The organism is Microbispora sp. CA-102843 (genome assembly GCF_050936215.1).
Taxonomy (GTDB): domain Bacteria; phylum Actinomycetota; class Actinomycetes; order Streptosporangiales; family Streptosporangiaceae; genus Microbispora.
The window spans coordinates 1721676-1835181 of record NZ_JBNJNF010000001.1; the positions used below are offsets into that span (position 1 = coordinate 1721676).

Consider the following 113506-nt stretch of genomic DNA (forward strand, 5'->3'; position numbering starts at 1 on the left):
AGGCCGAGCAGAGCGACCCCGGTCACGCCCCGCAGGGCCTCGACGGCGGCCTGCCCGGCACGCCCGCCTCGATCGTCCTCATCCGGGAGGACGGCGCGGAGACCCTGCTCCCCGCGAAGGGACAGCACGTCGCCGCCCCGGGCGAGGTGGTGAGCCTGCGGGCCGGCGGCGGGGCGGGATTCGGCGACCCGGCGCTGCGCCCGAGGGAGGCCGTGGAGGCCGACCTGCGCAGCGGGCGGATCACCGCCCGCGCCGCGCGAGATCACTACAATCTCGCTGCGGCGGATCGCTGATGGGCGAGCCGCCGGCGCTTCCCGGGCGTGCGCGCGATGACGGCCGGGATCCCGCCGGCGGTGACCGATACCGGGAAGAGGAGGATCCGTGACCGCATCCAGCAGGCCGCGGCGGGCGACGCTCCCGGACGTGGCGGCGCTGGCCGGTGTCTCCACGGCCGCCGCGGGGCGCGCGCTGGGAGGTTACGGAAGCGTCAGCGAGGACGTCCGGCGGCGGGTGACGGAGGCGGCGCGGCAGCTCAACTACCGCGCCAACCGCCTCGCCGCCAGCGTCCGCACCGGCCGGACCGACACCATCGGGGTCGTGTGCGCGGACATCGAGAGTCCCTTCTTCGCCCGCGCGCTGCGGGGGATCTCCGACGTCGCACACGAGAACGGCTTCAGCACCCTCGTCACCAACAGCGACGAGGACCTCGCCAGCGAGCGTGAGGCGGTGCAGTTGCTCCTGCACAAGCAGGTGGACGGCATCATCTGCGCGCCCGCCGACGTCAAGCAGGTCGACCATCTGGCACAGGCGCAGAGCGGCGGCACGCCCGTCGTCCTGTTCGACCGCGTGAGCGACCGCCTGGAGGCCGACGCCGTCATCGTGGACGGCATGAAGGCCGCCTACCAGGCCGTACGGCGACTGCTCGACCTCGGCCACCGGCGCGTCGCGATCGTCACGGAGCTGCGCCAGCCCCGGGAGCAGGACTGGGCGAGGTTCCTCACCCCGGAGGCCGAGGTGTCGCTGGGCGAGCTGAGCCCGAGCGAGGCCCGGCTGCTGGGCTACCTGCGGGCCCACTGGGACGCCGGGGTGCCGGTGCGCCGCGAGATGGTCAGGCGCACCGGCACCTACGCCGCCGAGGCCGCCTACCAGCAGACCAAGCGCGTCCTCGCGCTGAAGAACCCGCCGACGGCGATCTTCACGGTGGACAACCTGATGACGGTCGGCGCCTACCGCGCGATCCGCGATCTCGGCGTCGCGGTGCCCGACCGGCTCTCGGTGGTGGCGTTCGACGACCTGGACTGGACCGTGCTGGTCTCCCCGGCCCTGAGCGTCATCGCGCAGCCGGTCTACGAGATGGGCGCGGAGGCGGCCCGCCGCCTGATCCGTCGGCTGCGGGACCCGGAGCCGGGACCGCCCTCCACCCTGTTCATGGACGTCACCCTGGTCGAACGGGAGTCCGTCGCCCCGATCTCGTCGTGATCAGGTTCCGGGGCTGATGAACACCGGCGTGTCCGAAACGGCCGTGCGCAGCCGCCGGTCGCGGACCTCGACGGCGTGAGGCTCGCCGAACGCGTCGACGGCGGTCGCGGCGGAAGCGGGCCAGGGCCAGGAGACGGTGACGGGCGGCTGGTCCTCGCCGTCGACCATGTCGCGCCGGTCCCACAGCACCAGTAGCGGCTCCCGTCCGGCACGCTCGACCTCGAACGCGTACAGGCCGGGCGGATCGGCAGGGTGATCGGCAGGGTGATCGGCAGGGTGATCGGCAGGGTGCACCTGGGTCACCCGGTCGGCCCCCGCGAGCTGCGCGGCGAGCAGGGCGAAGGTGTCGGCCGCCGGATGCCGGACGGCGAGTTCGCCGTCCCGGTAGCCGAGCATGGCGAGCTTGCCGAACATCAGATGCATGATCTGCAGGGGATCGGCAGGTCCGGGGACCTCGGGCGCGAGGTTCCAGTAGAGGGTGCGGCTGACCCCGGCGGCGAGCGCCTGCAGGGTGCACGCGACGAGCTGGCGGCAGCTGATCCGGTGCCGTCTGGCCTCCAGCTCGGGCGGGCACCCCTCCATGAACATCCGCAGCCGGGGCGGCAGCTGCGGCATCCGCGCGTACAACGCGGTCATGGCCCGGCGCTCGGGGGTGTCCTGCCGCGCCCTGGCAGCCAGTTCTCTCGTGCTCTGCACGGCCGGCTGACTCGTGCTCTGCACGGCCGGCTGACTCGTGCTCTGCACGGCCGGCTGACTCGTGCTCTGCACCTGCGCGCCCTCGGCGAAGGCCTCGGCGAACACCTCGTACATGACGGCCTCGACGTCGGGGAACTCGAACGGCACGGGCGCGGCGTACTCGCCCACCACCACCGGTTTGAGACAGCCGTGCGCCCGCATCAGCTCCCGCACGGCCTCGACGTGGGCGGGGACTGCGGCGGCGTCGCCGTACAGGTGCACGTCGAACAGGTCGAAGGCGTCGCGACCGGCGGACACCACCTGCTCGAAGAAGCGCCACGGCTCGCTTCCCGGTTCGCTGCCGAGCACGTCGTAGCCGCAACCGCCGAGCACCACGGCGGCCGCGGGGTCGGCCTCCTTGACCGCGTCGTACATGACCTTCAGCTGCGCGACGTACTCGGCGGCGGTCCCCGCCCACAGCAGGTCGGTGTTGCTCGGCTCGTTGTCGCACTGCCAGTAGCGCACCCGCCCGGCGCAGCGGCGCACCACCCGGCGTACGAACTCGGCGTAGGCGTTCAGGTCGTGCGCGGGGGAGGGCGGCAGGAAGTCGGTCGGCGTCCTGGTCGCCCACAGGGAGCTGGAGCACAGCGTGATCCACACCTCCTCGTCGCCGTCGAGCTGGCCGAGCAGCGCGTCGACCACCTCCCAGCGGTAGCGGCCCGGCTCGGGCTCGACCTGGCTCCAGTACACGTACGCCCGCACGATCCCGGCCCCCAGCGATCGGGCCTGGGGGACGAACGTGCCGGGCGGGCCGAACAGTCCGTAGCTGACGCCCCTCACGATGCCCATCCGGATCCCCGGCGGTTCGTACGCGTCGGTCGTGGCCTGCGCCATCAGTACCTCCGATCCTCGGAAGTTTATGTGATACGCAGAGAGTTTATCGCGTAAACTTGAGACGTGGGCGAGGGAGAGACGAACGCGTTCCCGCTGATCTGGAACCAGCCGCCGGCGTCGCGCCGGCGTGCGCTGGACCGGGAGAAGATCGTTGCTGCGGCGATCCGCGTCGCCGACGAGGCCGGACTGGACGGCCTGACGATGAAGGCGGTCGCCGCCTGCCTCGGGCCGTACTCGCCGATGGCGCTCTATCGGCACGTGCACAGCAAGGAGGGCCTGTTCGACCTCATGCTCGACGCGGCCACGGCCGAGATCCCGCTCCCCGGCGAGCCCGGCGGCGACTGGCGCGCCGATCTGCGCTCGCTCGCCCTGGAAACCCGGCGGATGACATCGCGGCACCCCTGGTTCGCCGTGCTGGTCCACGCCCGCCCTCCGGCCGGTCCGCACATGATGCGCCGGTTGGAGTTCATGCTCACCGTCCTCGTGCGGCAGGGAGCCACCGTCGGCGACGCCATGACCTACGCGGCGCTGATCGACCGGCACGTATTGGGCAGCGCCCTGCAGGAGAGCGAGGAAGCCCGCCTGGAGCGGCGCCACGGCCTGGACGACGACGCCCGGCTGTACGCCGCCATCGCGACACTTCGCGAACTGGCCGCCGCCGACGGCCGCCTGCCCCACCTCACGGAGTGGCTCACCCATCCGGCCGGTCCCACGCCGGAGGAACGCTTCGCGATCGGACTCGACTTCGTCCTCGACGGCATCGCGGGCCGGCTGCCGTGACGGCGCTGCGTCCCGACGCTTCGCGCAACCACGAAAACCTTTTCGTCGCGTTCGCGCGGTAGTAGTGGGACGCCGACGGCGGGCGGGGCACGGCCGAGGTCACCTGGCAGCCCGTCACGCTCGAACAGGTGAAGACCGGCGGCAGCAGCTTCACGGTCGCGGGCCTGGCCGAGAACCGCTCCGTCGCTGCCCGGCACCGTCGTCGCCACCCACAACGACGGCTCGAAGGACAGCCGCGTGGGGGTGACCTGGGACGCCGTCGATCCCGAGCGGTACGCCGCCCCGGGCGCCTTCACCGTCACCGGCCACGTGGCCGGCAGCACGGTCGAGGCCAAGGCGGTGGTGACGGTCTCCTGATCCGCGTCTTCATCGGGGGCACCCCCGGGCCCGCCTGACCAGGCCCGGGGGCGTTCCAGCGCCTCCAGCATCGCCAGATGCGATGGCCAGCCCATCAGGCCGTCGTACCGATCGGTTATCCGGCCGCCCGCGAAAAGCCGTTGGGAATAGGGGCCGGGACGGGGGAGACTTCGGCGTATGCACGACACCATCGCGGCGGAGCGGCTCACGCTGTGGCCGCTGACCGCGCAGGACGCCGACGAGATGGCGGAGGTGCTGGCGGGGGAGGAGCTGTACGCCTTCATCGGCGGAGCCGCACCCACCCCGGCCGAACTGCGCGCCCGGTACGCCGCGCTCGAAGCACGCCGGTCCCCGGACGGGCGGCAGGAGTGGCTCAACTGGATCATCCGCCGCGACATCGACAGGCGGGCGGTGGGCTACGTGCAGGCGACCGTGGTGGACGAGGGGCGCCGGGCCGAGGTCGCCTGGGTCGTAGGGACCGCCTGGCAGGGCCGGGGGTACGCCTCGGAGGCGGCGGCGGCCCTGGCCGGGTGGCTGCGTGCGCGCGGCGTCGTCCGTATCGAGGCCCACATCCATCCCGATCACCACGCGTCCATGACGGTGGCCGGCCGGATCGGCCTGCTGCCCACCGACCACGTCGAGGACGGCGAGCGCCTGTGGGCCTGGGAGCGACCGGCCTGAGAGCCGTGGCCCTGCCAGTGCGACGATGCAGGACGCGCACCACCCCCTGAGTCGATGTTTTGAGGATCTCGGCCTCGATGGGGCGACCGTGGTGACCACGACCGGCGGCTACGCCGAGCTCGCCGTCGCCGAGGTCGGCGACGCTGTGCCGGTCCCCGCCGGTGTGCCGCTGCGTGACGCGGTCGCGTTGCTCGCCGACGGTCGGACGGCGGTCTTGCTGCATCGGTGGGCGGAGGCTCGCTTTCGCCGCGCGGCCGGGCATCGCTGCGGGACCGGATCCACCCGGCGCGGGCCGGGTTCGGGCTGATTTGATGGGGTCTTCGGCGGTCCTCGGGGAGGCGGCATGGAGACGGCGGAGTGGTATCGGTACTTCGCGGAGCGCGAGGTCAGGGGGCACAGTCCGGCCTACGAGGCCCTCGCCCTCGGGATCGCCGCCGACCCCGGGCTGCTTGAACTGATCGACGGCCTGCCGGAGCCGAAGAGGCAGCCGAACCTGCTGCTGGCGGCGGTCCGCTTCCTCGGCGGGCCGTACGACGAGTTCGGCCGCTTCCGGGAGTGGACCGTACGCCACTGGGCCGAGATGCGGGAGACGATGCTCGCCCGGCGGACGCAGACCAACGAGGCGGGTCGGTGCGCGAGCCTGCTGCCGGTGCTGGCGACGCTGCCGCAGCCGCTGGCCCTCGTGGAGGTGGGCGCCTCGGCGGGGCTGTGCCTCTACCCGGACCGCTACCGCTACCGCTACGACGACGGGCCCGAGATCGGGCCGGCAGAAAGCCCGGTCCTGCTCACCTGCCGGACGAACGGGAAGGTGCCGGTGCCGGAGCGCCTCCCCGAGGTCGTGTGGCGGGCCGGGCTGGATCTCGACCCCATCGACGTACGCGACGACGAGGCCGTGCGCTGGCTGGAGTGCCTGGTGTGGCCGGAGCAGGAGGACCGGCTCGCGCGGCTGCGCGGAGCGGTGCGGATGGCGCGCGAGGACCCGCCGCGTCTGGTGCGCGGGGACGCCGCGGCGGCCCTGCCCGATCTCGTCGCCGCCGCGCCCGCCGGGGCGACGGTCGTCGTCTTCCACAGCGCGGTCATGCCCTACCTGGACGCCGAGGCGCGGGACCGCTTCGTGGCGCTCGTACGCGGCCTGCCGGTGCGGTGGATCTCCAACGAGGGCTCGCCCCGGCTGCCCTCCCTGCTTCCGAAGCTGACGGCCGACCTGCCGGAGAGGCGGCTGGCGTTCCTGCCCGCGCTCGACGGCGAGCCGCTCGCGATGGCCGGGCCGCACGGCGAGTGGCTGGACTGGCTCGCCTGAGGAGCCTCACCAGGTGAGCCACAATGCCTCCGGCCCTCTGTGGATGAGCGTGGGGGCCATGACGACCGGCCGGTCCGCCGCGAGCCGCAGCCCGGGCAGCCGCCGGGTCAGGATCTCCAGCGTGATCCGCACCTGTTCGCGGGCGAGCTGCGCCCCCGGGCAGGAGTGCGCGCCGTGCCCGAAGGCGAGATGCCGCCGGGCGCGCCGGGCGACGTCGAAGTCGCCGGGCCGGTCGTGCCTGGCCTCGTCCCTGTTGGCGGAGCCGTACGCGACCAGGACGGTGGCGCCTTCGGGCAGCTCGGTGCCGGAGAGCGTCACCGGCCGGGTGGTGACACGGCGGAATGCCTGGACGGGGGCGTCGTGCCGGGCGGCCTCCTCGATCGCGTCGGGAATCAGTTCGGGCCGGGCGCACAGCAGCTCCCACTGCGCGGGATCCCGCAGCAGATGCAGCACCGCGGTGCCGATCAGAGCCGTCGTGGTCAGGTGACCGGCGATCAGCAGGTTCTGCAGGTTCGACACCAGCTCCGCCCGCTGCTCCCGCGTCAGCGGCTCATTGCCCGGCGCGAGCGCCTGGACCATCTCGGTGCACAGGTCGTCGCGCGGGTCCTCCCGCCGGCTCCGCGCGTACTCGTCGAGCAGATGCTGCAGGGCGACGACCTCGCGGGCCGCGGCGATCCGCCCCTCCTCGCCGACCGGGAGGAAGAACAGCTCCTCGGCGCGGTAGCTGGTCTCCACCGCCAGGGGCACGTGCTCGGGGTCGAGGCCCAGCAGGCATCCGATCACCTCCCCGGGCAGCCTCCTGGCGTACGCGCCGACGAGATCCACCCTGCTGTCCGGGGCGAAGGCGTCCACGAGTGACTCGGCGCGTTCCCGGATGAACGGTACGACCGAGGCGATCCGGGCGGGTGACAGTCCCCGGACGAGCGGGGCCCGATAGCGCTGGTGCGCCGCACCGTCGGAGGTGACCACGACGGGCGCGCCGCCGACGCCCTTGCCGAGTTCGGCGAGCACGGACGGTTCGGGGACGAAGTCGCCGCGCAGCGCGTTGGCCGAGGAGAAGACCTCCGGACTGCGCAGCACCTCGCGCACGTCGGCGTCCCTGGCGACCAGCCAGGCGTTCGTCTCGGGGAGGAAGGTCAGCCCGGGAGTCTCGCGGGCCTTCGCGTAGACGGGGTAGGGGTCGCGAAGCAGCGCGTCGGACATGCGGGCCTCCCGTGATCGGAATCCGGTTCCTCCCGCCATACTGATCGGCCTTGGCCGGTACGTGAACGGTCTGCGGCGGATACTGACGTCATGACCGTTTACAACGAGATCGGCAGGACCTACAGCGCCGCCCGCAGGCCCGACCTGAGGCTGGCCGCCCAGATCACCGCCGCGCTCGGGGACGCCGCGACGGTCGTCAACGTGGGGGCGGGCACGGGATCGTACGAACCCCCGGCGACCCTGCTCGCGGTCGAGCCCAGCACGGTGATGATCGCCCAGCGGCCGCCGGGGTCGGCCCCCGTGGTGCGTGCCCGGGCCGAGGCTCTTCCCCTCGCCGACGGCGTTGCCGACGCCGCGATGGCGATCCTGACCGTGCACCACTGGACGGACCTCGCGGCCGGCATCGCCGAGCTGCGCAGGGTCGCCCGGCGCCGAGTCGTGATCCTCACCTGGGACCAGCGGGTCACTCGCGACTACTGGTTCCTCCGGGAGTACCTGCCCGAGGGCGCGGCGCTGGACGACGCCCGCGCCACCCCGATCGCCGATCTCGTCCGGCTGCTCGGCGGCGCGCGGGTCGAGCCGGTCCCCATCCCGCACGACTGCACCGACGGGTTCGGCGCCGCCTACTGGCGCAGGCCGGAGGGCTACCTCGATCCCGTGGTCCAGGCCGGCATGTCCGTGCTCGCGCAGCTCGACCAGGCGGTCGTACGGCCGGCCCTGGACCGGCTCGCGGCCGACCTGGAGTCGGGCCGCTGGCACGAGCGCCACCGCGACCTGCTCGGCCTGGAGGAGTACGACGCCGGATATCGGCTGCTCGTCGCCGATCTTTGAGCCCAGGGCGTGGGATCCGCACCGCGGGGGGTAAGGACAGACCGGAAGGAGAAGGGCATGCCTGACCCTGCGGAAACGGAGCGGCTGCGCCAGGTCGTGGACGAGGTCTTCCACGACCGCCTCCGTGTGACGCGCCGTGACCTCTACTCCGTCGCCGCCGCGGACATCCACGTGCCGGCCGAGACCCTCACCCTCCTGAACGAGATCCCCGAGGGCTCCTACAGCCGGCGGGAGATGCTGGAGGCCATCGAGGGGGCCGTACGGGACCGGGACGAGGCGGAGCGGGAGGCGCGGCGACCGGAGCAGATCACCGCGCTGGAGGACACGGCCGAGGCCGAGCACGCCATCGCCGACGACACCACGTTGAACGCGCTGATCCAGGAGTCCTCCGGCCCTCCGCCGGACGCGCCCCGGTTCCTGGAGCCGGGCGAGTGAGACGACCGGCGCACGAGAAGGAGGAGGGGTGACGCGATGCGATCTGGCCCGGTGACGATGCGGGTGCGGCGCTACCTGCCCAACGGCAACCCGTTAAGGCGCGGGACCGACCGCGTCGAGTCCGCGGCCGTCCTGGCCTTCCTGATCCTGGCCGTGCTGAGCCTGGTCGCGGCCTTCGCCGTGGGCGCCGCCGTCTATCGCGGCGGCCTGGCCGAGGAGCACTCCGGGCGGTGGGTGACGGCCACCGTCACACGGGACGCGCCGGCGGCCACCTGGGTCGCGGTGGAGGGCACGGCCGCGCGGCTGCGCACGGGCGTCGCTTGGACGGCCCCCGACGGGCATACGGTGACCGGGCAGGCGCCGGTTCCCTCTGCGGCCAAGGCCGGCACGCCCGTGCGGATCTGGCTGGACCACGACGGCAAACCGGGCGACGGCCCGCGGAGCCGGATCGACACGGTCGCGGACGGCGTCGCGTCCGGAACGGCCACGGCGGCGCTGTCGCTGACGGCCCTGCTGGCGTGCCTCGCCCTCGTCCGCCGCCGTCTCGACCACCACAGGTACGCCGCCTGGGACGCCGGATGGCTCGCGATGAACCGGCGGCGCAAGCCCGAGGACGCGTGAGCAGACACACAGGAGGCGCGTCGTGCTGACAGTCACCGACCACGCCGTTCAGGCGATCCGCGATCTCATGGTGGGGGAGTACCTTCCCGATGAGGCGGGCCTGCGCATCGCGGCCAAGCCGGGCGAGCCCGCCTCGCTGGAGCTCTCGCTGGTGAGCGCGCCCTTCTCCGGCGACGAGGTGATCGAGAGAGCGGACGTGCGCGTCTTCCTCGAACCACAGGTCGCCGTGGCCGTGGGCGGCAAGACGCTGGACGCCGAGACCGGTCCCGGAGGCCGCCCGACCTTCCGCCTCACCTGAACGCTCACTGGTCGCCCTCGTCCTCCTCGTCGTCGGGCGGCAGGCCGGTGCCCGCCACCGTGTCCGCGAGCTGGTCGTCGTCGAGCCGCCCGGTCGGCGGTTGCCCGAGCGTCCCTCCTCCGGAGGCTCCGCCGCCCGAGATTCCCTTGCCGCCGACGATGCCGGCGGCGTCCTGGTCCGCCTGCTCCACCGACCCCTGCCGGGTGGCCCGGATGCCGGGCGTCCGGTTCTTGAACCGCGGGTCGTCCTGCGCGTCGGTCGCCAGCTCCTCGGCGAGCTGCTTCGGGTTCATGTTCTTCTCGTCCATACGGGCCGCCGTACCCGGCGGCCCGTATGCCATTCACATCTCAGAGCACCTCAGAGCACCTCAGAGCACCTCGGAGCACCTCAGAGCTCGGACGGGACCCGCTGCGCTGGAACCCGCTGCCGCTCCTGCCGGCTGCGCAGCGCCTCCAGGCCGACCAGGTCGTCCGGCTCCGCGTCCGGGGTCTCCTGGTCGAACCTCGCCAGGGCCGGGTGACGCAGGGCCAGCGTGATCGTGAGCGCGATCGCCAGGCCGCACACGATGTACAGCAGGCCGATGCCGCGGCCCTCGCCGACCCCGATCACCTTGCCGACCGTGCCGGCCAGCGGGCCGTCCGTTCGCATCAGCGGCTCGAAGACCAGCCCCACCAGCCAGGCCTGTACGGCCAGGCCGACCGGCTGGGTCGACAGCGCGAGCATCCGGTTGATCGCGATGACCCGGGCGTGGTAGCGCTGCGGCACCTTCGAGTGGATGATCGTCAGCCAGATGCCGTCGCTGATCGTCATCATCAGCGACATGCCGAAGGCCCCGACCGTGATGAGGACGAGCGACGGGCGCAGACCGGCGATCGCGCAGAAGACCCCGAGCACGCCGGCGGCCGACAGCATGCCGAACATCCGGCGGTCGCGCGGGCCGCCCCACAGCGTGATGATCAGACCGCCGCAGACCGCCCCGATCCCGGCGAGCAGCGCCACCCGCCCGGTGTCGGCCAGCTCGCCGACCGACAGCACCAGCGGCGCGATCATGATGAACCCGGTGAACAGGAAGAAGTTCACGATGAACATCGTGAAGGCCATGGCCCGCAGGCCCCGCCGCCGCAGCAGGTAGCGGAAGCCGTTGCGGATCTCGGCGGAGACCGTCTCGCGGCGCCGCCAGGCCATCGTGGCCGGGAAGCGTACGAGCAGGGTCACGGCGAACGCGATCGCGTAGCAGACCACGTTGGCGGTCAGGATGCCCTCGATGCCGATCAACGCCAGCACCGCGACGGAGAACAGCGGGACCATGAGCTGGGCCACGGCGTTGCCGAGCTGGACGACGCCGCCGACGTGATGCAGGTAGTGCTTGGGCGCGAGCTGCGGACCCGCCGACTGCCAGGCCACCCGTTGGAGGGTCACCGATATCGACAGCACCACCAGCAGGCCGTACAGCACGGGCATGTTCAGCACGTCGCCGGCCATCAGCGCGAGCAGCGCGGCCTGCACGGCCAGGGACACGCCGTCGGCCGCCAGCATCGCCCGCTTGCGGTCGTACCGGTCGACGAGCGCGCCGATCAGCGGCGCGAGGATGAGCCCGGGCACCAGTCCGATGATGGCGAACAGGCCGAACTGCACCAGCGAACCGCTCTTCAGGTACGCCCAGATCGGCACGGCGAACTCGGTCATCACGGCGCCGATCATGGAGACGATCTGACCGGTCGCCACCGTGAAGAACCGGCCCAGGCTGGGCTGCGGCCCGGAGACGTCGGCCCGCCGGTCGGTGGACAGCGCCTGCCGCCACCACGTCGCCGGGTCGTCGGGCGGGCGCGGCCGCCACTCCCCGGGACGCTCGATGGCGGTGTGGGTGGTCGTGACGATCGCGGCCAGTTCCTCGGTGCGGTATCGGAGGAAGTAGTGGCCGGCCTCGGCCATCACGACCAGCGCCGTGGTCTCGGAGACGCAGTGCCAGTCGCGGTAGCGCTCCTCGTAGAAGTCGGTCAGCGCGTCGCGGTCGCCGATGATCGAGATCACCGGAGCGCGCAGCTGCGGGCTCTGCTGCTCCACGAGCTCGCTGAAGTAGTCCTCGCCGGCCCGCGCGTCCACCCGCATCGTGCGGATGATGTGGTCGACCTGCTCGGGGTCGAGGTCCTGCAGGTCGGCGCCCATGGCGCGGAGCCAGTTGGCGTGCGCGTTGGCGTTGTCCAGCGCCTTACTGCGGAAGATGCGGCCGAGCAGGCCGTTCAGGCCCTTCGTGGGAGTGGCGAACGGGAAGCTGCCGCCCATGTAGACGGCCTCGACGCGCCGCCCTGCCGCCTCCAGCCGCCGCGCGATCTCGGCGGTCAGCGCGCTGCCGACGCAGTGGCCGTACAGCGCGACCGGGCCGCGCACGCGGTCGAGCACCTCGTCGCAGACCCGCTGGGCGGCCTCGTGGAACGGGATCGTGCTCTCCTCGACGCCCAGCTCGTGGCCGGGCAGGGCGACCGCGAACAGCGAGTGGCCGTCCGGTAGCGCGTCGGCCAGCGGCTGGTAGACCATCGCGCTGGCCCCGCCGTACGGGATGCAGACCAGCGACAGCGTGGGCGCCTTGACCGGCCGGGTGAGCTCGACCAGCAGGCCGCGCGGGCCGTCGTCGGGGTCCTCGGGCGCCTGCCGGGCGGCGTCGATCAGCGCGGCCAGCTCCCGCACGGTGCGGTTGGCGATCGCGTCGAGCACGGTCACCTGGTAGCCGTCGGAGGGCAGCGCCTGGCGCAGCTTGGCGACCATGCGGATGAGCAGCAGCGAGTGGCCGCCGAGCGCGTTGAAGTCGCTGTCGATCGAGACGGCCTCGATGCCGAGGACCTCACGCCAGACCCCGGTCACCACGATCTCGGTCTCGGTCGTCGGCTCGGCCAGGTCCTCGCCCACCCGGACCACCGGATCGGGCAGCGCCTTGCGGTCCACCTTGCCGTTGGCGTTGAGCGGGATGGTCTCCAGCGGGACGAACACCGACGGGACCATGTATTCCGGCAGCCGGGCCGCGCAGTGCTCAGCCAGGTCGCCGGGCTCCCGCGCCTCCGGGACGTAGTAGGCGACGAGCCGCTTGTCCTCCGGCGTGAACGCGTGCACGGTGACGACCGCGTCGCGCACGCCGGGGTGATCGAGGACGGCCGCCCGCACCTCGTCCAGCTCGATGCGGTAGCCGCGGATCTTCACCTGGTCGTCGAACCGGCCGAGGAAGGCCACGTTCCCGTCGCGGGCCCAGGCCACCCGGTCGCCGGTGCGGTACATCCGCCCGCCCCCATCCCCGGAAACAGGGTCGAAGGGATCCGGCAGGAACCGCTCCTCGGTGAGGTCCGGCCGGTTCATGTAGCCGCGGGTGACGCCCACGCCGCCGACGTACAGCTCGCCCGGGACGCCGACCGGCTGCAGCCGCCGGTTGGCGTCCAGGACGTACATCCGCATGTTGGGCAGCGGGCGGCCGATCGGGACGACCTCCACGAGCTGGGCGTCCCGCACCGGATAGATGCAGGTGCCGACCGACGCCTCGGTGGGGCCGTACTCGTTGATCAGCCGGCCCGGGCCGAGCATCTCCAGCCACCGGTTGGCCATCGAGCCGGGCAGCGCCTCGCCCGCCACGACGATCTTCCCGGCGAGCGCGGCGGCCTGCCGGGCGTCGATCTGGTGACCGAGCACCTCCAGGTGGCCCGGGGTGCACTTGATGAAGCCGTACGGCCCGCCCGCCACCAGCAGCGCGCCCAGCTCGCCCATGTCGAAGTCCTGCGGCAGCACGGTGACGCGCTGGCCGGCGACGAGCGGCGCCCACAGGTTGGGCACCACGAGGTCGAACGCCACCGAGCCGAACAGCGGGGCGCCGCCGTCGCCCTCGGACGCCAGGTCCTCGACCGCCCACCACACGTGGTTCACCAGCCCGCGGTGGGTGACCTGCACGCCCTTCGGCTTGCCGGTGGACCCGGACGTGAAGATCACGTAGGCCAGCCGGTCGACGTCGTACGGCACGCCGGCCGGGTCGCTCGGCTGCTCGTCGAGCAGGCCGCCGTCCACGTCCACGATGTCCACGGAAACATCGGCGGCAGCGCCGTCGAAGAGACGCGCGTAGCCCGCTGAGGTCAGGACCAGCGGGGTCGCGGCGATCGACAGCATGTCGCTGACGCGCTGCGCGGGGAACTTGGGATCCATCGGCAGGTAGGCCGCGCCCGCCTTCCACACGCCCAGCAGGCAGGCGATGAGGTCCGGGCTCCGGTCGAGCAGCACGCCCACCGTGTCCTCCGGGCCGATGCCCCGCTCGCGCAGCAGGTGGGCGACCTGGTTGGCGCGGGCGTGCAGCTCGGCGTACGTGATCGTGCGGCCCTCGAAGGCGACCGCCACCGCGTCCGAATCCGCGTGGCGTTCCAGCAGCTCGGGCAGGGCCACGTCCGGGTACGGCCGGGCCGAGTCGTTCCAGGCGTCCAGCACCACGTCGCGTTCGGCGCCGGTCAGCAGCTCCAGGTCGGCCAGTGAGGTGTCCGGGGCGGCGGCGATCCGCTCGGCCAGCGCCCGGTAGTGCCCGGCCATCCGGGCGACGGAGTCCGCGTCGAACCGGTCCTTCTGGTAGGTCAGGTAGAGCTCGGGGTCGTCCGTGCCGTTCAGGTGCACCAGCAGCGCGAGGTCGTAGGTGAAGTCGTCGACCTCGTGCTCCCACACCGACGCCTCCAGCCCGGGCCAGCGCCCGCGCTGGTCGCGGAAGACGCGCAGCGAAAAGCCGACGGTCGACAGCGAGAAGTTGCGGGCGTCCCGGTCGCTCAGCGCCCCGGCCAGCTCGGAGAACGGCAGGTGGTTGGCGAGCGCCTCGCCCAGCCTGCGCCGCACCCCGGCCGCCGCCTCCCGGAACGAGGGGTCGCCCGACAGGTCGGCGCGCAGCGGCAGGGCGTTGACGAAGCAGCCCAGCACCGGCTCCAGCTCCACCCGGCGCCGGCCGCCGTTCACGGTGGCGATGGTGAGGTCGCCCTGCCCGGTGTAGCGCGCCAGCAGCATCGAGAAGACCGTGAGCAGGGCCACGAACGGGGTGGTTCCGGGGCCGCCGGCCTCCCGCAGCGCCTGGAGGACCTCGTCCGGCAGCGTGAACAGGTGGCAGTCGCTCCGGTTGCCCTCGGTGGCGGCCTGGCCGGCCTTGGCGATCGGCAGCTCGACCGCCGTGGCGCCGTCCAGCCGGTCGCGCCAGTAGGCGAGCCGCCGCTCGCGCTGCTCGCCGGTCAGCTCACGCCGCGACCAGGCCGCGTAGTCGGCGTACTGCAGCGGGGGCGCGGCCACCTCGGCGGGACGGCCCTCGCGGGCGGCCGCGTACACGCTGGTCAGCTCGTCCACGATGATCCCGACCGACCACCCGTCGCACGCGATGTGGTGGCAGACGAACATCAGCACGTGGTCCTCGTCGGCCAGCCGGACCAGCGTCGTACGGTGGACCGGCCCTGTCTCCAGGTCGAAGCGCTCGACGGCGGCCCTGCACGTGATCTCCCGGGCCCGGCCCTCCCGCTCGGCCTCCGGCAGGTCCCGCAGGTCGACGACGTCGAGCGGCGCCGGCCCGGGGTCGAGGACGATCTGACGGGGCTCGTGCCCGTCGCCCTCGTAGACCGTGCGCAGGATCTCGTGGCGTTCGACCAGGCTGTCCAGGGCGACGGTCAGGGCCCGGGTGTCGAGCGGGCCGGTGAGCCGCAGGCCGATCGTGGCGTTGGGCGCCGGGGCGCCCTCGGCGAAGCGGGCGCCGAGCCACATCTGGGTCTGCTCGTAGGAGCAGGGCGCCGGTCCCTCGCCGCGCGGGGTGATCGCGTTCGCGGCGGCGGCCCTGGCGGCGAGTAGTCGGCGCAGGGCTTCCTGCCTACGTGGGGAAAGCGACGCTATTAAATGCTCGTTGTCAGTCGTCGGCGTTATCGTCACCGAGCGTTCTCCTCTCTGCGCAACTAATGCGCAGGACCAGCTGACCACGCAGAAAAGTGGTTGAACCAGAAAACGCTTGATCGTCGATTTCGCAGGACCTCGCCGCGTATCTCGCCGCGTTTCGGGCCGAGATGCGTGGGAGCGCTCCCACGAAAGTGATTATTTTACGATACGGGATGCACGCTGGGTGACGCAAGCCTCACTTTGACCTGCGATCAGACGCGAAGAGTATGGGGAAACCGACCTTCCGTCATCGACCGCGCGTGGCGGAACGTGAGTGGTCGTCGGCATTGCCGGCAGACACAGGAGTATGTCGGATAATTTGACTGGCGCCGTTCGGGTGAACCGGAAGAAACATGTTTCTTGCGCGTGACCCGACCCGGGTTCTATGTTGGCCGCCGGAATCTCTTTTCGCAGGGGCGCCGCCTATTCGAGGGCCCGCCTGCCTTCTTAATTCGACTTTTCCCCGTGCTCGGTCGCGGCCGGATCCCGCTCAGAAGGAGGACGCATGGACGACTTCTGGAAGCCCCTGGAAATAACCCCGGACGGCTCTTCCGCCACGCCCGAGGGGCTGGTGGAACGGCTGCGCGAAACGAACGTGGGCGACCTGCTGGTCCGGGAGAAGGCGCTCGTCTTCCGGGGGTTCGGCGTCACGCCCGAGACCCTCGACCCCGTGATGGACATGTTGCTGCCCAACCGGCTGGCGTACGTCCACGGCAACTCGCCCCGCACCAAGGTGGGCGGCAACGTCTACACCTCGACCGAATACCCGCCCGAGTACACGATCTCCATGCACAACGAGCTGTCGTACTCCGCCACCTGGCCCTCCCGCCTGCTGTTCTACTGCGAGAAGGCGGCCGAGACCGGCGGGGCCACCCCGGTCGTGGACGGCGTGCGCTGGCTGGAGTCGCTCGACGACGAGGTCAGGGAGGCCTTCGCCAAGGGCGTGCGCTACACCCAGAACCTGCACGCCGGCCGGGGACTCGGCAAGAGCTGGCAGGAGACGTTCGAGACCGAGGACCGCGACGAGGTGGCCGGGTTCCTCGACCGCATCGGGGCGGACTGGCAGTGGCGGCCCGACGGCGGCGTGCGGATCTCCCAGGTCAGGCCGGCCACCACCCGGCACCCGGTGACCGGCGCCGAGGTGTGGTTCAACCAGGCCGACCAGTGGCACCCCGCCTCGCTGGGCGACGAGGCCGCCGCCATGCTCGCCGAGCTCATGCCGCCGGAGGAGCTGCCGCAGTCGGTGACGCTCCCGGACGGCGCCCCGATCCCCGGCGAGTACGTGATCCAGGTGCGCGACCGGGGCCTGGACAACGCGGTGGACGTCGACTGGCGGGAGGGCGACCTGCTGCTGATCGACAACGTGCTGGTCGGGCACGGCCGCAGGCCCTTCAGCGGCTCCCGCCGCATCCTCGTCGCCATGTCCGACTGATCGCGCTCTCGAAGGGGAAACCGCAGTGAACAAGATCGGGCTTGGGGTCGCCGCGACCTTCACCGCCGAGCCGCTGGGGGACGCCCTGCGGTTCTGGCTCGCCGAACTGGACGTCGAGGGCGACGTCGCCTTCGCCCCGTATGACCAGGTCTTCCCCTCGCTCCTCGACTCGCGCAGCGTGCTCGGCCGGGCCGGCGCCGCCGTCGTGCTGGTGCGGGCCGAGGATCTGGTCACCGAGGAGGACGGGCTCGACGAGGTGGAGGCCGTGGCCACCGACCTCGCCGCCGCGCTGCGGACCTCGGCGCGCGCGTCCGGCACGCCCCACGTGATCGTCGTCTGTCCCCCCTCGCCCGAGCACGGCTCGTCCGAGGCCCACGAGCGCCTCGCGTCCAGGCTGGCCCAGGCGTTCGAGGGCGACCGGGCCGTCTCCGTGCTCACTTCCGCCGAGCCGTACGAGCCGGCGCCGGAGGCCGTCCACGACGCCTTCGCCGACCGGACCGGCAACGTCCCCTACACCGACCGCTACTTCGCCGCGCTGGCCGCCGCGGCCGCCCGCCGCCTGCACGCCATGACCACCCCGCGTCCCAAGGTCGTCGTCGTGGACTGCGACGGCACGCTCTGGGACGGCGTGGTCGGCGAGGACGGCCCCGACGGCGTGGTCATCGGCCCGGAGCGGATGGAGATCTGGCGGGAGCTGGCCCGCCAGGTCGCCGCGGGCAGGCTGCTGTGCCTGTGCAGCAAGAACGAGGAGAAGGACGTCCGCGAGGTGTTCGTCCGGCATCCGGAGCTGCCGGTCGGCCTGGACGACGTCGCCGCGATGCGCGTGGGGTGGGAGGCCAAGTCGCAGGCGCTGCGATCCCTCGCCGCCGAGCTCGACCTCGGGCTCGACTCCTTTCTGTTCCTCGACGACAGCCCGGTCGAGTGCGCCGAGGTCCGGGCCGGCTGCCCCGAGGTGCTGACCCTCCAGCTCCCGGCCGGCGCCGCGGAGGCGGCGGACTTCCTCCGGCACTGCTGGCCCCTCGACCTGGCCGCGGTCACCGAGGCCGACCGCGAGCGCACCCGGCGCTACCAGGAGGAACGGCGGCGGGAACAGGTCAGGGGCGAGATGTCCCTCGCCGACTTCTTCGCCACGCTCGACCTGCGGGTGACCATCGTCCCGGCCGGTCCCGAGCACGAGGCCCGGGCCGCTCAGCTCGCCGAGCGGACCAACCAGTTCAACCTCTCGGGGGCGCGTCGCCTGGACGGCGACGAGAAGTTCGTCGTGGACGTGCGGGACCGTTTCGGGGACTACGGCATCGTCGGCCTCACCGACGTAAGCACGGAGGGGGACACGCTGCGCGTCGGCGCGTTCCTGCTCAGCTGCCGGGCGCTCGGGCGCGGGGTGGAGCACGGCATGCTCGCGCACCTGGGGGCGCTCGCGCGGGAGCGCGGGCTGGCCCGGGTGGCCCTGGCCTTCCGGGCGGCCGAGCGCAACCAGCCGGCCAGGGACTTCCTCGCCGCTCTGCCGGCGACGGTCGAGCCGTACGGCGAGGAGGCGGCCTGGCACGTCCTCGACGCGGGCGACGCGGCGGCCGTCGTCCACTCGCCGGGCCCTGCTGAGGAGAGGGCAGCGGGGCCCGTCCGGACCGCCGAACCAGCCGCTCCCGCCGGCTGGGCGGCCGTCGAACGGATCGCGACCCGGCTGACCGGCGCCGACGCGATCCTCGACGCCATGCGGGCCGCCCGCCCCGTGACGGAGGTGGCCGGAGCGAGCCCCGTCGAGGCGACCGTCATGCGGTTGTGGGCCGAGCTGCTCGACGTGGCGCCGACCTCGGTGAGCGACCGCTTCTTCGAGCTGGGCGGCCACTCGCTGCGGCTGGTGCAGTTCATGGCGCGGGTCCGTGCCGAGTTCGGCGTCGAGCTGCCCTTCGACACGCTCTACACCACCTCGTTCACCGTCGCCGAGGTCGCCAAGGCGATCGAGGAGCGGCAGTTCGCCGACACCGACGACGAGGAGCTGGCCGGGCTGCTCGACGAGCTCGCGGGCCTGTCGGACGAGGAGATCGACGCCCTGCTCGACCCCGGGAACGGCTGATCCGCATGGCCACGATGCTGCTGAGCACCCACGGCACCAACGGCGACGTGCTCCCGTTCGTACGGATCGGGCGCGAGCTGGCGGAGCGCGGCCACGACGTCGTCGTGATGACGCACTCCTGGTTCGCCGACCGGATCGCGGCCGCCGGCCTGCGGCATGTGCCGATCGACACGGCGGAGGGCTACGACCGGCACCTGGACGACGCCCGGCGCTACATGCTCGATCCCCTGAAAGACCCCGACGGCGTGCTCGCGCTCTACCGGCGCAACGGCCTGTTCGAGCTGCTCGCCGACGAGGTCCGCATGATCGAGGCGCATTACCGGCCGGGGGAGACCGTGGTGGTCGCCCGGCACACCTCGGGCGTCGCCGCGCTGATGGCCGCCGAGCTTCGCGGGGTTCCGGTGGCGCTGGTGTCCGTCACGCCGCACCAGTACGTCTCGTTGCCGGTGCTCGGGAACCTCTTCCGGCGCGTGCTCGGGCAGGGGTACGACGACGTCTTCAAGGCGTTCGGCCTGCGCCCGGTCCGCGACTGGGTCGCCTATCTGACGAGTGCCAAGACGCAGCTCGCGCTGTGGCCGGAATGGTTCGACGCCGCGGGCCAGCCGGCGCCGGAGCACGTCGTGCGCTGTGGTTTCGTGCTCGGCGACACGGCGGAGGGGCCGGCCCCGGACTGGGCCGAGCCGCCCGTGCTGATCACCGGTGGCACCGGGCAGGTGCTGCACCAGCGGTTCTACGACGTGGCGGCGCGGGCGTGCCGGCGGATCGGGAGGCGGGCCCTGCTGGTGAACCGGCACCCGTCGTTCCTTCCCGAGTCACTGCCCGACGGGGTGGAGTGGGTGCCCTCGGCGCCGTTCGCCACGGTCATGCCCCATGTCGCCGCGGTCGTCCATCACGGGGGGATCGGCACACTCGCCCGGGCGCTGTCGTCGGCGACCCCGCAGGTGCTGCTCGCGCACGGTGTGGACCGCCCGGACAACGCCGAGCGGCTGGACCGCGCGGGGGTGGCGACCTGGCTGCCGGTGTCGCACTGGACCGAGGACCGGGCGGCCGACCATCTGTCCCGGGCCCTGGAGGACGGCGGATACCGGGAGCGGATCGCGCCGCTCGCGGCCGACGCCGCGTCGGAGGACTCCGTGCGTGTCGTGGCCGAGCACGTCGAGGCGCTTATCGGCGCCGACGCGGTCATGACACGGCCCGATCTGCGCGAGCGGCTGGCGCGTCTCACCCCGGAGCAGCGCACGCGCCTGGCCGCCATGGCGCGCGCCCGCCGGAGCGTGTGAAGGGGGGCCTCCCGGGTACGCCGAGGTGCCGTACACCGACGGAGGGGGACCCATGGGCGGCACGGTGGCGCCGATCTCGCGCTTCGACTACGACAAGGTGGCGATCGTCACCGGGGGCGACTCGGGGATCGGGCGGGCGACCGCGGTGACGCTCGCCGCCCAGGGCTTCGACGTCGGCGTCACCTATCACCAGGACGAGGAGGGCGCGCGGGAGACAGCGGAGCAGGTCGAGGTGCGGGGGCGCCGCGCCGCCGTGCGGCAGCACGACCTGACCGACCCGGTGGCGGCAGCGGCAGTGATCGACGAGCTCGCCGACGAGCTGGGCGGCCTCGGCGTGCTGGTGAACAACGCCGGCACCGGCACGGCCGAGCCGTTGCTGGAGATCGGCTACGACCGGTGGCGGTCGGTCCTCGCGGTCGACCTCGACGGGCCTTTCCTGTGCTCGCAGCGGGCCGCCCGCCGGATGATCGAACGCGGCGCAGGGGGCCGGATCGTCAACGTGACCAGCGTCCACGAGGAGTACCCCCGCCTCGGGGCCGGGCCGTACTGCGCCGCCAAGGGAGGCCTGCGGATGCTCAGCCGCACGCTCGCGATGGAGCTGGCCAGGCACGGCATCACGGTCAACACCGTGGCCCCCGGGGAGATCGCGACTCCCATGACCGGGCAGGAGGACCAGCCGCCCCAGCCGGACACCCGGCCCGGCTACCCGCTCGGCCGTCCCGGCGACGCTCGCGAGGTCGCCGCGGTGATCGCCTTCCTGGCCGGGCCGACCGCGTCGTACGTCACCGGCGCGTCGCTGTTCGTGGACGGCGGGCTCGGCCTGATGGGCCCGCAGGCCGCCGGCGACATCGGCAAGGACGTCTGGGCCTCCGCCTGACCCGTCACGCGCCGGGGAGTGACGCCCAGACCGCGCTCGGCCGTCCCGACGCCCGCACCGCGGCGCTGCGGGCCGTGGTCGCCGACCTGCTCGACACCGTCCCCGGCGCGACATACGTGCTGAAGCAGATCTCCGGTGCCGGCCGGCTGCGCGGCCGCGTGGCGCCCGATCTCGTGCTCGACGACGGCACCCGCCTGCCGGATCACTGCCGCGCCGCCCGCTTCCTGCTCGTCACGCGTGACCCGGGGCTCGCCGCGCTCGCCGAGGGCTTCGCCGGCCGTCTCACCGTGCTCCCCGGCCCGCAGGCCATGCTCGTCCGGCCGGACGGGTACGTCGCGTGGGCCGGCGCCTCCGGCGGATCCGTTCACGCCCTGGCTCGGGCTGAGGGGGCTCGGGCTGAGAGGGCTTGGTGGCTGACGGGGCCTTGTCGCGCGACCCGGGCGTGGGTGACGATGGCGCCTGAAGACGCGGAGAGTGAGGGCGCCGTGACCAATCCATGGCTCGCGCTTGAGTCCGGGGCCGACGCGGCGGAGCGTACCGGTGAGCTGCGCCGCGCCCATGAGCGCTTCCTGTCGGCCGGGGCGATCGACGGCCCGATCGACGGACCGGTGCGCTCCGTGGTGGCCGAGTCGTGGCGGCGCTCGGCACGGGCGGTCGATCCGGACGCGCTCGCGCCGCTGGAGCTCACCGACACCGAGCTTGAGGAGTATCGCAAGGCGCACCCGCTGGCCCAGGTCCTGCCGCTGTTCCGCGACCTGCTCGGCGGCATCGCCGACGACGGACGGCACCTGCTCGCGGTGTGCGACGCGGCAGGCCGGCTGCTGTGGGTCGAGGGCCACCGCGGGGCGCGGGCGCGGGCCGAGCGGATGAACTTCGTCGCCGGAGCCCGGTGGGACGAGTCCCACGCCGGCACCAACGCCCCGGGCCTCGCGATCACGGTCGACCATCCGGTGCAGATCTTCGCGGCCGAGCACTTCGCCGTACCGGTGCAGCCGTGGACCTGCGCGGCCGCGCCGATCCACGACCCGCACACCGGTCGCGTGCTCGGCGCGGTCGACGTCACCGGCGGCGACAACCTGGCCAGCCCCTACAGCCTGGCCCTCGTGCAGGCGGCGGCCCGGGCCGCCGAGGCCCACCTTGCTTCCAACCACTGGGCCATGCTCCCGGCTCCGGACCTGGCGGCCGCCGTGACGCTCACGGCCCTGGGCCGGGACGACGCCGTGCTCACCGAGGGCCCGCGCCGCATCAGGCTCGGCCCCCGGCACAGCGAGATCGTCGTGCTGCTGGCCTGCCACCCCGAGGGCCTGAGCAGCGACCAGTTGAGCGCGGAGCTGTACGGCGACCGCATGCTGAACCCCGTCACGCTCCGCGCGGAGCTGTCCCGGCTGCGCCACCGGCTCGGCCCGCTGCTCGACTCCCGGCCTTACCGGCTGCGGGTGCCGGTGCGGGCCGACTTCCAGGCGCTCGCCGAGCACCTGGCCGCCGCGGCCGCCGACGCCGCGCTGCGGGCCTACCGGGGGCCGCTCCTGCCCGGCTCGGACGCGCCGGGCGTCGTCTGGCAGCGCCGCCTGCTGGACGACGGCGTACGCGACCTGCTGGTGGCCCGGCGCGACCCCGCGCTGCTCGAACGGTGGACGCGCGCGCCGTGGGGGAGGGACGACATCGTCGCCTGGCAGGCGCTCCTGGCCGCGCTGCCCGCCGGATCCCCGGCCCGGGCGCGGGCCGCCCGCCGGGTGCGCGACCTCGACGCGGAGTACGGCCTGCCGCTCAGGTGAGGTTCTTGAGCCAGCTGAGGGCGACCGCCGCCGCCAGGCGGGGCGGCACGGTGCCCGCGCCGAGTCCCACGTCCACGAGCAGGTCGAACACCTCGGTGCGGCGGGCGGCGACGGCGATCGCCGCGTCGATGAAGCCGGGGGAGCGGGCGGCAAGGGCGAGCGCGTCGGTGGTGCGCAGGTGCCGCCCGAGCGCCCGGCGCAGCCCGCGCCGGTAGGCCCGCAGCGGGTCGCCGGGCGAACCGATCGCGGCCTCGGCGGCGAGCCGCCCCGACAGCAGCGCGTAGTAGATGCCCTCGCCGGTCAGCGGATTGACGAGACTCGCCGCGTCGCCCGCCAGCAGCACCCGGCCCGCCCCCGGCACCGGCCGTCCGCTCGACAGCGGCAGATGATGGGCGCGCAGGTCGCGGACGGGCGACCTGATCTCACCCAGCAGCGGCAGGAGCCGGGCCAGCCGCCCGTGCAGGATCTCGCGCCCGGGCCGGCCTGTTCCTGTCAGCGCGGTCTCCTTCAGCATCGGCAGCAGCAGGCCGTAGCCGACGTTGGCCGTGCCGTCGCCCACCGGGAACGACCAGGCGTAGGCCGGCCAGCCCTCACTCCGCATGACGATGACCTGCTCGTCGTCGTCCGGCGGCACGTCGGCGTACCCGCGCACCGCGATGGCGGTGTGCCGGTCCGGGCTCGGCGGGACGCCGATCAGCCGCCGTACGGCCGAGTTGGCGCCGTCGGCGGCGACGACCGTCCGGGCGACCAGGTGGCCGTCGAGCACGACGTGCTCGCCGAGGGTGGTCAGCGTACGCACCCGGTGGCGGCGGACCTCCACACCGCGCGCCCGGGCCGCCTCGACCAGCCGCGCGTCGAAGACCCGGCGGGGGACCACGTGGTTGGGCCGCGCGACGACGGCCGAGACGCGGACCCCGCCGGGCGACGTCACCGACAGGCGAGGCGTCGGCCGGTGGTCGTCGAGCAGGCCGGGCAGCCCGAGCCGCGCGAGCTCCTGCCGTGCGTGCGCGGCGATGCCGTCGCCGCAGGCCTTGTCGCGCGGGAATGCCGCCCGGTCGAGCAGCAGCACCCGGCGGCCGGGGTCGAGCTGCCTGGCCCGCAGCGCGGCGGCCGAGCCCGCCGGTCCGGCGCCGACCACCACCAGGTCCCAGACGTCGTCCACATTTACAGACCGTACGTGGAGAAGAGGTTGGTGGTGGGCCACGACTTCACCGAGTTCGCGGCGGTGTGGAGTTGGGAGTCGATGTCCCCGTAGTTCAGCCCCGTGGCGTCGTCGCGCTGGTCGAACAGCACCACCCAGCTCAGCCCGTCGTAGCGCCGGACCATGAGCGTGGAGGTGCCGGACAGCGACCCCGTGTGCCAGGTGTTGCGGCCCCCGGTGACCGGGCGGACCTGCCAGCCGAGGCCGTAGTACCAGCCGTCGGAGTTGATCCCGATCGACGGCTTGGCGAACGCATTGGAGATCGACGCCGAGGTCAGCACGCCGGCCGCGTCGAAGAGGGTGGTGAACTTGGCCAGGTCGACGGCCGTGGCGAGCCAGCCGCCGTGGGCGGCCATGTTCTCGAGGTTGAACCCGCCGTAAGGGAAGGGCACCACGGAGTTCGAGGTGTCGATCACGCTCTTGCCGGTGTACTGCGAGAAGTACGGCGCCTCGCCCGACTTGCGGAGACTCTTCGCGGTCCTGCCGAGCACCATCCGCTTGATCTTGAGAGGCGTCAGCACCTTGCTCTGGACATAGCTCGCGTACGAGACGCCGCTCGCCTTCTCGATGATCTTCTGCAGGAGGAGGTATCCGTAGTTCGAGTACGCGTACGCCGTCCCGGGGGCGCGGTCGAGCTTGCGGCCCGTGGCGTACGTGATGATGTGCGCCTGGGTGACCGGCAGCGGGACGCCGAGCGCGGCCGCGATCGCCCTGTCGCTGAACATCGGATCGCCCGACACGCCGAGGTCCCAGCCGCCCAGGTGCTGCAGCAGGTGGGTCACGGTGACGGCGGCGAGCCGCGGATCGGCGGTCGTGCTCAGCCCCAGCAGCGGCGCGACCTTGGCCGAGAGGCTGAGCTTGCCGTCCTGTGCCAGCTTCAGCACCGCGGCGGCGGTCACCGGCTTGCTCAGGCTCGCGATGCGGAACAGCGAGGTGGGCCCGGCCGTGAACGAGGTGTCCGCCGTCCAGTTGTAGCCCCGGGCGAGCACGAGCATGCCCTTGCGGACCACGGCAAGGGACGCGTGCGGGATCGTCCGCGCCTGCATGAAGCGCTTCAGCGTGTCGTCGAAGGGCTTCAGCGACGTCGCGCTGCGGCCGGTGACGCTCCACGCGCGGGCCGCCGCGCTCGCCGGGGACGCGGGCAGTCCGGCGGCCAGCCCCGCCGTGGCGCCGCCCGCGAGCAGGCGCAGGGCGTTCCTGCGGGAGACGGAAAACGTTTCCGAAGTCATGACGCGTGATCTTAGGGGAGATTTGACCGTTCATGACCGCGGCTCTGACCATGCCGCGCGGAGGCTGTGTTTCGGAACGACGCCTCGGAGCGACGTCCCGGAACGACGTCCGGAACGACGCCTGGAACACGGACGCAACGTGTCGGCAACGTGCCCGCGACTAACGTCCGGGGCGTCAGACCCACACCCTGTCCGGGAGGTCCATCTCATGACCCGTTACGCCGCGCCGGGACAGCCGGACGCCCTCATGGCGTACGAGCAGCGTTACGACCACTGGATCGGCGGCGAGTACGTCCCGCCGCAGCGGGGGCAGTACTTCGAGAACCCCACGCCGGTGACCGGTCAGACCTTCACCGAGATCGCGCGCGGCACGGCCGAGGACGTCGAGCGCGCGCTGGACGCCGCGCACGGCGCCGCCCCCGCCTGGGGGCGTACGTCCACCACTGAGCGGGCGAACATCCTCAACCGGATCGCCGACCGCATGGAGCAGAACCTGGAGCGGCTCGCGGTCGCCGAGACCTGGGAGAACGGCAAGCCGATCCGCGAGACGCTGGCCGCCGACATCCCGCTGGCCATCGACCACTTCCGCTACTTCGCGGGGGCGATCAGGGCCCAGGAGGGCAGCCTGTCGGAGATCGACGCGGACACCGTCGCCTACCACTTCCATGAGCCGCTCGGCGTCGTCGCGCAGATCATTCCGTGGAACTTCCCGATCCTGATGGCCACCTGGAAGCTCGCGCCCGCGCTGGCCGCCGGCAACGCCGTGGTCCTGAAGCCGGCCGAGCAGACCCCGGCGTCGATCCATTACTGGATGAGCCTGGTGGCCGACCTCCTCCCGCCGGGCGTACTCAACATCGTCAACGGGTTCGGCGTCGAGGCGGGCAAGCCGCTGGCCTCCAGCGCACGGGTCGCGAAGGTGGCGTTCACCGGGGAGACCACCACCGGGCGGCTGATCATGCAGTACGCCAGCGAGAACATCAAGCCGGTCACGCTGGAGCTCGGCGGCAAGAGCCCCAACCTCTTCTTCGACGACGTGTCCTCCGCCGACGACGAGTTCTTCGACAAGGCGCTGGAGGGCTTCACGATGTTCGCGCTCAACCAGGGGGAGGTGTGCACCTGTCCCTCCCGGGCGCTCATCCAGCAGGGCCACTACCAGCGGTTCCTGGAGGCCGCGGTCGAGCGTACGGAGAAGATCGTCCGCGGCCACCCGCTGGACCAGGCCACCATGGTCGGCGCCCAGGCGTCCAACGACCAGCTGGAGAAGATCCTTTCGTACCTCGACATCGGCCGGCAGGAGGGCGCCAAGGTGCTCACCGGCGGGCACCGCGCCGACCTCGGCGGCGAGCTGTCGGGTGGCTACTACGTCGAGCCGACCATCTTCGAGGGCGCCAACCACATGCGGGTGTTCCAGGAGGAGATCTTCGGGCCGGTCGTCTCGGTGGCCTCGTTCACCGACTTCGACGACGCCATCAAGATCGCCAATGACACGTTGTACGGCCTCGGGGCGGGCGTGTGGACCCGTGACGTCAACAAGGCGTACCGGGCCGGCCGGGCCATCCAGGCCGGGCGGGTCTGGACGAACTGCTACCACGCCTATCCCGCCCACGCCGCCTTCGGCGGCTACAAGCAGTCGGGCATCGGCAGGGAGACGCACAAGATGATGCTCGACCACTACCAGCAGACCAAGAACCTGCTGGTCAGCTACTCACCCTCGAAGCTCGGCTTCTTCTGATGTCTGAAGTGTCCCGCGTGGACCTCACCCCCGCGGCCGCCGACCTCATCCGGCGGCTGCGGGCGGCCCACGGCCCGCTGATGTTCCACCAGTCCGGCGGTTGCTGCGACGGCAGCGCCCCGATGTGCTACCTGGAGGGCGAGTTCCGCACCGGCTCCTCTGACGTGCTGCTCGCCTCGCTGACCGTCGAGGGCGTCGACGAGCCGGTCACGTTCTGGATGTCGACAAGCCAGTTCGAGCGCTGGCGGCACACCCACCTGACCGTGGACGTCGTCCCCGGCCGGGGCAGCGGCTTCTCCCTGGAGGCGCCCGAGGGGGTGCGTTTCCTGATCCGTTCCCGCCTGCTCACCGACGCCGAACGCACCGCCCTCGACAGCTGACCGGCCCTATGAAGAGGGATCCTCCCAGGATCGGTCGCCTCTGTCACTCATTGACGTGACAATGTCACGGTAAGTAATGTCCCCCCTGTAGTGGTGCAAGGTGGCGGACGGACCGGGAGGGGTACGGTGAGCATGCGGCTGATCCGGGGAGGAGCGCTGATCGGCATGCCCGTCGACTCGCCGAATCCTCTGGCAGGGGCCGTGCTGTCCATACTCGTGGCAGCGCGGGAGCTGAGCCTGTCAGTGACCGAGGCTCACCTGGTGGGGCTCCTTTATCTCACCGACGTCGCCGCCGTCGAGGCGGGGCATCCGCCGATCACCGGGGCCACTTGGCGCCTCGGACGCCGCGGCCCCTATGATCCCGCCCTTACGCGGGCACAGGACTACGTGGTGGAAAGCGAGCTCGTGGAGCGCGCCGACGACGAATCCGCGGACGCGGAGGCGGGCGTGTTGTCCTTGACCATCAACGTGGACGATCCTCTGGACCCTGACGCCATGAGATTCGTCCGTACGGTCGTGGCCTCGCACGGGGGAAAAGACGCAGCCGTGCTTCGGACCGTGGTGGACGCCACCGTGCCCGTCGTCGAGGCGCAGGCGGGCGGAGAGTCCGGCATCCTGCTCGACCTCAGCCGGGCACGGCGGCGCAGGCAGGCCGCGGCGCTGCTCACGCGAGCGAGGGCGAGACGTGCGTCGATGGCTCACGAGCGCGACGACGCCGGTGTCGGTGCGGTCCTCAAGGAGGAGTTCCTGCAGGCGCGAGACGCTCTGCGTCGCGCTAACGCGAAGGCCTTGGACGACCGGTGAAGTCGTCCATTCGCAAGGGCGGCGTCTACTACGTCTCCGACAGATCGCTCACGATGCCGCCCAACGACCAGCGCAACCTTCACGCCCGCCGGCCGGTCGTCGTCCTGAGCGGTGACGCGAAGAACCAGCAGCCGGACTGGGACTTGATCTACGTTGCACGGCGAGAGGAGGCCGCGGCGGGTGGCCGCGGCCTCTGGGACTTCACAGGGACGTGCCGGTGCCTGTGCGCCTGGAACTAGATCTTGCCGGTGCCCGCGTTGGCGAGGACGTTCGCCTTCACGCCGCTGGGGTTGTCCACCGTGTACGAGTACGGGATGGAGGCGACGCTGCCGGAGGTCTGCGGCGTGCCCGAGTTCACGAAGTAGTTGTTGCGGGCGACGATCGACCCGCCCGGCGACGAGCCTTCGGCGGTGTGGGTGGGCTCGGCGATGTTCTCGAAGTAGTTGCCCTCGACGAGCACCCCGGCGCCGCAGGTGGAGGCGATGCCGTAGCTGTAGTCGGTGTAGGACGGGTCCTTGTAGTAGTAGTTGTTGAACACGTGGACCGGGTTGCCGAAGCGCACCCGGGGGTTGCGCTGGGCGCAGGTCTGGAACGCGTTGTGGTGGTACGTCACGCGCAGGTGCCCGGTGTCCTCGGAGCTGTTGCCGTCGCTGTGGCCGACGAGCGAGCACTTGACGTGGTCGTGCAGCTTGTTCCAGGAGACGGTGACGTAGTCGGAGCCGTGCGTGATGTCGAGCAGGCCGTCGTAGTAGTCCGTGCCGTGGCTGGTGTCGCTCGACAGGTCGTTGTGGTCGAGCCACACGCGCTTGGCGTTGTCGAGGTGGATCGCGTCGCCGTTGCCGTTGCCGGCCCGGACCTTCGAGATCTTCATGTTGCGCACGATGACGTTGGCGACGTCACGGATGTTCAGGCCGCAGCCGGTCAGCCCGGAGTTCGCGCCGACGCCGACGATGGTGGTGTTGCCGCCCACCCGTACGTCCTCGGAGCAGGTGAAGTTGCCGTTCACCTGGACGATCTTCGCGGCGTCGTCCTTCACGGCGGTGGTGAGCGCGGTCAGGGAGGTGACCGTCGTCGTGGCGCCGCCCGCGCCGCCGCTCGTGCCGCCGCCCTGGGTCGCCCAGCCGATCAGCCCGGTGGTGGGCGGGGTGGTCGGGCCGCCCGTGGGCGTGGTGCTCGGCGTGGGCGTCGGGCTCTTCGTCGGCGTGACGGTGGGGGTCGACGACGGCTGGGAACCGGCCGGCTGGAGGGTCCACTGCTTGGTGGCCACCGAGTCGCAGGAGTTCTGCTGCGCCAGCGCGCCCGAGGAGGTGGAGTTGTCCTGGGTGTTCAGGCACTTGTCGCTGTTGGCGTTGACCACTTGGTAGTTCGATCCCGAGGCGGTGAGCTCCCAGGTCTGCGAGGACGCTCCGGTGCAGGACTCCTGCTGGACGGCCTTGCCCGCGGAGGTGGAGGCCCCGGCGACTCCGGCGCACTTGCCGCTGTTGCCCGCGGCCAGGCGGAAGCCGCTGCCCTGGGCCGACAGGTTCCAGGTCTGGTTGCTCGCGCCGTTGCAGCCGGAGACCGTGAGTTGCACGCCGTCCGAACCGCTGCTGCCGGGAACGGTGAGGCACAGGCCGCTGGCGCCGTTCACGATCCGGTAGGCGCCCGCGCTCGGCGCCGCGTTGGAGACGCCGGCGAAGACGCCGCCGACCAGGGCGGCGACCCCGACGACGGTGCCGATCACCCCGACTCCGGTTCTGGTTCTGGTTCTCAAAGCCGAGCTCCTTGCATGTCGTGCAGGACCCCTGACCGAGGGGGTTACTCCTGGTCCCGCTAGGGGAGTGTTCATGAATGCGAACAGCATTCATGAGGAGGAACAACACGCATCAAATTACGGACCTGTTAAGCGCCGGTCAACGGATTCGTCCGCGTGAGTTCCGGCCCGCCCCTCGCTCATCCCGGCTGGGCAGGTGGAGGCGGACGGCGCGGTTTTGAGATCATGGTGAAACGTTCACGCCGGATGGTCGGGGAAGGATGGCGGATGAGCGAGAAACCGGGGTTGGGGGCGCCGTTCAGCGCGTGGCTGCGGTCGCGGAGCGAGCCCGACTGGACCGCTGTGGTCATGCACCCCTTCGCGGCTGCGATCCATAGCGGCACCGCCGACATGCGGCGCTACCTGGAGCAGGACTTCCAGTTCGTGGACGCTTTCACGGCGCTGCTCGGCGCCGCGGTCGCCGCGGCCGACACCTTCGAGTCGCGGGTTGCCGTGGGCCGCTTCCTCGGGCAGACCGTCGCCGACACCGAGCGGGGCTACTTCCACCGCGCGCTCGCCGCGCTCGGCGGCGAGCAGGCTCCGCCCACGCTGGAGCCGGTGACGATCGAGTTCCGGGCCCTGATGGACGAGGTGCGCCTCAGCCAGGACTATCCGCTGATCCTCGCCGTGCTGTGCGTGGCCGAGTGGACCTACCTCGGCTGGGCCTCGCGGACCATCGGGTCCGCCGAGAGTTTCGTCCACCGGGAGTGGATCGACCTGCACAGCGGGCCGGAGTTCGAGGCGTGGGTTGGCTTCCTGCGTCGTGAGCTCGACCGGCTCGGCCCCGGCCTCGACGAGAACGGCCGGGCCCGGGTGCTCGACGTCTTCCGCCGGGCGACCACCCTGGAGCGCCGCTTCTTCGACATGGCGCTCGGCTAGACACACAGGGCGGCGAGGCGGCGCAGACACAATCGCAGGAAGATCGCGCTCACCGGCCCGGCGACCCGCCAGCCGATCCGCCCGGCCAGGCCGAGGGGCACGTGGAGATGCTCCTCCCAGATGATCCTGCTTCCGCCGCAGGGACGGGGCAGCACGTGGAACCGCCCGACGCCGCGCACCACACGGCCGGTGTGGCGGACCTCCACCTCGTGTGGCGGACGCCAGCCGGTGACGTCCATCGTGTCCACGAACGACAGCGGGCCGACCCCGGTGGCCGCCGCGAGCCTGCTGCCCCTGCTGTGGCCGTCACCGGCGACCACCCAGGCCCGGGTCAGCAGCATCCACTCGTGGTGCCGGGGCCAGTCGGTCAGCACGGCGAAGACCCGCTCCGGGCTCGCCTGCGCGTCCACCGTCACCGAGAGGCTCTCCACCCCGTGGGTCCTACCCAGGAAAGCGTCCTACTCCAGGAAGCGGATGTCGCGTGCGGAGGCGTCCCCTGCCGCGAACTCCAGCAGGCGCTCCCCCTCGGCCGCCAGCGCGTCGCGGGTCGCGGCGCCGAGCGGCTCGAACGGCTCGATCTCCAGGACCGCCGTCTCCCCGGCTCGCTCGACCCGCCCCCGCTGGATCCGCCACAACCCCGCGACGAAACCGTCGACCAGGATCGTCGCGCGGATGATCCCGTTGACCGTGAAGACCCGCCAGCGGTACTCCTCGGCCATCACCCGCGTCCGGTCCGCGTGCGAGAGCAGCAGGTTGTCGAACTCGCCCAGGAACCGCACCGGCGCCTCGGCGTCCGGGCCGGGCAGCGTCGCCTCGGGCAGGTCGAACAGCTCCACCCCGTTCTCGTCCCGGTGTGTGACCAGGTCGAGGCCCTTCACCACCGAGCGCAGCCCGGTCAGGCCCGACCAGGTCTGCATGTCCTTCACCGACGCCGGCCCGAAGGCACGCAGATAACGCAGCACCATGTCGCCGGCGGCCGAGCCGTCGCCCAGCGGGCGGCCCAGCCACGACTCGGCGTGGACGTGCCGCGCCTGGCCTGAGGCGCCCCACACGCCGCGCGGCGGGACCTGCACCAGCGGCATGACCGCGCGTACGGCCTGGGCCAGCCCGTCGCGGCCCGGCCACCGCTGCCCGAGCAGCTCCTCCAGCTCCGCGAAGCTCAGCGGCCGCTCCTCCATCAGGGCGCGGGCGACGCTCGCCAGCTCGTCGAGATCCACCCCGCCCAGCCGCCTGCCGTACGACGCGCGCAGCAACCGGTCGAGGAGCGGCTGCATGACCGGGCGCAGGGCGAGGCAGTCGTCGGCGCTGACGAGGTGGATGGTGCCGCGCATCAGCGCGATCCGTACGGCCGTGCGGTCGGTGAGCAGCCCGGCCAGGTCCTCGTGCCGGAAGTCCGGCAGGCGGGTCCACAGGCCGACGTAGGCTGAGAGAGGAGCCTGTGACTGCATGCCCACCAGGTGCTCGATCGCGGCCAGAGCCTTGACGTCGTGGCGGCGCAGCAGCATCTGGCGGTCGAGCAGGGCGCGGTTGAGCATACGTCGGGTCAGCACGCCGCAAACATAACGCCCGGCACCGACAGAACCGGGGGTGCCGCTGATGATCACCATTGACGTCCCGCTGTGGGCCGCCCGGCTGCGCGCGCTGCGCCGCGGTCGGCTGTGGAGCCGTCGTGACCTGGGAGAACGACTGACCGAAGCCGCGGGGGAGGCCGAGCCCGGTCTGCCGACGGACGCGGTCCGCGCGTGGGAGGCGGGGGAGCGGCGGCCGGAAGCCGGCGACGCGGAGCTGCTGTGCCGGGTGTTCGGCATGGACGAGGCGGACCTGTTCGTCGGCGCGTCCTCCGGCACCACCCGGTGGCATCACCTGACCGGCATTCCGCTGATGCCGGGCCTGTTCCCCGAAGAGGAGGAGGAACGGGTCGGCCGGGCCGTCGAGCGTCCTTGGCGCGCCGACCCCGGCACGGCCGGCTACTTCGAGCGGGTGCTCGACGCCTGCGCCGTGCCGCACGCGCGGCCCGCCGATCTCGTGGCGGCGCTGCGGCCCGTCTTCGCGGGCATCGAGACGTTCCGCCGCGACGCCCGGCCGTCCGTGCGGAGGCCGCTGCTCGCGCTCGCCGCCCGGGACGCGGAGCTGATCAGCGGGATGGAGCACGAGGCGGGCGACGCGCCGGGGGCGCGGGCCTGGTCCGACCGGGCGATCCGCGAGGCGCGTGAGGCCGGCGACCCCCTCACCGAGGTCTTCGCGCTGGTCCAGCGGGCCGAGCTGGTCGACGCCGCCGAGCCGGGCGAGATCGTCCAGGCGGCCGTGGCCGCCCGCGAGCGTACGGGCGTCCCCGCCGAGGTCGAGACGCTGTCGCGGCGGCACGAGGCCCGGGCGCACGCGCTGGCGGGCGAGGCGGAGCTGTGCCACCGCTGCCTGGAGGAGTCGGAACAGGCCCCCGGCCGGGAGACGACCGGCGAGACGCGGGCGGAGCTGTGCGCGGGCTGCCTGGTCGACCTCGGCCGGCCGGGCGGCGCCATCGAGATCCTGGAGGGCGAGCCGGCCCCGGCCGCGCCCGTCTACATCGCGGCGTACGCGCTGGCCCGCAAGGCGCACGCGTACGCGGACGCGCACGAGCGGGACCAGGCGGCCGACCTCGCCCGGCGGGCGCTTCCACTGGCCCGCCGCGCCGGGGCCGCCCGCGCACTGCGCGAGCTGGGCCGGGTCCACCTGCCGCCGCCCGCCGCCACGCGCAAGCGGGTGCTCGCGTAACGACGCGACGCTGTTAGGTTGTGGGCGTTTCGCGTTATTCCTCCTGAAGGGGCGCCCATGCCGGCCGGATCGTCGCTGCCGCCTTCCCTGCTCCGGGCGCTGGCCCGGCCGGTTCCGCCGGGGAGCCTGTCCGACGTCGAGCATGTCGTCTTCGTCATGCTGGAGAACCGCTCGTTCGACCACTACTTCGGCCGGATGCGCGGGGTGCGGGGGTTCGGCGACCGCAACGCCGTGTCCACCCGGGCCTGGCGGCCGGTCTTCGAGCAGGACGGCGTGCTGCCCTTCTCCGTACGGGAGGCGGCCGAGCGGGCGGGGGCGGACCCGATGCTGCTCGACACGCACGACCACACCTGGCTCGGCACCCAGAACGCCTGGGCCATGGGCTGGAACGACGCCTGGGTGCCCAGCAAGGGGCCCGGCTCGATGGCCTTCTACGACCGGCGCGACCTGCCCTTCCACTACGAGCTCGCCGACACGTTCACGATCTGCGACGCCTATCACTGCTCGCTGCTGACCTCGACGACGCCCAACCGCAACTACCACATCTCGGGTTACACGGGCTACGAGCCGGGCACCCGGCAGCGCGCGCTGGACAACGTCGCGTCCGAGGGGGCGGAGGGGCATCCGGGCTACGACTGGGTCACCGTTCCCGAGCTGCTGACGCGGGCCGGGCACACCTGGCAGGTGTACCAGGAGTGGGACAACTACGAGTGCAACAACCTGGAGTTCTTCCGGCCGTTCATGGCGGTCATCGACCGGATCGGGCTGGGGAGCATGCGCTCCTTCTACGAGAAGGTCCGGGCGGCGGAGGACCCGGCGCCGTTGCTGGCGGAGCTGGCGGAGCGGGTGGCCGCCCTGGAGCCGGCCGACCGCGACGTCTACGACCGGGCGCTGCGCCGCGCCCCCGCGGGCGGCCTGGCGGAGTGGTTCGCCGCCGACGTGGCCGCCGGGCGCCTGCCCGCGGTGTCGTACGTCGTGCCCTCGCTGGCAGACTCCGAGCACCCCGAGGGCTCGTCGGCCGTGGAGGGCGGGCAGATCGTCTACCGGCTGCTCGACGCGCTGGGGTCGCACCCCGAGGTCTGGGCGCGGACCGCCCTGTTCGTCACCTACGACGAGAACGACGGCTTCTTCGACCACGTTCCGCCGCCGGTCCCGCCCGACGGCACCCCGGAGGAGTTCGTCGGCGGGCGGCCGATGGGCCTCGGCGTCCGCGTACCCATGATCGTCGTGTCGCCGTGGAGCGTGGGCGGCCACGTCTGCTCCGAGACGCTCGACCACACCTCGACCGTACGGTTCCTGGAGCGGCGGTTCGGGATCACGGCGCCCATCGGCGAATGGCGGCGCCGGGTGGCGGGCGACCTCACCTCCGCCTTCGACTTCGCCGCCCCCATGTCCCCGCCTCCCGTGACGGCCGTCGCCGAGCCCCGGCCGGTTCCCGCCGGTGACCGGTGGTATCCGCAGGTGCCCGCCGAGCAGCGGATGCCGGTGCAGGAACCGGGGGTCAAGCCCGCCCGCGCGCTGCCCTACCAGCCGGACGCCGAGGCGGTCGTGCGCGGACGGTCCGTGGAGATCGCGATGCGCAACTCCGGCGCGGCCTCCGCCCACTTCATCCTGTACGGATACCTGGGCGAGCTCGCCAAGCCGATGCACTTCGACGTGCTCGGCACGGCGGAGGAGGTGCTCTACTTCCCCTGCCCGTCGTACGACCTGGTGCTCGTCGGGCCGAACGGGTTCCGCCGGGAGTTCCGCGGCGGGACGGCCGACCCGGTGGAGGTGACCGGCGCGATCGACGCCGCCGCCCGCGCCGTCGTGATCGCCGTGGCGAACCCGACCGCCTTCCCGGCCGAGGTGTCGGTCACCCCGCTCGCCTACGGCGGCGCGGCGCGTACGGTCCGGATCGCGCCGGGAGACACCGCCCGCGTCGAGTGGCACGCGCCCACCGGGTGGTACGACCTGATGATCGGGGTGGCGGGGCACGACGGGTTCGCCCGGCGGCTGACGGGACACATCGAGAACGGCCGCCCGAGCGTCACGGGGTGACGCCCGGGCGGGGCAGCTCAGGCACAGGTCAGGTGCGGACGAGCGGCGTGTCCACGAGGTGCTCGGCGAGGAACCACGCCTGCATCTCGCCCGTACGGATGACCTCGGAGACGAGCAGGTCGTTGGTGCCGTCGTCGCCCATCTCGGCCGCCCGTGAGGCGGCGTCGTGCGCGGCGACCAGGATCGTCTCGTGCGCCTCCAGGAGCCGGGAGAGCATGGCGGGCACCTCCTCCACGCCGTCCGGCGGCCGCGGGATCACGGTCATCTCCGCCACCTGGCGCGGATCCCCGACGGCGACGCCGCCGAGGGTCTGGATGCGTTCCGCGACCGCGTCGATGATCGGCAACTGCTCGCTGGAGTGCTTGTCGAGAAGCAGGTGAAGCTGGTAGAAGGTCGGCCCCCGCATGAGCCAGTGGTGCTTCTTGTACAGGCTGTAGAGGATCTGCGTGTCGGCCAGGACCTGGTTGAGCCGCTGACAGGAGTATTCCCGCGTCTCCCTCGGCAGCCCGACAGGGAAGTCCCGCACGGTCCCGAACGCCTGTATCTCAGTCCCTCGCTGGTGGAGCCAGGGCTGGCTGCTCTCGCGGACTCTGGAGGAAGGGTTGACGCTCAAGATGTCTCTCCTCACTCGATCGGTTTATGCCCAATAGGTAGTCTTTCGCCAGTCATGACCTCTAAACACCTTCCTGGGGCTTTTGTCGCTGGGTGCCTCCGGTGGGCCATGATCCACGGCCGGTCGGAGACGATCTCGGACGGCGCGCGGCGCGTCGCCGTGATCGGAAAGGCGTAGCGCCGGAATTCATTCCATTGATTGGTCAAATATTTCCCACATGCTAGGTTCGGAGGTATTGCGACAAGGAAATACGAATGAATTCATTTGATAGGAGAATCATGGAGTCGCTGGTCGTCGAGCGGGTGGAGACGTTCGTCGTCGAATTGCCCTCCATCAGATCGTTCAGCATTTCCGGGGGGAGCGTCACGACGGCGGGAAAGCCCGCCGAACGTGTTCTCGTCAAGGTGACGGCCGGTGGCGTGACCGGCTGGGGTGAGGCGACGCCGACTCCCTCATGGACGTACGAGACCGTGGAGTCGATCTCGACGACCATTCACCGCTACCTCGCTCCGGTGTTGATCGGACGGCCGGCGTGGGATCTGGACGGCGCCTGCGCGGCCTACGAGAAGGTGATCAACCGCGGCCTGACCATCGGCTCTCCCATCGCCAAGTCGGCGCTCGACATCGCCCTGCACGACCTGCTCGGCCGGGCCCTCGGGGTCCCTGTCGGCATGCTGTGGGGCCAGCGCCGCCTCGACCGGATCCGGCTCGGCTGGATCGTGGCCGGGCAGACCCCCGACGAGGTACGCAAGGCGGTCGAGGAGGGGCGGGCCGAGGGCTATCGCGCGTACAAGGTGAAGGTGGGCCTGCACGACGAGGCGACGGACGCCTCGGTCGTGGCGGCGGTCAGGGAAGCGGCGCCGGACGCGCCCATCTGGGTGGACGCCAACCAGGCCTACACCGTGGACGCCGCGCTGCGCATGGCGCGCCGGCTCGCGGAATTCGACGTGTCGGCGTTCGAGCAGCCGCTGCCCGCCAACGACGTCACCGGGCTGCGCAGGCTGCGCGACCACAGCCCGCTGCCGGTGGCGCTGGACGAGAGCCTGCGCCACCCCTCCGACCTGGCCACGTTCGTGAAGCTCGACGCGGTGGACATCGCCATCGCCAAGGTCCAGCGCTCGGGCGGGCTGACGCTCTCGCGGCGGCTGTGCCAGTTCGCCGAGGACGCGGGGCTGCGCATCATGGGGTCGGGACTGACCGACACCGATCTCGGTTTCGCCGCCTCGCTGCACCTGTTCGCCGCGTTCGGCGTCGACACCCCCGTCGATCTGAACGGACGGCAGTTCGTACGCTCGGCCTACGTCGGGGGGAGCACGGTGGAGGTCGCCGACGGCACCGCTCTGGTGCCGGCGGGTCCTGGTCTCGGCGTCGAGGTGGACGAGGACGCGGTGCGCGCCCTCGCCTCGGCGCACTGGAGCGTCTGACGGCGGCTCCGGCCGGTCGCGGCCCGGGGCGGGACGACCTCCCGCCCTGGGCCGCCGATCTGGGCCGCCGGTCCGGGCGCCCGGCTCAGCGCAGCCAGTCGTCCAGGTTGGCGGCGACGAAGTCGTCGTCCACCAGCCAGGGATAGGCGGCGCGCACCCGCGCGATCTCCTCGGCCTGCCCCGGGGACAGTCCCTCGCCGGGATCGAGGCACCACGTGCCGGCCAGGAGGCCCTGCCCGCGCAGCACCTCGTGGACCCCGGCGATGCAGCCCTTGAAGCCGCCCGCCACGTCGAAGACGGCGCCGTTGGCGTCGGTGAGGTCGGCGGCGCGACCCAGCAGGGAGCGCAGGACCTCGTCGTTCCCGGCCCACGCGCGCCGCACCTCCTCGAACATGAGCACGGCCGCGCGGGTCCACACCGCCCACTGCCCGAGCAGCCCGCCGACGACGCGGCGGCCCGCGATCGGCGTGAGCAGGTCGGCCAGGATGTTGTCGTCGTTGCCGGTGTAGAGCGCGATGTCGCCGGTCCGCCCTGACGCGGCGACGGCCCGGACCACGTCGACCGTACGGTAGCGGTCGAAGGGCGCCATCTTGATCGCCACCAGGGACTCCTGCTCACTGAGCGAGCGCCAGAAGGACGGGCTCAGCCTGTGGCCGCCCACCGCCTCCTGAAGGTAGAAGCCGATGACGGGCAGCACCTCGCCGACGGCCCTGGCCCGCTCCAGCAGTTCCGGCTCGCCCGCGCCCGCAACCCTCGGCGACAGCAGCACGGCGTGGTAGCCCAGCGAGGCCGCCAGCTCCGCCTCGGCGACGGCCTGCGCGGTGTCGCCGCACGCCCCGGCGACCAGGACGAACGGCCGGTCGGCCTCCTTCGCCACCACCTCGGCGGAGATCTCCAGCACCGGCCGGAGCAGCCCCGCCTCGCGGATCTCGAACTGCGTCGTGTGCACGGCGACGGCCGTCCCGCCCGCCCCGGAGGCGAGGTAGTAGCGGGTGAGCGCCCGCTGGCGGCGCTCGTCCAGCGTGCGCCCGGCGGTCAGCGCGAGCGGGTGGGCGGGGATGACCGTTCCCGTCCTGAGCAGGTCGAGCGACATCTCAGAACCTCCCGTCGCGCACGGCGAACTTGGTCGGCTTCCCGGACAGCGGCAGCCCCCGCGACAGCCAGCTGGCCTGCCAGGCGATCAGCGTGTCCAGCGGCACATCCGGGTAGCCGAACAGGCCGTGGCAGCGGGAGGCGTCGCTCAGCAGCGCCGTGCCGCTCTCCTCGCCGGTGAAGGTCGCCTCGACGCCGAGGGCGGCGCCGAGCCGGGTCGCGATCCGCCGCACCGACGCCGTCTCGGGGCCGGTCAGGTTGAGCGTGAACGCCTCCGGAGCGCGCGCGTGCGACAGCGATCGCAGCGCGACCTCGTTCGCGTACCCCTGCCACACCACGTTGACGTGCCCGGTCGTGACGTCGACCGGTTCACCCGCCGCCACCGCGGCGGCGATGTCGGCGATCACGCCGTAGCGCAGGTCCACCGCGTAGTTGAGGCGCAGGATCGCGACCCGGGTGCCGTACGCGGCGGCGGCGTGCTCGAAGACGCGTTCCCTGCCGAGGCAGCTCATCGCGTACTCGCCGACGGGTCCCGGCCGGTCCTCCTCCGCGCAGCCGCCGGAGGCGAGGTCCGCCAGCGGATACACGTTGCCGGTGGAGAAGGCCGCGATCGCCGAGGCGCGATAGCGCCGGGCGACCGCCGCGGGCAGCGCCGCGTTGACCGCCCACGCCTGGTAGGGCGCGGCCGACGTGCCGAATTTGGCGCCGACCATGAAGACGACGTTCGCCGCGTCGGGCAGCCCGGAGAGGTCGTCGCCGCCCATCAGGTCGTGACGCACCACGTCGACGCCCTCGTCCGCCAGCGCCCGCGCCGCGGCGTCGTCGGACCAGCGCGAGACCGCGTACACGCGGGCGGAGCCGCGTCCGGCGGCGTCCAGCGCGCGCCGGGCCAGCCGGACCAGGCTCGGCCCCATCTTGCCGCCCGCGCCGAGGACGACGAGGTCGCCGTCCAGCCGGCCGGCGTCGGCGACCAGCCCGGCCGAGGGGGTGGCCAGCCGCTCTTCGAGCTCCCGCTCAGAGGTGAACATGTCGTGCTCCTTGGTGGTGTGGCCGGCGGTAGCCCACGCCCAGCCGGTCGAGGAGCGGCAGGTGGGCGGTGAGCCGCCGGGTGAAGTCGCCGAGGTCCCGGCCGGAGGTCCAGGCGGCCTCGGCGACGGCGCAGAGCCGGGGGAAGGCGTTGTAGTCGAAGCGTTCCCTCGTGGGGAGGTACTCGCCCCAGAGCTGGGCCTGCACGCCGAGGACGCCTTCCCCCGCGTCGAACCCGTAGACGGTCTCCAGCGGGAGCGGCCCGGCGATGCTGACCGGCTCGCCGGGGGCGTCCGACTCGGCGTAGTCGAGGTAGGTGTGCGTGTGCGGCGCCGCGACGACGTCGTGCCCTGCCCGCAGGGCGGCCTCGATCCGGTCCACACCCCGCCAGGCCATGATCAGCATGTCCTCGGGCGGGTCGTGGTCGAGCATGTCGTCCCAGGCGACGGCGCGGCGGCCGAGCCCGCGCAGATGCCCGGCGAGGAGCCGCCCCCACCAGCCGTGCAGGGCCTCCGGGCCGGGGAGCCCGGCGCCCGCCACCCGCCGGGCCGCCTCGGGGCTGGCCGCCCACTCCTCCGTGCGGACCTCGTCACCCCCGATGTGGACGAACCGGGACGGGAACACGTCGCACAGCTCGTCGAGCACGTCGCGCGCGAACCCGGCGGCGCGGTCGCTCACGTTGAGCACGTGCGAGGAGATGCCCCACGAGGTGCGGACCCGCACGGGCTCGGCGGACGGGTGGCCGAGCCAGGGGCAGGCGGCGATCGCGGCCTGGGAGTGCCCGGGGAACTCGATCTCGGGGACCACGGTCACGCCCCGGGCCGCCGCGTAGTCCACCAGGTCGCGCAGCTCCCGCTGGGTGTAGAAGCCGCCGTGCGGGGTCCCGTCGAACCTGCCCTCCCGGGCGTGGCCCTCCGGGGACTCGGCGCGGTTGGCGCCGACCTCGGTGAGCGGCGGGTGCGCGCGCACCTCGAAGCGCCACCCCTGGTCGTCGGTGAGGTGCAGGTGCAGCACGTTGAACTTGTGCAGCGCCAGCAGGTCCACGTACGCGCGCAGGAAGGAGACCGGGCGCCACCAGCGCGCCACGTCGATCATGACGCCGCGCCAGGCGTACCTGGGCACGTCCCGGACGGTCACGCACGGCACGGCGCCGGGCGCGCCGAGCTGGCGCAGCGTCTGGACGCCCCAGCCCAGCCCGGCGGCTCCGGCCGCGGTGATCCTGGCCGTTTCCGGGGTGACGGTGAGCGTGTAACCCTCGTCGCCCAGCGACGGGTCGTCCACGAGGTCGAGGACGATCTCCCCGGGGGCATCGCCGTCCTCGGGGAGGCCGAGCAGCTCCCGCGCCGCGTCGGCGTGCGGGCCGCGCACCCGGGCGCCCCGATCGAGCGGGAACCGGCCGTCCCCCGAGATGAGCGAGGTGACCTGGGGAATCACCGCCCGAGCACCTCGCGGAACGCCGCGAGCGCCTCGCCGACGGGCGGCGCGTCGGGATACCACACGCGTTCCCATTCGAGCGCGAGATAGCCGGAATATCCGATGCGGTCCAGCTCGGCGAGCACGCCGGGCACGCCCACCGCGCCCTTGCCCGGCAGCACCGGCGCCAGGTCGGTGGGCGACGCCGCGTCCTTGATCTGCACGTGTCTCAGGTAAGGCGCCAGCGCGTCCGCGGTGGCCGGGGCCGCCTCGCCCGCCCGCCACGGGTTGACCACGTCCCACAGCGCGCCGACGCGCGGCGAGCCGACCCCGGCCAGGACTCCGGCGATCGCCTCGCCGGTGAGGAAGACGTCGTGGGTCTCCAGCAGCACGTCGACGCCGTTGTCCGGCAGCCGGTCGGCGACCTCCGCGAGCCTCCGAGTCGCGGCGGCGGCCGGGCCGGCCTGCCCTTCGACACCGCCGAAGACCCGCACGTACGGCGAGCCGAGCGCTTCGGCGATCTCCACATGACGCAGCACCTCGGCCACCGGGTCGCCGTCCGGCCGCGCCACCCGGGTGTAGGAGCAGACGGCGACGACCTCGACTCCGGCGGCGGCGAACGCGCGCGCGACCTCGCGCAGCTCGCCGGCGGGCGTGTCCGGCGAGATGATCTCGCCGTCGGCGCAGCGCAACTCCACACCCGCGCAGCCATACCGGGAGGCCGTGGCGATGACCTCGCCGACGGGGGCGCCGGGCATGCCGAGCGTGCTGAACGCGAGAGGGTTCACAACTGTCCCTTCACAGTGATGGAGGACCCCTGACGGGATGACTCGTAGACGGCGAGGGCGACGTCCAGGACGGACAGCGCGTACTCGGGCGTGACCTCGGGTGTGCCGTTCTCCGCGCAGGCCCGCGCGAAGTCGGCGAGCTGCGCCGCGAACGCCGTGGCCATCTCACCCGGCTCGGGCGCGGCCACCTGGGTGGCGACCCCTCTGCGGAAGGACCAGACGCCCTCGCCGCGGCTGATCCGTATCGCGCCCTCGCCGCACACGACCTCGGCCTCGTCGGTGAACGGAAGGCCGGTGCCGGTGACGGACATGGTCGAGCGGGTGCCGTCGGCGTGCCGAGCCAGGGCGACCGCCTCGGTCTCGACCGACCCGTCCGCGGGTGCGGCGGTGTGGCCGGTGACCTCGACGATCGGCGAGCCGACGAGCATCTGGAGCTTGTCGATGCTGTGCGTGCCGACGTTGAGCACGATGCCGCCTCCGGCCATGCCGGGGTCGAGGAACCAGCGGGGTCGCGCCGGGTCGGCGTAGTCGGCGGTCCGCCGCTCCGAGGCCACCACGACGCGGCCCAGCTCGCCCGAGGCGAGGTAGGAGGCCGCGGCGCGCAGCGTCGGGACGAAGCGCAGCACGTGCCCGACCGCGAACACGACGCCGGCCGCGCGGCAGGCCTCGATCATGCGGACCGCGTCCTCGCGCGTGGTGGCGATCGGCTTCTCGAGCAGGACGTGCAGTCCGGCCGCGGCCGCGTCCAGCGTGATCGGGGTGTGCAGGGCGTGTGGGACGGTGATCACGACCGCGTCGAGGCCGCCCGCGTCGATCATCGCCCGGTGATCGGTGAAGGCGAGGGCCCCGGCCTCCGCGGCCAGCTTCTCCGCCGCCTCGGCGCGCACGTCGCACACCGCGACGACCTGCGCCTGCCCGCCGGTGCGGCGGGCTGCGGCCACGTGGAACTCCGCAATGGTGCCCGCGCCGATGACACCCAGGCGCAGCCCGGTTGTTGTTGTCACGATTTCCTTTCCGGTTCGGATGAGGGCGCTTTCAGCCCTTGAGTCCCGCGGACATGGTTCCGCGGACGAAATAGCGCTGGGCCAGGACGAACACCACCAGCATCGGCAGCAGGCTCATCATCGCCGCGGCCGTGACGAGCTGGTCGTTCCCGACGAACTGGCCCTTGAGGCTCAGCACGCCGACGGGCAGCGTGTAGTGCTCGGGTGAGGTGAGGTAGATCGTGGGTTCGAGCACGGCCTTCCACGACGTGGTGAAGGTGAAGACCGCGAGCGTCGCCAGGGCGGGCTTGGCCAGCGGGAGGTGGATCCGCCAGAAGACCTGCCAGGGGTTGGCGCCGTCGAGGCTCGCGGCCTCCTCGAAGTCCTTCGGGATGCCGAGGAAGGTCTGCCGCATCAGGAAGATCCCGATCGGCGTGGCCAGCCAGTACGGCACGATGAGCGGCAGCAGGGTGTCCAGCCAGCCCAGCGAGCGGAAGAGCAGGAAGTTCGGGACGATCGTGATGACGGTCGGCAGCATCATGGTGCCGAGGGCCATGGTGAGCAGCGTCTGCCTGCCGGGCAGGCGCATCCTGGCCAGGGCGTGCCCGACCATGGCGCTGGTCAGCACGTTGCCGGCCACGGCGAGGACCGCGATCAGGAGGCTGTTGGTCAGGTAGAGCCCGAACGGCGTGCGCCGCCACACCTCCGCGTAGTTGTCCCACTGGATCGGGTCGGGGATCCAGCTCGGCGGCACCTGGATGTACTGCGCGAAGCTCTTGAGTGAGTTGCTGAGCGCGGCCACGAACGGCAGCAGCATGACCAGCGCGCCCGCCGTGACCAGGACGTAGGAGACGGTCTTACGCATAGTGCACCCACCTGCGCTGGAGCCGGAACTGCACCAGGGTCAGCGCGAGCACCAGCACGAACAGCACCCACGCGATGGCCGAGGCGTAGCCCATCTGGAAGAACTGGAAGCCCTGCCGGTAGAGGTGGAGCACGGTCAGCTCGCTCGCCCCGTGGGGACCGCCGTCGGTCATCACGAAGACCTGCTCGAACGACTGCAGCGTCTCGATCGAGGTGAGCACCAGCACCAGGAACGTGGTGCCGGAGATGCCCGGCAGGGTGATGTAGCGGAACCGGTTCCACGCCGACGCGCCGTCGATCTTCGCCGCCTCGTAGCGCTCCTCGGGGATGGCCTGAAGGCCCGCGAGGAAGAGCACCATCATGTAGCCGACGCCCTTCCACACCGCGACCGCCGCGAGCGTGGGGATGACCAGCGCCGGGTCCTGCAGCCAGTTCTCGGACGGCAGCCCGAGGAAGCCGAGCACCTGGTTGGCGAGGCCGGTCTGCGGGTTGAAGACGGCGTCGGCGACGTACGCGACGACCACCCACGACGAGACGACCGGGACGAAGTAGGCCGCGCGGAACAGGGCCATGCCGCGCAGCCGCTGGTTGAGCGCGACCGCCAGGCCCAGGGCCAGGACCGTCTGGGTCGGCACGAACAGCACCGCGAAGTACGCCGTGTTGCCGAGGGTCCGCCAGAAGACCTCGTCGCCGAACAGCCGGGTGAAGTTGCCGAACCCGACGAACTTCGGCGAGGAGAGCAGGTCGTAGTCGGTCATGCTGAAGAACAGCGAGGCCAGCAAGGGCCAGGCGGCCAGCGCGACCAGATGGAGCAGGTAGGGCGAGGCGAAGGCGAACGCCCAGGCGCGCTCGCCCGCGTGCCGTCTGCCGGCCGACGGCCGCGGGTCGGCGGCCACCTTCCCGGCCTTCCTCGTGAGCACCGTCACTGCGTCTGCCCCGCGTAGAAGCGGTCGATGACCTCCTGGGCCTCCTTCTGGCCGGTCGCTAGCGCGGTGCCGACGGGCGAGGCGCCCGACAGCGCCTCGCTGATCCGCTTGGACAGGGCCTCGGTGTACTCCGACCACACGGCGTTGGCGCCGAGGTCGGTGGCCGCGTCGAGCGAGTCGAGGAACGCCTGGCGGCGATCGGCGGGCAGGGCCGTGGCGGCGGCCTTCTTGTTGATCGGGATCGCCTCGCCGAGCTCGGCCCACTTGCGCTGCGGGCCCTCCCCGGAGAAGAAGGTGATCCACTTCCACGCCGCGTCGGCCTGCGCAGGCGAGGCCGCCTTGCTGACCACCCACGAGTTGACGATGGCGACGTTGCCGCGACCGGCCGGGCCCTTGGGCATCGGGGCCACGCCGAAGTCGACGCCCGCGCTCGCCGCGGGCAGGGTGCGGGCGTAGATCCCGTACGACATCGCGACCCGGCCGGTGGCGAACAGCGTGTGGACGACGCCCTTGCCGAGGCCCTCGGTGGTCGCGTAGTCGGGGGCGAACCCGTCCTTGCCCATCGCGCCGAGCATCCAGTCGAGCGCGGCCTTCGACTGCGGGCTGTCGACGACCACCTTGCGGTTGCCGTCGGCGACGATGTCGCCGCCGAACGCCTTGATGATCGGCCACCAGCTCTCGGTGAAGCCGGGCGAGTAGGCGCGGAAGCCGTAGGTGTCGGGCTTGCCGTCGCTGTTGCTGTCCTTGGTGAGCTTCTTGGCGGCGGCGGCCAGGTCGTCGTAGGTCCAGTCGGCGGTCGGCGCGTCGACCTTGGCCTCGGCGAACAGCTTCTTGTTGTAGAACAGCACCGGCGTCTGGGCGCCCTGCGGGAAGCCGTAGATCCGGCCCTTGGCGTCCCGGTTCAGCTCGATTCCGGAGTAGTCGGCGGCGTCGACGGTCTTGACCCGGTCGGTCAGGTCGGCGAGGGCGCCGCGTGCGGCGAACTCCTGCACGAGCACGCCGTCGGACAGCCACACCTGCGGCGCCTGGCCGCCCGCGATCTGGGTGCGCAGCCGCTCGAAGAACTTCACGTACGGCGCCACCTCGAGTTCCACCTTGATCGAGGGGTTGGCGGCCGTGAACTCCTTGACGAGTTGCCGCATGGTCGTGTCGGCCGGATCCCCGGCTGCGGCGTAGAAGCCGAGTCGCAGGGTGACCGCTCCCGACTCGTCGGCCGAGCCGCCGCACGCCGCCGTGGCGGCCACGGTGAGGACGGCCGCCGCGGCGGCGAGCATGCGCAGTCTCATTGGGTCCTCCAGCAGGAAGGGGGGAAAGGGGGTGAGGATGACGGCCGGCGTCAGCGGGGGACGCGGACCTCGACGAGGCTGCCGGAGGCGGCGCCGCAGGAGGCCCGTACGGCCAGGCGGGGCTGCAGCACGACACGGCAGACGGGGGCGGCGGGGCCGAGCTCGATCCGGCGGAGCAGCAGCTCGGTCGCCATGCGGCCCACCTCCGCCTTGGGCGGCGACACCGCGGTGAGCGGCACCTCGGACAGGTCGGCGACCTCGTCGTCGTAGGCGACGACGGCGATGTCGTCGGGGACGGTCAGGCCGACCCTGCGCAGGTAGGGCAGCAGCGCGGTCGCCTCGCGGTCGCCGAGGCACACCACCGCGCGGACCTTCTCCGTCACGCAGGCGTTGGCGTAGGCGAGCATGTCGGGGCCGGTCCAGACGGGCTGCCTGGCCACGGCGTCCGGGATCTCCGGCAGCCCGAGGTCGGCGACGGCCTGGCGGTATCCCGCGAACACCTGCTCGGAGGTGGCGGTGCCGATCCGGCCGAGGTAGCCGATCCGGTTGCGCCCGAGCCCGTTGAGGTGCAGGACCGCGGCGTAGCCGCCGCCGTGCACGTCGGTGCAGACGTAGGAGGTCGGGTCGGCCGGTCGGGGGTCCGGCGGCCTGCGCTCCACCAGCACGTACGGCACGGGCAGCTCGCGCAGGCGGGCCAGGTGCGCGGCGGGATCGGCGGCGAGGTGCAGGTTGGGCACCAGCAGCAGGCCCGCGACGCCGACGTCGACGAGCTGCCGGATCTGCGCGAGCTCGACGCCGGGGTCGTAGTCGGAGCACGCGAGCACGAGCTGGACTCCGGCGGCGGTGGCCGCCCGCTCGATGCCCTGGACGATCTGGGGGTAGTAGTAGGTGTTCGACGGGACGAGCGCGCCGATGAGCCGCGGCCTGGCACCGGTGGTGGTGGCGGCGGTCACGAAGGTGCCCGATCCCTGCCGCCGCCGGACGAGTCCCTCGTCGACCAGCAGGTCGACGGCGCGGCGCACGGTGTTGACCCCGACCGAGTAGGTCTGCGCCAGCTCGGCCTCGGTCGGCAGCCTGCCGCCGACCGGCCAGCGGCCCTGCACGATCTCCTGCCGCAGGCGCGCGGCCAGGGTGCGGAATCGGCGTCCCCTTGGGAGGGAATTCATTCCGTCAGGTGGCTCCATAACGGGATTCTTCTCGTCATATCTGGGCAATGTCAACCTAAAGTTATTCCCTTTTTCGGGCGATATTGGGAATGAATTCATGCCTTTAATGGCACGGAAAGGGCCGTCTCCGGGGCGGGAGGCGGCCCCCGGCGAAGCCGGCGTCACCAGCGGGCGGTGACGTTCCTGTCCTTGTCGTACGCCCCGGCCCAGTAGCGGCCGGGGGCGGTCAGGCGGTGGCCGGCGAACCCGACTTCGCCCGTCGGCTGCTTCAACGCCTCCGACGCCGCGGTGGCCCAGCCGTCCGCGCCCGCCTTCACCGTCACGTAGCGCCCGGCCGAGAAGGTGAACCGGCCGCGCACGGTCGCGGCCACCGGCTCCCCGCTCTCCTTGTCGACGACCCGCAGCCGCACCCGTGCGACGCCGCCCTCCACCGTGACCGCCATCGAGTCCACCACCATCGGACGCAGGTCCGTGGTCCCGGTCGTCACCGAGACCGGGGCGGACGCGGGCCCGCGATGCCCCGCGACGTCCACCGGCACGATCCGGTACGTGTACCTGGTGCCGGGCAGCAGTCCGGTGTCGGTGTAGGTAAGGCCGCGGGCCCGGCCGGCGAGCGTGCCCGGTCCGGGCGTGAAGCCCGGCTCGGTCGATCTGTGCACCTCGTAGTGGTCGACCTCGGTGTCGTCGTGGGCCCGGCCGTAGGTCAGATCGACGGTGGCGTGGTCGAACGCGACCGCCTCGGGCGGCGAGCCGACCCCGGTCGGCGGGCCCGAGTCGGCGGGCGGCTCGGGCCACCGCGCCGACGGGCCCCAGATCGTGGGCAGCTCCCGGTAGGAGTCGTAGTGGTGCAGCGCCACCCCGGCGAAGGCCGAGCTGCCGGAGAACGCCTGGTAGACCTTCGCCAGCTCGGTCTCCAGCGCGTCCCTGCCCTCCTCGCGGAAGGTGATGCTGGACGGGTCGCCGCTGGTCGCGATGTCGAGCGTCTCCACCCCGACCACCACGGAGAGCGGCTTGCCGATCCGTTCGGCGTAGGCGATCTCCCCGGCCGCCTGCGCGATGATGCCGGCCCCGCCGTCCGCCTGGTCGCGATAGTCCATGATCGCGACGTAGTCCGCCATGTCCTGGATGTGCTCGGCCATCGTCCCGGTCCTCCCGCCGTACGGGATGTCCGTGCAGCAGGCGGAGGTGTCCAGCCAGCGGGGGATGGCGGGGCCGAACAGCAGCGGCTGCCCGGACGCGTCCCGGCGGGCGATCATCGCCCGCAGCGTGTCCAGCCATTGGATCTGCACGTCCGGCTTGGCGCTGTTGAACCACGGCAGGCTGTACGGCTCGATGTCCACGTTGACCCCGTCGAAGCGCTCGGCCGGCGCCGACGAGAGGTTGTAGTCGAGCACCCGCTCCATCTCCCGGACGGCGCGGTCGCGATGCCGGGCGAGCGCCCCGAGGTAGGGCGGGCGGGTCCCGCCGGCCACCGTGGCGTGCACCTTCATCCCCCGGCGGTGCGCCCAGGCCACGAGGTCGCGCAGCTCAGGACGCGCGTCCTCGATCATGTCGCGATCCGCGTACGTGTCCACGCCCAGATACATCGTGGAGCCGGGCGCGAGCACGGTCTCCAGCAGGCGGCGCGACCCGGGGTTGAGCACCAGGTTGTAGGAGGCCTTCTCCCAGATCCACATCGCCCGGTCCTGCCGGTGCGCCGCCGGGCGCTCCTTCTTCGCCGCCCCGAACGCCACGTAGGTGCTGGCCGACCTGGACACGTGGCCGCGCGCGTCGACCGCCTCGGCCTCCAGGCTCGCCATCACGTCGCCGTACTTCGCCGGGTTCACCAGCGCGACGTACCGCCCCCGGGCGCCGGCGGCGCGCTGCCACGGGCCGCCGTTGACCCGGATCCGCACCGTGCGGACGTCCGCGCCGGCGACGTTCACCCGCACGATCCCGGGCCGGGTGAGCCGCGCCCCGTCGGCGGGCTCGGCGATCGACACCTCCGGCGCCCTGGCCCGCGGGTTGTCCACCCGCAGCGTCAGCGCCTCCGACCACGTGCCGTACCGCGTCTCGGCGTCCGTGGCCTTGGCGTAGACCTCGATCTCGCCGTCCATCCCGCTGGTGTCGAGGTCGTAGGACCACGTCCCGGTGTCGTCCGCGTCGGGGTCGCTCACCCTGGCGCGCTCGATCCGCTCGCCGTTCACCACCACGTTCACGTCGTACGCGCCGGTGAAGCGCCCGGCGAGCCGGATGACGCCGGCGGCGGCCTCGGAGGAGTCGATCACCACAGACGGCGGGTCCGCCGCGGCGGCCGGAACCGCCGGCATGGCCGCAAGGGCGAGCACGAGCGCCCCGGCGGTCCTCAGAAGCCCTACAGGCATGGAAGCCACCTCCACAGGAATGAATTAATGCTGAATTGCGACAAATCCGCACAGCGGAATCCGCGAGATGGCGAAACCATAGCTCCGATATAAAGCGATAAAAATGGAATGAATTGCCTCCTGCTCGCTACTGTGGAGCCGTGCATCGCGTCGGTGAGATCCTTCGGGCCGTGTCGTCGGCGCTCGCGCTCGCGCTTGTACTGTTCGCGGTGACCGGCTGCGGGGGCGGCGGAAGACAGACGCTCACCGTGTTCGCCGACACCTCGCTCACCGGGACGTTCGGCTCACTGGGCAAGACGTTCGAGGCCGCCCACCCCGGCGTCGCCGTCCGGTTCGACTTCGGCGGCAGCTCCGCGCTGGCGCGGCGGATCGTCGGGGGAGCACAGGCCGACCTGTTCGCCGCGTCCGGCGCGGCGGCCATGCGCGGGTCGGGGGCGCCCGGCCCGCGGGTCTTCGCGCGCGACAGCCTCCAGATCGCCGTGCCGAAGGGCAACCCGGCCCACGTCACGAGCTTGAAGGACCTGGCCGCTCCCGGCGTCAGGGTGGCCCTGTGCGCCGTGTCCGCGCCGTGCGGGGCGGCCGCCCGCACCGTGCTCGCCGCCGCCGGTGTCACCGTCTCGGCGGTCGAGCGGGATCAGGACGGCAGGGCCGCGCTCGGCAGGGTGCGCCTCGGCCGGGCGGACGCGGCGCTTGTCTACCGTACGGACGTCAGGGCGGCGGCGGGAGCGGTGGAGAGCGTGGACTTCCCCGAGGCGGCCGGGGCGGTCGAGGACTACCTCATCGCGACCGTCCCCGGGACCGAGCGCCTCGCCCTGACCCGGGAGTTCGTCGACCTCGTCCTGTCCGACGAGGGCCGCAAGGTCCTCGGAGATGCCGGCTTCACCCCCGTGACAGGGTGATCTGCGGGCTTTCCATGAGCCGGGCCGCCGTACGCTCGGCGGTGGCCCTGGCCCAGCGGCCGGTCGTCAGGACGGCGACCGACAGCACGATCAGCCCATACAGGGCGTTGACGCGGTAGGCCACGTGCGCGGCCGAGACGAAGGCGCTGTTCGCGGCGGCGGAGGAGGCGGCGCCGGAGACCACGGAGCCCGCGATGGCCACGCCGAGGGACTGGCCGACCTGCCTGCTGGTCGAGGCGACCGCGGCGGCCACGCCCGCCTGCGCGAGCGGCATCCCGGAGACCGCGGTGTTGGTGATCGGGGGGTTGAGCATGCCGAACCCGACGCCGAAGACCAGGTAGATCCCGAGCAGCAGGGGGAGCGGCGTGGTGAGCGTCACCTGGGACAGCAGCGCCCCGGCGGCGGCCAGGCACACGCCCGCGACGATCAGCGGCACGCGCGGGCCGCGGGTGCCGACGAGCCGGCCCGACAGCGGCCCCACGATCGTCGTGGTCGCCGCGACCGGCAGCGTGCACAGCCCCGCGGCGAGGGCGGACAGCCCGCGATGGCTCTGCAGGTAGAGCGTGTTGAGGAACAGGAAGGCCCCCAGGCCGGCGAAGCCCGACACCGCCATGACGGCCGCGCCGGAGAACGGCGCGCTGCGGAAGAACCGCATGTCGATGAGGGGCTCGGGCCTGCGCAGTTCGAAGACGACCAGCGCGGCCAGGGCCACCGCCGCGACGGTGAAGCAGACGGCGCTCACGGCGGGGCCCGCGGCCCGGCCCTCGATGATCCCGTATGTGAGCGTCCCGAGCAGGACGATGATCAGCACCTGTCCGACCGGGTCGGTCCTCCGCGCCGATGGCGCCTTCGACTCCGGGATGAAGCGCCAGGTCAGGAACAGCGCGAGCAGGCCGATGGGCACGTTGATCCAGAAGATGGCCCGCCAGTTCACCGCGTCGGTGAGCAGGCCGCCGACGACCGGTCCGAGCGCCATGCTGACGCCGACCACGCCGCCCCACACGCCGATCGCCTGGGCCCGCTCCCTGCGGTCGGTGAACGTGTTCGTGATGATCGACATGGCCACCGGGTTGAGCATCGACCCGCCGACGGCCTGGACGACCCGGGCGGCCACCAGCCAGCCCAGGCTCGGGGCGAGGCTGCACAGCAGCGACCCGGCCGTGAAGATCACCAGACCGGTCTGGAACGTGCGGCGGCGGCCCACCCGGTCGGCCGTCGAGCCGGCCAGCATCAGCAGGCTCGCGAGCGTCAGCGTGTAGGCGTCCACCGTCCACTGGAGGCCGGAGACCGGCGCGTGCAGGTCGTGCCCGAGCGACGGCAGGGCGACGTTGACGATCGTGTTGTCGAGCGACACGATCAGCAGGCTCATGCAGCAGATGAGGAGGACGAGGATCCGCCGCCGACGGGTCATTTGCGGCACCACACCACACAACCGTACAGATCCGGTCATGGGCCGCTTGCGGCAGGGCAAACCGAATGAAATTCTGCTCGCATGCGTGCGACGGCGAACGGCATCGAGATCTGCTACGAGGTGTTCGGCGAACCCGGGGGACGTCCGGTCGTCCTCATCATGGGGCTCGGAGCACAGATGATCAGCTGGCCGGAGGGGCTGATCGAGCTGCTGGTGGAGTCCGGCCATCGGATCGTCCGGTTCGACAACCGGGACGCGGGCCTGTCCACCCACTTCACCCCGGCGGACGACCTCGCGCCAGCCCCGTCGTACAGGCTGGACGACATGGCCGACGACACGGCCGGCCTGATGGACGTGCTGGGCTGGGAGAGCGCCCACGTGGTGGGCGCGTCGATGGGCGGCATGATCTCCCAGGCCTTCGCCATCCGCCACCCCGGCCGGGTCCGTACGCTGACCTCGATCATGTCCACGCCCGGGCCCCGCGTGGGGCGTGCGACCGAGGCGGCCATGGCCGCCCTGATGGCGCCCGCCGCGCGGGACCGCGACGAGGTGATCGCCCGCGCCGTCGAGACCGCGCGGGTCGTCGGCTCTCCCGGCTACGAGATGGACGTCGAGCGCGTCACCCGGGTGGCCGCGGACGGCTACGACCGGTGCTTCGACCCCGCGGGCACCGCCCGGCAGTTCACCGCGATCCGGATCTCCGGCGACCGTACGGAGGGACTGCGCGGGCTCTCGACGCCCGCGCTGGTGATCCACGGCGAGGACGACCCGCTGGTCACCCTCGAAGGCGGGATCGCGACCGCGGACGCCATCCCCGGCGCGAAGCTGCTGACCTTCCCGGGGATGGGCCACGACCTGCCCCGCCCGCTCTGGCCGGTCATCGCGGAGGCGATCACAGAGCTGACCGGGCGGGGTTGATCCGGACGGGGTTGACCGGGCGGGGCTGACAGGGCGGGGTTCAGATCTCGAGCTTGTCCTCGATCGCGCGGAGCTGGTGCCGGGCCATCGCGAGGTTGGCCCGGTTGCGGTCGAGGGCGAGGTAGAGGAACAACCCCTTGCCGCCGCGGCCGGTCAGCGGCCGGATGATGTGATACTGCGTGCCCAGCGTGATGAGGATGTCCTCGATCGCGTCGTTGAGCTTGAGCGCGTCGATCGCGCGGAGCTTGGCCTTGACCACCTCGGTGTTGGCCGCGGCGGCCACCTGGAGGTCGAGGTCCTTGGAGCCGCCGAGCGTGCCCAGCGCCATCCCGCTCCCGTAGTCGGCCACCGCCGCGCCGACCGCGCCGTCGATGGTCAGCATCTCCTTCAGCGAGACGTCCATGTTCGCCATGTCTCTTCTCCTGTTCTGGTTGGTCATCCGCGTTCGACGATGGCGGCGATCTTGTTCGCCGCCCTGCGTCCCTCGATCCGGAGCAGGCCGAGGTTGGCTCCCTGACCTGCGAGAACGGTGAGGACGAGCGTGGGGCCCGCGGCGTAGCACGCGGTGTGCCCCTGGGTGCCGGAGATCAGCGTCTCCTCCAGCCGCCCGATCCTGGCGAGATCGGTCATCTTCCGGCTCAGCGACAGCAGCGCCGACGTGAGCGCCGCGGTCTGCTCGGTGTCCGCGGCCAGGTCCGTCGTCACGAGCATGCCGTCGATCGTGCAGGTGAGCGCTCCGGTGATCTCGGGCGCCCGTTCGCGCAGGACAACCAGTTCCTCGTGTATGTCGTGGCGCAGATCCACCGAGACACCCCTTCCGGCCCGCTTGAGCCACCCGATCACTACAGCGCCTCCAGCGCGTCACGCAGCCTCAGCAGCAGGTTCACGTCGGTCGCGTCGCCGTTGACCTGCGGCAGTCCCGAGCCGGTCCCCGAGCCCGCCCCCGGGCCGGCCCGTGGGGGCTCCGCCCGGGGCGTGCGCCGGGGCAGCGCCGCCGTCTCGCCCGTCACCACCAGGCCGGCCGCCGCGAGCTCCCGTACGGCCAGCAGCGTGGAGTAGGCCGGACGGCCGAGGCGGCGGGCCAGCTCGACCGGCGTGGCGGTGGAGTCCGCGGCGAGCAGCAGCTCCCACTGCAGCCGGGTGAGCAGCGCGTGCGTGCCCGGGATCCGCCGCAGGGGCGTCACCGGCCGCGCGTCCATCTCGGCCGACGGCCAGGCCCGCTCCAGGCGGGCCCGGCGCCTGGCGCACTCGCGCAGCAGCCCCGGCACGTCGAAGAACCAGTGGACCCCGAGCCAGTGGGCGTCGCCCTCCCTGAACCTGGTCCTCGCCGGCTTCGACGCGGGAAGGAAGAACGCCGCGTCGAGCGTGGCGGACAGCACGCAGAACTCCAGCTCGCCCCGGCTGAGCACCCCTCTGCCCACGAGCAGGGCGCCGCCGTCGCCGCCGGGACCGGCCTCCTGCCGCGCGTGCCGCATCCCGTTCGCGCTGATCCGGCCCGACGCGCCGAGCAACTCCTCCACGCCGGGCGTGGCCGCGCACTCCACGTACGACACCCGGCCGCGGACGTAGTAGACCGTGCCCTCCTTGCCCACCCGCAGTGAGCCGGTGGCCTCGTCCTGGGCGAGGCCGGTGAGCACGGTGTCGAGAGTCGGGGCGGCCACCGGTCAGGCTCCCATCAGGAGGCGACCAGCTCGTCCGTTATAGTGCGCAGCCGCCGCCGTGCCAGGGCGAGGTTCGACCGCTCCACGTCCAGGCGTACGCACAGCAGTAGCGGGCCGTCGAACATCATCTCCATGGGCCGCACCAGGTGGTAGGCCGAGCCCGTGGTGACGATCACGTCCTCGATCCGGAAACCCGTCTCCTGGGAGGCCATCGCGATCCCGTCGAGCGTGGCGCGGTACGCCTCGCTGAGCCCCGCGGCCGCCCTTCCGGGATCGGCGATCCCCTTTCCCGCGACGGCCATGCCGCTGGTGTGGTCCACGAGAATGGCCCCGAGAGCACCCGGGATCGACATGGCTTCGGAGAGGCAGTCCTCTATCCCGATCAACCCGTAACTCCTCGCCTCGCCGGTACAGCGCGGCCAACACTAGAGGAGCAGGTGGACGAGTCACCCGAGCCGGAAACGGCCGGAGTGAACGGATTAGTCCCGAAGAATAAGAATTCTTCTTCCCGGAATGGTAATCCCGGTTTTCATGAAATTTCCTCGTATCGGGGATGGCGCGTGCACCGCCGCACGGCGGCCAGAATGGGAGGCGTGGAACGGATTCTCGTCAGCGCCTGCCTGCTCGGCAGCCGGGTCCGGTACGACGGAGGGGCCAAGACCAGCGACGACGACCTGCTCGCCCGCTGGCGCGCGGAGGGGCGGCTGGTGCCGTTCTGCCCCGAGGTCGAGGGCGGGCTGCCCGTTCCCCGGCCGCCCGCCGAGATCGAGGGCGGCGCGGGCGGCGCGGCCGTCCTGGCGGGCGCGGCCCGGATCCTGACGCCGGAGGGCGACGACGTGACCGCCGCGTTCCTGTCCGGGGCGCAGCAGGCCCTCGCCGTCGCCCGGTCCTTCGGCGTACGGGTCGCGATCCTCAAGGAGGGCAGCCCGTCGTGCGGGTCGCTGCGGATCTACGACGGCAGCCACCGGGGGAGGACCACCCCCGGGCAGGGCGTGACCGCGGCGCTGCTGGAGCTGAACGGCGTCCGCGTCTTCGGCGAGGACCGGATTCCGCAGGCCGCTCGGTATCTGGCGAGCCTCGTCACGGAGACAGGGGATCGGATGTGACGATGACGGCCTTCTCGTCGGGCTTGTGCACCAGGACGTTGTCCACGTAGGACCGCACCGCGGCCTCCAGGCCGACGTCCTTGCCCGCGGCCTCCGACATGTACCAGCGGTGGTCGAGCACCTCGTGGAAGAGCTGGGCCGGCTCCAGCTTGCGCCGCAGGTCGGCCGGGGTCGCGTTCACCACCGGCTGGAACACCTCGGCCAGCCAGCGGTGGGCCACGATCGCCTCGTCCTCGTGCCGCAGGCCGGTGGACACCCGGAACGAGTCGAGGTCGTTGAGCAGCCGCCTGGCCTGGTTCTCCTCCACGTCGAGGCCGGTCAGGCGCAGCAGGCGGCGCTGATGGTGCCCGGCGTCCACGACCTTCGGCCGGACGATCAGGCGGGAGGTGCCGGCCTTGCGGCGCACCATCATCTCGGCGACGTCGAAACCGAGCGAGTTGAGGCGACGCACCCGCTGGTCCACGCGGTGCCAGTCGACCTCCTCGATGATCTCGTCCTCGGTCAGCTCGTCCCACAGCCGGTGGTAGCGCTCGACGAGCTGCTCGGCGAAGGCCAGCGGGTCGATGGTCGGGTGGAGCAGCCCGCCCGCCTCCAGGTCGAGCATCTCGCCGTAGATGTTGACGTGCGCGACGTCGATGTCGTGGGCCCGCTGGCCCTCGCTGATCGCCGGATGGAGCTCACCGGTCTCGGCGTCCACCAGATAGGCCGCGAACGCCCCGGCGTCCCGCCGGAACAGCGTGTTGGACAGCGAGCAGTCGCCCCAGTAGAAGCCGGTCAGGTGGAGCCGTACGAGCAGGACCGCGAGCGCGTCGAGCAGGCGGATCAGCGTGTCGGGCCGCACCGAGCCCGACAGCACGGCGCGGTAGGGCAGCGAGAACTGCAGGTGCCGCGTGATCAGGGCGGAGTCCAGTTCGGAGCCGTCCGGGGCGGTCCTGCCGGTGACGACGGCGACCGGCTCGACGGCGGGGGCGTCGTGCCGCGCCAGGTCCCACAGCAGCTGGTACTCCCGCTTGGCGTACCGGGTGCTGATCTCCTTGATCGCGTATACCCGGCCGCTGAGCCGGGCGAAGCGCACCACGTGCCGGGAGATGCCGCGGGGCAGCGTCACCAGATGGTGGACGGGCCACTGTTCGAGGGGGACGTCCCACGGCAGGCGGATCAGGTCGGGGTCGCTGGGGGCGCCGGTGATCTGCAGGGGCACCAATCGCTCCTTATCTGGGGGCTTCCACCCAAGTGTCGCGGATAGAGTCGGGCGCTATGACGCTGGTGGACGAGTTCATCGACTGGTACCTGGCCGAGAACCCGGTCAGGGCGGCCCTCCTGGGGGCCGACGGATACGACCGCACGCTGGGCGATCTCAGCGCGACCGCCTTCACGGCGCGGGAGCGGGCGGCAGAGGAATGGCTGCGCAAGCTGTCGGAGTCGACGCCCGAGAGTCCGGAAGACGAGATCGACAGGGACCTGGTCGCCGCCCATCTGCGCGGGCAGATCGCGCTGGCCCGCTGGCCGGAGTGGCGGCGCGAACCGGCCGCCTACCTCGGTGTGATGTTCGGGTCGATGTTCACGCCGTTCCAGCAGCGCCTCAAGCCGGAGGCCGAGCTGGTCGACGCCGCCGTCGCGCGGCTGGCCGAGGTGCCCGCCGTGCTCGCCGCCTGCCAGGCCAACCTGGACCCCGATCTCGCCGCCGACCTGCTCGTCAAGCGCGGCCTCGACCAGGCCCGTACGGGACGCCGCTTCCTGACCGAGACGCTGCCCGCGCTGGTCGCAGACCCGGAGCTGCGGTCGCGGCTGGCGCGGGCCGCCGAGCCCGCCGCCGACGCCTTCGACGGGCTGGTCCGCTTCCTGGAGGGCTTCGAGGCTCGGGGCACCTGGCGGATGGGCGAGGAGCTCTACTCCGCGCTGCTGCGCGAGCAGGAGATGCTCGGGTACGGCTCCGCCGAGCTGCACGAGAAGGGCCGCCAGGCCTGGGCCGAGCTGGACACGCGGATGACGGAGGTCGCCGCGCGCCTCGGTTCCGGCAGCTGGCGGGAGGCGATGGAGTCGCTCATGGACGACCACCCGCCGACCCTGGAGGCCATGCGCGCCGAATACGAGGCCGAGACGCTGCGGGCGCGCGAGTTCGTCCGCGAGCGCGGGCTGGTGACCTTCCCCGAGGGGGAGGTGTGCCGGGTCGAGCCCTCGCCGGAGTTCCAGCGGCCCATCATCGCCGTGGCCAGCTACCTCGCCCCGCCGCCGCTGTCGTCCTCGCGCGACGGGGTGTTCTTCGTGCCGTACACCCCCGACGGCTTCACCGAGGAGCAGGTGCGGCAGCGGCTGCGGACCAACTCGCGCCCCCAGATGCCCTCGATCAGCGTGCACGAGGGCTACCCCGGACACCACTGGCACCTGTCCTGGATGGCCGGCAACCCGCACCGCGCCCGCAAGATCTTCCGTACGCCCTACTTCGTGGAGGGCTGGGGGCTCTACGTCGAGAAGCTCATGCACGAGCAGGGCTACTTCGACACGCCCGAGACCGAGCTCGCCCACCTCGACTGCCGCATCTGGCGGGCCGCCCGGATCGTGGTGGACACCGCGCTGCACTGCGACGACATGACGATCGAGCAGGCGGAGGAGTTCCTGACCACGAAGGCGTCGCTGTCGCCTGGCACCGCCGCCGGGGAGGTCAGCCGCTACTGCGCCTGGCCCACGCAGGCGCCCTCCTACCTCACGGGCGCGCTGGAGATCGAGCGTATCCGGGCGGACTACACGGGCGATCTGCGGACCTTCCACGACACGATCGCGGGCTCCGGCGGGCTTCCGCTCGGCCTCGCCCGCAAGGTCGTCCTCGGTTAGTCCGGTCAGCCGCTGAGCGCGCGTTCGATGACGGCGGTGAGCTGGCCCTCGGTGAGCACCGTGGGCCGGCCCACCCCGAGGGCGCGGACGTAGACCTCGCACAGCCACTCCAGCAGGCGCGCCGCCTCGAACGCCTGCTCCAGGCCGCCGCCGATCGTCACCGCGCCGTGGCTGGCCATCAGGGCGGCCTGCCTGCCCTCGATCGCGGCGATGACGTTGCGGGCCAGCTCCGGCGTGCCGTACGTCGCGTACGGTGCCACCCGGACGGCCCCACCGAGCAGCAGGGCGTTGTAGTGGATCGGCGGCAGCTCGGTCATGGTCGAGGCGACCACGGTCGCGAAGACCGAGTGGGTGTGCACCACCGCCCGGGCTCCGGTCGCCTCGTACAGCGCGAGATGCATCGGCGTCTCCGAGGAGGGCTTGCGCTCCCCCTCCACGACTCGCCCTTCGAGGTCGACCACGGGGCAGTCCTCCGGGCGCAGCCGGTCGAGCGCCACACCCGAGGGGGTGACGACGACCAGATCGCCCTCGCGCGCGCTCAGGTTGCCCGAGGTCCCGATCACCAGGCCGAGGGCCGCCGCCCGCCGGCCGTACTCGCACAGCTCACGCCGCAGCTCGTCCACGTGCTCGTCCACCTGCTCATCCACCCGGCGAATCTACACAATCGGCGGTGTTTCGTGATGTCCTGATTTCATGTACGAGGCTTCCGAGTGGCGCCGCGAGGGAGACACGATCCGCAGGACCGTGGTCGCCCGAGATTTCCGTACGGCCATCGCGATCGTGAACGACATCGCCGAGCAGGCCGAGGCCCTGAACCACCATCCCGACATCGACATCCGATGGCGCACCCTCCACCTGGCGCTGACCACCCACGACGCCGGCGGCCTGACCGATCTCGACTACAAGCTGGCCGCCCGCATCGACGCCATCGTGGCGGACCACGAGGCCGGATAGCCGGTTCTGCCAGGGCGCGTTCTGCTAAAAGGCGTTCTGTTAGAGCGCGTTCAGTGTGGCGACGAGCTGTTCCTCCTCGCGCGCGAAGTGCGCCTCCAGCTCGGCCGACAGGCGCGTGAGCGTGGCCCTGACGGCGGCGGGGTCGCCGGAGCCCGCCTCGCCGACCGCCGCACGCACGTCGTCCCTGATCCGGGCCAGCCGCACGTGCTCTTCGCGCAGGCGGTCGAGGGTCGGGGCCAGCCCGGGGAAGGCCCGCTCCAGCAGGGGGAAGCCCCGCTCGTTCTCGTTGGCGTGGTGCTCGTGGAAGGCCGTGCAGAAGGACAGGCAGCGCTCTCGCAGCGCCCTCTCCAGGCCATGACCCGGCGGATTCACGGGCGTACCCGTGGCGAGCCCGTCCTCGACCGCGGCCAGCAGCGCGGCCATCTCCGCCCGCAGTCCGTCGTGGATCCGCACCAGCTCGTCGCCGATCGCCCGGGCGCGCTCGTGGTCGCGCCGATAGAGAGCGATGACCGGGATGACGCGGGAGGTGCGTGCCTGGTAGTCGGCGAAGCCCGGGACCAGCTCGGCCTGACGGGCGTACATGCGGTCGCGCTCCTCGCCTGTCAGCGGTACGGCCGTGGCGGTGAACGTCTCGATCGCCGTCCCGTCGCCCGTCTCGACGGTCACCGTGGGATTGGCCAGCAGGTTGTGATACCAGTCCGGGTGGCGCGGCGCGCCCGCGTAGGAGGCGAAGACGAGGATCCTGTCCCCGTCACGCAGGCAGGCGACCGGGTTCGTCCGGGCGGCGCCCGTTCTGGCGCCGGTGGTCGTCAGCAGGATCAGCGGTGTCCCCTCGAACGGTCCGCCGACCCTGCCGCCGTTCGCCCGGAACTCTTCGATGATCTTGTCGTTCCATTCGGACATGCGACGATGGCTCCTGAGCCTCAGATGTATTTGCTTTGATAGCAAAGCTATTTTGGAGATCAACATATGTCAACGGATGAGGGGCTGAGCCTGGACGAGGGGGTCCGAACCCTCCTGCTGCTGATGCCGCGGTTGGTGGGTCGCGCCAAGCGCACGCCGGTCCCCGAGTCGCTCCGGACGCTCGACCTGGCGCCGCGGCACCTGTCGCTGCTGTCCTACCTGCTGTTCGACGGTCCACTCACGGTGAACGAACTCGCCGCCCGGCTGGAGGTCGCCCCGGCCACCGTGAGCCTCATGGTGGGCGACCTCAGTCGCAAGGGCGTCGTGGACCGGCGCGAGGACGACGCGGACCGCCGCCGCACGATCGTGAGCATCGCCGAGGCCAACCGGGAGGCGGTCGACGCCTGGCTCGCCCGCGGCGCCCGTGCCTGGCGCAGTGTGCTGGAACCGCTGACGAGTGAGCAGCGGCGGATGTTCGTCGAGACGCTCCGCGCGTACGAGGAGGCCGTCACCGCTGACGCCGAATGACGGGTCATATGGCCCGATTTAATTTCATATCGCTGGTTTTGGTTTCTGTCCCGCCTGTGATTCCACGTTGTTGGCTGGCGAGCTTGCCGCATGCTCGCGGAGGGTGAAAGAATTCATACAGGTTTTCGAATCACTTGAAGGAGGGTGTGATGGGTCTGTTCGATTCGGACCCCGAGCACCCTCATCGTTCGAATAATGCCGACGGTGACTGGTGGGATCGATTGACTGCCGATTCCCCTTTATGGTCGTCCGAAGGTTCGCTCGCTCGCGAAGAATGCCCTGTTGGTTATTTTCCGATCGTTGAGCCTGGAACGGAGGATTCCCGGAGCCCGCGCGACGATTCGGCCAGTGCCGACAGTGCTGTCCCGGACGATGCCGCAGATGCTCACGGTGCCGGTGCCGGTGCCGGTCGAGACAGGGGGCGGTCGTCGTGGGTGCTGGTGGGTTCTGTTCGTGAGTCGGCGCAGGCGTTGGCGCTGGCGCCGCTTCCTGATGATGTGGACGTCTGCCTTGCCGAGGCTGAGGACCTGATGTTCGCGCGGGATCGGATCACGTGCGCGTTGGCGGACCGCGTCGGGCGGGTGCATCGTGCGGGGCAGGCCAAGGAGCATGGGCATGCCTCCACCCGCACCTGGTTGCGTACCGCCGGGGGGATGAGTGTCCCCGGCGCGGGTCGCCTGCTGACCTTGGCCGTGGAGCTGGGCCGCCTGCCGCGGGTGCGGGAGAGGTTCGCCGCCGGTGGCCTGGCGGCGGGGGTGGTGGAGGCGATCTGTACCGCCACCGCGCAGTTGAGCGACGAGCAGGCCGGGCTGGCTGAGCCGATTTTGCTGGAGCTGGCGGGCAAGGCAGGCCCGGCGGAGGTGGCCAAGGCCGGCCGCTACCTCCGCGCGGTGCTGAACCCTGATGGGGAGGACCGTGATGAGCAGGCCGATTACGCGCGGCGTTTCCTGCGGGTCCGCCCCACCGGGGGCGGTGGGCTGGAAGGGGGGTTCTACCTGCCGCGTGAGGCCGCCGCCCGGTTGCGCACGTTGCTGGACGCCTATGCCAAGCCGAAGGCTGAGGGTGATGACCGGCCGCTGCGGGTGCGTAACGCGGATGCGTTCATCGCGTTCCTGGAGGACAAGATCGCCACCGAGCTCCTGGTCCTGGTCAACGCCGAATCCCTCCCCACCGACCCTGAACCCACCGGCCACCCCGACCACCCGGAAGACACCGGCCCTAGCGACACCGGCCCCAGCGACACCGGCCCCAGCGACACCGGCCCCAGCGACACCGGCCCCAGCGACACCGGCTCCAGCGACGCCGGCCCCAGCGACGCCGAAGACACCGGCGACTGCGCCCCCGGCGACACCGGAAGCGCCGACGCCGCCTGCGATGTGAGCACCGGCTCTGCTGAGGGCGACGACGCCGCGCCCGCAGAGGGCGAGGACTGCGACCGTGGTGCGGGCCAACCGGAAGCTACGGACGCCAGTCGCGCGTCAGCATCGCTGGCGCGCGGCGGCAGCGGGCGTCCGCACACAGTGCACCCGCACACAGCACATCCAGACACAGCACATCCAGACACAGCACATCCAGACACAGCACATTCGCACGCAGCGCAGCCGGATCCTCCTCCTGAGGACCTACCTGGACATCACGCCCACGCCGGGCATCGGCCTGCGGGGGAGTGCCGGCATGGGCAGGACGGGTGTGAGGACCGCGGCCATGAGCACCGGGGGTCCGACGAGGGCGGATGCGGGTGCGGCGGTAGAGCGCGGTGCTCGTGCGGAGCGCCGGGGACACCGGGAACACCGGGAACGGCGCCGCGCGAGCGGGGACCGGAGCCGGGGAGGCCACCGGGAACAGCGCCAGGGACGACGCCAGGAGCGCTGCCCGGGACAGCACCAGGGCCGTTGCTGGGGACGGCGCCGGGGCTGTTGCTGGCGACCGGGCAGATGCTGCCCGTCTCCGGCGTGCACCGGCTTGCCCGCACCTCCACGCTGGTGCGTCTCGTGATGGACGCCGAGGGGCAGGTGCTGGACATGGGCCGCAAGGTCCGCCTGGCCACCCCCGCCCAACGACGGGCCGTCTTCGCCCGCTACGCCACCTGCTGGATCGACGGCTGCCCCCTGCCGGCCACGATGTGCCAGATCGACCACGCCGACAACTGGAGCACCGGCGGGCTCACGGACCTGAAGCTGCTCGGACCGGCCTGCCAGTTCCACAACCGCGACCGCTACCGCCACCCCGACCGCTACACCCGCCACAAGACCGGCGTCGACCGCTAGGCCTTCACCTACCACCGCCTCCCGGGAGCCCGGCGGTTACGGGAATGACGACAAGGTCGACGCGCGGGGCGCTAGTCGAACAGGCCGGGTGGGGGGACGGGGGCGAGGACGGCGTCGCCGTCGCGGATGGGAGCGGCCCCCGCGACCAGCCGGGTCAGGTCCTCGTCCGCCAGGCACCGGGCCTGGGTGAGGCCGCCCGCCGCCTTCCTGGTGAGCGCCTCGATCGGCAGGTCGCCGGGCGAGGCCGCCAGGACGACGTTGCCGAACCTGCGCCCGCGCAGGATGCCGGGCTCGGCCAGCAGCGCGACGTGCGAGAAGACACGGCTGACCGTGGAGGCGACCCGCTTGACGAAGGGCAGGCCCTTGCCGTCCGCCACGTTGATCAGAGCGATGCCGGAGGGGCGCAGGACGCGGGCGATCTCCGCCATGTACTGGACGGTCGCCAGCTCGACCGGCATCGTCGCGCCCGTGAACGCGTCGAGCACGAACAGGTCGGCGGAGTCGTCCCTGAGGTCCGCCGTCGCCGCGCGGCCGTCCATCACCCGGACCTTCAGCCGGGGCACCGACTTGAGGTTGAGCTGGTCGCGTACGAGCTGGACCAGCCCGGCGTCGGGCTCCACGACGATATGCCGGGAGCCGGGCCGCTGTGCGGAGATGTAGCGCGGGATCGTGCAGGCCCCGCCACCGATGTGGACGACGTCGAGCGGGCCTTCGGTCAGGCAGTCGATCACGCTCGCCATGAGCTGCGTGTACGAGAAGTCCAGATAGGTGGGATCGGTCAGGTCCACGTACGACTGGGGAACGCCATCCCTGATCAGCATCCACCCGTCCGGCCGGTCGAGGTCGCGCAGGAGCTCCACCTCGCCGAAGGTCACCGGATAGCGGCCTGGCAACGGTTCTCTGCTCCTTGCCACCTATGGCTCCTTTCGCGTGATATGAGAACCGTATGCGGAACAGGGCTCTGCTCGCCCTCGTCGTGGTCGCCGCGGCCATCTTCGTCTTCGGCGTTGCCGGACTCATTGTGTCCGGCAGGCAGGACCCGGTCTCGGACTTCGTCGCGGCGCCGCGGGGGACGCCCGGACCCGCCGGCCCGCAGACGCTCCAACTCCGCCCCGAGCCGTCTTCGGAGCCGTCTTCAGAGCCGTCTCCCGTGGGATCCCCGGAGGGCTCTCCGGACGAGACGGCCGCCGCCTATTTCCAGGCCTGGGTCAAGAGCGACTACGGCGCCATGCGCGAGCTGGTCGACGATCCGCCGGACGACTTCGCGGACCAGCACCGCGAGTTCGAGGACGCAGCCCTGTCCAAGTCGCTGCGGATCACGGTCGGCAACCTCGTACGCACCGGGGACGAAACGGCCGAGATCCCCTTCACCCAGGAGCGGGACGAGCAGGACGCCGGCAAGTGGCGCTTCGACTCCAGTCTGCACCTGGCCGTACGGGACCTCACCTGGAAGGTCGTCTGGACGCCGTCCGTCCTGCATCCGGAGATCCAGCCCGGCGGCAGTCTCGTCAGGACCGAGCCGGAGGCCGGCCCGTTGTGGCCGGTGACGAGGGGAGGGCGGGAGTTCCCCCAGAACTCGGGCGCCGAGGCGTACCTCGACAACCTGATGAACCAGGGGGTGGCGCCCACGACGGGCGTGGCCGTGGGATGGGCGCTGGAGGTCGACAACCCGGGTCTGCCGGCGAAGACCGTCCTGTCCTACAAGCCGGAAAAGCGGCCGGTCGGCGTGCGGACCACGATCGACTACGCGGTGCAGGCCGCGGCGGCCCGGGCGCTCGACGGCGTGCAGCGGGGCGCCATCGTGGCCGTACGGCCGTCCACGGGGGAGATCCTCGGAGTCGCCGACCGGCTGGGCGGCAGGGCGGCGTTCGAGCGCAAGTACGCCCCCGGCTCGACGTTCAAGACGGTCACGGCGGCGGCCCTGCTCAACAACGGGCTGTCCCCCGACAGCACGGTGGAGTGCCCGGCGGCCTACCAGATCCCCTTCCACCGGTCGATCCCCAACTATCACAACGAGGACCACGGGACGGTCACGCTGCGTCAGGCGTTCGCCCTGTCGTGCAACACCACGTTCGCCCGGCTGACGATCGAGCGGCTGAATGGTGACACGCTGGTCGACCAGGCCAGGGCGTTCGGCTTCGGCGTGCAGGGGGAGAGCGCCGGCACGAGCACGTGCGGCAGCCTGCGGCGGCCGGAGAACCCGGACGCGCTCGCGGAGGACTCCTTCGGACAGGGCACGGTCGAGGCGACCCCGCTGTGCATGGCGCTGGTCGCCGCGGCGGTGGAGAGCGGGGAGTGGCGGCCGGCCCGCCCGCTGGCGGACGAGGCGCCGCAAGGGGAGCTGCCCCAGAGCGTCCCCCTGCCGTCCAACGTGGCCGAGGGGCTGCGCTCCCTGATGAGCGCCGTCACCGTCGACGGAACCGCAGCCGGGAGCGAGCTGCCCGAGGGGGTCGCCGGCAAGACCGGCACCGCCGAGGACTGGCATGGCGGGCAGGACCACGCGTGGTTCATCGGCTACCGGGGTGACCTCGCCTTCGCCGTGTTCGTCGAGCACGGCGGCACCGGCCGTGGCGCCGCCGTGCCCATCGCCGCCCGCTTCCTAAGGGGCCTTTAGGACCCTCAGACGCCGGGCCAGGCGAACCGGTGCGTGTGGATCCCGAAGTAGGTGAACGCCTCGGCCCTGGTGACGCCCGGCACCCGCTTGACGTGGTCGTTGAGCACGCTGAGCAGTTCGGCTGGCTCCCGGCACACCACCTCGACGAACAGGTCGAACGAGCCCGCCGTGAGCACCACGTAGATCACCCCGGACAGCTCGCTGATCCGGTCGGCGACCTCGTGCACGTCGCTGTCGACGCGGACGCCGATCAGCGCCATGACCGGCAGGCCCAGCGCCATCGGGTCGGTGACCCCGACGATCTGCACGACGCCCTCGTCGCGCAGCCGCTGCACCCGTTGCCGTACGGCGGGCGCCGACAGGCCGGTGGCCTCGGCGAGCGCGGTGTAGGAGGCCCGGCCGTCCCGCTGCAGCTCGTGCAGCAGGACCCGGTCGATCTCGTCCACGTTCATCCGGCGGAGCTCATGAGACCAGATCCGCCACGGCCGCGGCGAACACCTCGTGGTGCAGGTCCACGTCGGCCTCGGTGGTGGCGGGGGACATCAGCGCCATGTTGTGGAACGGCGTGAGCAGCACGCCCCGGTTGGCCAGGTAGACGTGCAGGTAGTCGTCCAGATCGGGGTCGCCCGCGGCGTTCGACTCGCCGCCGTTGCGAGGGGCCGGGCTGGTGAAGCGATACTCGGCGCGCGCCCCAAGCTGCGTGACCGACCACGGCAGGCCGTGCGCGTCGATCACCTCCTGGACGCCCTTGGTGAAGCGGGTCGCCAGCTCGGTCATGGCGGCGAACGCGTCGTCGGTGAGCACGTGCTCCAGCGTGGCGCGCATCGCGGCGACCGACAGCGCGTTCCCGGCCAGCGTGCCGCCGACCCCGCCCATGTCGACCAGGTCGAGCCCGTCCATCGCCTCGACGCGCGCGGCGACCTCGGCGGACAGGCCGTAACCGCCGCTCGGGATGCCGCCGCCGATCGCCTTGCCGATCGTCACGATGTCGGGGCGCAGGTCCCAGGCCTTGGTGCAGCCGCCGGGGCCCGCCGAGAAGGTGTGCGTCTCGTCGTTGATCAGCAGGCTGCCGTACCGCCGGGTCAGTTCCCTGACGCCCTCCAGGTAGCCCGGCTCGGGCAGCACGATCCCGATGTTGGTGAGGGCGGGCTCCATGAGGACCGCCGCGACGTCGCCGTACGCCAGTTCGCGCTCCAGCGAGGGCAGGTCGTTGAACTCCACGACGCGCGAGGTGACGGTGGGGTCGACCGGCGCGCCGACGTTGCCCTCGCGGGACACCTGCTCACCGTCCGGGCCGACCACGAGCAGCACCTCGTCCACGCTGCCGTGGTAGCAGTAGCTGTTCACGAGGATCCTGGGCCTGCCGGTGATCGCCCTGGCCAGCCGGATCGCCCACCGGTTGGCGTCCGTGGCCGTCAGGGAGAAGCTCCAGTAGGGCACACCGAACCGGCGGCCGAGCTCGGCGCCGACCCAGGCGGCGTCCTCGGTCGGCATCATCACCGTGGCGCCGCCCCGGCGGCCGAACCGGTCGGCGACGGCCTCCACGGTCGCCTGGGGGGAGTGCCCGGCCATCGCGCCGGTGTCGCCGAGGCAGAGGTCGACGTACTCGTGGCCGTCCAGGTCGGTGACGCGGGCGCCGTGGGCCTCGGCCAGGTAGAGCGGGAAGCCCGCAGCCGTCTTGTTCATCCACGTCATCGGCACGCCGCCGAACAGGTGGCCTCTCGCCTGCTCGTACGCGGCGGCCGAGCGCGGGTTGCGCTGCCGGAACGCGTCACGCTCGCGGTCGAGCAGCCGGGCCAGGCGAGTACGCTCGATCATCATCCCTGCCTCAGAAAAGATCGCTGCACTCCGTGCAGGACCACGGAATCTGAAGCAAAAGTACACAACGACTTCTGTTTCGTCACCCCTGGGTCATAACGGGGTCAACGCAGGGTGTCGAGTGTCCGCCGCAGTCCCTCCACGATCGCGGCCAGCCCGACCTCGAAGGACAGGTCAGCAGGCGGCCGTCCGCTCGAGGTCGCGGCGTCGTCGCGGGCGCGCACCGTGGCGGCGAAGACCGGGACCTGTGGGGCCAGCGGCCCGGCGTCGAACATGTCGGGCGGCGCCACCAGGTCGAGCGCCGAGCCGAGGATGAAGGACTCCACGGCCACCATCACCGGGATGACCGTCGCCTCGGGCCAGCCGCCGCGCCGCAGGCCCGCGACGACCTCCTCGTACATCCGCAGCGTCCGCAGGGCTCCGGTGATCGGCAGCGTGGCCAGCAGCGAGATCGCGGGCGGGTGCGCGGCGAACGCGTCGCGGTAACCGTGGGCCCACAGCACAAGCGCCTCGTCCCAGGGCAGCTCGGCGAACATCGAGGTGTCGATGGCGTCGGAGACGATCTCGCGGACCGCCGCCAGGATGTCGTCCTTGCCGCTCACATGGTTGTAGAGCGAGGACGGCCGCACGCCCAGCCGTTCGGCGAGGGCCGCCATGGAGAAGCCCTCGGCTCCGGCGTCGTCGATGAGGGCCAGCGCGCCCTGCGCGATGACCTCCCTGCTCAGCACCGGCTTCACCGGTCGTCCCACCCGCCGCCGCATTCGGCCCGCAGCCCCCTTCCGCTTTGCCCGCCGACAACCTATCCTCATCCCACTAAACGAACGTCATTCGATTTATTGGGGACGCCCATGTCGCGCACCCTCTTCCGCCGCACCCTCTTTCACAGCGGCACCGTCTGGACGGGCACGGGCACGACCACCGACGCCCTGTCCGTAAGGGACGGCCGGATCGAGGCACTCGGAGCCGCCGCCCTGGCGGGAAACCATGACGACCGTGTCGACCTGCGTGTCGACCTGCGTGGCGGGATGCTGTTACCGGCCTTCGGCGACGGCCACTGCCATCCCGACCACGCGGGGTTCGAGGCGATGGGCCCGCGGGTCGGGGGCCTCGGCACGGTCGAGGAGATCGTCGAGGCGGTGCGCCGCCACGCCGACGCGCATCCCGCGACGCACGCCGGAGCCGAGTGGATCATCGGCGGCGGCTACGACACCACGATCGTCGCGGACGGCCTGTTCGACGCCCGCTGGCTGGACGAGGCGGTGCCCGACCGGCCGGTCGCGCTGCGGGCCTGGGACTACCACACGTTGTGGTGCAACTCCGAGGCCATGCGGCGGGCCGGCCTGGACGCCTCGACACCCGACACGCCCCGCGGCCGGTTCGCCCGCCGCCCGGACGGCGAGTTGCTCGGGACCATGATCGAGTGGGACGCGGTGGACGCCGTCCTCGCCGCCGCCCCCGCCCGCACCACCGAGGACCTCGTCACCGCGCTCGCCGCCGCCACCGAGGCGTACGCCGCGGCCGGGGTCACCTGGATCCAGGACGCGTGGGTGGAGCACGACACGGTCGAGGCCTACCTGGAGGCGGCCCGCCGCGGGCTGCTGGCCACCCGGGTCAACCTCGCCTTCCGCGCCGATCCTGTGCGGTGGCGCGAGCAGCTCGCCGAGTTCGCCGCCGACCGGGAGCGGGTGCGGTCGCTCGGGGACGACCGGCTCACCGCCGCCGTTACAGCCGACACCGTCAAATTCTTCATCGACGGCATCCTGGAGAACCGCACGGCGTCGCTGCTCGCGCCGTACAGCGACGACCCCTGCACCCGGGGCATGCCCGTCTGGCCGTACGGCGAGCTGCTTGAGGCCATGACGGCGGTGGACGCGATGGGCCTGCAGGCGCACCTGCACGCGATCGGCGACGCGGGCATCCGCACCGCGCTCGACGCGATCGAGCACGTGACGCGGGTGAACGGCCCCCGAGACCGCAGGCCGGTGATCGCACACGTCCAGGTGCTCGCGGAGGAGGACCTGCCGCGGTTCGCCCGGCTCGGCGTGATCGCCAACCTCCAGCCCCTGTGGGCGCGCACCGATCCCCCGATGACGAAGCTGACCTTCCCCAGGATCGGGCCGGATCGGGCCCGGCGGCAGTACCTCATCGGCTCGCTGCTGCGCGCCGGGGTGCACGTATCCTTCGGCAGCGACTGGCCGGTGAGCGACCACCGGCCGCTGGCCGGGCTGCCGGTCGCGGTGACGCGGGAGAACGACGAACGTGAGCCGTCCGGCGGCTGGCTGCCCGAGGAGCGCATCGGCATCGAGGAGGCGCTGTCGGCCTACACCGCGGGGGTCGCCCACCAGGCGTTCGCCGAGGACGAGCGCGGCACGCTGGCCCCCGGCAAGGTGGCCGACCTGGTCTGGCTGGACGGCGACGTCCGGCGGGCCGACCCCCATGACATCGCGGAGACGACGACTGTCCTCGGCACGTGGGCGGCCGGCGTGAGAACCTTCCTCCCAGCCAACAGGAGTGGCGTATGACCGAACCCGCCGGACTGAAGCGCGTCCTCGGCGTCCCCGGACTGACCTTGTTCGGGCTGACCTACCTCGCCCCGGTCGCCGTCTTCACCACCTATGGCGCCGTCACCCAGGTCACCGAGGGCCACCTGCCGGCGGCCTACGTGGTCGCCCTCGTGGTCATGCTGTTCACGGCGTTCAGCTACGGCAGGATGGCCAGGGCGTACCCCACCGCCGGGTCCGCCTACACCTACACGCAGCAGACCTTCGGCGGCCACATCGGCTTCATGACCGGGTGGACGCTGATGCTGGACTACCTGTTCCTCCCGATGATCAACTTCCTGCTCATCGGGATCTACCTCAACAGCCAGTTCCCCGAGGTGCCCCAGTGGATCTTCACCCTGGGGGCGCTGCTGCTGGTGCTCGTGCTCAACGTCGTCGGCATCACGGTGATGAACCGGGTCAACGTCCTGGTCGTCGGGCTGTCGGTGGTGCTGATCGTGGTGTTCGCCGCGCTGTCGCTGAAGCACCTGGCCGGTCACCCCGCGCCGTCGCCCTTCGCTCCCTTCACCCCGGGGTCGGGCGTGTTCGCGGGCGCGGCGATCCTGGCGCTGAGCTTCCTCGGGTTCGACGCCGTCTCGACCCTGTCGGAGGAGGCGAGGGAGCCCCGCCGGGCCATCCCCCGCGCCATCGCGCTCACCACGCTCATCGGCGGCCTGCTGTTCGTCCTGGTCGCGTGGATGGGCAGCCTCGTCCACCCCGGGTACGACGACTTCGCCAACGCGGACACGGCCGGCGTGGACATCATGTCCGCCCTCGGCGGCGCCGCGTTCGAGACGATCTTCGTCGGAATCTACGTGGTCGGCGCCTTCGGGTCGGCCATGACCACCCAGGCCAGCGTCTCGCGCATCCTCTACTCGATGGGCCGCGACGGCGTGCTGCCCCGCGCGGCCTTCGCCCGGCTGCACCCGCGCTTCCGCACCCCGATCGTCGCCACGGCCGTGGTGTCGGCGGTCTCGCTCGTCGCGCTGTTCATCAGCCTCGACAACGCCGTGGTCATGGTGAACTTCGGCGCGCTCATCGCCTTCTCCATGGTCAACCTCACCGTCGTCAAGCACTACCTGTTCGACGAGGGGCGCCGGTCGGCCGCCGACCTGGTCAGGTACGGCCTGGTCCCGCTGGTGGGCTTCGCGCTGACGGTCTGGCTGTGGACCAGCCTCTCGGGTGTCACGTTCACGGTCGGCCTGATCTGGATGGCGGTGGGCTTCGTCTACCTCCTCGTGCTGACGAGGATGTTCACCCGCAGGCCGCCGGTGATGAGCTTCTCGGAGGCCGAACCTACCCTTACGGCCTGAAAAATGTCCTCTCCAGGTGCTATCTGAGCGGAAACCATTCACATAGACGGCCAGATGTGAGGGAATCATCTCGTTTCCTAGCATGACGCGGAGGCGAAATGGACCCCACCACCGTGCACGACGCCCTCGCACGGCACCTGCTCGTCGACGGCTACCGTCTCGTGCTCGACCTGGACAGGAGCGCCGGCTCCTGGCTGGTCGACGCCCGCGACGGCCGGAGGTACCTCGACTTCTACACGTTCTTCGCGTCGTCGCCGCTCGGGGTGAACCCGTTCGCCGACGACCCGGAGTTCGTCGCACTGCTCGGCCGGGTGGCCGCCAACAAGCCCGCCAACTCCGACATGTACACCGTGCACCTCGCCGAGTTCGTGGAGACGTTCCGGCGGGTGCTCGGCGATCCCGAACTGCCGCACCTGTTCTTCGTCGAGGGCGGTTCGGCGGCCGTGGAGAACGCGCTCAAGTGTGCCTTCGACTGGAAGAGCCGCTGGAATGAGGCCCACGGCCGCCACCCCGGCCTCGGCACCCGCGTCCTCCACCTCACCCGGGCCTTCCACGGCCGCGGCGGCTACACGCTCTCGCTCACCAACACCGACCCCGTCAAGACCGACAGGTTCCCGCGGTTCTGCTGGCCGCGGATCGACGTCCCCGCCATTCATTTCGGGGACGTCGAGCGGGCGGAGGAACGGGCGCTGGCGCAGGCCAGGGAGGCGTTCGAGCGGTTCCGCCACGACATCGCCTGCTTCGTCGCCGAGCCGATCCAGGGCGAGGGCGGCGACAACCACATGCGTCCCGAGTTCCTCCAGGCGATGCAGGCGCTCTGCCACGAGTACGAGGCCCTGTTCGTCATGGACGAGGTGCAGACCGGCGTCGGCCTGACCGGCACCCCCTGGGCGTACCAGCAGCTCGGCCTGGCCCCCGACATCGTGGCCTTCGCGAAGAAGGTCCAGGTCGGCGGCATCATGGCGGGCCGCAGGGTGGACCTCGTGCCCGACAACGTGTTCCGGGTCAGCGGCAGGATCAACTCCACCTGGGGAGGCGGCCTGGTCGACATGGTGCGCTCCCGCCGGATGCTGGAGATCGTCGAACGGGACGGCCTGATCCCGAGGGCGGCCATCCTGGGCGAGAAGCTGCTGGGCGCCCTCCAGGGCCTGGAGGCCGAGGGCCTGGTCGCCAACGCGCGCGGACGCGGGCTGATGTGCGCCTTCGACGTCCCCGACCCCGGCGGACTGGTCACCCGGCTCAGGGAGGAACGCGCGATCCTGGTCCTGCGCTGCGGCGAGCGGTCCGTGCGGCTACGCCCTGCCCTGTCCGTCCAGCCGGACGAGCTTGAGTACGGCCTGGCCGGCCTGCGCGCCGTCCTCACCGGGGATCTGGCCGGGGGCTGACGGCGCCGGGGGCGCGGGTTCGCCGCGCCACCGGCAGATGGCCGTCATCCTCGAGTCCACGCCCAGCTTCGCGTAGATGCGGTTGACGTGGTTCTTCACGGTCTTCTCGCTCAGGAACAGCAGGCGCGCGATCTCGCCATTGGAGTGACCGGTCGCGATCAGCTCCATGACCTCGGTCTCCCGCCTGCTGAGCCTCGGGTCGGGTCCCGGTGCGGTGCGGTCGTCGGCTCTCATCCGGCCTCCGATAGAAGACGATCAGAGATCGCCGAGGCCCCCGCACGGCGGTTGTGAGGCAGCATAACCCGCAACGTCCACCTTTGGGGAAAAGTGGACTGACTTGCCCGGGTCAATGCCCCCCATGGACCGTGACGGTCTGGAGGTGCGGATCGGCGGCGATCTCCGCCGCGGTGAAGCGCTCGGTGACCCACCCGCCGCGCGAGAACAGGGCCGTCTGGTCGGTGTGGTGGGGCGAAGCGGGGTTGGCGGACAGGGAGTAGGTGAGGACGGTCCGCGTGCGTGGGCCGCCGGGAGTGAGCGCGACGGCCATCATGAAGCTGGATCCGGTGTTCACCTCCGGGTAGCGTCCGTCCGTGCCGAGCGGTCCGCCCGTGCGCACCCGGTCGAAGCAGCCCTCCCCTTCCGTGCAGCCGGGAATCGGGATCGAGGAGTAGCTCTGCGCCTGCCCGGGGGTGAGCGTCAGGGGGATCCGGTTGGACTGGAAGTAGAGCACGGCGTCGGCGAGGGCCTGCCGTACGGTCGGGTCGTCGCCCTTGAGCCCGCTCGGGGTGGTCAGCGGACGCGCGGGATCGAAAGGCACCCGCCAGGGGCTGAAGACCGGCTCTCCCGGCTTGGTGGGACGGCCCAGCCGGGTGAAGATCTCGCGCCACAGGACGGCGCCCTCGCCGTCCAGGGTGGCCCGCCCGTTCCACTTCCCCAGCGTCCGGCAGGCCTCGCGCACGTCCACGCGCGTGCCGTCGGTCGCGGTGAGCTCGGGGTGGGTACGGCACAGCTTCAGCAGGTCGTCGCGCATGAGCTCGAAGGTGAGGTTGCGCTTGCCGTGCACCGTGGCCTGCAGCGTCTCCAGCGTGAAGCCGGGCGCGCCGAGCCCGTCGGCGCCGGACAGCCGCCGGCCGATCATGTCGAGGCTGACCCGGGGGCGCGGTTCCAGGTCGGTGCCCGTCTCGCCGTACGCCTTGGGATAGCCGGTGAGCGGCTTCGCCGGGTTCGTCATCCAGTAGGTGTTGTTGGAATTGGCCACGTAGTCGGCGCGGACCAGCCTCGGCTGGTTGCCCGGCCCGAAGATGCCCGGCACGACGGCGTCGCCGTCCCTGCCCCACAGGCACGCGGAGGTCGAGCCGTCCAGGACGTACGCATCAAGGCCGGGAACGGGCGAGGGCTTGGCGCAGCGGCGCGCCTGGGCGTCGGTGACGTGGGGGACGACCGAGGCGTCGGCGAAGTAGGCGGTCCCGCTCACGTCGGTGGCGAGGGTGTGGACGAACGGCATCCCCTGGTAGGTCCGCTGGGCCGCGCGCAGCTCGTCGAGGCTGCCCGCCCTGGCAATCGCCAGCCACTCGTCGGCCGCACGCAGGTTGGCGGCGTTCGCGTCGGCCAGCGCGTACGCGGCCTCGTCGGTGTGACCGACGGCGAGCACCGGGCCGTAGCGGGAGGTGAGGAGCGTGTGGCCCGAGATGGTGCCGTCCGGCAGGGTGACCTCCACCTCCTGCTCGCCCATCGGCTCCGCCCGGCCGTCCACCGTGTAGCTGTGGCCGTCCGCGAGCTTCAGCCGGTAGACGGTGAAGCGCTGGGCGTGGGAGACGGTGTGGGTCCACGCGACCTTGGCGTTGTGGCCAATCTGGACGACCGGCGTGCCGTACAGGCTGCCGCCCGAGACGTCGAGCACGCCGGGGATGGTGAGCTGGACCTGGTAGAAGCGGCGGATCCCCTGCCACGGGAAGTGCGGGTCGGCCAGCACCATGCCGCCGTTCCCGCGCGTGGCCTGACGGCCGAGGGCCCAGGCGTTGCTGCCCGCCGCCGGCTTGGGCTGCGGTCCCTCGTCTTCTGGGGGTCCCTCGTCTTCTGGGGGTCCCTCGGCCTCGGGTTCGGCGATCCCGGTGATGGCCTCCTTGAATTGGGAACTGCTGGACATGCGGCTGAGGTCGAGCAGGTTGTTCCACATGTCGGTGGCCGTGATCGGGCCGACCCACGCCTTGCCCCGGCACGTGGGATCGGGCAGGTTCGCCACGCCGGTGTCCTCGAGGTAGCGGTTGTATCCGGCGACGTAGCCGTCGACCAGGCGGCGCAGCTCGGCGCTCGGGCCGACCGGCGCGGGCCGGGCCAGCAGCCGCCGTACGACGCCGGAGTCGGCGACGCTCTTGTAGTAGACGTCGCTGGCGAGGTTGGCGACCGGCCTGGCCGGGTCGTCGGACTCGGCCTTGGGGCCGAAGTAGCGGGAGCGTTCGCCGCGCAGCGTCACCACCCAGGAGGCCAGCGTGCACAGGTTGTCCTGGGCGAAGGCGTAGCCATAGCCGAATCCGAGGCCGCCGTAGTCTTTCGCGGTGATGTGCGGGATGCCGTACTCGGTGCGCCGGATCGTGGCCGAGTAACCCCCGTCGGCCGCCGCGGCGGGCACGGGGGACAGGGCGGGGGCGAGTAAGGCCAGCGTGATCATCAGTGGCCTGAGATTCATGGATCTCCTATTCGAAACGCGCGTTGTCGGGCGTGGTCATGCGCCGCAGCAGCGGCAGCGTCGTGAGGATCACCAGGAGGGAGGCGGCCAGGCCGCCGCCGAGGGAGGTGAAGTAGACGGGGCCGGGCATCGCGAACGACGCGTTCTTCATCGCGAGGGCGTCGATGAGCGGCTCGGCCACGCCGAAGCCGGCGCCGGCGGCGAGCGCGGCGGCCAGCACGAGCGGCAGCGCCGACTCCAGCAGCATCACCGCGGCCAGGGTGCGCGTGGGCGTGCCCGCCAGCCGCAGCAGGGTGAACGGCTGCCTGCGCTCCAGCAGCCCGCCGCCTGCCGCCACCACGAGGCCGCAGGCGCCGGCGACCAGGGTGAGCCCGACCATGGCCAGCGCGACGTTCTCCGCCCGGGTGTACAGGTCCGCCCTGACCTGGGCGATCTCGGCGAAGGTCATCGGCGCTTCGACGGTGTAGCCGGCCAGCAGGGTGCGCAGCCGCTCCAATGTTGCCGGATCGCGTTGGGTGATCATGACGGCCGCCAGGTCGAGCCCGTCGGCGGAGGCGGGCGGGCTGGCCGGGCCCGCCAGCGGAAGGAGCCTGTCGACGGTAAGAGGGTTGTCGGCGCCGACGATGCGGGCGAAGTTGCCCGCCACGGCCCGGGCGCCCTCGGGGCAGCGGCCGAGCACGGGGAAGCGGGCCAGGTTGGAGCACTCGACGACGTACAGCGCGGGCGGCGGGCCGTCGGGCACCGGGAGGACGTCTTCCACGTCCGCCCTGGCGTAGATCGGCAGCACGTCCACGCCCGGGTGGGCGCGCAACCGGGCGAGCAGCTCCGTCCCCGCCCGCGGGGACAGGCCGGAGACGCCCGGCCGGGCGAACCTGGCGCCCAGAACGTCGTTGAGCGTGCCCCCGGCCACCTTCTGCTGACCGGCGACCACCGTCGGCACGAGGGCCGCGATCGTCGTCCCGATGAACACCGCCAGCACCAGCCCGCTCACCGACCTGAAGGCGGTCTTCGGATCGGCGGCCAGGCGCCGCGCGGCCAGCAGCGTCGCCCCGCCCCGGGCCAGCCGGGCGGCCAGTCGGGCGGCGACCATGGTCAGCCAGGGTCCGGCCAGCATCAGCCCGGCCATGATCAGCACGAGTGCGACGATGGCCAGCAGATCGTCGGGCTTGCCGTTCCGGTAGACCGGGCCCGCGAACATCCCCAGCCCCGCCAGCAGTGGGATCACCCGCCACCCTCGCGGCGGGGACGCGGCGGTCCTCCTCGCCACGCCGAGCGGCGAGATCCGCACCCGGCGGAGCGACCACAAGGCGGCGCAGGCCGCCACGACAGGCACACTGCCGAGCACGGCCGCGTACTGCCAGGGGTGCGGGGCGACCAGCCCGGGGAAGAACCGGGCACCGGTGATCCGCACCCCGGCCACGGCTGGCCGTACGAGCTGGAAGATCGCGAAACCCGCCAGCGCGCCGGCCAGCGCGCCCAGCGCGGCGTCCACCGCCGCGAGCACGTTGATCTGCCGCGTGGTGGCGCCGACGAGGCGGATCGCGGCGAAGCGGGTCTCGCGGCGAGCCGCCGCCAGCCGGGTGGCGGTGCCCACGAGCACAAGCAGCGGGACGATCAGTCCGACGGCGGCGACGCCGAAGCCGAACCGGTAGACGTCCGCGCTGTCGTCGATCGCGGGCATGGTGGAGACCGTGGAGACCGTGTCGACCTGCCTGGCGCCGGGCATGGCGACGACCTCATCCGGCGTCCGTCCTACCACGATGACCAGCTCGTCGGGCCCGGACAGCGCCGCGTCGCCGATCAGCCCGGCGCGTGTGCCGGGGAAGCGGGCGGCCAGCTCCTCACGCGGTGCCGAGTCCAGCAGCCCGGCCAGCGCGGGCGAGGCGTAATACTGCCCCGGGCCGGGCATGCGGGACAGGCCGGGGATGACCGGCGCCCGCGTGCCGAGCGCGGCGGCGTCGAGCCTCTTGATCGTCCGGCCCCCGTAGAAGTCCTCGTGGTAGTTCCACAGCGCGCCGTCGGCGGTCGCGTCGAGGGCCCAGCCGCTGGGCGCCGAGCCGTTCACGCACTCCCAGCAGGGACGGCCGTTGGTGGCCTGGAAGGCGTTGAACAGCGACAGCGTGGCCAGCAGCACCGTGACGCCGACCGCCACCCCGGCGACGATCAGCGCCAGTCTGGCCGCGGCCTCCCTGCCGCTGCTCAGCGACAGCCGCAGGCCCAGCCGGATCATCGGACGGCCCCGGTCGTGTACGGGTCGGAGACACGGCCGTCGCGCACCACGACCTCCCGGTCGGCGCAGGCGGCCACCCGGGCGTCGTGGGTCACCACGATCACGGTGGCGCCCTCCTCGCGGGCCAGGCCCACCAGCAGGTCCATCACGTGCTCGCCGGTGAGCGTGTCCAGCGCGCCGGTCGGCTCGTCGGCGAAGAGCACCCGCGGCCGGGTGACCAGCGCTCTGGCGATCGCCACGCGCTGCGCCTGACCACCGGACAGCTCCCCGGTGCGCCGGCCGCCCAGGTCGGCCAGCTCCAGCCGCTCCAGCCATTCGGCCGCCCGCCGCTCGGCGTGCTTTCTCCCGGTGCGGCCCAGCAGCAGCGGCAGCATCACGTTGTCGGCCGCGGTCAGCTCCGGCACGAGCTGGCCGAACTGGAAGACGAAGCCGAAGGCGGTGCGCCGAAGCTTGCTGCGGCGGCCGTCGTCCAGGGTGTCCAGGCGGCGCCCGTCGAACCACACCTCGCCGCTGTCGGGCGTGAAGATGCCGGCCAGGCAGTGCAGCAGCGTCGACTTGCCCGAGCCGCTGGGACCCATGATCGCCACGATCTCACCCGCGCTCACCGACAGGTTCGCCTCTCGCAGCGCGGGCGTGCTGCCGTAGGAACGGCTGACCTTCCGAGCCTCGATGATCACGACGCACGCACCATCTCGGCCAGCGCCCCGAGCCGGGCCTGGGTGACGTCGATCCACCGCAGGTCCGCCTCCAGGTGGAACATGGCGTGGTCGGCCAGCAGGGCGTCGGTCAGCGAGCCGCCGCGCTTGACCTCCGCCAGCTCCCGCATGCGCCGCATGTGTGTGGAGCGCTGCCCGTCCAGATAGCCGGCCGCGTCACGGCCCAGCATCAGCGCCAGCACGACCTTGGTGAACAGCACCGTCTGCAGGTACGGCTCCGCCGCGACCGGCTCGGCCAGCCACGTGGCCACCTCCTGCCTGCCCAGCGGGGTGATGGCGTAGCGCTTGCGCTCCGGCCCGTCGCCCGGTTCGCTCTGCCCGGCGACCTTGCCGTCCCTGGCCAGGCGGCCGAGCGTGGAGTACACCTGCCCGAAGGGCAGCGGTTTGCCCCGGCCGAAAAAGGTGTCGTAGTCGCGTTTCAGGTCGTATCCGTGGCTCGGCTCCCGCTCCAGCAGGCCGAGCAACGCGAGGGGAACGGTCATGCCGCCAGACTATACACCGAGGGTATATACGCGGGTGATACGTGCCGACAAAAAAGCGAGCGGCCGGTCCGCTGGGACCGGCCGCTCGCCGTCTGGGGTGAGTGATGGGACTTGAACCCACGACATCCAGGACCACAACCTGGCGCTCTGCCAGCTGAGCTACACCCACCATGTCCGCCGTTCGAGGCGTACGAAGAAAGTGTAGCGGTATTTGGGAGTCCTCCGCGCCCTCGATACCGCTCGCCCTCCGCGTCAGGACGTCAGGACCCGGAGACGGTCTCCGCGACCTCGCGGGCGGTGGCGGAGTCGGGGCCGGGCTGCGGCACGAAGACCGCGGCGCGGTAGTAGCGCAACTCCCGGATGCTCTCGGTGATGTCGGCCAGCGCGCGGTGCCCGCCCTGCTTCTCGGGGGAGGCGAAGTAGACCCGGGGATACCAGCGGCGGGCCAGCTCCTTGATCGACGACACGTCGACCATCCGGTAGTGCAGGAACGCGTCCACCAGCGGCATGTCCCTGGCGATGAACGCGCGGTCGGTCGCGATGGAGTTGCCGCACAGCGGCGCCTTCTTGGCCTCGGGCACGTGGGAGCGGATGTAGTCGAGCACGACGGCCTCGGCCTCCGCCAGGGTCACCCCCGTCGCGAGCGCCCGCAGTAGCCCCGAGGCCGTGTGCATCTCCCGCACGACCTCGGACATCTGCTCCAGCGTCTCGGCGGGGGGCTTGATGACGACGTCCACGCCCTCATCCAGCTGGTTCAGCTCGCTGTCGGTGACGATACAGGCCACCTCGATGAGCGCGTCACGGCCGAGGTCGAGCCCGGTCATCTCACAGTCGATCCAGACCAGCGGGTCAGTCATGGCTCAAGAGTAATGCTGAAGGGTAATGGGGACGTCACTGAGATTGCAGAGAGTCCTCCACGCGCTTGATTACCGACTGGTCCAGGTTGTCCGGAACCGAGACGTACAGCATCGCGGGACGGGCGTTCTGGCCGCGGTCAACGAGGATGATCGCGCCCTTCTCCTTCTTCCACTTCAGGTTGTTGGCCTCGGAGACCTTGGTGAAGTCCATCTCGAACTCGATGACCCAGCCCTGCTTGCCGCTCACGGTCAGCGCCTCGTTACGCAGGAGCTTGCGCTCGTGCTGGATGCCGTAGAAGACAGGGTCGTAGGCGAGCAGCAGCATCTGGGACAGTTGCTCGAAGCTCTGCGCGCCGTTGTAGGGGAAGATCTGGGGCACCTCGGCGGTGTAGACGCTGCCCACCCAGCCGTTGCCCTTGCCGTCGTAGTTCGCCTGGGACGTCGCCTGGCAGCCGCTCGTCCACAGCGGCATCCTCTGGTCGGCCGGGTTGTTGACGTCCTTCGACTCCGGCACCTGCCACTTGTCGCCCGGGTAGGCGTACGACAGGCCGGTCACCGGGTCCTGGATGCGGTCACCGGACGGCTGAGGGAGCTGGGGCAGCGGCGGGGTGGACTGCTGCGGTTCCTGCTCGGGTGGCACGGTCTGGTCAAGCTGCGGGGCCGTCGCGGTGGTGTCCGGCCGGGCGACGGTCACGCCGGCGCGATCGCGCAGGACGATGACCGCGCCGCCGATGACCAGCGCGAGCACGACCACCGCCGCGATGCCGCCCACGATCCACGGCCAGACCGGCGCCGTACGCGGCGGCGCGCCGAACTCGGGCATCGGAAGCTGCGCCGTCTGGTTCGGAGGTCCCCACTGGGGCTGCGTCCACTGAGGAGCCTGCTGAGGAGGCTGCTGCGGGGCCTGCTGCGGGGCCTGCTGCGGAGCCTCGGGCGGCGCCCCGGCCTCCTGCCCGGGAGCGTGGGTGGCGTCGGTCCACTGGGTGCCGTCCCACCAACGGAGGAGAGGGGAGCCGTACGGGTCCGGATACCAGCCGGCGGGGGTCGTCGTCATGCGCGCCACACTAATGAAATCAGCATTTGTAGGTGAAACTTGCCTTGTCCTGAATCGGCTTCCCCGTCGTCGTGGGGGACAGGACACGGAGCGTGGCCGTGCCCTTGAACGATCCGGATCCGGTCACCTTCCAGTGCAGGGGGAGGTCCACCGACGTGTCACCCGAGGAGATCCGCTGCTCCTGCTCCAGCGGCTCGCGGTCGTCGCTGCGGATCCAGAGGTAGCGGATCGTCCCGGCCTCGCCGTTGGTCGTGACGACGCCCACGAAATCGGCCCTGCCGTCGCAGCGCACCGTCTTCTTGGGCGCCTTGACGTCGACGTCGCTCACCGCGAGCGGCGCGCCGGGCGTCTGGCGCAGCCACAGGATCACCGCCGCGATCAGGATCGCCAGCAGCAACGTCCCCGCCCACGCCGTCGTACGCTTCCGGCGCCGCCGGGGAGCCGCAACGCCGGTCTGAGTTGCCGTGATGGCGGCGGAGGTCTGCCCGGACCGCCAGATCTGCGCCGCCGTGGTCTCGGTCGGGACCCCGGGCCCGAACCGCATCATCACGTCGCCTGGGCCGTCCGCCGCATTCGGCAGGTCGAGCAGGGTCATCGCCTCCCCGCCTGAAGAGCCGGCCGCCGCGCCGGCGGGGAGTTCGGGGGGCGCGGGCGCGTGGAAGTCGTGTGCCGCCTGGGCCAGCCGTTCCCTGCCCAAGCCGGGGAACGCGTCGCGCTCGGCGAGCAGGGTGTCCCGCGCGGCGGCCAGCCCATGGGCCGCGGCGGCGGACGCGCGCCGCAGCGCCGCCGCGGCGTATCCCTGGGCGCAGTTCGCGGCCAGCGCGCCGGCGAGCGCGGCCCAGGCCGCGACGTCCTGCTCCGCGGACGCGTGCTCACCCCGCAGCGCCCGCAGCAGGCCGCGCTCGGCCAGCAGCACCGAGCCGTCCTCCCCGATCACGACCGTCCCGGCGTGCAGCGCGCCGTGAGTCAGCCCGGCGGCGTGCACGGCGAGCAGCGCCTGCGCGGTTTCCAGGAGAACGGTCGCCGCGCCGCCCGCGTCCAGCCGGCCGGCGGCCATCAGGTCGGCGACGGCCGGTGTCGCCCGTGTGGTGATCAGCCAGACCTCGTCACGCGCGGCCACCAGGTCGACCACGGGCAGCAGTCCGATCGGCCCGCCTCCCTGGAGACGCACGTCGGCGCCGACCGCCGCGACGAGCCGTTCGCGTGCCTGGGCCGTGGCGACGGCCGGGGGATCGAACCGCAGCACACCGGACGGCCGCCCGTCGGGGGAGACGGTGTCCGCCCAGGTGCCGACCTCGCTGGGCCGGGTGCGGCCGGTGAGCCGGTGCCCCGCGACCGTCACGCCTTCTCGCATCTACCGCCGCCTTCGGTGCCGTCCGCGCCTGCGTCCCATGGCCAGTGTGGCGGGAACGAGGCCGGTCGTCACCAGGGCGGCGGCGAGCCCGCCCGTCGGAGCCTCCGGCGAAGAACCGGGCGAGAGCGTCAGCGTGGGACGGTCATCAGGCGTGCTGGGCTGGGGTGAAGGCTGCGTCGAGGGCTGGGATGAAGGCTGGGTGGAGGGCTGCGTCGAGGGCCGGGTGGAAGGCTGCGTCGTAGGCCTGCTGGTCTGGGTGGGACTGGGCCGCGAGGTCGTCTGCGGGTTGTCGCGCGGGTCCACGGTGATCGAGTCGTCCGAGGGCGCGGGCTTGGGCGAAGGCCTCGGATTCGGGGTGCGCCTGATGGTCGGCGTGGGCTTCGGCTTCGCGCTCGGTGAGGGGCTGGGGTTGTTGGTCGCCCGGTCGGTCGCGGTGGGCCGCACGGTCGGTGTCGGCGAGGCGCTCGGCTCGGGGCTGGTGGCCGCCGGGGTGGGGGTGGTCTCCTCCGGCTCCTCGGTGGGGTCGTCGCCGGAGTCGTCATCGTCCTCGATCTCGATGGACGAGGGATCGACCGCGGGCGGGCTCGACGTCTCGATCGTCGTCCCGGCCTGCAGGGTCGTGCCGCTCACGGTCTGGACCAGCGCCACCGTTCCGCCCGCGATCACGACCATCCCGGCCAGGGTCAGGCCGATCTTCATGCGGGTCTGGCTCAATAGCCCGCCGAGCCTCGTCTCGGCCAGCGTGGTGCCGGTCTCGGGGGCCTTCTCCTTCAGCGGGAAGAACGGCACGAGCAGCCCGGCGAGCGCCGCGAGCCTGCGCCGTCCACGCTCCTCCCAGGCCGGGCCGTACGCGCCGGCGGCGACGGTCTCGAGCTCCCGCACGAACTCCTCGGCCGACGCGAACCGGTCCTCCGGCCGCTTGGCCATGCCGCGCTCCACGAGGTCGCGCAGCGGGGGCGGCACCTCGTCGACCGGAGGAGGGGTCGCCTGGTGCTGGCGGGCCAGCGCGGCCATGTTCTGCGCCCGGAACGGCCGGCCGCCGGTGAGGCACTCGAAGAAGACGACGGTGGCGGCGTAGACGTCGCTCGCCGGTCCGGCCTTACCGCCCGACCACTGCTCCGGGGCCATGTACGGCGGCGTCCCGGCCGCCCTGACCCCCTCGCCGGACTGCGCCGCGATGCCGAAGTCGACGAGCTTGCTGGCGCCGTCGGCCTCGACCATGACGTTCTCGGGCTTGTAGTCGCGGTGGACGACGCCGATGGAGTGCGCCGCGGCCAGGCCGAGCAGCGAGCCCTTGAGTACGGTGAGCGCGGCCTCGGGACCGGTCGGGCCCTCCGAGCGGAGCATCGCGCGCAGCGAGACGCCGTCGATGAGCTCCATGACGATGGCGGCGCCGCGCGCGGTCTCGACGTACTCGTAGAAGCGCGCCGCGTGGGGGTTGGGGTCCATGGCGGCGAGCAGGCGGGCCTCGTGCCGGAACCGGGCGACGAAGTGGAGGTCCGACATCATCTCGTCGGACAGGTACTTGATCGCCACAGAGATGCCGTCGGCGTCGTGCCGCGCGAGCATCACTCGCCCGGCGCCCCCCGTGCCGAGTTCACGAATCTCCGTATAGCCGGGGACGCGCCAGGCGCCCGTCTGGCCGTGCATAACGGTCTGTCTCCTCATCGCCTGGGGCCCCCGCCAAATGACGAGACCGTAGCTTAGTGACGGACCGCCCAATGCGCTGAGAAGTCATGACTTAGTCAGTCGCTTCTGTCAGGAGTGATGGCCCCGGTCCCTGACGTGCGGGGGGACCGGGACGCCGGACGCGAGGCGCGGGTCGGGCTCGGGAGCGCCCCACGACACGGTGAGCGGCAGCACGCCGGCCCAGACGGGCAGGTCGTAGTCCTCCTCGTCGTCCTTCGGCGGTCCCTGCCGGACCTTCACCGACGCCTCCTCCAGGGACAGGGCGACCACGGCCGTGGCGGCCATCTCCTTGCGGTCCGGCAGGCGTACGACGTCCCACTGCCCGGGGGCGAGCTGCTCGGTGATGGCCCGCAGGCCGGCGAGCCGTTCCTCAGGGTCGTCCACCATTCGGGCGAGGCCGTAGACCATGGCGGACCGGTAGTTCACGGAGTGGTGGAACGCGGAGCGCGCCAGCACGATGCCGTCGAGGTGGGTCACGGTGACGCAGACCGGGTCGGCGAGCGCGGCCCGCAGCGAGGTCGCTCCGGTGGAGCCGTGCAGGTAGAGGGTGTCGCCGATCCGCCCGTAGCCGGTGGGGATCACCATCGGGGACCCGCCGGCCAGCACGCCGAGATGACAGATGAGACCGGCGTCCAGGATCGCGTACAGGTCGGCGCGGTCGGTGCGGGCGCGGTCTTTCGAGCGGTTAAGGGTGGTACGGGCGGTTGCGGAGAGCATGTCCGGTACGTTAGGGCGAAGTGGACCGGTGGAACATGTCCACTTGAGGCCCATACGGGGAGACCACTTTGTCCTTGACCATCGATCTGCCGCTGGTGGTGGACCGCGAGTCCCCGGTGCCGCTCGCCGTTCAGGTTGCCGGCCAGCTGCGGGAGGCCATGCGCACCGGCCGGCTCAGGGCGGGGGAGCGGCTGCCGTCCACGCGGGGCCTCGCCGCCCTGCTGGGGGTCAGCAGGACCGTCGCGACCGACGCGTACCAGCAGTTGTACGCCGAGGGGTGGCTGGACGGGCGGCACGGCTCGGGCACCTACGTGGCCGACGAGACCCTGCCTGACGAGACCGTGCTGCCTGACGAAACCGCGCAGGAGCTCGCCGCCCCCGCCCGAGGGGCCGTACGCCGCGAGCAGGCACCTCCGGGGGTGGTGGACCTGCGGCCGGGGCGGCCGTGGGTGCTCGGGTACGACACGGTGGCCTGGCGGCGGGCCTGGCGCTCGGCCGGCGAGCTTGCGCTGAACGCGTTCCCCGACCCCTACGGCCATCCGGATCTGCGCGAACTGCTGGCCGAACACCTGCGCAGGGCCAGGGCCGTCCCGGTGGGCGCCGGGAACGTCATGGTCACCAGGGGCACCGGCAACGGTCTCGACCTGATCGCCGCCACGCTGCTCGGGCCGGGGACCCGGGCCGGGGTGGAGGAGCCCGGCTGGCGGGCCGCCCGGCGGATCTTCGCGTCCCGGGGCGCGGAGGTCGTGCCCTGCCCCGTGGACGAGCAGGGCGTGATCGTCGAGGCGCTCCCCGACGACCTGCGGGTGCTCTACACCACGCCCGCGCACCAGTTCCCGGTCGGCGGCAGGCTGCCGATCCCGCGCAGGGAGAAGCTGCTCGCCTGGGCGCGCAGGACCGGCGCGATCGTCGTCGAGGACGACTACGACGCCGAGTTCCGCTACGACGTCGCGCCGCTGCCCGCGCTCTACGGGCTCGACCCCGGCCGGGTGGTGCTGCTCGGCACGCTGTCGAAGTCGCTCGGTCCCGACGTCGGGCTCGGCTGGCTGGTCGCCCCGGCGGAGCTGCTCGACGCCGTCGCCGAGCGCCGGACGCACCTCGCCGACCGCACGTCGGGGCCGGTCCAGCGGGCCGTGGCGACCCTGCTGGAACGCGGCGACCTCGACCGGCACCTGCGCAGGATGCGCCTGGAGTACGCCCGCCGGAGGGCGGCCATCGTCGAGGCGCTCGGGCCGTACGTGCGAGGCGACACGGCCGGGCTCCACGTCATGGTCACCCTGCCCGCCGGCGTGGTCCCCGGCCTCGTACGGCGGGCCGGGGAACGCGGCGTGCTCCTGGACACGACCGAACCCCACCACCACGGGCCGCCTCGGGTGCACGGCCTCGTGCTGGGCTACGGCTCGGCCTCCCGGGCCGACGTGCGGCGCGGGTGCGCGGTGATCCGGGAGCTCATACCTCCTGAAGAAGCCTGAGCTCGCGTCCGGGCAGGGGGACCTCCAGGTTGAGCGCCTCCTCGCCGATGATGCGGGCGATGTCGATCGATCCCGGGTCGCCCTCCCTGGTGCCGGGCACCTGGGAGTGGCCGAAGTGGCCGCCTCGCGCCCACAGCCGTTTGCTGCGCTCGGCGGCCAGGGAATGTGGATAGGGCAGCGGGGGCCCGGCCGGCCAGCGGCGCGGCACCTCCCAGGAGTCGAGCCAGGCCAGGATGTCGTCCAGGCCGTCGAGCTTGGTGTCGGTGAACGGTTCCCTCGCCGAGCCGATGACTTGGATCTGCACGCAGATCCGTCCGTTCCTGCCGCGATCGGCAGCGAGCCCGCCGCCCGCCCGGGTGGGCGGGAGCAGCTGGACGATCTCCCCGGTCACCGGATTCCACACCAGGTGGGAGGGCCGGTGGAGCTGGATCAGCCGCTGGGCGACGGACCTGGCCGAGACCCCTTGGGGGTCTGCGGGCCAGATGAACCAGACGGTCCTCGGGGCTCCTCCGAGCATTGCTCCGGAGTCCCCGGGGGAGGGAAGTCGGCTTGCGCCGGGCAGCCATGCTTGGGCCACAATGCCCCCTCAAATCCTCGGTCGCGTCGTTTTTCCCCTTTCAAACTTCCGCTGACACCTCGCGAATCCTGATTGTTACTGGCGGGTGCCAATCTTCCAACGAGCGTGTAACAAGTGGTGTCTCTGGGACGGATGCGTCAGGCAGAGGGGGTGCCGGCGGCTTCGCCGGCCGGAGGCGGGCCGTCGCCGGACTCGCCCGGAGGCTCGGTCGTGGGGCGGGTCGTGGGGCGGGTCGTGGGGCCGGTGGTGGTGTCGGGGGTCGGGTCGGGCACCGGGTCGGCGTCGCCGTTCCCCTCCTGGCCGTCCCAGGCCATCCGGCACGAGGGCCGGCCGGCCGAGGACTCGAAGGTCACCACGCCCTTGCCCGGGACGCCGGGATCGACGACGGCGAGCGTGACCCGGCCGCTCGCTCCCGCGCGGAGCCTCCCGTGCCGGGGCGAGACCGCGATCCCGCCCGAGGTGACGGCCGTCCACTCGATCACGGCGTTGCGCGCGGCCAGCGTGATCGACGCGCCCGCGGCCCGGCCCAGGTCTCCGGGGCACAGCGCCGTCAGCGCCGCCTTGGGCGCGCGTGCCGTACGGGTGGGAGACGGCCGCGACCGCCCCGAGGGTGCGGTGGTGTGGGGCGGGGCGGTCGCGGCCGATTGGGGGGAACCGTCAGGTGTGGGTGTCTCATCTCCTGATGCGGCGGGTGTCGCCGTGGGAAGGTCGCTCTCCTCCGGGCCCAGCACAGGGTCTTCGGCGGCAGGGTCTCCGGGCGCCACCGTCGGAGGTACGCGTATCGCCTCGAGCCGCTCGGCCGGAGCCTGCCCGGAGACCAGCGCGAGCCCGCCGGCCGCGCCGAACACGCAGACGGCGGCGAGCATGACGGGGGCGGCCCGCAGCGGGCGGGAGCGGGCCCGCCCGCGCCCTTGCCGCCCGCGCCCTGTCCGCCTGCCGGTGGTCGCGGGGAAACCGCGCCGGTCGAGCTCGGCGGTGGCGTTGGCGGCGGCGCCGTCGCGCCGGTCGGCGTGGAGCGCGGACTCGATCACCCGGCGGCGCAGCGACAGCGGCGGGAAGGCGACGGGGATCATGTCGAGCAGCCGCTCGGCCGACACGTGCCTGCCCCGGCCCTCGCGGCAGATCTCACAGGCCGCGATGTGCCTGCTCAACCGCTTGCGTACGGAAGGACCGAGGGGGCCGTCCTGCCAGGCCGCGCCCACGCCGTGGTCGACCAGAGCCGACAGCTCCGGGCAGTGGGCCCGGCCGACCCTGGCCAGCACCAGGGCCGCGGCGGCGTTCTCCAGGTGGTCGCGGGCCCGGGTGAGCCGCGCCGACACCTGCCGGGAGGCGAGCCCGAGGACCGACCCGATCTCGGCCGTCGTCAGGCCGTGCCGTAGGGCGAGTTCGAGCACCTCGCGCTCGTGGTCGCCGAGTTCTCCCAGCGCCTCCCGCACCAGCGCGGCGAGCGGGGGGTCCGCGGACTCCTCCACCGCGATGACGGACCCGAGGACGGGCCCGGTGACGGGCGCCGTGGCGTCCTTCCCCCTTCGCGTAGCGCACTGGAACCGGGTCAGCGCGTACAGCCACGCCCGCATCCGGGCCGGCTCCTTCAGCCGGTCGGCGCAGCAGGACGCGGCGACGAGCGCGTCGTGCACCGCCCGTGCCGCCGCGTCGAGGTCGCGCACCAGCGCGTACGCGTAGTCGCTCAGCCGGTCGGCGTAGGCGTCGTACAGCGCGGCCGGGGCCTGGGCGTCGGCGCCGCGCCGCAGCGCCTCCAGCAGTCGGTGGTCGTCGGCTCGCCCGACGCCGGGCCATTCGGGCAACGAACATTCCTCCCCGTGTGACGGAACCTGGTCTTGCCGGTCCCCACACGAGTGGGACGCCGTCCCCTCTGGCCTCGTTTACGGATCACACGGTCATTCCCAACCGGCATGACCTGCGGAAACAGATGCTGGAGCGACTAGTGTTACTGAAGTCTGCGAGCGATGCCCTTGAGGAAGATGTTGCGGATCTCCATGACCGTCTGCGGGAAGTAGGCGGCGCCGCCGGTCGCCTTGGCGATCGCCATCGTCTGCGCCCGTTCCTCGTCCTTGACCGTCTTGAAGGAGATGATGAGCACGCTCACCGGCCTCTTGGGGTCGTAGGCCTGCTTCAGCTTCCGGACGATCTCGGTGTCGGAGATGCCGCCGTTCGGGTCGTCGTTGACGCCGTCGGTGAACAGCAGGATCGTGTTGACCTTGTCGGGCGCGTACTCCTTGGTCATCTTCTGGTAGGCGGCCCAGAGCGAGTCGTTCAGCCCGGTGTTGCCGTTCGGAGTGGGCGTGAGCTGCCGCAGTTGCCGGCTGATCAGGTCGCGCCGGGTCACGCCGTTGGTCTGCTGAGCCAGAGGGCCGATCTGCACGACCGGCTTCCAGTCGACGCCCTCACCGCGCAGGTTGTCGGAGAACACCCACACGCCGATCTCGGTCTTGTCCGGGAACAGCTTGAGGCCCTCGATGCCGATTTCCGAAATGGCCCGCATGCGGGTGAGCCCGTCGGTGTCGGTGGGCTCCGCCATGCTGCCGGAGACGTCGATGAGGGCGAGCAGCCTGGTGCCGAGCTTGATCTGGTGCCACGCCTGCGAGAGGCGGGTGACGGTCGCGGCGTCCGGCAGCGGGATCGCGGACGGCTTCTTGGCGCTCACGCCGTTGTCGGGCTTCAGCAGGCTGCCGCCCTTGCCGTCGGGCGTGCGGAAGCCGAAGTCCTGCACGGTCTTCCTGCCGTTGGGCGAGGTCACCTCGGTCGCCAGGGCCTGGGCGGCCTTGCGCGTCGTGGCGTCCTTCGCCGTGACGATGATCGGGTAGTCGAGGCTGACCGTGCCCTCGGCCGGGTAGAGCGCCACCGTCGGGTTCGAGGGGGTCGTCGTCGTGTTGTACGACCACACGGCCTGCTCGGAGGTCACGCCCACGGGGATGCGTGCCGCGGCCTTGGTCAGCGTGGCGAACATGCTGTCGGGGGTCGACACGGTGGACTCCGACAACTGGCGGAGCACGCCCACGAGCGTCTCCTCGCTGCCGCCTCCCTGCTTGAGCACGGCGGACCCGGCCAGCAGCGCGCCGAGGCCGGCGGCGTTCTGCGTGGGGTCGAGCGTGAGCACGCGCACCTTCCGCGCCAGGCCGTCGGGGTTGCCGGCGTTCGCCGCGCTCATCAGGCCGGTCCAGCTCGGGCTGAAGGCCGACTGGAGCTTGTCCGCGCCGGTCCTGGACGCGGCCAGCACGACGGGGGTGCTCGCGGCGTTCCCCGCGGGCTCGGGCGCGTTCTTGACACCGCTCAGCCACAGGCTGGAGTCGGGGATCCACAGGTCGGGGTCCAGCTTGCCGCTGGTGGGACCGGTGCCCGCCATCGCGTTGGCGACGTCGGCCGGATCGGCGGCCTTCACCGTGACGGCGACGCACTTGCCGTCGACGGCCCTGCCCGACTTGCCGAACCTGGTGGCGATCTTCTGGACGGCCGGCTGGATGTCGGGCGAGGCGACGACAGAGAGCTTGACCTTCTCGCCGGCGCAGCCCGGGCTCTTGTTCACCACCACGTACGCGGCGACGCCGAGGAGCACGGCCAGGGCGACCGCTCCGGCCAGCGGGACGAACACCGTCCCCCGCCCGGCGCGCCGCCGCGGCGGCGGGGGCTCGTACTGGGGGTCGAAGCCGCCATCGAGTTCGTCTGTGCGGTGTCGTCCGCCCACGGTGCTCTCTCCGGTGTCGACTGGCCGTAACAGGTTTACGGAACGATACTGGCAAAAGGCACAACTTGCGCCTGGTGTGCGGAGGTAGTTCGCGCAGGCCGTACCCTTGCCCCGTGGTCATCCCGGTCGAGGACGCCGCTGATCCGCGCCTGTCGGACTACGTGCGGCTGCGCGACGTCGATCTGCGCAAGAGCGTCGAGAGCGAGCGCGGGCTGTTCGTCGCCGAGGGCGAGAAGGTCATCAGACGGGCGATCGGCGCGGGTCATCCGGTGCGCTCGGTGCTGACCACCGCCAAGTGGCTCGACGCGCTGGCCGACATCGTCGGGGGAGCCACCGTCTATGTGGTCTCCGACCAGGTGATGGAGGGGATCACCGGCTTCCAGGTGCACCGGGGCGCGCTCGCCGCGATGGAGCGCACCCCGCTTCCCTCCGTCGGCGAACTCCTCACGGGCGCGGGGCCGCGGATCCTGGTCCTGGAGGACCTGGTCGACCACGGCAACGTGGGGGCGATCTTCCGCTGCGCGGCGGCGCTCGGCGTCGGCGCGATCGTGCTGTCGCCGCGCTGCGCCGACCCCCTCTACCGCAGGGCCGTCAAGGTGTCGATGGGGGCGGTGTTCGCGATCCCGTACGCCCGGATGACCGACTGGCACGGCGGCCTGGCGGAGATCAGGGCGGCCGGGTTCCGCCTGCTGGCGCTCACGCCGGACCAGTCGGCCGTGCCGCTGGACAAGGCCCCGTTGTCCGGCCGGGTCGCGCTGATGCTCGGCTCGGAGGGCGACGGGCTGTCGTCCCACTGGCTGCACGAGGCCGACCAGCCCGTCTGCATCCCGATGAGCTCACGGGCGATGGACCTCGGCGTCGACTCCCTGAACGTGGTGGCCGCCGCGGCCGTCGCCTGCCACGGCCTGCTCAGGGGAGCGTGATCCCGGCCCCCTCCGCGGCCCCTTCTCCGACTCCTCCGGTGGCGCCCTCGGAAGCGGCCCCCTCAGAGACCCAGTCGAGCAGCCTGCGGGCCGTGGCGAACCTCGCCTTGTCGCTGCGCTCGCCCAGCACGACGCCCACGTACGTGCGCCCGCCCCGGACGGCGGCGAACGACAGGCAGTAGCCGGCCTGGTTGGTGAAGCCGGTCTTCAGCCCCACCGCGCCGTCGTCCAGCAGGTCGTTGGTGTTGCGCCACACGTGCGCCCGGTGGAGTGCCGACTTCCCGACCACCCGCTTGGGCGTCTGGGCGATGGACGCGATCACGGGGTCGCGCAGCGCCGCCATGGCCAGCGTCGCCTGGTCGCGGGCGGTGGAGTATCCCTTCGAGGGCAGCCCGTCGGGGTTGGCGTAGCGGGTGTCGCGCAGGCCGAGAGCCCGCGCCGCGCCGTTCATCTTGACGACGAACTTCGCCGTCCCCGGGCCGTACCGCTCGGCCAGGGCGTGGGCGGCGTCCGCTCCCGAGGGGAGCATGAGCCCGTAGAGCAGGTCACGCACCGTGATCCGCTCGCCCGCCCGCAGGCCCGCCGTCGTGGCCCCGCCGGCCGTCGCGTGCCGTACGTCGGCCTTGGTGATGGTCACCACGTCGTCGAGCCGGGCCTGTCGCCGGACCACGTAGGCGGTCATGACCTTGGTCAGGCTCGCGACCGGCACCCGGCGCGTCTCGCGCTTGGCGAACTGGACCGTTCCCTCCGTGGTGTCCACCAGGTAGGCCTCCCGGGCCGTGACCGGCGGAGCCTGCGTGGTCTTGGTGGGCGCGGCCTGAGTGGTATGTGCGGCCTGCGCGGGCGCGGCGGCGGCCCCTGCCGTGACGAGCGCGGCGGCCAGCGCGATGAGTACCCCGTTACGCATCCCGACATGATCGCACGGCTTCGGGTGCGGCGGGCGCGTCCCCGTTCCGGCCCCTCTTCCGGCGGCGCCGTACGAGGAGGGCGACGGCCAGGGCCACGACGGCGACCGCGGCGGCGGCCAGCGCGGGGGACCTGGCCGCCAGCGACAGCCAGGCCCACAGGAGCGAGTAGAGGCCGAAGGAGGTCACCGGCACCCAGGTCAGGCAGCCGAGCGCGCTGGCCACCACATACCAGCGGTAGTCGATCCGCAGCGCCCCCGCGACCCACGGCAGCGTGTGCCGCAGGCCCGGCACCCAGAAGCAGCCGTACACGGCGAGCGCGCCCCACCGGCGCACCACGTTCTCCACGCGCTCGATCCGCTGCCGGCCGATCCTGCGGCCCATCCTCGAGCGGTAGAGCGCCTCGCCGAGCCTGCGGCCGACCCAGTAGTACACCTGGAACGCGCCGAACAGAGCGACCGCGCCGACCGCGACGACCAGCCACAGAGGGAGGCCGAACACGGAGGCGGCCGTAGGGTCAGGGATCCGCACGTGCTCTCACCGCCGGTCATGGGGGCAGTCATTAAGGCAAGCCTCACCTTAGCGCCCCGGATCGCACCGATTGCACGCGAATGTCAACCGGTGATCAATCCGCCCTTTGTACACCTAAGAGGACGAGAGGCGACGGGTTCGCGATGCGACAGCGGCCTTCGCGAACTCTGCCACCCCTGCTCACTCACCTGTTCTCGAGCGCCTCCCGGGCCTCGGCGACCCAGCGGGGCACCCCCACCCGCTCGGCCACGGCCAGCGCCTTCTCGTAGTGGTCGCGGGCCGGCAGGCCGAGCCGTGCGGCGAGGTCGCCGAGCGTCTTCGCCACCGGCCACAGGGCGACCACGCCGGTGCCGGCCCCGGCGATGCGGTCGCGGAACGGCGCCAGCTTCTCGTACGCCTCCCGCATCCGGCCCTCGTCGTCGAGCAGCATCCCGGCGAGCGCCCGCCAGATGAGGGCGAGCTCGTAGAGGAAGTCGGTGCGGACCGGCTCCCGGCTCGCGGCCACCACCCGGGCGTCCCTGACGTGGCCGGCCGAGGCGAGCGCCACCGCGTAGGCGTCGAGCGTCCACTTCGCGCCGCGCTGGTGGGCCTCGCCCAGCGGCTCGGCCATCTCGGCGGCCCGCCCGTCCACCAGGTGCAGGCAGAACGTGGCGATCAGCGGCAGGTCCTGGCGGCCTTCGAGCATGCCGGCCCGCGCGGTCAGCCGCGCCGCGTTCCGGTAGGCCCGCTCGGCCCCCGCGTAGTCACCGGTGATCATCAGTCGCTGCCCCGCGTACCACGCGCCGACGGCCGCCGGGGCGGGCAGGGCGTACTGCCGTCCGAGGCGTTCGGCCTGCGCGAGGTGCGCGTCGGCCTCGGTGAAGTCGCCGCGGGCCGCCGCGCACTCCAGCAGCACGAGGTGCGCCAGCGTCTGCACCGCGATCTGGCCCGACTCCGCCCCGACCCGCAGCAGCTCACGGCCGATGGTCTCGCGCTCGTCGACCTGCGTCAGCGTGTACGACTGCCGCAGCCGCCCGCTCAGCGCCATCGCCAGCAGCGCGGGGTCGCCGCTCGACCTGGCCAGCTCCTCGGCCTCAAGCGACGCCTGGTAGCCGCGCTCGGTGGCCGATCCCTCCAGCTCCAGGGCCAGCGTCGCGAGCAGGCTGGCCCGCAGCGACTGCTCGCCCTCCGGCAGCTCGACCAGTGCCTTCTCGGTGACGTCGACGATCTCCCAGGCCGTGCGCGTGAAGTCGCGGGCGATGCCCTTGTGCGGCACGGCGAGCGCCGCCGCGACCCGGGCGGTCAGCTCCAGGTCGCCGAGCGGCAGTGCGACCGACATCGCCTCACCCCGGTGCGCGCGGGCGGCGGTCATGTCCCCGCACAGCGCCAGCGCCCTGATCATCCGCAGCTGAAGCTCCAGCCGGTCGCGTACCGATCCACGGCCCGCGTGGGCGTGAGCACGATCGAAGGCGGCGATGGCCTGCTGCCAGAGCGTGGCGGCCTCCCGATGGGCGAACCTGCGCTCGGCCTGCTCGGCCGCCAGGCCGGCGTACCGTACGGCTTTCGCGGCGGTCTCCACCGTGCCCGCCGCGTCGTAGTGGTGGGCCAGCGCGGCCACGTCGTTCGGGCTGCGCTGCTCGATCACGGAGGCGACCGCGGCGTGCAGGCGCGAGCGGCGCAGCCGGGAGGCGTCCGAGTAGATCGTGTCCCTGACCAGGTCGTGGTCGAACCTGAGCAGGCCGGGGCCCGGCTCGGTCACCAGCCCGGCGAGCAGCGCCGCCTCGACCGCGTCCACCACGGCGTCCTCGTCGCCGGACACGTCGACCAGGACGTCCACGTCCACGTCGCGGCCGATCACTGCGGCCTGCAGCAACACCTGCTGGGCCCGCTCGGGCAGCCGGGCGATCCGCCGCCGCAACACGTCGCGCACGCCCGAGGGCACCTCGGAGATGTCGGCCTCGGCCTCGAACAGCCGGGCCGTCTCCTTGACGAAGAACGGGTTGCCCCCGGCTCGCTCGACGATCGTGCTGACGACCTCTTCGTCCACCTCGCGCACGCAGGTCGCCCGGACGAGCTCCGCCACCGCGGCGTCGTCGAGGCCGCCGAGCCCCACGCGTACGGGGTCGAGCCGGGCCAGCGCGGCCAGCACGTCCTGCTGCTGGTCGTTCAGCTCGCCGTCGCGGCAGGTCACCACGACGAGCACGCGGCTGGCCGCGAGCAGGCTGGGCAGCGCGCGCAGCAGCGCCAGCGTCTGGTCGTCGGCCCAGTGCAGGTCCTCCAGGAGGATCAGCAGCGGGGCCTCGCGCGCCACGGCCGACAGGTAGCCGCCGACGGCCCGGTGCAGTCGGAAGCCGCCCGACGCCTCGTCGTCGGCGCTGTCGGGGGCGGCGTCGTCGAGCAGCGGCGCCAGCAGTGCGGCGTACTCGCCCGCGCCCCTTCGGGCGACAAGGGCGCGCAGCACCTCGACCCAGGCCCAGCCGGGCGGGGTCGCCGTGCTGTCGGGGCAGCCCCCGGTCGCCCCTATCCAGCCGTCGCCCTCCAGCCGCTCGAACAGCCGCCGCACCAGCGTCGTCTTCCCCGCGCCGGGATTTCCGCTGACCACGGTGACGGTGAACCGGCCCGCCTGGGCGCGCGGCGCGGCGGCGGCGAGCGCGGCCAGTTCGGCGTCGCGGCCGACGAACGGCTCGGGTTCCAGAGGCGGGGCGTCGCCGGTGGCGAGCGGCCGGGGCGGCCAGGTCGCGGTGATCTCAGGGGGCCGCCGGGGCGCGGGGAGCACGAGGTCGAGCCCGGGGTCCTGGGCCAGGATGTCCGACTCCAGCTTCCGCAGCGCCGGGCCGGGATCGATGCCCAGCTCGTCGGACAGGATCGTGCGGGCCCGCCGCAGCGCGGCGAGCGCGTCGCCCTGCCGGCCGCACCGGTACAGCCCGAGCGCCAGCAGCCGCCAGCCCTCCTCGCGCAGGGCGTGCACGGTCGTCAGCGCCTCCAGGTCGGGCACGGTCTCGGCGTGCAGGCCCATCCGCAGCCCGGCGTCGGCGTGCCGCTCCCTGGCCACCAGGCGCAGCTCGCTCAGCCGCGCCACCTCCGCCTCCGCCCAGGGCTGGTCGGCGAAGTCCGAGTAGGGCGTGCCCTGCCACAGCGCGAGCGCCGAATCCAGCCGCGCCCGGGCGGCCTGTGGGCTCTCCTCCAGCCGCTCCCCGGCCGAGCGGACCATGGCCTCGAAGCGGAGCGCGTCCACCTGTTCCGGGGCGGCGCGCAGGGCGTACCCCGACGCGACGGTCACGAGCAGGCGGTTGGGCCCGCCGCGCGGGCGGTTCGGCTCCAGCACGCGGCGCAGCCGGGAGATGTAGACCTGTAACCCCGACTGGGCGCCCTTGGCGGTGTCGTCGTCCCACAGGTCGAACAGCAGGGTGTCCACGGGAACGACCTGGCCGCGCGCCACGAGCAGGCGGGCCAGCACCGCGCGCTGCCGCAGCCCGCCGAGGTCGAGCTCGTCGGTGCCGTCGTGCGCCCCCACCGGTCCGAGGACCCGGAACGTCACCGGGCTCGTCGGGGGGCTCATCGGGCGCTCCTCCGCTGTCGTGCGTCGTGCCTGCCGGCCGCCGCTGGTCGTCGTATCTCAGGCGTCACCGTATGCGCGCCCTCGAAGGGGCACAAGGCATTCACCAACCCGGACACCCTCACCTTCTCGCCCCGCGAGTTTAGGAGATCAGCAGGGTGACCCGCAGTTGATCAGCGGACGCGGGTGCGGTGCGGGGAGGCGGCGGAGCCCGCCTCGGCGGTCGCGGCGCGGGTCTCCCGCCTGCGCAGCAGGGCCCAGCCGCCGAGCGCGAGCCCGCCCCACGGGATCTCGATGGTGTAGGTCCAGAAGCCGAACAGCACGGCGGCCGCGGTGGCCCCGCCGGCGGGCTGGCCGAACGCCCCGATCAGCAGCGCGGCGACACCGCCCTCCATGATCCCCGCTCCGCTGGGCGTGACGAGGGCGGTGGTGAGGACGCGGCTGAGCGCGAAGACGGCGACGGTCTCGGCCGGTCCCGGGTACGAGTCGGTGGCGACCAGGCAGGCGGCCATGATCAGGCACTGCAGGACGAGGAAGGCGACCATCCCGAGCGACAGGCCCGCCCACCGGCTGTGGATGATGTCGGCCGTGTCCCTGCGCAGCCGTTCGATCGCCGACGACGCCGCGTGCTCCGCGGGGCGGAACCGCCGGGGCGCGAGCCGTACGATCCCGTCGAGGACGCGGCCGAGGACGGCGGCGGCGCGGTCCCAGTAGAGCGCCGTGGCGACGACGGCGACGAGGACGAGGATCGAGACGGCCCCGACCCAGCCCGCGTTGGCGACCGTGGGATTGGTGGCCTTGCCCGCGATCAGCAGGCACAGGATCCCCACGGCGGGCAGGATGAACCGGAACAGCGAGTTCCAGATGCCGGTGACCAGCGTGTAGACGACGATCGGCCGGTTGGAGAAGCCCCAGCCGCGGGTCATGCCGAACGTCAGGGCCACGCCCGCCGCCCCGCCGAACGGCAGCAGGTTGCTGACCGCGCTTCCCGCCGCGTTGAGCGTGAGCGCCTGCATGTGCGTGAGGCCGGGCAGCGCGGAGGTCATCACGAACGTGTACGCCCACAGGCTCGCCAGCCACAGGACGGTCATCAGCGCGATCATGCGCCACCCGAGACCGCCGAACTGGTGGCCGATCTCGGTCCAGCTCACGGTGGCGCCGGTCAGCGTGTGCACGATCTCCGGGAGATAGAGCACCAGCGCCGCGGCCAGCCCGAGCGACACCACAGACAGCGCGATCTGCAGCCACTTCCTGTTCACCCGCGTATGCCCCCAGTCCGGTGTCGGTCCCCTCCAGTCTGCCGGGCCGCGGGGGCGGCTGAATCCTCCTGACGGAGGATGGCGCCCCTTAGGGGGTGGCCTGCGGGCTACCGTCGAACGGATGCCGCAGGCGGGTGCCGCGGGGCAGGCCGCGGCGTACGTACCACTCGGTGCCGAAGACGAAGCGGTAGGCGAATCCGGGGATCTTCAGCATCGCGCCCAGCGTTCGGTCGCCGTCGCCGCCGGTGGCCTGACTGGCGTGGGCCGCCATCGCCGCCCGCTTGGCCTTGGCGTACTTGCGCACGTTGACCCGATGGGTGATCGCGTCGCGGGGCGAGTAGGCCCGCTCGAAGCTCCGCACGTCGATCGCCGGGTAGAACCGGGAGGCCAGCCGTACGCCCTTGAGCAGCAGGTCGCGGTCGACCGTCGCCTCCAGCACGATGGGAGTCCCGGCGATCTCGGCGGCCCGGCCGCCGACCCGGTAGACCTGCACGTGGTCGGGGTGGCCGTAGCCGCCGGCCGGGTCGTAGATCGTGAGCAGGTCGGCCGTCTCCTCCTTGAGCACCGAGGCCAGCCGCTGCGCCGCCTCCTCGATGTCGGCGTCGATGAACGCGTTGTCCGGCCGGTCGTCGGCCACGCCGCCGTCGATCGCCAGGCCGGAGTCGCCGTAGCCGAGCAGCACGACCCGGGCGCAGCCCAGGGCCGCGGCCGAGCGGTGCAGCTCGTCCATGCGGGCTCTGCCCAGCTCCTCGCCGTGGGGGAGGTCGGCGAGGCCGCGCTCGCCGGCCGTCGCGACGACGAGCACCACGCGGTGCCCCTCGTTGGCCAGCATGGCCATGGTCCCGGCGGTCAGCAGCGCCTCGTCGTCGGGATGGGCGTGGAAGAACACCGCCGTCCTCATCGCGCCCCACGGAACGTCGTCATCGCGTGCTCCACTCGTCAGCGCCCTCGCGGCTGCCCTCGCGGCTGCCATCGCGGCCAGTTCAGCCCATGATCCCACGTGGCCCAGGTCGGGAGACGCCGCCCTCCCTGTGAGCAGTCTGAACAGGCGTGCGGTTTGATGGGCGTGGCGCGCTCTGCCACGCTGGCCCGGTGAGGATTCTTCACGTCAGCGACTGCTATCTGCCGCGGCTCGGGGGGATCGAGGTGCAGGTCGCCGACCTTGTCAGGGCTCAGCGCGACGCGGGCCACACGGTCGAGGTGGTGACGGCGACGCCGGGGGAGCGGCTGCCCGGGGTGCACCGCGTGGTCGCCAACCTCCCATTCGACCTGCCGGTCCATCCGCGCGGCACGGCCCACCTGTTCCGGATCATGACGAGCGGACGGTTCGACGTGGTGCACGTCCACACGGGGGCGGTCTCGCCGTTCGCGTGGATGGGAGTGCAGGCGGCGGTCCGGGCCGGGCTGCCGGTGGTCGCGACCGTCCACAGCATGTGGGATCCGGTCACCCGGGGGGTTTACCGGGCGCTGCAGGCGGCCTTCGAGTGGCGGCGCTGGGGCCTGGTCCTCACCGCCGTCAGCGAGGCCGCCGCGCGCCCCATCCGCGCCGTCGCCGGGCCGCGCGTGCCGGTGCAGGTGGTGTCGAACGGCCTGGACGTGACCTCGTGGCGGCCAGAGGCCGGCTCCGTACGGGACGCCGGGGACGGGCCGGTGGACGACGTCGTTCACGTGGTGGCGGTCGGCAGGCTGGCGCCGCGCAAGCAGCCGTTGCGGCTGCTCAAGCTGCTGGAGACGGCGCGCAACCGGGTGCCGAGGGACATCGCGATGCGCGCGACGATCGTGGGCGACGGCCCGGCCCGCGGGCGCATGGAGCGCTACCTGCGGGCGCGCCGGATGGGCTGGGTGTCCCTGCCGGGCAGGTACAGCCGGGAGCAGATCAAGGACCTGCTGGCCGCGGCCGACGTGTTCGTGGCCCCGGCCCCGCGCGAGTCGTTCGGTCTGGCCGCGCTGGAGGCCCGCGCGGCAGGCGTGCCGGTGGTCGCGCGGGCGCAGAGCGGCGTGGCCGACTTCGTCAGGCCGGGCAAGGAGGGCCTGCTGGGCCGCACGTTCGACGACCTCGTCGCCTCGGTCGTACGGCTGACCCGCGACTCCGCCCTGCGTCAGTCGATCGCCGAGCACAACCGGGAGACGGAGCCGGTCCGGTGCTCCTGGCCCGCCGTGCTGGAGGGCTTCGCCCGCTGCTACGAGCTGGCCAGGGGGTAGGTCGCGCCTGACAAATCAAGCCCTGCTACGCGTGGCCCAGGCGGCGCCTCGCTGCGTTCTCGTCGTCGCCATAGCTCCGCTATGGCCTCCTCCTCGGCCTTGCGATGCATCCATCTGGATCCCCGCTCGCGACGGGCAGCATTTGTCAGACACTCCCGATCCGGGCCACCGGGGTCTAGTAGGGGAGGACCCTTCCCGAGGGGGTGCGCAGGTCGACCGGGGCGGGAGTTCTCGGTGGCCGCGGTCGCGGCACGATCTGCACCTTCTTCATCGGGGCCCTCCTTTCGGCGGTGTCCGTCAGCTGGTGCCGTCATGATTCCCATGAATTGGCCAGGATTATCCTCCGCGCGTCAGTTCTTGTTCTTGTAACGTGCGCCCCTGCGTCACCCGCGTGTCAGAGACGGCCGCGGGGACTACTCGCAGGCGGCGGTCGTGTCCGTGCCCGGGCCGCCGTGGCGCCGGGCGGGCCATCAAGATCTATCTGATAAGCGCGGCGTGCTCGATTTGGCCCCGTTTAGCGAGCGCCCTCTCGATGTGCTGCTCCATGGTCCGCGCGCGTTCGTGATCTCCCTGCCGCGCGCTGGCGGCGGCGAGATTACGGACCACCCGGAGTACGGCCCCCGCGACTTCCTGCAGATGCGTTTCCCGGCGCCAGGTATCGCTGAGCGGATCGAGGCCGAGCACATTCAGCATGGCCCGGACCGACCGGCATTTCCCGGCCGCCCGTTCGCGATCTCCGGACGCCAGTGCGGCGTTGCCTTCGGTCACCGCGCCGTGGACTGCCGCGAGGGCCTGCGGCACGTTGAGGTCGTTGTCCATGGCCTCGCTGAACTGCGGGGGAAGGGGCGCGGCGGCGTCCGAGGCCACCCGCAGCACGAACCTCTCGACACGCCGGTAGGCCGCCGCGGCCTCGTCCAGGGAGCCGAGGCTGAATTCCACCGGCGACCGGTAATGGGCCGCCGCGAGGTAATAGCGGAGTTCGGCCGGCCGTACGCGGTCGAGCAGGGCCGGGACGGCCAGTGGGTTGCGGGGGTGTTTGCGTATCTTCTCGCCCCGGTGCGTCACCGGCCCGTTGTGCAGCCAGAATCGTGCGAAGGAATCCCCGGCGGCCCGCGACTGAGCCATCTCGTTCTCGTGGTGCGGAAATATGAGATTGGCCCCGCCGCCGTGGATGTCGAATTCCGCGCCCAGATATCTGCGGGCCATCGCGGAACATTCCAGATGCCACCCCGGGCGCCCCTCGCCCCAGGGTGAGTTCCACACCGGCTCGCCGGATTTGGCGTTCTTCCACAGCGCGAAATCGCGCGGATCACGTTTTCCGTGCTCGTTCTCCTCGGCCGCCCGCAGGTGTCTGGCGTGCTGGCGGGAAAGGGACCCGTAATGCGGGTAGGAGCCGACCGAGAAATAGACGTCGCCGTCGGACTCGTAGGCGTGCCCGGACGCGACGAGCTGCTCCACTATCTCGATCATCTCTGGGATGTGTCCCGTCGCCCGCGGCTCCACGCTGGGCGGAAGGCATCCCAGGGCGGTGTACGTACGGACGAAGGCGCGGTGGACGGGATCGGTGATCCGCCACCAGGGAACCCCCTCGGAAATGGCCCTGTGAATTATTTTGTCCTCGATGTCGGTGACGTTCCGGCAGAGCAGGACCTCGTATCCGCTGCTTTTCAGCCAGCGGTGCAGGATGTCGAAAGTCACCTGCGACCTGAGCTGTCCCACATGCGGCGGAACGACGACGGTGGGACCGCAGAGATAAATCGACACCATTCCAGGAATTCGGGGGACGAAATCGCGGACCGCGCGGCCATGCGTATCGTAAAGGCGAAGACCCACCTAGCCGAGGGTAAGCGACTTATCCGCTCGCTGTCGATAGCGCGGGGCAACCGGGCCCCGCACACCGGGAAATGGCGATTGTGAGGCCGGGGAATAAGGACGATCCGCCCGCTGGTTGGCGCAGGCATGGAGCCGACGAAACGGGGCCGCGTCCGGGTGGAGACGACGGCCAAGCGCGTGCGTGTCTACGTCGAGGGCCGGACGGTGGCCGACACCGCCCGGGCCCTGCTGGTCTGGGAGGTCCCCTACTACCCGACGTACTACTTCCCGGCGGACGACGTCCGCGCGGAGGAGCTGAAGGCCACCGGAGAGACGCGGCACTCGCCCAGCAGGGGCGACGCGGCGGTCCACGACGTGGCCGGCCGGGCGGGCGCCGCCCTCGTGTACGGGGACGACGCTCCGCTGGAGCAGATCCGGGGCCACGTCCGCTTCGACTGGAACGCGATGGACAACTGGTTCGAGGAGGACGAGGAGGTCTTCGTCCACGCCCGCGACCCGTACACGCGGGTGGACATCCTGGCCAGTTCGCGTCACGTCCGCGTGGAGGTGGGCGGCGTGACCGTCGCGGACTCGCGCAGCCCGCGCATCCTGTTCGAGACCGGCCTGCCGCCGCGCTACTACCTGCCCAAGACCGACGTGCGGCTGGATCTGCTGCGCCCGTCCGAGACCGTGACGCACTGCCCCTACAAGGGGCGCGCGGTGTACTGGTCGGTCGGCGAGGACGAGTCCGGCAAGGACCTCGTCTGGTCGTATCCCACGCCGCTTCCGGAGTCCCAGAAGATCGCCGGGCTGGTCGCCTTCTACGACGAGAAGGTGGACGTGTACGTCGACGACGTCCTCCAGGACCGCCCGAAATCCAAGTTCGCCTGACCCCGCCGGGCCGATCAGCGGCGGATGACGTGGAGGACGCTGGCGATGCGCTCGGCGGCGGTGACCACGTCGGAGGCGTGCCCGATCCGGCCGGCCCAGGACAGCCAGTACCACCACTCGCCGTCGCTGGCGTTGGACGCCAGCACGTCCTCGGCCATCGTGGGCTCCATCGGATTGATGACGCGCAGACGTGGATAGAGGCCCGCCGGCGCCGTCAGGCGTACCTGGAAGGAGTGGGCCTCCAGCTGGGCGGCGAGCCGCTCCAGGTGGTCCATCGCCTCGCTGCGGTCTACCGTCGTCATCGTCGCCTCCGGGGAACGTCAGGACCTATCACCGGAAAGGGTGAACCCGCAACGACCCACCGGCAATCGTGCGGATTCCCCGAAACCGTGCAATAACCAGGGAACTCACCCGGATTCCGTGGAACACGCGCGGGTTCGCGAACACGAAGGCATAACAGTCCCGGGGGGTTGTGTGCCTCCCCGTTTACCGTGGGGAAACAACCGTAAACGGGGACCGCTTCACCAATGGAGGGCGTGCACATGGCCCGCGGAGAGCACTCACCCGCTTGCGCGCGTCGCTGGCGCGAACAGGCACAGGTGCGGCAGTGGACGCTCTGGCAGACCGTCCAGGCCATCCACGGGTGCTGCGGCGTCAGTCTGCTGAAGGCCCACCGGCTCGGCCGCGGATGGTCGGCCCGGCAGGCGATCGAGGAGCTGGAGCACCTGTGCGAGCAGCAGAACCTCGGCCACCCGCGGGCGAGCATCGACCTGCTGAACGCCTGGGAGAACAACCGGGCCCGCCCGCGCCCCCAGACCATCGACCTGCTGGCCCGGCTCTACCGGGCCAACGCCGTACGGCTCGGCCTGGCCGCCGACTACTGCGAGGACCCGGGCGGGCAGAAGATCGTCGTGGTGGGGCCGGGCCAGACCGGTGAGCAGGCCCGGGCCGAGGACCCGGCCGCCGACGACGCGGAGCGGCGGGCGCTGTTCCACCAGGCGATGCTGATGGGCACGCCGAGCGGCCGGTTCTTCGCGGAGGTCGAGGGCCTGCGCCACGACCTCGACCGCACGCTGGCCGCGGGCACCGTGAACGAGGACCAGCTCGACCGGCTGGACGAGCAGGTGCTGCGCTACCGCAGGGAGTACATGACGACCCCGCCGACGCCGATGCTCTCCCGGGTCATGCTGGAGATCTCCGACGTGCGTCGGCTGAGCGCCGTCCGCCAGCCGTCGTCGGTGCAGCGCCGCCTGCTCACCGCGACCACGATGCTCACCCTGCTCGCCGCCGACGCGCTGATGAAGCTGGGCGACACCCGCCAGGCCCACGCCTGGTACGGCACCGCCCGCGCCGCCTCCGACGACGTGGGCGACCTGCGGCTGCGGGCGCTCGTGCGGGCCCAGCAGACCATGCTCCTCTACTACTACGGCGACCTGAACGAGACGGTGCGGCTGGCCCGCGAGGCGCGGATGCTGGCCGGCGCGGCCCCCAGCTCGCCGGCGGCGCTGGCGGCGGCGGCCGAGGCCCGCGCGCTGGCCAGGATGGGGGACGGCAAGGCCGCCAGGATCGCGCTCGCCGAGGCGGAACAGATCTTCGCCCGCATGCGCGGCATCAGCCAGGACGACCTGGCCTTCGTCTTCACGGAAAAGCGGATGAAGTTCTACCGCACCGGCACGCTGATCGAGCTGGGGGACGCCCATCAGGTGCAGGGCATCGACGGGTTCCCCCCGGGCTTCCAGACCATCGACCCGGCGTTGATCCTGCTCGACCAGGCGAGCCACCTGGCCAGGCACGGCGACCACGAGGAGGCCTGCAGGATCGCCGCGGACGCGCTGCGGCAGGTGCCCGCCGAGCACCGCACCTCGATCGTCGTCACCCGGGCCAGGGCCCTGCTGGCGGACGCCGACCCCGCGCTGCCCGCTGTACGGCGCCTGCGGCGGGTGCTGTCGGAGTCGTCGCCCACGCTCGCCCTCAGCGGGCTGTTCCCCGCCGCGGACCTCCCCGCGGCCGAGAACGCCGAGAACGCCTGAAACCGCCATGAGGACGATGCAGCCGGCCCCGCTGGCCGAGGAGGCGTTCGAGGTCCTGCGCGAGGTCTGCGCGAAGATCGGGGTGGACGCGCGGGGCGCGCGGCTCCTGCGGCTGCGCAGCAACGCGGTCTTCAAGCTGCGCGGGAACAGGGTGGGCGGGGACACGGCGGGCGGGGACACGGCGGGCGGGAACACGGCGGGCGGGGAGCTGGTGGTGCGGATCGCCACCGCGCCGGACGCGCTGACCCGGCTGCCGGTGGTCGTGGCGGTCGCCCGCTGGCTCGCCGACCGGGGCTTTCCGACCGTGCGGCCCGCCGACGAGATCGCCGACCAGCCGATCGTGCACAACGGCCGGGCGGTGACCTTCTGGCGGTACGTTCCCTCCCGCGGCCGCCCGACGACCCGGCAGCTCGGCCGGGTGCTGCGCAGCCTGCACCGCGAGCCGGTGCCGCCGATGGGGCTGCGGACGCTCACCGACCCGCTCGCCGAGGTGCGGCACGCGGTGGAGCACCGGGCCGAGGTGCTCACCGCCACCCAGCGGTCCTGGCTGAGCGACCGCATCGAGGAGCTCACCGGGCGCTGGCGCGACCTGGACACCGGCTCGCCGGTGCTGCTGCACGGCGACGCCTGGATCGACAACCTGCTGCGCTGCCAGGACGGGCACGTGGTGCTGTGCGACTGGGACGGCGTGGCCGTCGGCCCGCGCCAGTGGGATCTGGTGCACACCTACCACGGGCAGCGCCGCTTCGGCCTGTCGGCGGCCGACGTGGACGAGTTCGCCCGCGCGTACGGCTCGGACCTGCGGCTGTGGCCCGGCTACAGCACGCTGATGGAGGTGCGAGACATGTACGCCGTGGGCATCCATATCCGAAACGCCTCCGGCGACCCGTTCTCCCGGCAGGAGCTGCCTCGGCGGCTCGACTCGCTCACGCGCGGTGACGGGCATGCGCGCTGGTACATGGCGGCACCGGCATAGCCTCGGGTAATCGCGGGTACTCTCCGTACAGGCTGCGAGTGTCGCAGTGGACAATTCCTGAAAACATGGTTTGTAAAAAGCGCACCCGGGTCATCCCGGCGGCGGACGTGCGCGCATTTCCAGCGTCTCACGCGGTCGCGCAACGAATCCGCTACGCAGCCTCATGCTCTCGACCTGGGAACATGGTGTGGCTTCCAAGAAGGAGAAGCAGTTGTCTGAAGGCACTGTCAAGTGGTTCAACGCCGAAAAGGGCTTCGGCTTCATCGCTCCGGACGACGGCACCGCTGACGTGTTCGTTCATTATTCGGCGATCAACTCGAACGGTTATCGGACGCTGGACCAGAACCAGAGGGTCAGCTACGTGACCGTTCAGGGCAACAAGGGACCGCAGGCCGAACAGGTCACGCCGCTCTAGGACGTGACTCACGGTGACATCGCGGCCGTGACCGGCCGCGCCGGCGGTACCACGTCGGCCCGCGCCGCTCCGGCGGCGCGGGCCCGATGTTTTACCGTTCCTTTGCCGGGCATCGGGAACGGTCATGAGACTGAGCATGACCTCCGATCTGTGGTGGAAGAACGCGGTCGTGTACTGCCTTGACATCGAGACCTTCGCCGACGGCAACGGCGACGGGGTCGGTGACTTCAGGGGGGCGATCCAGCGCATCGACCATTTGGACCGGATGGGCGTGACGTGCATCTGGCTGATGCCGTTCTTCCCGACGCCCGACAAGGACGACGGCTACGACATCACCGACTTCTACTCGGTCGATCCCCGCCTCGGCACGCTCGGCGACTTCGTCGAGTTCATGCGGGTGGCCAGGGACCGAGGCATCAGGGTCATCGCCGATCTGGTGGTCAACCACACCTCCGACCAGCATCCCTGGTTCAAGGAGGCGCGCTCCAGCCGGGACTCCCGCTATCGGGACTGGTACATCTGGTCCGACAAGCCGGAGCCCGACGATCCCAAGGGCGTCGTGTTCCCCGACAAGGAGGACAGCCTCTGGGAGTACGACGAGAAGACCGAGCAGTACTACTACCACCGGTTCTACCGATTCCAGCCCGACCTGAACACCACCAACCCCGAGGTGCAGGACGAGATCTCCCGGATCCTCGGGTTCTGGATGGAGCTGGGCCTTTCGGGCTTCCGGGTGGACGCCGTGCCGTTCCTCATCGAGCAGGTCACCGACAGCGGCGACCTCCCCGACCCGCACGAGTTCTTCGCCTGCCTGCGAGCCTTCCTCAGCCGCCGCGACGGCAGCGCCATCCTCCTCGGCGAGGTGAACCTGCCGTACGACGACCTGGTGCGGTACTTCGGCAACGATCTCGGCGACGAGATCACCATGTGCTTCGACTTCATCACCATGCAGCGGACATACCTGTCGCTGGCCCGCCAGAACTCCGGTCCGCTGGCCGCCGCCCTGCGGGAACGCCCCGAGGCGCCCAAGGACTCCCAGTGGGCGACGTTCGTCCGCAACCACGACGAGCTCACGCTCGACAAGCTGAGCGACGCCGAGCGCGAGGAGGTCTTCGCGGCCTTCGGCCCGGACAAGAACATGCAGCTGTTCGGCCGGGGCCTGCGCCGGCGCCTGCCCACGATGCTGGGCGGCGACGTCGACCGGATCAAGATGGTCTACAGCCTGCTGTTCTCCCTGCCGGGCACCCCGGTGCTCTTCTACGGCGAGGAGATCGGCATGGGGGAGAACCTGGAGCTGGAGGGCCGCCAGGCCGTCCGGACGCCCATGCAGTGGACCCCCCACCGCAACGGCGGCTTCAGCGACGCCGACCCCTCGAAGGTGCAGATCCCCATGCCCACCGGGGACTACGGCCCCGAGAAGGTCAACGTCAGCGCGCAGGAGCGCGACCCCGACTCGCTGCTGTCGTGGATCACCCGGCTGATCCGGCACTACCGCGACTGCCCCGAGTTCGCGTGGGGTGAGTACGCGGTGCTCGACACCGGCGTGGACGCGGTGTTCGCCCACCGGGCCGACTGCGACGGCGAGACGGTCGTGGCCGTGCACAATCTCGGCGAGACCGAGGTCGAGGTGGAGATCGCCCTGGACGGGCTCGACTCGTCCAAGGTGCTGACCGACCTGCTGGTGGACGGAACGGTCGAGATCTCCGACTCCGGCCGGGCCCGCTTCCCCATGGGCAGGTACGGCTGCCGCTGGTTCCGCGCCTCCACCCCCGAGACGGCCCCGGCCGATTCCGCCGACGTCTCCTAGGGGTTCCCTCAGGGGCGGCTCGGGTGGATCTCCGATGGGCCGGCGCCTTTCCCACGGCCACAGTGAAGAGTCATGGGAATGGTCTTGGGATACGTGCTGGTCGCGGCCGGCGCCGCCGCGATGCTCGCGCTGCACCTGGTCGGGGGGCTCGACCCGCTCACGGCGACGATCAGCCAGTATTTCTATGCGCCGCACGGCTGGCTGCTGCCGGTCTCGCTGACGTCGATCGCCGTGGGCTCGGCCGTGCTCGCCGTACGGCTGGCGCGGCTGGGCCGGCTGGACCGGCGCGCGCCGCTGCTGGTGGGCATGTGGAGCGCCTGTCTGCTGCTGGTGGCCGGGTTCCCGACCGACCCGCAGGGGCTGCCGTTATCGCTGTCCGGCAACATTCACCGCTATGCGGCCTTCGTCGCCTTCGCCAGCCTGCCGTTGGCCGGGCTGCTCGTCGCCCGGGCCACCCGCTCGCGCCCGGTGCGCGTGCTGTGCGCCGTCGCGCTCGGCTCGCTGCTCCTCGTGGTCCTGCCGTACGCCTTCCGGATGCTGCACCTCGACCCCGGCACGGTGCCGGCCGGGCTCACCCAGCGCCTCACCGTCGTCTCCGAGGTGGCGGCGCTGGTGGCCATGTCCGTGTCGGCGGCAGGGTCGGCGGCGCGGTCGGCGGCGCGGTCAGCCGCCGCAGCTCTGGTAGGTGAAGGTGCCGGCCCGGACCTTGTAGGAGTCACGCACCCGGGTCTTGCCCGTCTGCGTGTCGATTCTGAGGATGGTCACGTGGTCGACTTTCCCCGAGCGGATGAGGTGGAGCGTGACCTCGTGCTCTCCGGTCCAGTCGATCATCTCGACCGAGGCGTCCGTCGGCAGGGAGAAACGGACGGAGCCCGCCGTCCGGTCGGTCGCGGCGTCGTAGAAGCGCAGCATCGCCTTCTTGCCGCTCCCGGTGACGAACGCGACCGTGCGGTCGTCGGAGGACAGCGCCCACGGGACGCCGGCGGCCACGATCTGGGGAGGAACGACGCGGGCCAGCTCGTCGCCCCTGGTGTCGTAGACGCCCAGCCCGGTGGTGTTCTCGTCGGTGTCCTGCTCCACGAGGACGGCTGAGCCGTCGCCGCTGAAGCCCCTGAACGTGCCGAACGCCGGGAGTGTGCCGGTTTCGGTCGCCCCCGAGACGTCGAAGATCCGGGCCCGGCTGCTGCCGTCCTTCACGCTGTAGCCGAGGGCCAGGCGGGCACCGTCCTGGGAGAGCTGCAGCCACGCGTCGTTCATGCCGACGCCGCGCGGGAGCGGCTTCTTCGGCATGACGTGCACCTGGCCGTGGAACTCGCGCACCACCAGGCGATGGTCGGACTTGCGGAAGTAGGCCACCGACTCGCCGTCGCCGCTCACCGAGAGGGGGGCCTGCATCTCCTTGACCGGCTTGCCCTTGGTGTTCAGCGGCCACACCATCGCGTCCTTCAGCGCCACCCGCCTGCCGTCGAGCAGGTCCAGCCGCCAGGTGTGGCACGGTATGTCACCGATGCCCTTGACCGTGCAGGCGTCCACCGAGGCGTACCGGATCGAGTGGTGCGTGGAGTGCTGTGTGGGGGGCGCGGTGCGGGCCGTGGCGGGCACCGCCGCCGCGGAGATCGTGAGCGTGGAGAGGGCGAGGCCGATCAGCCCCAACGTGATCGGCCGCAGCGTGATCGGCAGGGTGGGGTGCCGCATGACTGTCTCCTTTCCGGGAGGTCATGCATTGGACCCGCCCCGGGCGTCGCCGGTTCGTCACAATACGGTTGCGTATGCCTGGCCGTCGAGCGTCTCGAGCGCGTCCTCGATGGTCCGGTGGAAGGTCGGATAGGCATACATCATGTGCCGCAGCCGCATCGTGGGGATCTCGTTCTGCACCGCCACCACCAGTGCGCCGAGCACCTCCCCGCCGTTCGGCCCGGCGCTCGTGGCGCCGACCAGCACGCCGCGCCGCGCGTCCTCCACCAGCTTGACGAAGCCCTCGTGCCCGGCCCCGTGGATCCAGCCCCGGGCCGACTCGCCGGCCGAGGCGAAGCCGACCCGCACGTCGAGCCCGGCCTCCCCGGCCTCCCGCTCCGTCAGGCCGACCGAGGCCACCTCGGGGTCGGTGAACGTGACCCGGGGCACCGCCCGGTAGTCGGCAGCCGGGCCGCCCTCGCCGAGGATGTCGCGGGCCGCGATCCTGCCCTGATAGACGGCGACGTGTGTGTAGGCTCCCCGGCCGGTCACGTCGCCCACGGCCCACACGCCGTCGGCGGCCCGCATCCGCTCGTCCACGGTGACGAACCGGGCGCTCTCGTCGAGGCCGGCGTCCCCGGCGCCGACCGCGGCCAGGTCGGTCCTGCGCCCGGTGGCGACCAGCAGACGCTCGGCGCGGAGGGTCCTGCCGTCCTCCAGTGTGAGCGTGAAGCCGCCCTCGTCGTGCCGCACCCGCTCGGCCGCTATGCCGGTGTGCGTCTCAAGGCCCTCACCGGCGAACACCCGGGCCAGCAGCACGCCCGCCTCGGGCTCCTCCCGAGCCAGCAGGCGGTCGGCGGCCTCCACGACCGACACCCGCGTGCCGAACCGGGCGAACACCTGGGCGAGTTCGCAGCCGACCGCCCCGCCGCCTAGCACGATCAGCGACTCGGGCACGTGCCGAGCCGCGACGGCGTCCCGGTTCGTCCAGTACGGCGTGTCCTCCAGGCCGTCGATCGGGGGGACGGCGGGGCTGGTCCCGGTGGCGAGGACGATCCCGCGCCGTGCCCGCAGCACCCGGCCGTCCACGGTCACCTCCCGCGGCCCGGTGATCCGGCCGCGGCCGCGGACGAGGTGGACGCCCGCGCTCTCGAAGTGCTCCGCCCTGGCGTCGTCGCTCCAGCCGTCGGTGGCCTCGCCGCTGATCCGGTCGATCACCGGGGCCCACCTGGGGGAGACCCGGACCGAGCCGGCCATGCCGGGCACCCGCCGCGCCTCGGCAAGCAGTCCCGCGGCGCGCACCATCATCTTGGAGGGGACGCAGCCCCAGTAGGCGCACTCGCCCCCGATCAGGCCGGCCTCCACGCCGGCGACGCTGAGGCCCGCCTCCGCCAGCCGCCCCGCGACGTCCTCTCCACCCGGTCCCAGGCCGAGCACCACCACGTCGTACATCCCGTCCATGTTCCGTCAACTGCCCAGCCAGGCAGAGCCGTACCGCACGGGAAAGGCGGGTAACACGAGGGGGCGGGCCCGCGCGGGCCCGCCCCCTCGTGTGCGCGGTCGTCAGATGAGACCGAGAGCCCTCACGGCGTCCCGCTCCTCGACCAGCTCGTTGACCGAGGCGTCGATCCGCTCGCGGGAGAACGCGTCGATCTCCAGGCCCTGGACGATCTCCCAGCGGCCGTTCCTGGACACCACCGGGAAGGACGAGATGAGGCCCTCCGGCACGCCGTAGGAGCCGTCGGACGGGATGGCGGCCGAGGTCCAGTCGCCCTCGGGCGTGCCGTTCACCCAGTCGTGCACGTGGTCGATCGCCGCGTTCGCCGCGGAGGCCGCCGAGGACGCGCCGCGCGCCTCGATGATGGCGGCGCCGCGCTTGGCGACGGTCGGGATGAAGGTGTCGCGCAGCCACTCCTGCTCGACCTGCTCGGCCGCGATCTTGCCGCCGACCTCGGCGTGGAAGAGGTCCGGGTACTGCGTGGCGGAGTGGTTGCCCCAGATCGTCATCTTCTTGATCTCGGCCACCGGCACGTTCAGCTTGGCCGCGAGCTGCGAGAGCGCGCGGTTGTGGTCGAGGCGGGTCATCGCGGTGAACCGCTCGGCCGGCACGTCGGGAGCCGCGGACTGCGCGATGAGCGAGTTGGTGTTGGCAGGGTTGCCCACGACGAGCACGCGGATGTCGTCGGCCGCGTGGTCGTTGATGGCCTTGCCCTGCGGGCCGAAGATGCCGCCGTTGGCCTCGAGCAGGTCGCCGCGCTCCATGCCCTTCGTACGCGGGCGGGCGCCGACGAGCAGCGCGATGTTGGTCCCGTCGAAGGCCTTGGCCGGGTCGTCGGAGATCTCGATGCCCCGCAGCAGCGGGAACGCGCAGTCGTCGAGCTCCATCGCGGTGCCCTCGGCCGCCTTGACGGCCTGAGGGATCTCAAGAAGGCTGAGCTTCACCGGGGTGTCCGCCCCGAGGAGCTGGCCCGAGGCGACGCGGAAGAGCAGCGCGTAACCGATCTGGCCGGCTGCGCCGGTGACGGTCACTTTGACGGTCATGACGATCCCCATTCGCGATATGTGTGACTCACGGATGCTACCCGCCGGGCCGTACCCCCTTGTGAGCAGGGCGCGGGAGTGTTCCTCGCGTCGCTCGGATTCCCGCGCCGCTTGGTTTCCGGCTTTCGCGCGCCGGGGCGGTCTGGACGGGACATCCGGCCCCTGGCCACGTGTTTCGCCTGCGAAAGGGTGAAACTTTCACGAAACACGCAGGTGACTTCAGACGTCACGTCGTGACGGAATCCCTGCTCGGACGCGGGGTGAACGTCAGCTCGCGACTTCGCCGCCCGGCGCCCCTTGACGGGTCTCTGTACGGCGCCGGAGGTGGTGCCTATGGTTCGTGGGAGCGCTCCCAAGCGCATATTTATCGCCAGGAGGACCTTCCCAATGAGATCCACCCCCCGACCGGGAGCCGTGAGCTCCACGGTGCGCCGCGGCCTGGTCGCGGCGGCCGTGCTCGCGCTCGGTTCCACGGCGGCCGTCGCCACCGCCACATCGGCGAGCGCCGCGGTCTCCTGCAAAGTCAACTACACCGCCAGCGAGTGGCAGGGCGGCATGTCCGCCAACCTGACCATCCAGAACCTGGGCGACGCGCTCAGCAACTGGACGCTCACGTTCACCTTCCCGAACAGCAGCCAGAAGGTCACCCAGGGCTGGTCGGCCAACTGGAGCCAGTCGGGCAGCAACGTGACCGCGACCGCCCTGGACTGGAACAAGTCCCTGTCCAACGGCGGCTCGACGAGCATCGGCTTCAACGGGTCCTGGAGCGGCAGCAACCCGGCGCCGACCGACTTCAAGATCAACGGCGTGTCCTGCAACGGCACCCCGCAGTCGCCGTCGCCGTCGCCGTCGGTTTCCCCGTCGGTCTCCCCATCGGCCTCGCCCTCGGCATCGCCCTCCCCGAGGGTTTCCCCGTCGGCCTCGCCCTCTCCCAGCGTTTCCCCGTCGCCGTCCCCCTCCCCGTCGACCTCGCCGCCGCCGCCCGGGACCCACGTGGACAACCCGTACGACGGTGCGACGGGCTACGTGAACCCGGACTGGTCGGCCAGCGCGAAGTCCGAGCCGGGCGGCTCGCGGGTGGCCAATATCTCCACGGCGGTCTGGCTGGACCGCATCGCCGCGATCAGCTCCGGCTCGGCCGGCAACAACAGCATGGGCCTGCGTGACCACCTCGACGAGGCGGTCAGGCAGGACGCGGCCAACGGCAGCGCGCCTCTCACGATCCAGGTCGTCATCTACGACCTGCCGAACCGCGACTGCTCGGCGCTCGCCTCCAACGGTGAGCTGAAGATCGCGCAGAACGGCCTCGCGCGGTACAAGTCCGAGTACATCGACGTGATCGCCGGGATCCTGTCGGACTCGAAGTACTCGAACCTCCGCATCGTGACGGTCATCGAGCCCGACTCGCTGCCGAACCTGATCACCAACGTGAACGCGTTCCAGGCGTGCCAGGAGGCCCAGTCCTCCGGCGCCTACGTCCAGGGCGTGCAGTACGCGCTGAACAAGCTGCACGCGATCCGGAACGTCTACACCTACGTGGACGCGGCGCACCACGCCTGGCTCGGCTGGGACAGCAACTTCGGTCCGATGGTGAACCTCTTCTACCAGGTCGCGAGCGGCACCACCGCGGGTACGAGCAGCATCGACGGGTTCATCGTGAAC

At 71.9% G+C, this 113506-nt stretch carries 98 protein-coding genes, 1 tRNA gene and 2 pseudogenes (2 of these 101 only partly in view); 45 read left to right on the forward strand and 56 right to left on the reverse strand.

Translation table 11 applies throughout. The features are described 5' to 3' along the window. Together ACQEVJ_RS08040 and ACQEVJ_RS08045 are read left to right on the forward strand one after the other, a co-directional pair. Window positions 1–293: the final stretch of a hydantoinase B/oxoprolinase family protein gene (locus ACQEVJ_RS08040; RefSeq protein ID WP_433098725.1), read on the forward strand. It extends 1396 nt beyond the left edge of the window; 293 of the gene's 1689 nt are visible here — the last part of the coding sequence; its start codon lies off the left edge, out of view; the stop codon is at window positions 291–293. Window positions 294–381: 88 nt separating this feature from the next. Further along, on the forward strand, window positions 382–1479 hold the full coding sequence (locus ACQEVJ_RS08045) for a LacI family DNA-binding transcriptional regulator (protein WP_433098727.1): 1098 nt from the start codon (window positions 382–384) through the stop codon (window positions 1477–1479). Here the strand turns inward: ACQEVJ_RS08045 and ACQEVJ_RS08050 are convergent, their stop codons facing one another. Continuing rightward, window positions 1480–3048 (reverse strand): hypothetical protein, encoded by a 1569-nt coding sequence (locus tag ACQEVJ_RS08050; protein ID WP_433098729.1) that lies wholly within the window; start codon window positions 3046–3048, stop codon window positions 1480–1482. It abuts the gene before it with no gap. Window positions 3049–3111: 63 nt separating this feature from the next. Here ACQEVJ_RS08050 and ACQEVJ_RS08055 point away from each other — a divergent pair, with 63 nt between their 5' ends. The 5 genes and pseudogenes from ACQEVJ_RS08055 (at window position 3112) to ACQEVJ_RS08075 (ending at window position 6166) form a co-directional block, all read left to right on the forward strand. Continuing rightward, window positions 3112–3828 carry a TetR/AcrR family transcriptional regulator gene (locus tag ACQEVJ_RS08055; protein WP_433098731.1) on the forward strand — a complete coding sequence of 239 codons (717 nt, stop codon included), beginning with the start codon at window positions 3112–3114 and terminating at the stop codon, window positions 3826–3828. A gap of 174 nt (window positions 3829–4002) precedes the next feature. Further along, a pseudogene (locus ACQEVJ_RS08060) lies at window positions 4003–4185 on the forward strand (Ig-like domain-containing protein); the annotation flags it as partial. 177 nt (window positions 4186–4362) lie between these two features. Beyond that, window positions 4363–4866, forward strand: coding sequence for a GNAT family N-acetyltransferase (locus tag ACQEVJ_RS08065; protein WP_433098733.1), 504 nt, complete (start codon window positions 4363–4365; stop codon window positions 4864–4866). Between the two features lie 88 nt (window positions 4867–4954). Further along, entirely contained in the window at window positions 4955–5173 is a 219-nt protein-coding gene (locus ACQEVJ_RS08070; protein ID WP_433098735.1) for a hypothetical protein, read from the forward strand. Window positions 5174–5209: 36 nt separating this feature from the next. Further along, complete coding sequence (locus ACQEVJ_RS08075) at window positions 5210–6166, forward strand: DUF2332 domain-containing protein (protein WP_433098737.1); 957 nt, start codon at window positions 5210–5212, stop codon at window positions 6164–6166. Between the two features lie 6 nt (window positions 6167–6172). Here ACQEVJ_RS08075 and ACQEVJ_RS08080 read toward each other — a convergent pair whose 3' ends face one another. Then, window positions 6173–7369, reverse strand: coding sequence for a cytochrome P450 (locus tag ACQEVJ_RS08080; RefSeq protein ID WP_433098739.1), 1197 nt, complete (start codon window positions 7367–7369; stop codon window positions 6173–6175). A gap of 90 nt (window positions 7370–7459) precedes the next feature. Between ACQEVJ_RS08080 and ACQEVJ_RS08085 the strand changes: the two genes are divergently transcribed. From ACQEVJ_RS08085 to ACQEVJ_RS08100, 4 genes are read left to right on the forward strand one after another with little or no spacing between them, the layout of a single operon-like run. Further along, a complete protein-coding gene (locus ACQEVJ_RS08085; protein ID WP_433098740.1) occupies window positions 7460–8200 on the forward strand; it encodes a class I SAM-dependent methyltransferase in 741 nt (246 codons plus the stop codon). Between the two features lie 57 nt (window positions 8201–8257). Continuing rightward, window positions 8258–8635 carry a hypothetical protein gene (locus ACQEVJ_RS08090; protein ID WP_433098742.1) on the forward strand — a complete coding sequence of 126 codons (378 nt, stop codon included), beginning with the start codon at window positions 8258–8260 and terminating at the stop codon, window positions 8633–8635. Between the two features lie 36 nt (window positions 8636–8671). Next, window positions 8672–9256, forward strand: coding sequence for an Rv1733c family protein (locus ACQEVJ_RS08095; RefSeq protein ID WP_433098744.1), 585 nt, complete (start codon window positions 8672–8674; stop codon window positions 9254–9256). Window positions 9257–9278: 22 nt separating this feature from the next. After that, a complete protein-coding gene (locus ACQEVJ_RS08100; protein WP_433098746.1) occupies window positions 9279–9554 on the forward strand; it encodes a Fe-S cluster assembly protein HesB in 276 nt (91 codons plus the stop codon). A gap of 4 nt (window positions 9555–9558) precedes the next feature. On the opposite strand, the gene ACQEVJ_RS08105 is transcribed toward ACQEVJ_RS08100, so the two are convergent. Together ACQEVJ_RS08105 and ACQEVJ_RS08110 are read right to left on the reverse strand one after the other, a co-directional pair. Next, on the reverse strand, window positions 9559–9861 hold the full coding sequence (locus ACQEVJ_RS08105) for a hypothetical protein (protein WP_433098748.1): 303 nt from the start codon (window positions 9859–9861) through the stop codon (window positions 9559–9561). An 80-nt stretch (window positions 9862–9941) separates the two neighbouring features. Then, the gene (locus ACQEVJ_RS08110; protein ID WP_433098750.1) at window positions 9942–15464 is read right to left on the reverse strand and encodes a non-ribosomal peptide synthetase/MFS transporter; all 5523 of its coding nucleotides are present in this window, start codon (window positions 15462–15464) and stop codon (window positions 9942–9944) included. 508 nt (window positions 15465–15972) lie between these two features. On the opposite strand from ACQEVJ_RS08110, the gene ACQEVJ_RS08115 reads away from it, so the two are divergent. From ACQEVJ_RS08115 to ACQEVJ_RS08135, 5 genes are all read left to right on the forward strand, one after another. Beyond that, a complete protein-coding gene (locus ACQEVJ_RS08115; RefSeq protein WP_433098752.1) occupies window positions 15973–16899 on the forward strand; it encodes a TauD/TfdA family dioxygenase in 927 nt (308 codons plus the stop codon). Window positions 16900–16924: 25 nt separating this feature from the next. Further along, window positions 16925–18973 carry an HAD-IIIC family phosphatase gene (locus ACQEVJ_RS08120; RefSeq protein ID WP_433098754.1) on the forward strand — a complete coding sequence of 683 codons (2049 nt, stop codon included), beginning with the start codon at window positions 16925–16927 and terminating at the stop codon, window positions 18971–18973. 5 nt (window positions 18974–18978) lie between these two features. Next, window positions 18979–20253, forward strand: a complete 1275-nt coding sequence (locus tag ACQEVJ_RS08125) for a glycosyltransferase (protein ID WP_433098756.1) — start codon at window positions 18979–18981, stop codon at window positions 20251–20253. Window positions 20254–20305: 52 nt separating this feature from the next. Continuing rightward, window positions 20306–21130, forward strand: coding sequence for an SDR family oxidoreductase (locus tag ACQEVJ_RS08130; RefSeq protein ID WP_433098758.1), 825 nt, complete (start codon window positions 20306–20308; stop codon window positions 21128–21130). 74 nt (window positions 21131–21204) lie between these two features. Then, on the forward strand, window positions 21205–22905 hold the full coding sequence (locus ACQEVJ_RS08135; protein WP_433098760.1) for a GAF domain-containing protein: 1701 nt from the start codon (window positions 21205–21207) through the stop codon (window positions 22903–22905). Here ACQEVJ_RS08135 and ACQEVJ_RS08140 read toward each other — a convergent pair. After that, on the reverse strand, window positions 22898–24067 hold the full coding sequence (locus ACQEVJ_RS08140; RefSeq protein WP_433098762.1) for an NAD(P)/FAD-dependent oxidoreductase: 1170 nt from the start codon (window positions 24065–24067) through the stop codon (window positions 22898–22900). The genes ACQEVJ_RS08135 and ACQEVJ_RS08140 overlap by 8 nt on opposite strands. 2 nt (window positions 24068–24069) lie before the next feature. Continuing rightward, on the reverse strand, window positions 24070–25335 hold the full coding sequence (locus ACQEVJ_RS08145) for a serine hydrolase domain-containing protein (protein ID WP_433098764.1): 1266 nt from the start codon (window positions 25333–25335) through the stop codon (window positions 24070–24072). A 208-nt stretch (window positions 25336–25543) separates the two neighbouring features. Here ACQEVJ_RS08145 and adh point away from each other — a divergent pair, with 208 nt between their 5' ends. The 4 genes from adh to ACQEVJ_RS08165 all read left to right on the forward strand — a co-directional run bounded on the left by adh (window position 25544) and on the right by ACQEVJ_RS08165 (window position 28490). Continuing rightward, complete coding sequence (gene adh, locus ACQEVJ_RS08150; protein WP_433098766.1) at window positions 25544–27067, forward strand: aldehyde dehydrogenase; 1524 nt, start codon at window positions 25544–25546, stop codon at window positions 27065–27067. Next, window positions 27067–27447, forward strand: coding sequence for a DUF779 domain-containing protein (locus ACQEVJ_RS08155; RefSeq protein ID WP_433098767.1), 381 nt, complete (start codon window positions 27067–27069; stop codon window positions 27445–27447). Before adh ends, ACQEVJ_RS08155 begins: the two co-directional genes overlap by 1 nt. Window positions 27448–27573: 126 nt before the next feature. After that, window positions 27574–28251 (forward strand): hypothetical protein, encoded by a 678-nt coding sequence (locus ACQEVJ_RS08160; RefSeq protein ID WP_433098768.1) that lies wholly within the window; start codon window positions 27574–27576, stop codon window positions 28249–28251. Continuing rightward, window positions 28248–28490, forward strand: a complete 243-nt coding sequence (locus tag ACQEVJ_RS08165) for a hypothetical protein (RefSeq protein ID WP_433098770.1) — start codon at window positions 28248–28250, stop codon at window positions 28488–28490. The genes ACQEVJ_RS08160 and ACQEVJ_RS08165 overlap by 4 nt, the downstream gene beginning before the upstream one ends. On the opposite strand, the gene ACQEVJ_RS08170 is transcribed toward ACQEVJ_RS08165, so the two are convergent. Then, window positions 28487–30004, reverse strand: coding sequence for an RICIN domain-containing protein (locus ACQEVJ_RS08170; RefSeq protein ID WP_433098772.1), 1518 nt, complete (start codon window positions 30002–30004; stop codon window positions 28487–28489). The genes ACQEVJ_RS08165 and ACQEVJ_RS08170 overlap by 4 nt on opposite strands. Window positions 30005–30271: 267 nt before the next feature. On the opposite strand from ACQEVJ_RS08170, the gene ACQEVJ_RS08175 reads away from it, so the two are divergent. Beyond that, window positions 30272–30922 carry a TenA family protein gene (locus ACQEVJ_RS08175; RefSeq protein WP_433098774.1) on the forward strand — a complete coding sequence of 217 codons (651 nt, stop codon included), beginning with the start codon at window positions 30272–30274 and terminating at the stop codon, window positions 30920–30922. On the opposite strand, the gene ACQEVJ_RS08180 is transcribed toward ACQEVJ_RS08175, so the two are convergent. Continuing rightward, the gene (locus ACQEVJ_RS08180) at window positions 30919–31353 is read right to left on the reverse strand and encodes an SRPBCC family protein (protein ID WP_433098776.1); all 435 of its coding nucleotides are present in this window, start codon (window positions 31351–31353) and stop codon (window positions 30919–30921) included. The two genes, ACQEVJ_RS08175 and ACQEVJ_RS08180, sit on opposite strands and share 4 nt — an antisense overlap. A gap of 27 nt (window positions 31354–31380) precedes the next feature. After that, window positions 31381–32472: a winged helix DNA-binding domain-containing protein gene (locus ACQEVJ_RS08185; protein WP_433098778.1), complete on the reverse strand. Its 1092-nt coding sequence runs from the start codon at window positions 32470–32472 to the stop codon at window positions 31381–31383. A gap of 46 nt (window positions 32473–32518) precedes the next feature. Here ACQEVJ_RS08185 and ACQEVJ_RS08190 point away from each other — a divergent pair, with 46 nt between their 5' ends. Together ACQEVJ_RS08190 and ACQEVJ_RS08195 are read left to right on the forward strand one after the other, a co-directional pair. Then, a complete protein-coding gene (locus ACQEVJ_RS08190) occupies window positions 32519–33673 on the forward strand; it encodes a hypothetical protein (protein WP_433098780.1) in 1155 nt (384 codons plus the stop codon). 57 nt (window positions 33674–33730) lie between these two features. Beyond that, a complete protein-coding gene (locus ACQEVJ_RS08195) occupies window positions 33731–35713 on the forward strand; it encodes a phosphocholine-specific phospholipase C (RefSeq protein ID WP_433098782.1) in 1983 nt (660 codons plus the stop codon). 28 nt (window positions 35714–35741) lie between these two features. Here the strand turns inward: ACQEVJ_RS08195 and ACQEVJ_RS08200 are convergent, their stop codons facing one another. After that, window positions 35742–36326, reverse strand: coding sequence for a Dps family protein (locus ACQEVJ_RS08200; protein ID WP_433098784.1), 585 nt, complete (start codon window positions 36324–36326; stop codon window positions 35742–35744). A 278-nt stretch (window positions 36327–36604) separates the two neighbouring features. On the opposite strand from ACQEVJ_RS08200, the gene ACQEVJ_RS08205 reads away from it, so the two are divergent. Then, window positions 36605–37750 (forward strand): mandelate racemase/muconate lactonizing enzyme family protein, encoded by a 1146-nt coding sequence (locus tag ACQEVJ_RS08205; RefSeq protein ID WP_433098786.1) that lies wholly within the window; start codon window positions 36605–36607, stop codon window positions 37748–37750. Window positions 37751–37835: 85 nt separating this feature from the next. On the opposite strand, the gene ACQEVJ_RS08210 is transcribed toward ACQEVJ_RS08205, so the two are convergent. From ACQEVJ_RS08210 to ACQEVJ_RS08255, 10 genes are all read right to left on the reverse strand, one after another. Next, a complete protein-coding gene (locus tag ACQEVJ_RS08210; protein WP_433098788.1) occupies window positions 37836–38843 on the reverse strand; it encodes a dihydrodipicolinate synthase family protein in 1008 nt (335 codons plus the stop codon). A gap of 1 nt (window position 38844) precedes the next feature. Further along, on the reverse strand, window positions 38845–39870 hold the full coding sequence (locus ACQEVJ_RS08215; protein WP_433098790.1) for an NAD-dependent epimerase/dehydratase family protein: 1026 nt from the start codon (window positions 39868–39870) through the stop codon (window positions 38845–38847). Further along, window positions 39857–41302, reverse strand: a complete 1446-nt coding sequence (locus ACQEVJ_RS08220) for a beta-N-acetylhexosaminidase (protein WP_433098792.1) — start codon at window positions 41300–41302, stop codon at window positions 39857–39859. Before ACQEVJ_RS08220 ends, ACQEVJ_RS08215 begins: the two co-directional genes overlap by 14 nt. Further along, window positions 41299–42069 carry a sugar phosphate isomerase/epimerase family protein gene (locus tag ACQEVJ_RS08225; RefSeq protein ID WP_433098794.1) on the reverse strand — a complete coding sequence of 257 codons (771 nt, stop codon included), beginning with the start codon at window positions 42067–42069 and terminating at the stop codon, window positions 41299–41301. Before ACQEVJ_RS08225 ends, ACQEVJ_RS08220 begins: the two co-directional genes overlap by 4 nt. Next, on the reverse strand, window positions 42066–43073 hold the full coding sequence (locus ACQEVJ_RS08230; RefSeq protein WP_433098796.1) for a Gfo/Idh/MocA family protein: 1008 nt from the start codon (window positions 43071–43073) through the stop codon (window positions 42066–42068). Before ACQEVJ_RS08230 ends, ACQEVJ_RS08225 begins: the two co-directional genes overlap by 4 nt. 31 nt (window positions 43074–43104) lie before the next feature. Next, entirely contained in the window at window positions 43105–43917 is an 813-nt protein-coding gene (locus ACQEVJ_RS08235) for a carbohydrate ABC transporter permease (protein WP_433098798.1), read from the reverse strand. Further along, window positions 43910–44842, reverse strand: coding sequence for a carbohydrate ABC transporter permease (locus tag ACQEVJ_RS08240; RefSeq protein ID WP_433098801.1), 933 nt, complete (start codon window positions 44840–44842; stop codon window positions 43910–43912). The genes ACQEVJ_RS08235 and ACQEVJ_RS08240 overlap by 8 nt, the downstream gene beginning before the upstream one ends. Further along, the gene (locus ACQEVJ_RS08245) at window positions 44839–46128 is read right to left on the reverse strand and encodes an extracellular solute-binding protein (protein ID WP_433098803.1); all 1290 of its coding nucleotides are present in this window, start codon (window positions 46126–46128) and stop codon (window positions 44839–44841) included. Before ACQEVJ_RS08245 ends, ACQEVJ_RS08240 begins: the two co-directional genes overlap by 4 nt. 50 nt (window positions 46129–46178) lie before the next feature. Continuing rightward, complete coding sequence (locus ACQEVJ_RS08250) at window positions 46179–47294, reverse strand: GntR family transcriptional regulator (protein ID WP_433098805.1); 1116 nt, start codon at window positions 47292–47294, stop codon at window positions 46179–46181. Between the two features lie 161 nt (window positions 47295–47455). Further along, entirely contained in the window at window positions 47456–49657 is a 2202-nt protein-coding gene (locus tag ACQEVJ_RS08255; RefSeq protein ID WP_433098807.1) for a hypothetical protein, read from the reverse strand. Window positions 49658–49797: 140 nt separating this feature from the next. Between ACQEVJ_RS08255 and modA the strand changes: the two genes are divergently transcribed. After that, window positions 49798–50556, forward strand: coding sequence for a molybdate ABC transporter substrate-binding protein (gene modA, locus ACQEVJ_RS08260; RefSeq protein WP_433098809.1), 759 nt, complete (start codon window positions 49798–49800; stop codon window positions 50554–50556). Here the strand turns inward: modA and ACQEVJ_RS08265 are convergent. Further along, the gene (locus ACQEVJ_RS08265) at window positions 50537–51967 is read right to left on the reverse strand and encodes an MFS transporter (protein WP_433098811.1); all 1431 of its coding nucleotides are present in this window, start codon (window positions 51965–51967) and stop codon (window positions 50537–50539) included. The two genes, modA and ACQEVJ_RS08265, sit on opposite strands and share 20 nt — an antisense overlap. A gap of 81 nt (window positions 51968–52048) precedes the next feature. Between ACQEVJ_RS08265 and ACQEVJ_RS08270 the strand changes: the two genes are divergently transcribed. Further along, window positions 52049–52885, forward strand: a complete 837-nt coding sequence (locus ACQEVJ_RS08270; protein WP_433098813.1) for an alpha/beta fold hydrolase — start codon at window positions 52049–52051, stop codon at window positions 52883–52885. 40 nt (window positions 52886–52925) lie between these two features. Here the strand turns inward: ACQEVJ_RS08270 and ACQEVJ_RS08275 are convergent, their stop codons facing one another. Genes ACQEVJ_RS08275 through ACQEVJ_RS08290 form a run of 4 tightly spaced genes read right to left on the reverse strand, consistent with a single transcriptional unit; the run spans window position 52926 to window position 54932 of the window. Continuing rightward, window positions 52926–53297 carry a hypothetical protein gene (locus ACQEVJ_RS08275; RefSeq protein ID WP_193201559.1) on the reverse strand — a complete coding sequence of 124 codons (372 nt, stop codon included), beginning with the start codon at window positions 53295–53297 and terminating at the stop codon, window positions 52926–52928. Window positions 53298–53320: 23 nt separating this feature from the next. Then, window positions 53321–53689, reverse strand: a complete 369-nt coding sequence (locus tag ACQEVJ_RS08280; protein WP_142557870.1) for a roadblock/LC7 domain-containing protein — start codon at window positions 53687–53689, stop codon at window positions 53321–53323. A gap of 38 nt (window positions 53690–53727) precedes the next feature. Beyond that, window positions 53728–54546, reverse strand: coding sequence for a MarR family transcriptional regulator (locus ACQEVJ_RS08285; protein ID WP_433098815.1), 819 nt, complete (start codon window positions 54544–54546; stop codon window positions 53728–53730). 14 nt (window positions 54547–54560) lie between these two features. Further along, window positions 54561–54932 (reverse strand): roadblock/LC7 domain-containing protein, encoded by a 372-nt coding sequence (locus ACQEVJ_RS08290; RefSeq protein ID WP_169947830.1) that lies wholly within the window; start codon window positions 54930–54932, stop codon window positions 54561–54563. Window positions 54933–55139: 207 nt separating this feature from the next. Between ACQEVJ_RS08290 and ACQEVJ_RS08295 the strand changes: the two genes are divergently transcribed. After that, the gene (locus ACQEVJ_RS08295; RefSeq protein WP_433098817.1) at window positions 55140–55652 is read left to right on the forward strand and encodes a DUF523 domain-containing protein; all 513 of its coding nucleotides are present in this window, start codon (window positions 55140–55142) and stop codon (window positions 55650–55652) included. Here the strand turns inward: ACQEVJ_RS08295 and ACQEVJ_RS08300 are convergent. Next, a complete protein-coding gene (locus ACQEVJ_RS08300; RefSeq protein ID WP_433098819.1) occupies window positions 55627–56853 on the reverse strand; it encodes a DUF4032 domain-containing protein in 1227 nt (408 codons plus the stop codon). The genes ACQEVJ_RS08295 and ACQEVJ_RS08300 overlap by 26 nt on opposite strands. Before the next feature lie 56 nt (window positions 56854–56909). Between ACQEVJ_RS08300 and ACQEVJ_RS08305 the strand changes: the two genes are divergently transcribed. Then, window positions 56910–58484 carry a DUF885 domain-containing protein gene (locus ACQEVJ_RS08305; protein WP_433098821.1) on the forward strand — a complete coding sequence of 525 codons (1575 nt, stop codon included), beginning with the start codon at window positions 56910–56912 and terminating at the stop codon, window positions 58482–58484. Window positions 58485–58489: 5 nt separating this feature from the next. Here ACQEVJ_RS08305 and ACQEVJ_RS08310 read toward each other — a convergent pair whose 3' ends face one another. After that, window positions 58490–59131 (reverse strand): class II aldolase/adducin family protein, encoded by a 642-nt coding sequence (locus tag ACQEVJ_RS08310; RefSeq protein WP_433098823.1) that lies wholly within the window; start codon window positions 59129–59131, stop codon window positions 58490–58492. A 46-nt stretch (window positions 59132–59177) separates the two neighbouring features. Here ACQEVJ_RS08310 and ACQEVJ_RS08315 point away from each other — a divergent pair, with 46 nt between their 5' ends. Next, window positions 59178–59438 carry a 4a-hydroxytetrahydrobiopterin dehydratase gene (locus ACQEVJ_RS08315; RefSeq protein WP_433098825.1) on the forward strand — a complete coding sequence of 87 codons (261 nt, stop codon included), beginning with the start codon at window positions 59178–59180 and terminating at the stop codon, window positions 59436–59438. Window positions 59439–59477: 39 nt separating this feature from the next. Here the strand turns inward: ACQEVJ_RS08315 and ACQEVJ_RS08320 are convergent, their stop codons facing one another. After that, complete coding sequence (locus ACQEVJ_RS08320; RefSeq protein WP_433098827.1) at window positions 59478–60341, reverse strand: nitroreductase/quinone reductase family protein; 864 nt, start codon at window positions 60339–60341, stop codon at window positions 59478–59480. A gap of 66 nt (window positions 60342–60407) precedes the next feature. Between ACQEVJ_RS08320 and ACQEVJ_RS08325 the strand changes: the two genes are divergently transcribed. Both ACQEVJ_RS08325 and ACQEVJ_RS08330 read left to right on the forward strand, forming a co-directional pair. Further along, window positions 60408–60869 (forward strand): MarR family winged helix-turn-helix transcriptional regulator, encoded by a 462-nt coding sequence (locus tag ACQEVJ_RS08325; RefSeq protein WP_433098829.1) that lies wholly within the window; start codon window positions 60408–60410, stop codon window positions 60867–60869. A 440-nt stretch (window positions 60870–61309) separates the two neighbouring features. Next, window positions 61310–63136, forward strand: coding sequence for a DUF222 domain-containing protein (locus ACQEVJ_RS08330; RefSeq protein WP_433098831.1), 1827 nt, complete (start codon window positions 61310–61312; stop codon window positions 63134–63136). A 71-nt stretch (window positions 63137–63207) separates the two neighbouring features. Here the strand turns inward: ACQEVJ_RS08330 and ACQEVJ_RS08335 are convergent, their stop codons facing one another. After that, window positions 63208–64050, reverse strand: a complete 843-nt coding sequence (locus tag ACQEVJ_RS08335) for a spermidine synthase (RefSeq protein WP_433098833.1) — start codon at window positions 64048–64050, stop codon at window positions 63208–63210. A gap of 32 nt (window positions 64051–64082) precedes the next feature. Between ACQEVJ_RS08335 and ACQEVJ_RS08340 the strand changes: the two genes are divergently transcribed. After that, window positions 64083–65750, forward strand: coding sequence for a penicillin-binding transpeptidase domain-containing protein (locus tag ACQEVJ_RS08340; protein ID WP_433098835.1), 1668 nt, complete (start codon window positions 64083–64085; stop codon window positions 65748–65750). Window positions 65751–65755: 5 nt separating this feature from the next. On the opposite strand, the gene ACQEVJ_RS08345 is transcribed toward ACQEVJ_RS08340, so the two are convergent. From ACQEVJ_RS08345 to ACQEVJ_RS08355, 3 genes are all read right to left on the reverse strand, one after another. Next, complete coding sequence (locus ACQEVJ_RS08345) at window positions 65756–66202, reverse strand: Lrp/AsnC family transcriptional regulator (protein ID WP_433098837.1); 447 nt, start codon at window positions 66200–66202, stop codon at window positions 65756–65758. Window positions 66203–66212: 10 nt separating this feature from the next. Beyond that, window positions 66213–67568 (reverse strand): transaminase, encoded by a 1356-nt coding sequence (locus tag ACQEVJ_RS08350; RefSeq protein WP_433098839.1) that lies wholly within the window; start codon window positions 67566–67568, stop codon window positions 66213–66215. Between the two features lie 104 nt (window positions 67569–67672). Continuing rightward, entirely contained in the window at window positions 67673–68305 is a 633-nt protein-coding gene (locus ACQEVJ_RS08355) for a TetR/AcrR family transcriptional regulator (RefSeq protein WP_433098841.1), read from the reverse strand. A gap of 111 nt (window positions 68306–68416) precedes the next feature. Between ACQEVJ_RS08355 and ACQEVJ_RS08360 the strand changes: the two genes are divergently transcribed. From ACQEVJ_RS08360 to lat, 3 genes are all read left to right on the forward strand, one after another. Then, window positions 68417–70090 (forward strand): amidohydrolase, encoded by a 1674-nt coding sequence (locus tag ACQEVJ_RS08360; RefSeq protein ID WP_433098843.1) that lies wholly within the window; start codon window positions 68417–68419, stop codon window positions 70088–70090. Beyond that, window positions 70087–71421 carry an APC family permease gene (locus ACQEVJ_RS08365; protein WP_433098845.1) on the forward strand — a complete coding sequence of 445 codons (1335 nt, stop codon included), beginning with the start codon at window positions 70087–70089 and terminating at the stop codon, window positions 71419–71421. The genes ACQEVJ_RS08360 and ACQEVJ_RS08365 overlap by 4 nt, the downstream gene beginning before the upstream one ends. A 98-nt stretch (window positions 71422–71519) precedes the next feature. Beyond that, window positions 71520–72806 carry an L-lysine 6-transaminase gene (lat, locus tag ACQEVJ_RS08370; RefSeq protein ID WP_433098847.1) on the forward strand — a complete coding sequence of 429 codons (1287 nt, stop codon included), beginning with the start codon at window positions 71520–71522 and terminating at the stop codon, window positions 72804–72806. Here lat and ACQEVJ_RS08375 read toward each other — a convergent pair. The 11 genes from ACQEVJ_RS08375 to ACQEVJ_RS08425 form a co-directional block, all read right to left on the reverse strand. After that, window positions 72714–73040 (reverse strand): helix-turn-helix domain-containing protein, encoded by a 327-nt coding sequence (locus ACQEVJ_RS08375; RefSeq protein ID WP_433098849.1) that lies wholly within the window; start codon window positions 73038–73040, stop codon window positions 72714–72716. The genes lat and ACQEVJ_RS08375 overlap by 93 nt on opposite strands. A 112-nt stretch (window positions 73041–73152) precedes the next feature. Continuing rightward, the gene (locus ACQEVJ_RS08380; protein WP_433098851.1) at window positions 73153–75492 is read right to left on the reverse strand and encodes a penicillin acylase family protein; all 2340 of its coding nucleotides are present in this window, start codon (window positions 75490–75492) and stop codon (window positions 73153–73155) included. Between the two features lie 7 nt (window positions 75493–75499). Next, a complete protein-coding gene (locus ACQEVJ_RS08385; RefSeq protein WP_433098853.1) occupies window positions 75500–77722 on the reverse strand; it encodes an FtsX-like permease family protein in 2223 nt (740 codons plus the stop codon). After that, a complete protein-coding gene (locus ACQEVJ_RS08390; RefSeq protein ID WP_433098855.1) occupies window positions 77719–78399 on the reverse strand; it encodes an ABC transporter ATP-binding protein in 681 nt (226 codons plus the stop codon). The genes ACQEVJ_RS08385 and ACQEVJ_RS08390 overlap by 4 nt, the downstream gene beginning before the upstream one ends. Then, window positions 78396–78920 (reverse strand): PadR family transcriptional regulator, encoded by a 525-nt coding sequence (locus ACQEVJ_RS08395; protein WP_433098857.1) that lies wholly within the window; start codon window positions 78918–78920, stop codon window positions 78396–78398. The genes ACQEVJ_RS08390 and ACQEVJ_RS08395 overlap by 4 nt, the downstream gene beginning before the upstream one ends. Window positions 78921–79013: 93 nt before the next feature. Then, window positions 79014–79089, reverse strand: a tRNA-His gene (locus tag ACQEVJ_RS08400). Window positions 79090–79180: 91 nt separating this feature from the next. After that, window positions 79181–79777: an oligoribonuclease gene (orn, locus tag ACQEVJ_RS08405; RefSeq protein ID WP_433098859.1), complete on the reverse strand. Its 597-nt coding sequence runs from the start codon at window positions 79775–79777 to the stop codon at window positions 79181–79183. Between the two features lie 34 nt (window positions 79778–79811). After that, a complete protein-coding gene (locus tag ACQEVJ_RS08410; RefSeq protein ID WP_433098861.1) occupies window positions 79812–80831 on the reverse strand; it encodes a DUF2510 domain-containing protein in 1020 nt (339 codons plus the stop codon). A gap of 19 nt (window positions 80832–80850) precedes the next feature. Continuing rightward, complete coding sequence (locus ACQEVJ_RS08415; RefSeq protein ID WP_433098863.1) at window positions 80851–82185, reverse strand: hypothetical protein; 1335 nt, start codon at window positions 82183–82185, stop codon at window positions 80851–80853. Then, window positions 82186–83835, reverse strand: a complete 1650-nt coding sequence (locus ACQEVJ_RS08420; RefSeq protein WP_433098865.1) for a protein kinase domain-containing protein — start codon at window positions 83833–83835, stop codon at window positions 82186–82188. Window positions 83836–83943: 108 nt separating this feature from the next. Continuing rightward, complete coding sequence (locus tag ACQEVJ_RS08425; protein ID WP_433098867.1) at window positions 83944–84591, reverse strand: pyridoxamine 5'-phosphate oxidase family protein; 648 nt, start codon at window positions 84589–84591, stop codon at window positions 83944–83946. Window positions 84592–84665: 74 nt separating this feature from the next. Here ACQEVJ_RS08425 and ACQEVJ_RS08430 point away from each other — a divergent pair, with 74 nt between their 5' ends. Then, entirely contained in the window at window positions 84666–86063 is a 1398-nt protein-coding gene (locus ACQEVJ_RS08430; RefSeq protein ID WP_433098869.1) for a PLP-dependent aminotransferase family protein, read from the forward strand. Here the strand turns inward: ACQEVJ_RS08430 and ACQEVJ_RS08435 are convergent. The 3 genes from ACQEVJ_RS08435 to ACQEVJ_RS08445 all read right to left on the reverse strand — a co-directional run bounded on the left by ACQEVJ_RS08435 (window position 86041) and on the right by ACQEVJ_RS08445 (window position 90343). Next, window positions 86041–86580: a hypothetical protein gene (locus tag ACQEVJ_RS08435; RefSeq protein ID WP_433098871.1), complete on the reverse strand. Its 540-nt coding sequence runs from the start codon at window positions 86578–86580 to the stop codon at window positions 86041–86043. The genes ACQEVJ_RS08430 and ACQEVJ_RS08435 overlap by 23 nt on opposite strands. A gap of 197 nt (window positions 86581–86777) precedes the next feature. Continuing rightward, window positions 86778–88445 carry a sigma factor-like helix-turn-helix DNA-binding protein gene (locus ACQEVJ_RS08440; protein WP_433098873.1) on the reverse strand — a complete coding sequence of 556 codons (1668 nt, stop codon included), beginning with the start codon at window positions 88443–88445 and terminating at the stop codon, window positions 86778–86780. A 143-nt stretch (window positions 88446–88588) separates the two neighbouring features. Then, window positions 88589–90343: a substrate-binding and VWA domain-containing protein gene (locus ACQEVJ_RS08445; RefSeq protein WP_433098875.1), complete on the reverse strand. Its 1755-nt coding sequence runs from the start codon at window positions 90341–90343 to the stop codon at window positions 88589–88591. A 113-nt stretch (window positions 90344–90456) separates the two neighbouring features. Here ACQEVJ_RS08445 and ACQEVJ_RS08450 point away from each other — a divergent pair, with 113 nt between their 5' ends. Continuing rightward, entirely contained in the window at window positions 90457–91266 is an 810-nt protein-coding gene (locus ACQEVJ_RS08450; RefSeq protein ID WP_433098876.1) for a TrmH family RNA methyltransferase, read from the forward strand. Here ACQEVJ_RS08450 and ACQEVJ_RS08455 read toward each other — a convergent pair. The 5 genes from ACQEVJ_RS08455 to ACQEVJ_RS08475 all read right to left on the reverse strand — a co-directional run bounded on the left by ACQEVJ_RS08455 (window position 91253) and on the right by ACQEVJ_RS08475 (window position 98397). Further along, window positions 91253–92173: a D-alanyl-D-alanine carboxypeptidase family protein gene (locus ACQEVJ_RS08455; protein WP_433098878.1), complete on the reverse strand. Its 921-nt coding sequence runs from the start codon at window positions 92171–92173 to the stop codon at window positions 91253–91255. The two genes, ACQEVJ_RS08450 and ACQEVJ_RS08455, sit on opposite strands and share 14 nt — an antisense overlap. Then, a complete protein-coding gene (locus ACQEVJ_RS08460) occupies window positions 92166–92702 on the reverse strand; it encodes a DedA family protein (RefSeq protein WP_433098880.1) in 537 nt (178 codons plus the stop codon). Before ACQEVJ_RS08460 ends, ACQEVJ_RS08455 begins: the two co-directional genes overlap by 8 nt. 184 nt (window positions 92703–92886) lie before the next feature. Continuing rightward, window positions 92887–96240: a BTAD domain-containing putative transcriptional regulator gene (locus ACQEVJ_RS08465; protein WP_433098882.1), complete on the reverse strand. Its 3354-nt coding sequence runs from the start codon at window positions 96238–96240 to the stop codon at window positions 92887–92889. Between the two features lie 170 nt (window positions 96241–96410). Next, a complete protein-coding gene (locus ACQEVJ_RS08470; protein ID WP_433098884.1) occupies window positions 96411–97496 on the reverse strand; it encodes a lysylphosphatidylglycerol synthase domain-containing protein in 1086 nt (361 codons plus the stop codon). An 88-nt stretch (window positions 97497–97584) separates the two neighbouring features. Continuing rightward, window positions 97585–98397, reverse strand: a complete 813-nt coding sequence (locus tag ACQEVJ_RS08475) for a PIG-L deacetylase family protein (protein ID WP_433098886.1) — start codon at window positions 98395–98397, stop codon at window positions 97585–97587. A 191-nt stretch (window positions 98398–98588) separates the two neighbouring features. Between ACQEVJ_RS08475 and ACQEVJ_RS08480 the strand changes: the two genes are divergently transcribed. Then, window positions 98589–99698 (forward strand): glycosyltransferase family 4 protein, encoded by a 1110-nt coding sequence (locus tag ACQEVJ_RS08480; RefSeq protein ID WP_433098888.1) that lies wholly within the window; start codon window positions 98589–98591, stop codon window positions 99696–99698. Between the two features lie 477 nt (window positions 99699–100175). Here ACQEVJ_RS08480 and cysS read toward each other — a convergent pair whose 3' ends face one another. Beyond that, window positions 100176–101531, reverse strand: coding sequence for a cysteine--tRNA ligase (cysS, locus tag ACQEVJ_RS08485; protein WP_433098890.1), 1356 nt, complete (start codon window positions 101529–101531; stop codon window positions 100176–100178). Between the two features lie 126 nt (window positions 101532–101657). On the opposite strand from cysS, the gene ACQEVJ_RS08490 reads away from it, so the two are divergent. Further along, window positions 101658–102401 (forward strand): DUF427 domain-containing protein, encoded by a 744-nt coding sequence (locus tag ACQEVJ_RS08490; RefSeq protein WP_433098892.1) that lies wholly within the window; start codon window positions 101658–101660, stop codon window positions 102399–102401. A gap of 14 nt (window positions 102402–102415) precedes the next feature. Here the strand turns inward: ACQEVJ_RS08490 and ACQEVJ_RS08495 are convergent, their stop codons facing one another. Next, window positions 102416–102703, reverse strand: a complete 288-nt coding sequence (locus tag ACQEVJ_RS08495) for a hypothetical protein (protein WP_079315904.1) — start codon at window positions 102701–102703, stop codon at window positions 102416–102418. A gap of 240 nt (window positions 102704–102943) precedes the next feature. Here ACQEVJ_RS08495 and ACQEVJ_RS08500 point away from each other — a divergent pair, with 240 nt between their 5' ends. The 5 genes and pseudogenes from ACQEVJ_RS08500 to ACQEVJ_RS08520 all read left to right on the forward strand — a co-directional run. Then, window positions 102944–104431, forward strand: a complete 1488-nt coding sequence (locus ACQEVJ_RS08500) for a helix-turn-helix domain-containing protein (protein ID WP_433098894.1) — start codon at window positions 102944–102946, stop codon at window positions 104429–104431. Between the two features lie 7 nt (window positions 104432–104438). Continuing rightward, window positions 104439–105407 carry a phosphotransferase enzyme family protein gene (locus ACQEVJ_RS08505; protein ID WP_433098896.1) on the forward strand — a complete coding sequence of 323 codons (969 nt, stop codon included), beginning with the start codon at window positions 104439–104441 and terminating at the stop codon, window positions 105405–105407. Between the two features lie 211 nt (window positions 105408–105618). Further along, a complete protein-coding gene (locus ACQEVJ_RS08510; protein ID WP_079315906.1) occupies window positions 105619–105822 on the forward strand; it encodes a cold-shock protein in 204 nt (67 codons plus the stop codon). Between the two features lie 136 nt (window positions 105823–105958). Beyond that, entirely contained in the window at window positions 105959–107629 is a 1671-nt protein-coding gene (locus ACQEVJ_RS08515; RefSeq protein WP_433098898.1) for an alpha-amylase family protein, read from the forward strand. A 120-nt stretch (window positions 107630–107749) separates the two neighbouring features. Continuing rightward, window positions 107750–108196 (forward strand): annotated as a pseudogene (locus ACQEVJ_RS08520) (DUF998 domain-containing protein); the annotation flags it as partial. 96 nt (window positions 108197–108292) lie between these two features. Here ACQEVJ_RS08520 and ACQEVJ_RS08525 read toward each other — a convergent pair. The 3 genes from ACQEVJ_RS08525 to ACQEVJ_RS08535 all read right to left on the reverse strand — a co-directional run bounded on the left by ACQEVJ_RS08525 (window position 108293) and on the right by ACQEVJ_RS08535 (window position 111844). Continuing rightward, window positions 108293–109324, reverse strand: a complete 1032-nt coding sequence (locus tag ACQEVJ_RS08525; RefSeq protein WP_433113337.1) for a hypothetical protein — start codon at window positions 109322–109324, stop codon at window positions 108293–108295. A 57-nt stretch (window positions 109325–109381) separates the two neighbouring features. Further along, complete coding sequence (locus tag ACQEVJ_RS08530) at window positions 109382–110755, reverse strand: dihydrolipoyl dehydrogenase family protein (protein ID WP_433098900.1); 1374 nt, start codon at window positions 110753–110755, stop codon at window positions 109382–109384. 111 nt (window positions 110756–110866) lie between these two features. Next, window positions 110867–111844 (reverse strand): malate dehydrogenase, encoded by a 978-nt coding sequence (locus ACQEVJ_RS08535; RefSeq protein ID WP_433098902.1) that lies wholly within the window; start codon window positions 111842–111844, stop codon window positions 110867–110869. 387 nt (window positions 111845–112231) lie between these two features. On the opposite strand from ACQEVJ_RS08535, the gene ACQEVJ_RS08540 reads away from it, so the two are divergent. Further along, window positions 112232–113506 carry the 5' portion of a glycoside hydrolase family 6 protein gene (locus ACQEVJ_RS08540; protein WP_433098904.1) on the forward strand. 591 nt of this gene lie beyond the right edge of the window, so 1275 of the gene's 1866 nt are visible here — the first part of the coding sequence; its start codon is at window positions 112232–112234; its stop codon lies off the right edge, out of view.

What these genes read in the sequence shown, in the direction of transcription:
- ACQEVJ_RS08145 (WP_433098764.1), bottom strand. Translation starts at nt 25,335, where the DNA reads ATGACTTCGGAAACGTTTTCCGTCTCCCGCAGGAACGCCCTGCGCCTG.
- ACQEVJ_RS08205 (WP_433098786.1), top strand. Translation starts at nt 36,605, where the DNA reads ATGGAGTCGCTGGTCGTCGAGCGGGTGGAGACGTTCGTCGTCGAATTG.
- ACQEVJ_RS08085 (WP_433098740.1), top strand. Translation starts at nt 7,460, where the DNA reads ATGACCGTTTACAACGAGATCGGCAGGACCTACAGCGCCGCCCGCAGG.
- ACQEVJ_RS08425 (WP_433098867.1), bottom strand. Translation starts at nt 84,591, where the DNA reads ATGCTCTCCGCAACCGCCCGTACCACCCTTAACCGCTCGAAAGACCGC.
- ACQEVJ_RS08410 (WP_433098861.1), bottom strand. Translation starts at nt 80,831, where the DNA reads ATGACGACGACCCCCGCCGGCTGGTATCCGGACCCGTACGGCTCCCCT.
- ACQEVJ_RS08395 (WP_433098857.1), bottom strand. Translation starts at nt 78,920, where the DNA reads ATGACCGTTCCCCTCGCGTTGCTCGGCCTGCTGGAGCGGGAGCCGAGC.
- ACQEVJ_RS08495 (WP_079315904.1), bottom strand. Translation starts at nt 102,703, where the DNA reads ATGACGACGGTAGACCGCAGCGAGGCGATGGACCACCTGGAGCGGCTC.
- ACQEVJ_RS08250 (WP_433098805.1), bottom strand. Translation starts at nt 47,294, where the DNA reads ATGAATTCCCTCCCAAGGGGACGCCGATTCCGCACCCTGGCCGCGCGC.
- ACQEVJ_RS08305 (WP_433098821.1), top strand. Translation starts at nt 56,910, where the DNA reads ATGACGCTGGTGGACGAGTTCATCGACTGGTACCTGGCCGAGAACCCG.
- ACQEVJ_RS08320 (WP_433098827.1), bottom strand. Translation starts at nt 60,341, where the DNA reads ATGTCCGAATGGAACGACAAGATCATCGAAGAGTTCCGGGCGAACGGC.
- ACQEVJ_RS08235 (WP_433098798.1), bottom strand. Translation starts at nt 43,917, where the DNA reads ATGCGTAAGACCGTCTCCTACGTCCTGGTCACGGCGGGCGCGCTGGTC.
- ACQEVJ_RS08075 (WP_433098737.1), top strand. Translation starts at nt 5,210, where the DNA reads ATGGAGACGGCGGAGTGGTATCGGTACTTCGCGGAGCGCGAGGTCAGG.
- ACQEVJ_RS08365 (WP_433098845.1), top strand. Translation starts at nt 70,087, where the DNA reads ATGACCGAACCCGCCGGACTGAAGCGCGTCCTCGGCGTCCCCGGACTG.
- ACQEVJ_RS08115 (WP_433098752.1), top strand. Translation starts at nt 15,973, where the DNA reads ATGGACGACTTCTGGAAGCCCCTGGAAATAACCCCGGACGGCTCTTCC.
- ACQEVJ_RS08270 (WP_433098813.1), top strand. Translation starts at nt 52,049, where the DNA reads ATGCGTGCGACGGCGAACGGCATCGAGATCTGCTACGAGGTGTTCGGC.
- ACQEVJ_RS08505 (WP_433098896.1), top strand. Translation starts at nt 104,439, where the DNA reads ATGAGGACGATGCAGCCGGCCCCGCTGGCCGAGGAGGCGTTCGAGGTC.
- ACQEVJ_RS08130 (WP_433098758.1), top strand. Translation starts at nt 20,306, where the DNA reads ATGGGCGGCACGGTGGCGCCGATCTCGCGCTTCGACTACGACAAGGTG.
- ACQEVJ_RS08465 (WP_433098882.1), bottom strand. Translation starts at nt 96,240, where the DNA reads ATGAGCCCCCCGACGAGCCCGGTGACGTTCCGGGTCCTCGGACCGGTG.
- ACQEVJ_RS08245 (WP_433098803.1), bottom strand. Translation starts at nt 46,128, where the DNA reads ATGAGACTGCGCATGCTCGCCGCCGCGGCGGCCGTCCTCACCGTGGCC.
- ACQEVJ_RS08490 (WP_433098892.1), top strand. Translation starts at nt 101,658, where the DNA reads ATGGAGCCGACGAAACGGGGCCGCGTCCGGGTGGAGACGACGGCCAAG.
- adh (WP_433098766.1), top strand. Translation starts at nt 25,544, where the DNA reads ATGACCCGTTACGCCGCGCCGGGACAGCCGGACGCCCTCATGGCGTAC.
- ACQEVJ_RS08535 (WP_433098902.1), bottom strand. Translation starts at nt 111,844, where the DNA reads ATGACCGTCAAAGTGACCGTCACCGGCGCAGCCGGCCAGATCGGTTAC.
- ACQEVJ_RS08415 (WP_433098863.1), bottom strand. Translation starts at nt 82,185, where the DNA reads ATGCGAGAAGGCGTGACGGTCGCGGGGCACCGGCTCACCGGCCGCACC.
- ACQEVJ_RS08315 (WP_433098825.1), top strand. Translation starts at nt 59,178, where the DNA reads ATGTACGAGGCTTCCGAGTGGCGCCGCGAGGGAGACACGATCCGCAGG.
- ACQEVJ_RS08275 (WP_193201559.1), bottom strand. Translation starts at nt 53,297, where the DNA reads ATGGCGAACATGGACGTCTCGCTGAAGGAGATGCTGACCATCGACGGC.
- ACQEVJ_RS08195 (WP_433098782.1), top strand. Translation starts at nt 33,731, where the DNA reads ATGCCGGCCGGATCGTCGCTGCCGCCTTCCCTGCTCCGGGCGCTGGCC.
- ACQEVJ_RS08175 (WP_433098774.1), top strand. Translation starts at nt 30,272, where the DNA reads ATGAGCGAGAAACCGGGGTTGGGGGCGCCGTTCAGCGCGTGGCTGCGG.
- ACQEVJ_RS08095 (WP_433098744.1), top strand. Translation starts at nt 8,672, where the DNA reads ATGCGATCTGGCCCGGTGACGATGCGGGTGCGGCGCTACCTGCCCAAC.
- ACQEVJ_RS08050 (WP_433098729.1), bottom strand. Translation starts at nt 3,048, where the DNA reads ATGGCGCAGGCCACGACCGACGCGTACGAACCGCCGGGGATCCGGATG.
- ACQEVJ_RS08210 (WP_433098788.1), bottom strand. Translation starts at nt 38,843, where the DNA reads ATGTCGCTCGACCTGCTCAGGACGGGAACGGTCATCCCCGCCCACCCG.
- ACQEVJ_RS08155 (WP_433098767.1), top strand. Translation starts at nt 27,067, where the DNA reads ATGTCTGAAGTGTCCCGCGTGGACCTCACCCCCGCGGCCGCCGACCTC.
- ACQEVJ_RS08065 (WP_433098733.1), top strand. Translation starts at nt 4,363, where the DNA reads ATGCACGACACCATCGCGGCGGAGCGGCTCACGCTGTGGCCGCTGACC.
- ACQEVJ_RS08435 (WP_433098871.1), bottom strand. Translation starts at nt 86,580, where the DNA reads ATGCTCGGAGGAGCCCCGAGGACCGTCTGGTTCATCTGGCCCGCAGAC.
- ACQEVJ_RS08190 (WP_433098780.1), top strand. Translation starts at nt 32,519, where the DNA reads ATGATCACCATTGACGTCCCGCTGTGGGCCGCCCGGCTGCGCGCGCTG.
- ACQEVJ_RS08455 (WP_433098878.1), bottom strand. Translation starts at nt 92,173, where the DNA reads ATGCGTAACGGGGTACTCATCGCGCTGGCCGCCGCGCTCGTCACGGCA.
- ACQEVJ_RS08345 (WP_433098837.1), bottom strand. Translation starts at nt 66,202, where the DNA reads ATGAACGTGGACGAGATCGACCGGGTCCTGCTGCACGAGCTGCAGCGG.
- ACQEVJ_RS08515 (WP_433098898.1), top strand. Translation starts at nt 105,959, where the DNA reads ATGACCTCCGATCTGTGGTGGAAGAACGCGGTCGTGTACTGCCTTGAC.
- ACQEVJ_RS08385 (WP_433098853.1), bottom strand. Translation starts at nt 77,722, where the DNA reads ATGATCCGGCTGGGCCTGCGGCTGTCGCTGAGCAGCGGCAGGGAGGCC.
- ACQEVJ_RS08080 (WP_433098739.1), bottom strand. Translation starts at nt 7,369, where the DNA reads ATGTCCGACGCGCTGCTTCGCGACCCCTACCCCGTCTACGCGAAGGCC.
- ACQEVJ_RS08340 (WP_433098835.1), top strand. Translation starts at nt 64,083, where the DNA reads ATGCGGAACAGGGCTCTGCTCGCCCTCGTCGTGGTCGCCGCGGCCATC.
- ACQEVJ_RS08420 (WP_433098865.1), bottom strand. Translation starts at nt 83,835, where the DNA reads ATGCACGGCCAGACGGGCGCCTGGCGCGTCCCCGGCTATACGGAGATT.
- ACQEVJ_RS08375 (WP_433098849.1), bottom strand. Translation starts at nt 73,040, where the DNA reads ATGAGAGCCGACGACCGCACCGCACCGGGACCCGACCCGAGGCTCAGC.
- ACQEVJ_RS08530 (WP_433098900.1), bottom strand. Translation starts at nt 110,755, where the DNA reads ATGTACGACGTGGTGGTGCTCGGCCTGGGACCGGGTGGAGAGGACGTC.
- ACQEVJ_RS08380 (WP_433098851.1), bottom strand. Translation starts at nt 75,492, where the DNA reads ATGAATCTCAGGCCACTGATGATCACGCTGGCCTTACTCGCCCCCGCC.
- ACQEVJ_RS08525 (WP_433113337.1), bottom strand. Translation starts at nt 109,324, where the DNA reads ATGCGGCACCCCACCCTGCCGATCACGCTGCGGCCGATCACGTTGGGG.
- ACQEVJ_RS08090 (WP_433098742.1), top strand. Translation starts at nt 8,258, where the DNA reads ATGCCTGACCCTGCGGAAACGGAGCGGCTGCGCCAGGTCGTGGACGAG.
- lat (WP_433098847.1), top strand. Translation starts at nt 71,520, where the DNA reads ATGGACCCCACCACCGTGCACGACGCCCTCGCACGGCACCTGCTCGTC.
- ACQEVJ_RS08350 (WP_433098839.1), bottom strand. Translation starts at nt 67,568, where the DNA reads ATGATCGAGCGTACTCGCCTGGCCCGGCTGCTCGACCGCGAGCGTGAC.
- ACQEVJ_RS08255 (WP_433098807.1), bottom strand. Translation starts at nt 49,657, where the DNA reads ATGCCTGTAGGGCTTCTGAGGACCGCCGGGGCGCTCGTGCTCGCCCTT.
- ACQEVJ_RS08360 (WP_433098843.1), top strand. Translation starts at nt 68,417, where the DNA reads ATGTCGCGCACCCTCTTCCGCCGCACCCTCTTTCACAGCGGCACCGTC.
- ACQEVJ_RS08475 (WP_433098886.1), bottom strand. Translation starts at nt 98,397, where the DNA reads ATGAGGACGGCGGTGTTCTTCCACGCCCATCCCGACGACGAGGCGCTG.
- ACQEVJ_RS08500 (WP_433098894.1), top strand. Translation starts at nt 102,944, where the DNA reads ATGGCCCGCGGAGAGCACTCACCCGCTTGCGCGCGTCGCTGGCGCGAA.
- orn (WP_433098859.1), bottom strand. Translation starts at nt 79,777, where the DNA reads ATGACTGACCCGCTGGTCTGGATCGACTGTGAGATGACCGGGCTCGAC.
- ACQEVJ_RS08125 (WP_433098756.1), top strand. Translation starts at nt 18,979, where the DNA reads ATGGCCACGATGCTGCTGAGCACCCACGGCACCAACGGCGACGTGCTC.
- ACQEVJ_RS08325 (WP_433098829.1), top strand. Translation starts at nt 60,408, where the DNA reads ATGTCAACGGATGAGGGGCTGAGCCTGGACGAGGGGGTCCGAACCCTC.
- ACQEVJ_RS08265 (WP_433098811.1), bottom strand. Translation starts at nt 51,967, where the DNA reads ATGACCCGTCGGCGGCGGATCCTCGTCCTCCTCATCTGCTGCATGAGC.
- ACQEVJ_RS08215 (WP_433098790.1), bottom strand. Translation starts at nt 39,870, where the DNA reads ATGTTCACCTCTGAGCGGGAGCTCGAAGAGCGGCTGGCCACCCCCTCG.
- ACQEVJ_RS08105 (WP_433098748.1), bottom strand. Translation starts at nt 9,861, where the DNA reads ATGGACGAGAAGAACATGAACCCGAAGCAGCTCGCCGAGGAGCTGGCG.